109 protein-coding genes and 1 tRNA gene (2 of these 110 cut by a window edge) are annotated in these 115,343 nt (G+C 52.8%); 42 read left to right on the forward strand and 68 right to left on the reverse strand.

Annotation, left to right across the window (positions count from 1 at the left end):
* From AV656_RS06495 to AV656_RS06525, 6 genes are all read right to left on the reverse strand, one after another.
* Nucleotides 1-93, reverse strand: partial view of a DMT family transporter gene (locus tag AV656_RS06495; RefSeq protein ID WP_063180033.1) — the beginning only. The gene continues 249 nt to the left of window position 1, outside the view; the window shows 93 of its 342 coding nt (coding positions 1-93); it begins with the start codon at nt 91-93; the stop codon falls past the left edge of the window.
* Between the two features lie 100 nt (nt 94-193).
* On the reverse strand, nt 194-1,261 hold the full coding sequence (locus AV656_RS06500) for a hypothetical protein (protein ID WP_063181291.1): 1,068 nt from the start codon (nt 1,259-1,261) through the stop codon (nt 194-196).
* An 89-nt stretch (nt 1,262-1,350) separates the two neighbouring features.
* On the reverse strand, nt 1,351-1,983 hold the full coding sequence (locus tag AV656_RS06505; protein ID WP_063180035.1) for a YczE/YyaS/YitT family protein: 633 nt from the start codon (nt 1,981-1,983) through the stop codon (nt 1,351-1,353).
* A 32-nt stretch (nt 1,984-2,015) separates the two neighbouring features.
* The gene (gene ybaK, locus AV656_RS06510) at nt 2,016-2,504 is read right to left on the reverse strand and encodes a Cys-tRNA(Pro) deacylase (RefSeq protein WP_063180037.1); all 489 of its coding nucleotides are present in this window, start codon (nt 2,502-2,504) and stop codon (nt 2,016-2,018) included.
* Nucleotides 2,505-2,518: 14 nt separating this feature from the next.
* Nucleotides 2,519-4,693 carry a DNA topoisomerase III gene (locus tag AV656_RS06515; RefSeq protein WP_063180039.1) on the reverse strand — a complete coding sequence of 725 codons (2,175 nt, stop codon included), beginning with the start codon at nt 4,691-4,693 and terminating at the stop codon, nt 2,519-2,521.
* Between the two features lie 282 nt (nt 4,694-4,975).
* Nucleotides 4,976-6,940: a cation:proton antiporter gene (locus tag AV656_RS06525; RefSeq protein WP_063180042.1), complete on the reverse strand. Its 1,965-nt coding sequence runs from the start codon at nt 6,938-6,940 to the stop codon at nt 4,976-4,978.
* Nucleotides 6,941-7,084: 144 nt separating this feature from the next.
* Here AV656_RS06525 and AV656_RS06530 point away from each other — a divergent pair, with 144 nt between their 5' ends.
* Nucleotides 7,085-8,110, forward strand: coding sequence for a hypothetical protein (locus AV656_RS06530; protein WP_063180043.1), 1,026 nt, complete (start codon nt 7,085-7,087; stop codon nt 8,108-8,110).
* Between the two features lie 93 nt (nt 8,111-8,203).
* A complete protein-coding gene (locus AV656_RS06535; protein ID WP_063180044.1) occupies nt 8,204-8,389 on the forward strand; it encodes an SE1832 family protein in 186 nt (61 codons plus the stop codon).
* 60 nt (nt 8,390-8,449) lie between these two features.
* Here AV656_RS06535 and AV656_RS06540 read toward each other — a convergent pair whose 3' ends face one another.
* The 3 genes from AV656_RS06540 to AV656_RS06550 form a co-directional block, all read right to left on the reverse strand.
* Nucleotides 8,450-9,910, reverse strand: coding sequence for a phospholipase D family protein (locus tag AV656_RS06540; protein ID WP_063180045.1), 1,461 nt, complete (start codon nt 9,908-9,910; stop codon nt 8,450-8,452).
* Between the two features lie 155 nt (nt 9,911-10,065).
* Nucleotides 10,066-10,617 (reverse strand): RNA polymerase sigma factor, encoded by a 552-nt coding sequence (locus AV656_RS06545; protein ID WP_063180047.1) that lies wholly within the window; start codon nt 10,615-10,617, stop codon nt 10,066-10,068.
* Between the two features lie 445 nt (nt 10,618-11,062).
* Nucleotides 11,063-12,328: a hemolysin family protein gene (locus AV656_RS06550; protein WP_063180049.1), complete on the reverse strand. Its 1,266-nt coding sequence runs from the start codon at nt 12,326-12,328 to the stop codon at nt 11,063-11,065.
* Nucleotides 12,329-12,475: 147 nt separating this feature from the next.
* Here AV656_RS06550 and AV656_RS06555 point away from each other — a divergent pair, with 147 nt between their 5' ends.
* Nucleotides 12,476-13,867 carry a dipeptidase gene (locus tag AV656_RS06555; RefSeq protein WP_063180051.1) on the forward strand — a complete coding sequence of 464 codons (1,392 nt, stop codon included), beginning with the start codon at nt 12,476-12,478 and terminating at the stop codon, nt 13,865-13,867.
* Here AV656_RS06555 and AV656_RS06560 read toward each other — a convergent pair.
* A complete protein-coding gene (locus tag AV656_RS06560; RefSeq protein WP_063180053.1) occupies nt 13,828-14,427 on the reverse strand; it encodes a nitroreductase family protein in 600 nt (199 codons plus the stop codon). The two genes, AV656_RS06555 and AV656_RS06560, sit on opposite strands and share 40 nt — an antisense overlap.
* Before the next feature lie 61 nt (nt 14,428-14,488).
* Between AV656_RS06560 and AV656_RS06565 the strand changes: the two genes are divergently transcribed.
* Together AV656_RS06565 and AV656_RS06570 are read left to right on the forward strand one after the other, a co-directional pair.
* Nucleotides 14,489-15,073: a glycerol-3-phosphate acyltransferase gene (locus tag AV656_RS06565; RefSeq protein WP_063180054.1), complete on the forward strand. Its 585-nt coding sequence runs from the start codon at nt 14,489-14,491 to the stop codon at nt 15,071-15,073.
* A gap of 128 nt (nt 15,074-15,201) precedes the next feature.
* On the forward strand, nt 15,202-16,053 hold the full coding sequence (locus tag AV656_RS06570) for a DegV family protein (RefSeq protein ID WP_063180056.1): 852 nt from the start codon (nt 15,202-15,204) through the stop codon (nt 16,051-16,053).
* A gap of 80 nt (nt 16,054-16,133) precedes the next feature.
* On the opposite strand, the gene AV656_RS06575 is transcribed toward AV656_RS06570, so the two are convergent.
* From AV656_RS06575 to AV656_RS06585, 3 genes are all read right to left on the reverse strand, one after another.
* Nucleotides 16,134-16,625, reverse strand: coding sequence for an amidase domain-containing protein (locus tag AV656_RS06575; protein WP_063180058.1), 492 nt, complete (start codon nt 16,623-16,625; stop codon nt 16,134-16,136).
* 620 nt (nt 16,626-17,245) lie between these two features.
* The gene (locus tag AV656_RS06580; RefSeq protein WP_063180060.1) at nt 17,246-17,593 is read right to left on the reverse strand and encodes a hypothetical protein; all 348 of its coding nucleotides are present in this window, start codon (nt 17,591-17,593) and stop codon (nt 17,246-17,248) included.
* Between the two features lie 306 nt (nt 17,594-17,899).
* Nucleotides 17,900-17,972: transfer RNA gene (locus tag AV656_RS06585), tRNA-Ala, on the reverse strand.
* Nucleotides 17,973-18,043: 71 nt separating this feature from the next.
* On the opposite strand from AV656_RS06585, the gene AV656_RS06590 reads away from it, so the two are divergent.
* On the forward strand, nt 18,044-19,066 hold the full coding sequence (locus AV656_RS06590) for a DUF2804 domain-containing protein (protein WP_063180062.1): 1,023 nt from the start codon (nt 18,044-18,046) through the stop codon (nt 19,064-19,066).
* A gap of 39 nt (nt 19,067-19,105) precedes the next feature.
* Here the strand turns inward: AV656_RS06590 and AV656_RS06595 are convergent, their stop codons facing one another.
* Complete coding sequence (locus tag AV656_RS06595) at nt 19,106-19,822, reverse strand: glycerophosphodiester phosphodiesterase (RefSeq protein WP_063180064.1); 717 nt, start codon at nt 19,820-19,822, stop codon at nt 19,106-19,108.
* Nucleotides 19,823-19,963: 141 nt separating this feature from the next.
* Here AV656_RS06595 and AV656_RS06600 point away from each other — a divergent pair, with 141 nt between their 5' ends.
* On the forward strand, nt 19,964-20,518 hold the full coding sequence (locus AV656_RS06600) for a YusW family protein (protein ID WP_063180066.1): 555 nt from the start codon (nt 19,964-19,966) through the stop codon (nt 20,516-20,518).
* A 177-nt stretch (nt 20,519-20,695) separates the two neighbouring features.
* Nucleotides 20,696-21,757 carry an acyltransferase family protein gene (locus AV656_RS06605; protein ID WP_063180068.1) on the forward strand — a complete coding sequence of 354 codons (1,062 nt, stop codon included), beginning with the start codon at nt 20,696-20,698 and terminating at the stop codon, nt 21,755-21,757.
* A 161-nt stretch (nt 21,758-21,918) separates the two neighbouring features.
* Here the strand turns inward: AV656_RS06605 and AV656_RS06610 are convergent, their stop codons facing one another.
* Both AV656_RS06610 and AV656_RS06615 read right to left on the reverse strand, forming a co-directional pair.
* Nucleotides 21,919-23,739: an ABC transporter ATP-binding protein gene (locus tag AV656_RS06610; protein ID WP_063180071.1), complete on the reverse strand. Its 1,821-nt coding sequence runs from the start codon at nt 23,737-23,739 to the stop codon at nt 21,919-21,921.
* Complete coding sequence (locus AV656_RS06615; protein ID WP_063180073.1) at nt 23,732-25,462, reverse strand: ABC transporter ATP-binding protein; 1,731 nt, start codon at nt 25,460-25,462, stop codon at nt 23,732-23,734. Before AV656_RS06615 ends, AV656_RS06610 begins: the two co-directional genes overlap by 8 nt.
* A 177-nt stretch (nt 25,463-25,639) precedes the next feature.
* On the opposite strand from AV656_RS06615, the gene AV656_RS06620 reads away from it, so the two are divergent.
* The 4 genes from AV656_RS06620 to AV656_RS06635 are packed head-to-tail and all read left to right on the forward strand — an operon-like array spanning nt 25,640 to nt 28,278.
* Nucleotides 25,640-26,014, forward strand: coding sequence for a GntR family transcriptional regulator (locus tag AV656_RS06620; RefSeq protein WP_063180075.1), 375 nt, complete (start codon nt 25,640-25,642; stop codon nt 26,012-26,014).
* A 5-nt stretch (nt 26,015-26,019) separates the two neighbouring features.
* On the forward strand, nt 26,020-26,916 hold the full coding sequence (locus AV656_RS06625; RefSeq protein WP_231877269.1) for an ATP-binding cassette domain-containing protein: 897 nt from the start codon (nt 26,020-26,022) through the stop codon (nt 26,914-26,916).
* Nucleotides 26,885-27,610, forward strand: coding sequence for a hypothetical protein (locus AV656_RS06630; RefSeq protein WP_156484807.1), 726 nt, complete (start codon nt 26,885-26,887; stop codon nt 27,608-27,610). The genes AV656_RS06625 and AV656_RS06630 overlap by 32 nt, the downstream gene beginning before the upstream one ends.
* The gene (locus AV656_RS06635; protein ID WP_063180082.1) at nt 27,607-28,278 is read left to right on the forward strand and encodes a hypothetical protein; all 672 of its coding nucleotides are present in this window, start codon (nt 27,607-27,609) and stop codon (nt 28,276-28,278) included. Before AV656_RS06630 ends, AV656_RS06635 begins: the two co-directional genes overlap by 4 nt.
* 52 nt (nt 28,279-28,330) lie before the next feature.
* Here AV656_RS06635 and AV656_RS06640 read toward each other — a convergent pair whose 3' ends face one another.
* Nucleotides 28,331-29,257: a DMT family transporter gene (locus AV656_RS06640; protein ID WP_063180084.1), complete on the reverse strand. Its 927-nt coding sequence runs from the start codon at nt 29,255-29,257 to the stop codon at nt 28,331-28,333.
* A gap of 220 nt (nt 29,258-29,477) precedes the next feature.
* Here AV656_RS06640 and AV656_RS06645 point away from each other — a divergent pair, with 220 nt between their 5' ends.
* Complete coding sequence (locus AV656_RS06645; RefSeq protein WP_063180086.1) at nt 29,478-31,166, forward strand: putative bifunctional diguanylate cyclase/phosphodiesterase; 1,689 nt, start codon at nt 29,478-29,480, stop codon at nt 31,164-31,166.
* A 46-nt stretch (nt 31,167-31,212) separates the two neighbouring features.
* On the opposite strand, the gene AV656_RS06650 is transcribed toward AV656_RS06645, so the two are convergent.
* The 3 genes from AV656_RS06650 to AV656_RS06660 form a co-directional block, all read right to left on the reverse strand.
* Nucleotides 31,213-31,659, reverse strand: a complete 447-nt coding sequence (locus AV656_RS06650) for a threonine/serine exporter family protein (RefSeq protein ID WP_063180087.1) — start codon at nt 31,657-31,659, stop codon at nt 31,213-31,215.
* Complete coding sequence (locus AV656_RS06655; protein WP_063180088.1) at nt 31,656-32,417, reverse strand: threonine/serine exporter family protein; 762 nt, start codon at nt 32,415-32,417, stop codon at nt 31,656-31,658. Before AV656_RS06655 ends, AV656_RS06650 begins: the two co-directional genes overlap by 4 nt.
* Before the next feature lie 72 nt (nt 32,418-32,489).
* Entirely contained in the window at nt 32,490-34,628 is a 2,139-nt protein-coding gene (locus AV656_RS06660; protein ID WP_063180089.1) for a beta-propeller domain-containing protein, read from the reverse strand.
* 169 nt (nt 34,629-34,797) lie between these two features.
* Here AV656_RS06660 and AV656_RS06665 point away from each other — a divergent pair, with 169 nt between their 5' ends.
* Nucleotides 34,798-36,111: a short-chain fatty acid transporter gene (locus AV656_RS06665; RefSeq protein WP_063180090.1), complete on the forward strand. Its 1,314-nt coding sequence runs from the start codon at nt 34,798-34,800 to the stop codon at nt 36,109-36,111.
* A 169-nt stretch (nt 36,112-36,280) separates the two neighbouring features.
* Here AV656_RS06665 and AV656_RS06670 read toward each other — a convergent pair whose 3' ends face one another.
* The 4 genes from AV656_RS06670 to AV656_RS06690 all read right to left on the reverse strand — a co-directional run bounded on the left by AV656_RS06670 (nt 36,281) and on the right by AV656_RS06690 (nt 41,850).
* Entirely contained in the window at nt 36,281-37,474 is a 1,194-nt protein-coding gene (locus AV656_RS06670) for an acyl-CoA dehydrogenase family protein (protein WP_063180091.1), read from the reverse strand.
* 25 nt (nt 37,475-37,499) lie between these two features.
* Nucleotides 37,500-38,666 (reverse strand): saccharopine dehydrogenase family protein, encoded by a 1,167-nt coding sequence (locus AV656_RS06675; protein WP_063180092.1) that lies wholly within the window; start codon nt 38,664-38,666, stop codon nt 37,500-37,502.
* A 21-nt stretch (nt 38,667-38,687) separates the two neighbouring features.
* Complete coding sequence (locus AV656_RS06680) at nt 38,688-40,166, reverse strand: aldehyde dehydrogenase family protein (protein WP_063180094.1); 1,479 nt, start codon at nt 40,164-40,166, stop codon at nt 38,688-38,690.
* A gap of 175 nt (nt 40,167-40,341) precedes the next feature.
* Nucleotides 40,342-41,850, reverse strand: a complete 1,509-nt coding sequence (locus AV656_RS06690) for a DHA2 family efflux MFS transporter permease subunit (protein ID WP_082818688.1) — start codon at nt 41,848-41,850, stop codon at nt 40,342-40,344.
* 251 nt (nt 41,851-42,101) lie between these two features.
* Between AV656_RS06690 and AV656_RS06695 the strand changes: the two genes are divergently transcribed.
* A complete protein-coding gene (locus AV656_RS06695) occupies nt 42,102-42,977 on the forward strand; it encodes a TetR/AcrR family transcriptional regulator (RefSeq protein ID WP_063180100.1) in 876 nt (291 codons plus the stop codon).
* A 63-nt stretch (nt 42,978-43,040) separates the two neighbouring features.
* Nucleotides 43,041-43,832, forward strand: a complete 792-nt coding sequence (locus tag AV656_RS06700; RefSeq protein WP_063180102.1) for a TIGR00266 family protein — start codon at nt 43,041-43,043, stop codon at nt 43,830-43,832.
* Nucleotides 43,833-43,901: 69 nt separating this feature from the next.
* Here the strand turns inward: AV656_RS06700 and AV656_RS06705 are convergent, their stop codons facing one another.
* Together AV656_RS06705 and AV656_RS16315 are read right to left on the reverse strand one after the other, a co-directional pair.
* Nucleotides 43,902-44,159 (reverse strand): AbrB/MazE/SpoVT family DNA-binding domain-containing protein, encoded by a 258-nt coding sequence (locus AV656_RS06705; protein WP_156484808.1) that lies wholly within the window; start codon nt 44,157-44,159, stop codon nt 43,902-43,904.
* Between the two features lie 184 nt (nt 44,160-44,343).
* Entirely contained in the window at nt 44,344-45,468 is a 1,125-nt protein-coding gene (locus AV656_RS16315; protein ID WP_197462215.1) for an SEC-C domain-containing protein, read from the reverse strand.
* Between the two features lie 151 nt (nt 45,469-45,619).
* On the opposite strand from AV656_RS16315, the gene AV656_RS16485 reads away from it, so the two are divergent.
* The 3 genes from AV656_RS16485 (at nt 45,620) to AV656_RS06725 (ending at nt 48,220) form a co-directional block, all read left to right on the forward strand.
* Nucleotides 45,620-46,006, forward strand: coding sequence for a UPF0158 family protein (locus AV656_RS16485; RefSeq protein WP_063180108.1), 387 nt, complete (start codon nt 45,620-45,622; stop codon nt 46,004-46,006).
* Between the two features lie 30 nt (nt 46,007-46,036).
* Nucleotides 46,037-46,933: an SDR family oxidoreductase gene (locus AV656_RS06720; protein ID WP_063180110.1), complete on the forward strand. Its 897-nt coding sequence runs from the start codon at nt 46,037-46,039 to the stop codon at nt 46,931-46,933.
* 105 nt (nt 46,934-47,038) lie between these two features.
* The gene (locus AV656_RS06725; RefSeq protein ID WP_063180113.1) at nt 47,039-48,220 is read left to right on the forward strand and encodes a M20 metallopeptidase family protein; all 1,182 of its coding nucleotides are present in this window, start codon (nt 47,039-47,041) and stop codon (nt 48,218-48,220) included.
* Nucleotides 48,221-48,303: 83 nt separating this feature from the next.
* Here AV656_RS06725 and AV656_RS06730 read toward each other — a convergent pair whose 3' ends face one another.
* Complete coding sequence (locus AV656_RS06730; RefSeq protein WP_063180115.1) at nt 48,304-49,416, reverse strand: mandelate racemase/muconate lactonizing enzyme family protein; 1,113 nt, start codon at nt 49,414-49,416, stop codon at nt 48,304-48,306.
* A gap of 429 nt (nt 49,417-49,845) precedes the next feature.
* On the opposite strand from AV656_RS06730, the gene AV656_RS16590 reads away from it, so the two are divergent.
* The 5 genes from AV656_RS16590 to AV656_RS06755 all read left to right on the forward strand — a co-directional run bounded on the left by AV656_RS16590 (nt 49,846) and on the right by AV656_RS06755 (nt 53,060).
* A complete protein-coding gene (locus AV656_RS16590; RefSeq protein WP_231877244.1) occupies nt 49,846-50,082 on the forward strand; it encodes a hypothetical protein in 237 nt (78 codons plus the stop codon).
* A 110-nt stretch (nt 50,083-50,192) separates the two neighbouring features.
* Nucleotides 50,193-50,552, forward strand: coding sequence for a hypothetical protein (locus AV656_RS16595; protein ID WP_063180119.1), 360 nt, complete (start codon nt 50,193-50,195; stop codon nt 50,550-50,552).
* Nucleotides 50,553-50,713: 161 nt separating this feature from the next.
* A complete protein-coding gene (locus tag AV656_RS06745; protein WP_063180121.1) occupies nt 50,714-51,925 on the forward strand; it encodes a DUF819 domain-containing protein in 1,212 nt (403 codons plus the stop codon).
* A 68-nt stretch (nt 51,926-51,993) separates the two neighbouring features.
* Nucleotides 51,994-52,356 (forward strand): SCP2 sterol-binding domain-containing protein, encoded by a 363-nt coding sequence (locus AV656_RS06750; protein WP_063180123.1) that lies wholly within the window; start codon nt 51,994-51,996, stop codon nt 52,354-52,356.
* Nucleotides 52,357-52,397: 41 nt separating this feature from the next.
* Entirely contained in the window at nt 52,398-53,060 is a 663-nt protein-coding gene (locus AV656_RS06755; RefSeq protein ID WP_063180125.1) for an HAD family hydrolase, read from the forward strand.
* A 56-nt stretch (nt 53,061-53,116) separates the two neighbouring features.
* Here the strand turns inward: AV656_RS06755 and AV656_RS06760 are convergent, their stop codons facing one another.
* From AV656_RS06760 to AV656_RS06770, 3 genes are read right to left on the reverse strand one after another with little or no spacing between them, the layout of a single operon-like run.
* Nucleotides 53,117-53,689 carry a 5' nucleotidase, NT5C type gene (locus tag AV656_RS06760; protein WP_063180127.1) on the reverse strand — a complete coding sequence of 191 codons (573 nt, stop codon included), beginning with the start codon at nt 53,687-53,689 and terminating at the stop codon, nt 53,117-53,119.
* 1 nt (nt 53,690) lies between these two features.
* Complete coding sequence (gene ribD / locus AV656_RS06765; RefSeq protein WP_063180129.1) at nt 53,691-54,803, reverse strand: bifunctional diaminohydroxyphosphoribosylaminopyrimidine deaminase/5-amino-6-(5-phosphoribosylamino)uracil reductase RibD; 1,113 nt, start codon at nt 54,801-54,803, stop codon at nt 53,691-53,693.
* A complete protein-coding gene (locus AV656_RS06770; RefSeq protein ID WP_063180131.1) occupies nt 54,790-55,551 on the reverse strand; it encodes a GTP cyclohydrolase II in 762 nt (253 codons plus the stop codon). The genes ribD and AV656_RS06770 overlap by 14 nt, the downstream gene beginning before the upstream one ends.
* A 183-nt stretch (nt 55,552-55,734) precedes the next feature.
* On the opposite strand from AV656_RS06770, the gene AV656_RS06775 reads away from it, so the two are divergent.
* Nucleotides 55,735-56,268 (forward strand): helix-turn-helix domain-containing protein, encoded by a 534-nt coding sequence (locus AV656_RS06775; RefSeq protein ID WP_063180133.1) that lies wholly within the window; start codon nt 55,735-55,737, stop codon nt 56,266-56,268.
* Between the two features lie 132 nt (nt 56,269-56,400).
* Here AV656_RS06775 and AV656_RS06780 read toward each other — a convergent pair whose 3' ends face one another.
* From AV656_RS06780 to AV656_RS06840, 13 genes are all read right to left on the reverse strand, one after another.
* Nucleotides 56,401-56,838, reverse strand: coding sequence for a hypothetical protein (locus AV656_RS06780; RefSeq protein ID WP_063180135.1), 438 nt, complete (start codon nt 56,836-56,838; stop codon nt 56,401-56,403).
* Nucleotides 56,839-56,851: 13 nt separating this feature from the next.
* Complete coding sequence (locus tag AV656_RS06785; RefSeq protein WP_063180138.1) at nt 56,852-57,304, reverse strand: DUF5085 family protein; 453 nt, start codon at nt 57,302-57,304, stop codon at nt 56,852-56,854.
* Complete coding sequence (locus AV656_RS06790) at nt 57,301-57,756, reverse strand: hypothetical protein (protein WP_063180140.1); 456 nt, start codon at nt 57,754-57,756, stop codon at nt 57,301-57,303. Before AV656_RS06790 ends, AV656_RS06785 begins: the two co-directional genes overlap by 4 nt.
* A gap of 74 nt (nt 57,757-57,830) precedes the next feature.
* A complete protein-coding gene (locus AV656_RS06795; protein ID WP_063180142.1) occupies nt 57,831-58,604 on the reverse strand; it encodes a hypothetical protein in 774 nt (257 codons plus the stop codon).
* Nucleotides 58,605-60,161, reverse strand: coding sequence for a ribonuclease YeeF family protein (locus tag AV656_RS06800; protein ID WP_063180144.1), 1,557 nt, complete (start codon nt 60,159-60,161; stop codon nt 58,605-58,607). It lies immediately after the preceding gene.
* 18 nt (nt 60,162-60,179) lie between these two features.
* Complete coding sequence (locus tag AV656_RS06805; protein ID WP_063180146.1) at nt 60,180-60,506, reverse strand: YwqI/YxiC family protein; 327 nt, start codon at nt 60,504-60,506, stop codon at nt 60,180-60,182.
* A 12-nt stretch (nt 60,507-60,518) separates the two neighbouring features.
* Nucleotides 60,519-60,878: a YwqH-like family protein gene (locus AV656_RS06810; protein ID WP_063180149.1), complete on the reverse strand. Its 360-nt coding sequence runs from the start codon at nt 60,876-60,878 to the stop codon at nt 60,519-60,521.
* On the reverse strand, nt 60,875-61,423 hold the full coding sequence (locus tag AV656_RS06815) for a type VII secretion EssA family protein (RefSeq protein ID WP_063180151.1): 549 nt from the start codon (nt 61,421-61,423) through the stop codon (nt 60,875-60,877). The genes AV656_RS06810 and AV656_RS06815 overlap by 4 nt, the downstream gene beginning before the upstream one ends.
* Nucleotides 61,413-64,406 (reverse strand): type VII secretion protein EsaA, encoded by a 2,994-nt coding sequence (esaA, locus tag AV656_RS06820; RefSeq protein ID WP_063180153.1) that lies wholly within the window; start codon nt 64,404-64,406, stop codon nt 61,413-61,415. The genes AV656_RS06815 and esaA overlap by 11 nt, the downstream gene beginning before the upstream one ends.
* On the reverse strand, nt 64,403-68,878 hold the full coding sequence (gene essC / locus AV656_RS06825) for a type VII secretion protein EssC (protein WP_063180156.1): 4,476 nt from the start codon (nt 68,876-68,878) through the stop codon (nt 64,403-64,405). Before essC ends, esaA begins: the two co-directional genes overlap by 4 nt.
* A 29-nt stretch (nt 68,879-68,907) precedes the next feature.
* On the reverse strand, nt 68,908-70,284 hold the full coding sequence (essB, locus tag AV656_RS06830; protein WP_063180158.1) for a type VII secretion protein EssB: 1,377 nt from the start codon (nt 70,282-70,284) through the stop codon (nt 68,908-68,910).
* 57 nt (nt 70,285-70,341) lie between these two features.
* On the reverse strand, nt 70,342-70,581 hold the full coding sequence (locus AV656_RS06835; RefSeq protein ID WP_063180160.1) for an EsaB/YukD family protein: 240 nt from the start codon (nt 70,579-70,581) through the stop codon (nt 70,342-70,344).
* A gap of 79 nt (nt 70,582-70,660) precedes the next feature.
* The gene (locus tag AV656_RS06840; protein ID WP_063180162.1) at nt 70,661-70,954 is read right to left on the reverse strand and encodes a WXG100 family type VII secretion target; all 294 of its coding nucleotides are present in this window, start codon (nt 70,952-70,954) and stop codon (nt 70,661-70,663) included.
* Between the two features lie 898 nt (nt 70,955-71,852).
* Here AV656_RS06840 and AV656_RS06845 point away from each other — a divergent pair.
* The 3 genes from AV656_RS06845 (at nt 71,853) to AV656_RS06855 (ending at nt 75,222) form a co-directional block, all read left to right on the forward strand.
* Nucleotides 71,853-73,310, forward strand: coding sequence for an alanine/glycine:cation symporter family protein (locus AV656_RS06845; RefSeq protein ID WP_063180164.1), 1,458 nt, complete (start codon nt 71,853-71,855; stop codon nt 73,308-73,310).
* Nucleotides 73,311-73,392: 82 nt separating this feature from the next.
* Entirely contained in the window at nt 73,393-73,806 is a 414-nt protein-coding gene (locus AV656_RS06850; RefSeq protein ID WP_063180166.1) for a pyridoxamine 5'-phosphate oxidase family protein, read from the forward strand.
* Nucleotides 73,807-73,926: 120 nt separating this feature from the next.
* Nucleotides 73,927-75,222, forward strand: coding sequence for a GTPase family protein (locus tag AV656_RS06855; RefSeq protein WP_063180168.1), 1,296 nt, complete (start codon nt 73,927-73,929; stop codon nt 75,220-75,222).
* A 100-nt stretch (nt 75,223-75,322) separates the two neighbouring features.
* Here AV656_RS06855 and tagH read toward each other — a convergent pair whose 3' ends face one another.
* The 3 genes from tagH to AV656_RS06870 are packed head-to-tail and all read right to left on the reverse strand — an operon-like array spanning nt 75,323 to nt 78,178.
* Nucleotides 75,323-76,144, reverse strand: coding sequence for a teichoic acids export ABC transporter ATP-binding subunit TagH (gene tagH / locus AV656_RS06860; protein WP_063181293.1), 822 nt, complete (start codon nt 76,142-76,144; stop codon nt 75,323-75,325).
* Nucleotides 76,145-76,161: 17 nt separating this feature from the next.
* Complete coding sequence (locus AV656_RS06865; RefSeq protein WP_063180170.1) at nt 76,162-76,968, reverse strand: ABC transporter permease; 807 nt, start codon at nt 76,966-76,968, stop codon at nt 76,162-76,164.
* Nucleotides 76,969-76,993: 25 nt separating this feature from the next.
* Complete coding sequence (locus tag AV656_RS06870) at nt 76,994-78,178, reverse strand: CDP-glycerol glycerophosphotransferase family protein (RefSeq protein WP_063180172.1); 1,185 nt, start codon at nt 78,176-78,178, stop codon at nt 76,994-76,996.
* Between the two features lie 178 nt (nt 78,179-78,356).
* Between AV656_RS06870 and tagD the strand changes: the two genes are divergently transcribed.
* Both tagD and AV656_RS06880 read left to right on the forward strand, forming a co-directional pair.
* On the forward strand, nt 78,357-78,749 hold the full coding sequence (tagD, locus tag AV656_RS06875) for a glycerol-3-phosphate cytidylyltransferase (protein ID WP_063180174.1): 393 nt from the start codon (nt 78,357-78,359) through the stop codon (nt 78,747-78,749).
* Entirely contained in the window at nt 78,749-79,903 is a 1,155-nt protein-coding gene (locus tag AV656_RS06880; RefSeq protein WP_231877246.1) for a CDP-glycerol glycerophosphotransferase family protein, read from the forward strand. Before tagD ends, AV656_RS06880 begins: the two co-directional genes overlap by 1 nt.
* Nucleotides 79,904-79,990: 87 nt before the next feature.
* Here the strand turns inward: AV656_RS06880 and AV656_RS06885 are convergent, their stop codons facing one another.
* Nucleotides 79,991-80,647 (reverse strand): hypothetical protein, encoded by a 657-nt coding sequence (locus AV656_RS06885; RefSeq protein WP_063180178.1) that lies wholly within the window; start codon nt 80,645-80,647, stop codon nt 79,991-79,993.
* A 113-nt stretch (nt 80,648-80,760) separates the two neighbouring features.
* The gene (locus tag AV656_RS06890; RefSeq protein ID WP_063181295.1) at nt 80,761-81,282 is read right to left on the reverse strand and encodes a cupin domain-containing protein; all 522 of its coding nucleotides are present in this window, start codon (nt 81,280-81,282) and stop codon (nt 80,761-80,763) included.
* 311 nt (nt 81,283-81,593) lie between these two features.
* Here AV656_RS06890 and AV656_RS06895 point away from each other — a divergent pair, with 311 nt between their 5' ends.
* The 5 genes from AV656_RS06895 (at nt 81,594) to AV656_RS06915 (ending at nt 85,968) form a co-directional block, all read left to right on the forward strand.
* Nucleotides 81,594-82,127 carry a sigma-70 family RNA polymerase sigma factor gene (locus tag AV656_RS06895; protein WP_063180179.1) on the forward strand — a complete coding sequence of 178 codons (534 nt, stop codon included), beginning with the start codon at nt 81,594-81,596 and terminating at the stop codon, nt 82,125-82,127.
* 62 nt (nt 82,128-82,189) lie between these two features.
* Entirely contained in the window at nt 82,190-82,522 is a 333-nt protein-coding gene (locus AV656_RS06900) for a general stress protein (protein ID WP_063180181.1), read from the forward strand.
* Nucleotides 82,523-82,621: 99 nt separating this feature from the next.
* A complete protein-coding gene (locus AV656_RS06905; RefSeq protein ID WP_063180183.1) occupies nt 82,622-83,257 on the forward strand; it encodes a YfbR-like 5'-deoxynucleotidase in 636 nt (211 codons plus the stop codon).
* 196 nt (nt 83,258-83,453) lie between these two features.
* The gene (gene gdhA / locus AV656_RS06910) at nt 83,454-84,836 is read left to right on the forward strand and encodes an NADP-specific glutamate dehydrogenase (protein WP_063180185.1); all 1,383 of its coding nucleotides are present in this window, start codon (nt 83,454-83,456) and stop codon (nt 84,834-84,836) included.
* 160 nt (nt 84,837-84,996) lie between these two features.
* Nucleotides 84,997-85,968, forward strand: coding sequence for a proline dehydrogenase family protein (locus AV656_RS06915; RefSeq protein WP_063180187.1), 972 nt, complete (start codon nt 84,997-84,999; stop codon nt 85,966-85,968).
* 58 nt (nt 85,969-86,026) lie between these two features.
* Here the strand turns inward: AV656_RS06915 and AV656_RS06920 are convergent, their stop codons facing one another.
* On the reverse strand, nt 86,027-87,166 hold the full coding sequence (locus AV656_RS06920; RefSeq protein ID WP_063180189.1) for a M20 family metallopeptidase: 1,140 nt from the start codon (nt 87,164-87,166) through the stop codon (nt 86,027-86,029).
* A 349-nt stretch (nt 87,167-87,515) separates the two neighbouring features.
* On the opposite strand from AV656_RS06920, the gene sda reads away from it, so the two are divergent.
* Nucleotides 87,516-87,662, forward strand: a complete 147-nt coding sequence (gene sda, locus AV656_RS16110; protein ID WP_156484810.1) for a sporulation histidine kinase inhibitor Sda — start codon at nt 87,516-87,518, stop codon at nt 87,660-87,662.
* Between the two features lie 100 nt (nt 87,663-87,762).
* On the opposite strand, the gene hutI (AV656_RS06925) is transcribed toward sda, so the two are convergent.
* The 5 genes from hutI (AV656_RS06925) to AV656_RS06945 form a co-directional block, all read right to left on the reverse strand.
* Nucleotides 87,763-89,016 carry an imidazolonepropionase gene (gene hutI / locus AV656_RS06925; RefSeq protein ID WP_063180191.1) on the reverse strand — a complete coding sequence of 418 codons (1,254 nt, stop codon included), beginning with the start codon at nt 89,014-89,016 and terminating at the stop codon, nt 87,763-87,765.
* A complete protein-coding gene (hutU, locus tag AV656_RS06930) occupies nt 89,013-90,698 on the reverse strand; it encodes a urocanate hydratase (protein ID WP_231877247.1) in 1,686 nt (561 codons plus the stop codon). The genes hutI (AV656_RS06925) and hutU (AV656_RS06930) overlap by 4 nt, the downstream gene beginning before the upstream one ends.
* 175 nt (nt 90,699-90,873) lie before the next feature.
* Complete coding sequence (locus tag AV656_RS06935; RefSeq protein ID WP_063180195.1) at nt 90,874-92,892, reverse strand: TRAP transporter permease; 2,019 nt, start codon at nt 92,890-92,892, stop codon at nt 90,874-90,876.
* Complete coding sequence (locus AV656_RS06940; RefSeq protein ID WP_231877248.1) at nt 92,879-93,334, reverse strand: DUF1850 domain-containing protein; 456 nt, start codon at nt 93,332-93,334, stop codon at nt 92,879-92,881. Before AV656_RS06940 ends, AV656_RS06935 begins: the two co-directional genes overlap by 14 nt.
* A gap of 17 nt (nt 93,335-93,351) precedes the next feature.
* Nucleotides 93,352-94,344 (reverse strand): TAXI family TRAP transporter solute-binding subunit, encoded by a 993-nt coding sequence (locus AV656_RS06945; protein ID WP_063180197.1) that lies wholly within the window; start codon nt 94,342-94,344, stop codon nt 93,352-93,354.
* 222 nt (nt 94,345-94,566) lie between these two features.
* Here AV656_RS06945 and AV656_RS06950 point away from each other — a divergent pair, with 222 nt between their 5' ends.
* Nucleotides 94,567-96,249, forward strand: coding sequence for a DUF2207 domain-containing protein (locus tag AV656_RS06950; protein WP_063180199.1), 1,683 nt, complete (start codon nt 94,567-94,569; stop codon nt 96,247-96,249).
* A gap of 70 nt (nt 96,250-96,319) precedes the next feature.
* On the opposite strand, the gene AV656_RS06955 is transcribed toward AV656_RS06950, so the two are convergent.
* The 3 genes from AV656_RS06955 to AV656_RS06965 form a co-directional block, all read right to left on the reverse strand.
* Nucleotides 96,320-97,369, reverse strand: a complete 1,050-nt coding sequence (locus AV656_RS06955) for an acyltransferase family protein (RefSeq protein WP_063180201.1) — start codon at nt 97,367-97,369, stop codon at nt 96,320-96,322.
* 104 nt (nt 97,370-97,473) lie between these two features.
* Nucleotides 97,474-98,154: an LrgB family protein gene (locus tag AV656_RS06960; RefSeq protein WP_063180203.1), complete on the reverse strand. Its 681-nt coding sequence runs from the start codon at nt 98,152-98,154 to the stop codon at nt 97,474-97,476.
* Nucleotides 98,151-98,507: a CidA/LrgA family protein gene (locus AV656_RS06965; protein WP_231877270.1), complete on the reverse strand. Its 357-nt coding sequence runs from the start codon at nt 98,505-98,507 to the stop codon at nt 98,151-98,153. Before AV656_RS06965 ends, AV656_RS06960 begins: the two co-directional genes overlap by 4 nt.
* A gap of 165 nt (nt 98,508-98,672) precedes the next feature.
* Between AV656_RS06965 and AV656_RS06970 the strand changes: the two genes are divergently transcribed.
* Nucleotides 98,673-99,464 (forward strand): SDR family oxidoreductase, encoded by a 792-nt coding sequence (locus AV656_RS06970; RefSeq protein ID WP_063180207.1) that lies wholly within the window; start codon nt 98,673-98,675, stop codon nt 99,462-99,464.
* Nucleotides 99,465-99,641: 177 nt separating this feature from the next.
* Nucleotides 99,642-101,045 (forward strand): purine-cytosine permease family protein, encoded by a 1,404-nt coding sequence (locus AV656_RS06975; protein ID WP_063180209.1) that lies wholly within the window; start codon nt 99,642-99,644, stop codon nt 101,043-101,045.
* A gap of 95 nt (nt 101,046-101,140) precedes the next feature.
* Here AV656_RS06975 and AV656_RS06980 read toward each other — a convergent pair whose 3' ends face one another.
* Both AV656_RS06980 and AV656_RS06985 read right to left on the reverse strand, forming a co-directional pair.
* Nucleotides 101,141-102,670: a cation acetate symporter gene (locus tag AV656_RS06980; protein WP_063180211.1), complete on the reverse strand. Its 1,530-nt coding sequence runs from the start codon at nt 102,668-102,670 to the stop codon at nt 101,141-101,143.
* Complete coding sequence (locus AV656_RS06985; protein ID WP_063180213.1) at nt 102,667-103,047, reverse strand: DUF485 domain-containing protein; 381 nt, start codon at nt 103,045-103,047, stop codon at nt 102,667-102,669. The genes AV656_RS06980 and AV656_RS06985 overlap by 4 nt, the downstream gene beginning before the upstream one ends.
* A 342-nt stretch (nt 103,048-103,389) precedes the next feature.
* Here AV656_RS06985 and AV656_RS06990 point away from each other — a divergent pair, with 342 nt between their 5' ends.
* Nucleotides 103,390-103,695, forward strand: coding sequence for a DUF3243 domain-containing protein (locus AV656_RS06990; RefSeq protein ID WP_063180215.1), 306 nt, complete (start codon nt 103,390-103,392; stop codon nt 103,693-103,695).
* Between the two features lie 81 nt (nt 103,696-103,776).
* Here AV656_RS06990 and AV656_RS06995 read toward each other — a convergent pair whose 3' ends face one another.
* Genes AV656_RS06995 through AV656_RS07005 form a run of 3 tightly spaced genes read right to left on the reverse strand, consistent with a single transcriptional unit; the run spans nt 103,777 to nt 105,274 of the window.
* Entirely contained in the window at nt 103,777-104,244 is a 468-nt protein-coding gene (locus AV656_RS06995) for a DinB family protein (RefSeq protein WP_063180217.1), read from the reverse strand.
* Nucleotides 104,237-104,857 carry a pyroglutamyl-peptidase I gene (gene pcp / locus AV656_RS07000; RefSeq protein ID WP_063180219.1) on the reverse strand — a complete coding sequence of 207 codons (621 nt, stop codon included), beginning with the start codon at nt 104,855-104,857 and terminating at the stop codon, nt 104,237-104,239. The genes AV656_RS06995 and pcp overlap by 8 nt, the downstream gene beginning before the upstream one ends.
* 6 nt (nt 104,858-104,863) lie before the next feature.
* Nucleotides 104,864-105,274, reverse strand: a complete 411-nt coding sequence (locus tag AV656_RS07005) for a PaaI family thioesterase (RefSeq protein ID WP_063180221.1) — start codon at nt 105,272-105,274, stop codon at nt 104,864-104,866.
* 214 nt (nt 105,275-105,488) lie between these two features.
* On the opposite strand from AV656_RS07005, the gene AV656_RS16115 reads away from it, so the two are divergent.
* Complete coding sequence (locus AV656_RS16115) at nt 105,489-106,343, forward strand: JAB domain-containing protein (RefSeq protein WP_082818644.1); 855 nt, start codon at nt 105,489-105,491, stop codon at nt 106,341-106,343.
* Nucleotides 106,344-106,384: 41 nt separating this feature from the next.
* Here AV656_RS16115 and hutH read toward each other — a convergent pair whose 3' ends face one another.
* From hutH to hutU (AV656_RS07035), 6 genes are all read right to left on the reverse strand, one after another.
* On the reverse strand, nt 106,385-107,914 hold the full coding sequence (gene hutH, locus AV656_RS07010; RefSeq protein ID WP_063180223.1) for a histidine ammonia-lyase: 1,530 nt from the start codon (nt 107,912-107,914) through the stop codon (nt 106,385-106,387).
* Between the two features lie 30 nt (nt 107,915-107,944).
* Nucleotides 107,945-109,279: a Na+/H+ antiporter family protein gene (locus tag AV656_RS07015; protein ID WP_063180225.1), complete on the reverse strand. Its 1,335-nt coding sequence runs from the start codon at nt 109,277-109,279 to the stop codon at nt 107,945-107,947.
* A gap of 69 nt (nt 109,280-109,348) precedes the next feature.
* Nucleotides 109,349-110,515 (reverse strand): M20/M25/M40 family metallo-hydrolase, encoded by a 1,167-nt coding sequence (locus AV656_RS07020; protein ID WP_063180227.1) that lies wholly within the window; start codon nt 110,513-110,515, stop codon nt 109,349-109,351.
* A gap of 30 nt (nt 110,516-110,545) precedes the next feature.
* Nucleotides 110,546-111,832, reverse strand: coding sequence for an imidazolonepropionase (gene hutI, locus AV656_RS07025; RefSeq protein WP_063180229.1), 1,287 nt, complete (start codon nt 111,830-111,832; stop codon nt 110,546-110,548).
* A 40-nt stretch (nt 111,833-111,872) separates the two neighbouring features.
* Nucleotides 111,873-113,204, reverse strand: coding sequence for a YjiH family protein (locus tag AV656_RS07030; RefSeq protein ID WP_156484811.1), 1,332 nt, complete (start codon nt 113,202-113,204; stop codon nt 111,873-111,875).
* 127 nt (nt 113,205-113,331) lie between these two features.
* Complete coding sequence (gene hutU / locus AV656_RS07035) at nt 113,332-115,050, reverse strand: urocanate hydratase (protein ID WP_063180231.1); 1,719 nt, start codon at nt 115,048-115,050, stop codon at nt 113,332-113,334.
* A 61-nt stretch (nt 115,051-115,111) separates the two neighbouring features.
* Between hutU (AV656_RS07035) and AV656_RS07040 the strand changes: the two genes are divergently transcribed.
* A protein-coding gene (locus tag AV656_RS07040; RefSeq protein WP_197462216.1) for a sigma-54 interaction domain-containing protein crosses the window boundary here: on the forward strand, nt 115,112-115,343 show its 5' portion. The gene runs 1,751 nt beyond the window's last position; only the first 232 of its 1,983 coding nucleotides appear in the window; its start codon is at nt 115,112-115,114; its stop codon lies beyond the right edge, outside the window.

A 115,343-nucleotide genomic window follows, 5' to 3' on the forward strand; every position in this document is an offset into this window, starting at 1 on the left:
CCCGGTCCATTCGAGGGCGCTGTCAGAGTATGATAGACCGACCACCCAGAACACCTCGACGACGGCAGCGAAGAACACATATAGCCATGCCACCGGCCGTCACCTCTTTCTATACTGCTATTGTTTTCACTTTAACAGAATGGAGGCCTCACACATAACAAAACCGCCCGGAGATCTTCCCCCGGGCGGCCCTTTATAATTGTTCCCTGATACTATCGATTTTCTTTTCCCACTGCTCCTGGTCGATGGCACTGTCCATCCTCGCCCGGATGGCGTGGATGTCGCGCACATGGGCGTTCATATAGGCTCTGGCGTCCAGCATGGCTTCCCGGTAAACCGCCTCGATCTCCGCGGCCTTTCCTTCCAGCTCCTCGTCGTCACGGCACATCCCGAGCATATCGACAATCTCATCACCTTCGCGTTCAGGACCGTATTCGTGCGGCTTGGTCGCATCGAACACGCAGACCGACAGTTCAGGGAGCACGATCAGGTCAACGCTTCCGGGATCTAGTGCGCACCATCCATAGATGACATCAAGGCCGCGGGCCTCCGCCTGCTTGCCGAGCTTTTTCATCATCGTTGACTTGCCCGTGCCCGGATGGGCCTTGATCAGGAGCCGTCGCTTCAGGCCTTTCGTAACCGAGTTGAAAAAGTCCTGCGCCCCTTCCGCGGTGAGCGTGCCGATGTACCGGTTGACGACAGCCGATTCCTTATTGAGCGACAGGTCGCCGAACAGTGACTCCCCAAGACTGGACGACAGTTTGTCCGCAAGCGCCCAGGACATCCTTGCCCGGTTCACTTCTTCCCACCTGTCATGCAGTTCCTTCGCACGCCGGAGAGATGCGAATGTTTTTCCCAGTGCCTCTTCTGCCCGAACCGCCGTCTCTCGGATAAAGCCATGCTGAAGACGCAGCCGGTCTTCGTCGTACCCCTCGTAGAAGGTCACCACACGGTGTGCCCCTCCGAGATGCAGCGGCTCGAGCGAAACGGGGTGGGAGGCCTGGACGAAAAGAATTCCCGGCTTTACTACATGGACGGCATCCAGTCCGTCAGGCGTAAGCGGATCATGGAAAAGCTCCACATCCCACCCCCGCTTCACATAATGCTGTGCGATTTCCCTCAGCAGCACGGACAGGGCCCCTGTCGGCGGCGCCTTCAGAAGGAATGCCTTTGACGCTTCTGAAAGCAGCTCCCTGTAGCTATGCCGAATTCCCTCTGATGTATAAGCCGTACTCATATAGGATGTGATGGTCCCGTTCAAGCGATCACCCTTTCCTCTTGACGGGACAGTATATGCATGCGGGACACGAAAAAGCACGGAAGGGATATTCCCTGCCGTGCCTTTCACCTTTATCCTGCGGTCGCTTCCTTCCTTGCTCCCGACAGACGTTCAAGCAGGTCCCTGAAATAAGGAAGGGTGAACTGCAACAATTGTCCGAAGAACAGAGCAATAATAACCGTCCCGATGCCGATCGGCCCGCCGATCAGCCAGCCGGCCAGTGCAACGGTGGCTTCCAGCACGGTCCGGACAGTCTTCACGCTCCACCCCGTCTTTTCCATCAGAACAAGCATAAGCGTATCCCTTGGTCCCGCACCGATACCGGGCGACACATACATCCCAAGCCCGATTGCCTGCACCGTGATGCCTGCCAGGAACACCGACGTCTGTCCGGCAAGAGAATGGACATCCGGCAGAATCCAATTGAAGAAGTCAATGAACGTTCCGATCAGGAGCATGTTGATCCATGTCCCGATCTGAGGCATCCTGCGCAGATAGATGGACGTCGAGACAATGATAAAGAACCCCGTCAGGATCGACCATGTACCGATTGTCAGTCCAAGCTGCAGGAACAGGCCGACATGAAGAACATCCCATGGGCTGATTCCAAGCATGGCCCCTTTGATCGTCAATGTGATTCCGAGGGCCAAAAGCAGCTGGCCAACCAAAAAGAATGTCCATCTTAAAGCCTGAACGTGTTGCATGCAGGCACCTCCCCGTCTATTCACGTTTATGGTCATTTGCGGAGCGGTGCAAAGACCGCATTGGCGGCCATCGCGAGCGCATCCGGCTCTAGTTTCATCTGGAGCCCGCGCTTGCCTGCGCTGACAATCATCCTCCCGAGTGCCTGTGCGGATTCATCGATGAATGTAGGGAAGTCCTTTTTCATGCCCACCGGCGAACATCCTCCCCGCACATATCCCGTGACGTCGGTCAGGTCACGCAGATGGAGCATTTCGATCTTTTTCTCCCCTGCCGCCTTTGCCGCCTTTTTCAGGTCCAATTCTTCGGCGACCGGAATGATAAACACGAAGTACTTTCCCGTCCCGGCAGTAGCGACAAGTGTCTTGTAGACGGTCTCTTCCGCCTGGCCGGTCTTTTCCGCGACCGAAACGCCGTCAAGCTGGCCATCATCCGTATCATATTCGATCAATTCATATTCGGCCTTTTGACGGTCCAGGATGCGGACGGCATTCGTTTTCTGGACTTTGTCCTTTTTTCCCAAACCGGACACCTCCGTCAGTCTTGGTCGCCGAGCAGCTTTTTCAGCTGATCGGCCAGCGCCGTGTTCACCGGCTCTTCATCCTGCTTTTTCATGTACTTCTGAACGTCGCGCTTGGACACTTTTCCCTTGTTCGTCTTCGCCTTGCGCTTCTCGAATGCGGAAAGCTTCTCACGGTATCCGCAGCGGCAGGTGAAGATCCGCCCTTCTCCCTCACCCCGCAGTTCAAGCTTTTTGTGGCAGTTCGGGCAGCGGGCGTTCGTCAGCTGGGAAACTTTCTGGCGATGGCCGCATTCGCGATCCTGGCAGACGAGCATCTTGCCGCGCTTGCCGTTCACCTCGAGCATCGGCTTGCCGCAGTCCGGGCACATCTTGCCGGTGACGTTATCATGCTTGAATTTTTTTTCGGAAGCTTTGACTTCCGAGACGGCCTGCTTGGCGAACCTAGTCATTTCCTTCATGAAGTCTTTCTTCGAGAGGCGGCCTTTTGCAATCTCGGTGAGCTTCTGCTCCCATTCGCCGGTAAGCGCAGGGGACTTGAGGTCTTCCGGGACGAGTTCCAGCAGTTGGCGGCCCTTGGACGTCGTAAAGATGTCATGGCCTTTCTTTTCGATGACGAACGAGTTGAACAGTTTATCGATGATGTCTGCACGTGTCGCGACCGTTCCGAGTCCGCCCGTCTCACCAAGCGTCCGGATCAATTCCTTGGATTCGCCTGCCATGAACTGTGCCGGGTTTTCCATCGCGGCGAGGAGCGTCCCCTCGTTGAAACGCGCCGGCGGCTTTGTCTGTCCTTCCGTCATCGAGAACGCGCGGATGCCGAGCGTCTCTCCTTTTTCAAACGGAGGAAGTGTCTTGTCGTCTTCCTCCTCGGCATCAAGGCCGTAGACGGCGCGCCAGCCTTCGTCGGTGATTGTCCTGCCCTTTGCGTGGAATCGTTCGCCGCCCGCCCCGAGGACCGCGGTGACCGCTTCGTACTTGTACGGGCCAGAGAAGACGGCGATGAACCGCTTCACGATCAGGTCGAATAGCCTCTTCTCGCTGTCTGACATGCGCTCCAGGATCGCCGGTTCTTCTGTCGGGATGATGGCGTGGTGGTCACTGACCTTTGCATCGTCGATGACCCCTTTCTGCGGCTTCGGGCTGCCCTTTTTCAGGATGGCCGCGATGTCCTTCCGGTATGGGGCGAGGCGCACGGCCTCCAGCCGGTCCTTCAGAGTAGACGCCATGTCGGATGTGAGGTGCTTGGAGTCGGTCCGCGGATACGTGACCGCCTTGTGGGACTCATACAGCCCCTGCAGGATATTCAGCGTTTCCTTCGCCGACCAGCCAAAGCGCTTATGCGCTTCTTTCTGCAGCTCGGTCAGATCAAACAGCGGCGGTGCCGGCTGGCTTTTCGGCGTGCGCTTCACTTCCTCGATGGCGCCTTCACGAATGTTCTCCAGCTTGCCGAGGAGCGCCTCCGCTTCCCCTTTGTCGAACGTGCGACCGTCTCCTGACTTGGCAGTCCACTTGAATCTGCCGGAATCGGTGAGCGCTTCGATCCCGTAGAACGACTTAGGACGGAACTCGCGGATCTGCCGCTCCCGTTCCGCGATCATCGCGAGCGTCGGCGTCTGCACACGGCCCGTCGACAGCTGGGCATTGTGCTTGACGGTCAGTGCCCGCGTGGCGTTGATGCCCACGACCCAGTCCGCTTCCGCCCGTGCTTCCGCCGCCTCGAACAGATTTTCATATTCGCGCCCGTCCTTCAGGTTGCGGAAACCGTCTTTGATTGCCTTGTCGGTGACGGACGAGATCCAGAGCCGCTTGACCGGCTTGTTTGCCTTCGCCTTTTCCAGGATCCACCGTGCCACCAGTTCCCCTTCCCGGCCTGCGTCGGTCGCGATGATGACTTCCCGGATGTCTCCGCGTCTTAGCAGCGCCTTTACGGCATTGAACTGCTTGGTTGTCTGCCGGATCGGCACGAGCTTGAACGGCTCGGGCAAGATCGGCAGGTCTTCCATCTTCCAGTCCTTGTACTTCGGATCATATTGCTCCGGATCGGCCTGTGTCACGAGATGGCCGAGGGCCCACGTGACGACGTAGTCCTTCCCTTCCAGTGCGCCGTTCCGTTTATCGTTGCATCCGAGCACGCGGGCAAGATCCCGCGCGACGGACGGTTTTTCTGCCAATACCAATGATTTGGACAATGTGCGTCCACTCCTCTCATACGTACTGATTATACAAGACCGGCAAAGGGATTTCATCGCTCTTGGCTAGCCGAAGGATGGATTCGAGGGTGTCAGGGAACCTGTAAGTCCGGGTTTGGGGGCTTAGTCCGGGTTTCGTGCTGTAAGTCCGAATTTCGTTCTCCAAGTCCGAGTCCCGACCGCTAAGTCCGAACTCCATCCGCCAAGTCCGCTTTCTGAAGGCCGGAAACTCAGCCGGACAAAAAGAAAAGCCGGGAGCAAGCTTGCTCCCGGCTCTGATTTTTATTTAAGTGCCGAGTCTGGTGCGGGACCCGGGAGCGGCGGTTTTCCGCCATTGCCGTCCCCGCCAGCCGGATCGTTGCCGTTCAGCCGATGTTCGATCTGCTCCTTGGTCGCGGATACCCTGCCTTCCGTCTTGACCTCAAGCTTCTCCTTCACCTTCTCGACCGTCTTGTCCGGCGGGCTCAGGGATACCACAAGGTCCCCCGGTTCGGCTGCAAGTTCTGCACCCGGTGAGTAGAAGTCGACCCTGCCGTCCTTTCTCAGAATATAGAGAAGGACCGGACTCTCATCCCGCTCGCGGAGGTATTGGGTGTACTTGTAGCGTTCCGTGATCGGGGTCTTCCGGATCACATGGCCGTTTCTGATTCGTGAATCCAGCACGCCCACCGGGACCGCCGGTTCAAAGAGGAACCTGCCCGGCGAGCGGACGAGCCGCACGCTGTCCACCCCGTAGCGTTTCGGATCTCCTTTCAGGCCGGACCGATAGACGTAAGACGGGCCGAAGTCATGAACGAAGTCGCTGCAGATATGGGCATTGTACATGTCCATATGCGTCATCGACAGCAAGTTCTGGTAAGGCGCCAGGTCATATCTGTAATCGACCTGTTCGGACAGGATGTCACCCGAAAGCACTTTGATGCCTGCCTTGCGGGCCTCAAACACATCATTCCAGGCATCAGTCATAATGGCGACCGGTTTTCCATCTTCTTTGATTGAGGCGGCAAGCTTCGCGATGAACGGCCCTCCGCCGACAATCAGTGCACCCGAGTTATCCGCCGCAACAAGGTTCAGTTTCTTGGCGAGGGGCCCGAGCGTGAAGCCATGCACAACAACCGTTCCAAATACGAGTGCGAACGTCAGAGCCGTCAGAAGCTCTGCGTCCTCATAGCCCTGTTCAAGCAGGATCGAGGCAAAATAGCCGGAAACCGTGAGCGCGACAATGCCGCGCGGCGCAATCCATCCGACGAGCGTGCGCTCCTGCCTGGTCAGATCTGTGCCGATTGTCGACAGCCAGATCGACAGCGGCCGGACAACGAACAGCGTCGCAAGGACAAAAGCGATGATCCGCGGTTCGAAGATGGCGCGCAGCGTATCCACCGAAAGTGACGCCGTCAGCATCACGAAAATGGCGGAAACGAGCAGAACCGTGATGTTTTCCTTGAAATGCCGGATGTCCTCAATGGAAGACAGATGCATATTCGCCATTGCGACCCCCATCACGGTGACCGCGAGCAGTCCGGTCTCATGCATGATCTCATCAGACACGACAAAGACCAGCAGAACGGCCGCAAACAGCACCGGGGACTTCAGGAACTCCGGCACTTTATCTGCCTCAAACATCTTCCCAAGCGCCCATGCGACGAACCAGCCGAGCACGCCTGCAAAAGCCGAGGCTGCAAAGAAGATCAGGATGCCTGTGCCGGACAGGTCCCCTTTCAGGAAACGGATGATCTCGAATGCAAACAGCGCAAGCAGCGCGCCGAACGGATCAACAATGATTCCTTCCCACTTTAGAATGGCCCCGACACGAGGCTTTAGCTTAGCCTGGCGCAGGAGAGGCAGGATGACCGTCGGACCAGTGACAATAAACAGCCCCCCGATGACGAATGCCACTTCCCAGCTCAGGCCGGCGATATAGTGTGCGGTAAGCGAGCCAAAGATCCATGCAAGGAATGCACCGAGTGTCACAATCCGGCCGACCGGACGGAAAAATCCGCGGATTTCCCGCACGTCAAGATTCAGGCTCCCCTCAAACAGGATGATGGCCACCGCAATCGAGATGAGCGGCGCAAACAGGTCCCCTAACTGTTGCTCAGGATTCAGCAGACCTAGCAGCGGTCCGAGCAAAAGGCCCGCAATGGACATGACGACAATAGCGGGCAGCCGGAGCCGCCAGGCCAGCCACTGTGATCCGATTCCGATCGCTGCAATCGCCATAAAGGAGAACAGAAACGAATCGAACATGGGAAATCCCCCCTTTTTGTTCCTCAAAAATAATACCCAGTGTACCATATCCCGCCGAGACTTCCAGCCGGAACTCTCATATTCCGGAGGCCGGTCCCATATGTTGGACAGGAACCGATATTGCAGCCAGAAAGGGTGAAGGCCTTGACCGGAAAACCGAAAAAGAAAGCGGTCTTTTACTGCACGGCAATCGACATCCCCTCCGCCTACCGGACACGGCGCGCGTTGCGCATCGCGCAGTCGCTTACCGATATTGAAGTGATCTTCCTTTCGGAGCGCCCGCTCTCCCACGTTGAGGAGGCGGGCTTCCGGGTTGTCCGGATCCGCGGAAAAGACGGACTCAGGAGAGCCGCCGCCGAACTGCGCCCGGATATCCTCCTCCGGGACGGACGCTCCGAACCTGGAGAAATTGATGCGCTCAGGGAAGTCATTCCCGCAATCATCCATTTTGATGACAACGGGGAAGGCGGAACTGCGGCCGACCTTGTCTTCCGGACGTTCGGAGGCGAGACAAGGGGGCCCGTCCCGACCAATGTCGTCACGGGCCAGGCGGGATTCATCGCGGACCCGAGCCTAATCCGGCACCGGCACATCGGGCTCGGCAAACGTCCGCCCGGCGATCTGCCCCATATTGTCGTCACCCACGGCCCTTCCGACCCGGCCAACCTCTCACACCGGACACTCCGGCATCTGACTCAGCTCCACATTCCGCTGAAGATTACCGTGCTTCTGGGGGAAGCTTACTCCCATCCGGACGATCCGCTCACAATGATGGCACTCGGCCGCCGGAACGTGACAGTCCGGAAGATGCCATATGACTACGGCAAGGAACTTGCCTCCGCCGATATTGTGATCTGTTCGTCTGGATACATCCCTTATGATGTCGCTTTCCTGAGCATCCCTTGCATCGTCCTTGCACAAAATGAAGAAGAATTGGGACATGCGCTGCCAAATGAGGAAAATGGATTCATCCCGCTCGGACTCGGGCGTAAAGTCAAACAGTCGATGCTGCTGAATGCGGTGATGGAGCTTCTCCTGCATGAGCAGCGGAGAAAACGCGCGGTGGAGAGACAGGCGGCACTCAATGTCGAGGATGGTCTTGGCATGGTGAGCGAAGCTGTTCACTACTACTTGGAGTACCCGCCACGCAGACAGGCCGGAAGACACTGATCCCCTCCGGCGGGACAAGGACGCACCCTCACATGCAAGGATACGCCAGCCGCATGGTTATGGTACAATGTCCGCGACAAGGAGGCGTTCACGATGGACAAACGTTCCCTCGAAGCGGAAATCGCGGAACTGAAAATGGATTACATCAGCCTGCAGGGCGACATCGAGAAACTGGAGTCAACCGGCCACGAGGCACAGGTCCAAAAAGCGGAACAGCGGCTTGCGGACATGGAAGCCCGCCTGTCGGAACTGAACCGGCAGCTGGATGAGCTTGAGTAAGCATACGAAGCCGGCCTCCGCACCATTGAACAGGTGCGGAGGCCGGCTTTCATTTTCGTATCAGTAAGTGGTGAGTTTTAATAGTTTCTGCAGGCCGTAGACGACCCGCTGCGCCTGGGAGAAACCGTTCAGCTTTTCCTCAGCGTCCAGCGTATAAAGGGCATCTTCATTGTCCCAGAGCCGGTTGAAATAAGTATCCAGCTCATCTGCAAGCGGGCTGTCCGCAGGTGCCTTAATGCGCAGATTGGCCTCGAGGTTGTAATCATCCAGGGCACGCTCCGTCATATTGGCTGCGCCGCTCGAGATGTACGCCTCCTCCCCGTCCTTCACATAAACCAGCTTGGTATGGTACTGCCCGATGACTGCATTGTAGAAGCGGATCTCGATGCGGCCGTCCGAGTCCTCAATCAGCTCTTCCGCGACCGGCATGTTCGGCAGGCCGGTCTTCTTGTTTCCGAAAGCATTCTCGTTCGGATCCAGGATGATACGAACCCGCGCGCCCCGTTCAGCCGCTTCGACAAGCGCCGAGATTACATCACGTTTAGCGAGATAGAACATGCCGAGCCATACCTCGTCCCCTTCATCTGCTTTTCCGATGTCTTCAAGCAGGTGATCAAGGATTCGCCTCTCCGTTACGTACTGCACGCCGTATTGCCCGTCCGGGTTTTCCTCCGTCTCCGTCCTCGGAAACTTTTCCGGACCGCCGGAATAGCGAGATACCGCTTCCTCAGCTGTGAGCACATCGTTGATTACTGGACCGTCCGTCTTAAATGCGACATTCCCGTGCCATCCGCTCGCATCATGCGGGTTGCCGGAGCTCACAAGGACTCCTTCTTCCGTGGCGATTACTTTCCGGTGATTCGCCTTGACATTGAGCAGCTTCAGGTAGGAACGGACCGTCAATTCCGGAGCTTCCTCGGCCATCGGGTTCGGCAGCCATCCCTCACCTTCCTCTCCCCACCACTGGAAGAGGATCCGGTAGACGCCTGAATAGATGGGTGTGGAGTCCCTGAGCGGGTCAAGAGCAGTCACCACGACCTCGACGCCAGCTTGCTCAAGACGCCTGAATTCCTCGGATTCATACGAACCGTACCCGTTGTTGACGGGGTCTGTGATGAGGATGACCGGCATGTCGGGGTTCTCTTTTTTCTTCCTGGCCAGCCGGTCGGTCAGCGTGCGGGCAATCTCCGGAAAGTCTTCTTTTTCATCGTAGTAGCTGTTATAGAGGAAAAAGTCTGCCACGACGAATTCCTCCGCCCGATCGATCATCGAAAACACTTCGTCAAAAATCTGCAGTTCGTGGACCATACCATCCTTTGACCGGTCCTGCGAGTAGGTCAGGTCAGTGAGCATTTCCACATTGTCTGTCCGGTAAAGCGTCCCGTCATGGGAAATGCCCTCCGGGAGCGGCTTATATGTATGATAGAGAACGATTCCGATATAGATGAGAACGAACAGGCAGGCGATGATCGTCAGCACTCTGCGCCTCATGCTCCATTCCCTGATTTTCTTCTTTTCCATGCGTGTCCCCCCTCTGGTCCCCCTTCCATTCCCCTTTCCTATCAGAGGGAAAACGCCGGATGAAAAAAACTAGTTCCAAGCGGGAACTGTGCCGCAAAAAAATAAAAAAGCGGACCGGGCAACTTTCTGCCTGGTCCGCCGTCCTTATGAATATCTTATCCGGCTGTAACATAGCCTTCGGCCTGCTCATCGAGAAGCATCATTTCCTTCAGGCGCTGCTTCGCGCGGAAGAGGCGGGATTTGACGGTCCCGATTGATACTTTCATGAGCTCGGCGATTTCATTGAGCGAATATTGGTTGACGTAGAAATAAAGTACGGTCTTGCGGTAGATGCCGTCCAGTTCATCAAGCTTCGACTGGACGATGGCACGGATGTCCTCGCGCTCCAGCAGGTCGTCCGCAGTCGGCTCCACACATGGCACAAGGTCAAGGATCGGCACGTCGAGCGTTTCCGGCTGCTCCATGACATGCTGGCTCCGGCGGACCGTCTTACGGTAGCGGTCACGGAACGTGTTCATGCAAATCGTCGTGAGCCATGCCTTGACGTGGTCGACGCCCTCGAGCGATTTCTCGTTGCGGACGACTTTTAGCCAGACGTCCTGCATGAGGTCTTCCGCCTCGTCCTTGTTCCGAGTGAGTTTCAGGCACAGATGATAGATAAAGCGTTCATATTCTTCGTAGATGGTTTCGATGTTACGACCGGCCATGGCCGATCCCTCCCGTTCGTACTGTTCTTTGTTGACCTTATTGTCCTATAGAGAAACCTTGCCCTCCATCGGATTCTCTTTCAGGTCCATTACAAAGATGTAAGAAACGGAGAAAGGTTGAACATTCAATGCCCTTTTACTGAATATACTTCGGGTTTTCGCTGCGGGCCTTCGCTTACCGCGGGCGTTGCCTTAGCCGGCGCCAGTACGGAGATTGGCGTCTGTGCGCAACGCAAAGCGTTGTGCAACATCCTCGGGGTCTTCGGCTAACGCTTTTCCCGCAGGTGTCTCAGGCCCTCCGCTTCAATCCGACTATAGTATGCTAAACCCCGGTACTCTTGCTAAAGCAGAATAAAAAAACATTTACCTAAAAGCCAAAAAAACGCTTCCCTGGAAGGAAGCGCACGACGCAGGTTTAGGCCTGCGTTTTTTTGCTGTTTTCTTCTCATTCTTCTTCTGATGTTGCCGCTTGTTCCGCTTCTTCATGTTCCCGCTTGGTGATCAGCATCCGGGTGATGCGATTGCGGTCCATCTCCTCGATGATGACATCCAGGTTGCCATAGGTGAACTGATCTCCCGGCACCGGTACATGACCAAGCTGCTGGAGTACAAATCCGCCGACTGTCTCATGCTCGTCAGGCATTTCGGAGCGGAAGGATTCCTTCAGGTCATCCATCTCCAGACGTCCCGAACACTCCAGGCGGGTATCCGTCATTTCATAGACGAGCACCTCGTCTTCCTGGTCGGTTTCGTCCTCGATGTCCTGGCCGATCATCTCTTCGATGATATCTTCGTGCGTGACAATGCCGAGTGTGCCGCCGTATTCGTCCAGGACGATCGCGATATGCTTCTTTTTCGCGAGCATCATCTTAAATACCCGTTCGACACTGAGCGATTCGACGACAAACAGCGGTTCACGGTCCATGTAATCCTCAATTGTTGAATCAGTGGCCATCGACCATTCAATCAGCTGTTTGGAATAGAACACACCAACGATGGTATCCATGTTGTCCTCATACACCGGATAACGCGTGTACCAATGTTCCAGAATCGTATCCCGGACATATTCATAGGTGGCATCAAGAGGCACACCGACGATTTCCGTCCGGTGGGCCGACATCACGTCGGACACATCTTTTTCGGGAAAGTCCATGACGCCTTTTAGGCGGATGGATTCCTCTTCCTCAAAAGTCCCTTCCGTAGAAGCGATATCCACCATCGACCGGAGATCTTCCTTCGTCAGCGTCGCTTCCGTCACCGTACCCCGCGAAATAATGCGGATAAAGATATTTGTGAACAGAGACAGCAGGTACGTGAGCGGAGAGAGAATGATGACCAGAAATCGGATGATCGGAAAGACTAAATAAGCGACCCTCTCAGAGAAAGTTGCAGCGATTGTCTTCGGCAGCACTTCGCCAAAGATGATGAGGGTAATCGTCAGGATCGTCGTCGCCAGCCCGACCTGCCAGCCCTTGTCGATCGCAATCGCCGTAAGGAGAGTCGGCATGAGGATGTTCACAATATTATTCCCGATCAGGATCGATGTGATCATCCTGTCAGGCTTGCTGATGAGTTTCAGCAGTTTCTCAGATTTTCTGTCTCCCTGGTCAGCCCGGAGCTGCACCTTCATCCTGTTCGTGGCGGTCAGCGCCGTTTCACTGCCCGAGAAGAAGAAGGACAGGAAGAGCAGGATTCCCAAGACGATAAACAAAAGCCATTCCCCCTGAGTTTACACGGAATTCAAACACCTTATTGCCCATCATACCATAAACTATTCCCCCGATACTCCGATTTGAATCCGCTTTCTCTGTTTCTGGTATACTTGGCACGTAAACCAACCTGGAAAGAGGGATCAATGATGGATCATCTGAACGAACTGGACCGCTATTTCACCGAGCACCGCGAAGCGCATCTCTCCGAGCTGAACGACTTCCTGGGCATCCCGAGCATCAGCTCACTTTCCGAGCACAAAGGCGATATGAAAAAAGCTGCAGAATGGCTTGCGGAATCACTCAATGATGCGGGACTCGAGAACATTTCGATCGATGACACGCAGGGACATCCGGTCGTCTACGCAGACTGGCTGCACGCGGAAGGCCAGCCGACCCTCCTCATCTACGGACACTACGATGTCCAGCCGGTCGATCCGCTGGAACTCTGGGAAAGCGCGCCATTCGAACCCGAAGTCCGCAACAACAAACTGTATGCACGCGGAGCCAGCGATGACAAAGGCCAGGTGTTCATGCACGTGAAGGCTGTCGAGGCCCTTTTCAAGACGTACGGCAAGCTTCCCGTCAATGTAAAGTTCTGCATCGAGGGCGAGGAAGAGATCGGCAGCCCGAATCTCCCCGCTTACGTCGAAGCCAATAAGGAGAAGTTGGCAGCTGATGTAATCGTCATTTCCGATACAGGCATGCAGGGACCGGGACAGCCGGCCGTCTGCTACGGACTGCGCGGTTTGGCAGGAGTCCAGATCGACGTGAAGGGAGCCAAGGGCGACCTTCACTCCGGCTTGTATGGCGGCGGCGTCCAGAACGCCATCCATGCTCTTGTCGAACTGCTCGCCTCCTTCCGGGACGAAGAAGGCACAATCAGTGTTGAAGGCTTCTATGATGATGTGCGCCCCGCAACCGATGAGGAGCGCGAAGAGTACCAAAAGCTGGGCTTCGACGAGGAAGCATTGAAAAAAGAGCTCGGCGTGAGCGAGCTCTTCGGTGAACCGGGTTATTCGCATCTCGAGCGCACATGGACACGTCCGACACTCGAGATTAATGGCGTATTCGGCGGTTTCTCCGGTGAAGGAATCAAGACCGTACTTCCGGCCGAAGCAGGAGCAAAAATCACATGCCGCCTGGTACCTGACCAGGACCCGGACGACATTGTACAAAAACTGCGCAGCCATATCGAGAAAAACAAGCCCGCAGGCGTCACGGTGAACGTCACCGAATTCGACAAGGGCAAGCCGTTCCTAACCCCATACGACCACCCTGCCATCCAGGCTGCAGGCAAATCGTATGAGCGCGTGTACAATGTCCCGACTGCCTATACACGAGGCGGCGGCTCGATTCCGATCGTTGCGGCATTTGATGAGATTCTTGGCCTTCCGGTCGTCCTGATGGGCTTCGGGCTGTCGTCCGAGAACTTCCATGCGCCGAACGAGCACTTCCATCTGGAGAATTTCGACAAGGGGCTACGCGTCATCGGAGATTATTACTTTGAAGTGTCTTCCGCGCTTTCCGGAGCGGAGTAAAACGTAACCTTTTCTTCTATCGGAGTGTGGTCCCACTCCTTTGGCACTGTATCTGAATATCCGAAGTGCAGCATGGAGATTACACGCTCCCCGTCCAAGGCGCCCAGCGCCTTGCGGAAGTTGGGCTGATCCAGCCAGGCAGGTGTCTTAATGCATGTGCCGATCCCCTTGTCCCACGCGAGGAGCTGGGCGTTCTGAAGGAAAGCGGCAATCGCCATATGATCTTCAATTCGCTGCTTCTGCCGAATGTCTTCGCGGACAATGGCAAAAACGATGGCCCCCGCGCTCGTGAACTTGGCGGACTGGCGCTCAAGCGCTTCTTCCGTCAGTTCGCGCCAGTTCGGGATGGCAAATTCCCTGATCAGGTGCTGGACGTCAGGTAGGTTGTCCCCTGCCCCGACGACAAATCTCCACGGTTCACGCTTGCCGTGGTTCGGCGCAAATCGGGATTCGGACAGGACCTCCATGACGTCGTCACGGGAGACCGGGGTTCCATTGAAATTTTTGATGGAGCGGCGCTCGATCACCGCTTGCCTGACACTCATTTGCTGTTGGCTCATATGGATTCTCCTTTGCTACCAGTAGTCACCCTGATTATAGCAGACCCGGGGAGGGATGCCGATGAACGCCATAAGCCCTGAAGCCGTCCTTTACCTTGCTATATGCTGGGTCCTTGGTTCTTTACTTTGGGCTCGGGTTCTTGGAAGTGCGCTCGGTGCGGACCCGACTTCTGAGGGCAGCGGGAATCCGGGTGCCAGAAATGCCGGAAGACTGTTCGGTGCCTCTGCATTTTTCATAGTATTCGCGGGAGATGCCCTGAAAGGCGCTGCAGCTGTTGTGGCCGGCCGGTATTTGGGGCATCCGGAATGGCTAGTTGCGGCCGGAGGGGCCATTGCGGTTTTAGGCCATGTCTTTCCCCTGTCCGGAAAAGGCGGAAAGGGCGTCTCCGCCTTTGTCGGTGCCGCCCTGGCCTTTTCCCCCGTCGCCTTCATCGGATACGCAGTCGGGACGGCCGCCGCCCTGCTGCCTCTTCGCAGCGCGACGCTTGCCATGCCGGGCGGATTCGCCGCATGGACCGCCGCACTCTGGTTTTCCGGGCTCCTTCCCGCCTCATGGCCGCTTTTGTTGGCAGGCTCGCTCGTGCTCATCCGACACCATTCCGACTTCGCTGATGCAATCCGACGGCGCCAGACATTATTCGATTGATAACAATAGAATATAAAAGGCTCATATTATATCGCTATAATATGAGCCTTTTTTCATTTCTCTGCCCTCTTTATTGCACAGTGTGGTATAGTATTCAAAAAACGACAGCGCTTTCAGGGGGTTGAAAGATGAAGAAAAAACCGCTCGCCTATATTGTGGACAGCACCGCCCATATTTCAAAGGAACTCGCAAATCATCCGGACTTGTATGTCGTGCCGCTCAATGTCCATTTCGGTGATCAGGAATATTCGGACGGCGTGGGCATCCGGCCGGAAGAATTGTATGAAAAGATCCGGACCTCCAGCGAGTTGCCGAAGACCTCACAGCCGTCCGCCGGCCGTTTTGCCGAATTGTTTGACCGGCTACAAGACGAATACGAGCAGGGGCTCGCGATCATGCTGACGTCGGAACTGAGCGGAACCTATGCCTCCGCTGTTTCGGGGGCAGAGCTGAGCGGATTCGATGTCCGCATCCTCGACGGCAAATCGCTGTCCTACGGAACGACCGGCCTGGTCCGCCTTGCCATGGAGCTGGAGCAGCAAGGAAAAAGCCGCGATGAGATCGCTGATGACATCAGCGAACATATCGGGAAGACACGCTCCTATATCTATATCGGACAGCTGAACCAGCTGCACAAAGGCGGACGGATGGGAAGCGTCCAATTCTACCTGGGCAGTATGCTCCAGATCAAGCCGATCATCCAGATTACCCCTGAGGGCACGCTTGATGTCATCGACAAAGTCCGCTCGGAGAAGAAGGCGTTCCGCTACCTTGTGGACAAGGTGAAGGCGGCTTATGATAATGGCCGGCGCACCATCCACCTGATGCATGCAAATAGCCCAAAGGAAGCGGCCAGGCTCAAGGAACAGATGCTCGAGGCCATGCCCGGACTTGAAGTCAGGACGGGCGATATCGGTTCAGTCCTTGCCGTCCATGCCGGTGAGGGCACGATGGCCGTCATCTGGTATGACTTTGATTAAGGTCATGTGCGAACCGAAACCATTAAATCTCTATATGCAAAGGACGGTCCGGGCCACTGTGTCCCGGACCGTCCTGCCGTTTAGTCGAACCGGTCATTAATCTTCCAGAAGACATACGTCGCATCCGGCCTCCAGGCATAGGAATCCTTATAATCCCAAAGACGGTCACGGACATTATACGTATGAGCATTCACATAAGGCACGCCGTCCCTTATCGATGTCACGATCGTCGTGTGGTTGAATACTCCGTCGCCTTCAAAGTCATAGGAGATGATGTCCCCCGGTTCCAGTTCCTCGGCAGACTGGACCCGCCTTGCTGTAAGGCCGCGCTGGGAACCGGCCAGGTACCATCTGAGCGAATGGGACACACTCCAGCTAAAACTCCAGCTGCCTCCCCCGATCCACCAGCCCCGTCCCCGATTCGGCGAGCCCCACATCGGGGCACCGCCTGCCCTGAGGCACTGTGAGGTATAGTTCGTGCAGTCTACCGCGAATTTCGGATACGCGGGATTGTAGTCATTCCACCACCGGTTTGCATAGGCGACCGCCGCCTCCCGGTCATAGACCGCCAATTTCCGCACCCCCTCTCCTGCAACGTATGCGGAGGGCAGTGAGTATTATGCGGCCATTTGAGGGCAAATCATCTTGTCCGAATCCCATACGTGCTTCGAAATCACAGGCAAGGCCAAATCTCAACCATGTGCATTAAGGGCGGTTTCTTGGATATGTGTATCTTGGAGGAGGTTAATGAGGCTTAAAAAGTGAAAAGGCTGATTTACGTTCCAGGCCCTCGCTTACCGCGGGCATTGCCTTAGCCTCCTCGGACTGTGTCCTGCGGGGTCTTCGGCTAATGCTATTCCCGCAGGTGTCTCGGGCCTTTCACTTCAATCAGCTGTTACGATGGTTTTCTAAGTGGTCTCGATGGAATTAGTGATTCAACACAAGTTTCCTCACACGGATTTTTTGGCAACTCGGAGCGAGTAATTATCATGGCTTGCCGAGTGGTTACCCACCCTCCCACATCAGGCCTATTGGCATTTTCCTGACTCTCCCCGTAACTTTACAAGTATTTGCAATCATTTTTGTGTCTGCTAAATAAAAATTTCAGCTCACCCTATCCGCAATTAGATATAACTGAAAACCGAACTGTAAAATTCGATAAGAGGAAAATGTTTAAACCTCTCTACTCAATTCATTTATCTTTTATCATTTTGTTAATTGCAAGTAACATATCGTTATTTTGTTTTTGAAGTTTAATCTCTTTATCCGAGAGTTCTTCTACAACTTGGTATTCACTTTGCAAGAGATGAGCCAATTCGCCTTGATCATCTTTAATAAGCACCTGATTATCATTCACTACTCTGTACACAGAGTAGACCTTTTTCAAGGATACATTTTTAAATGCATTTGCCCTATTCGGTCTGGAGGATGTTAGAGGAATGTACAGCACTCTGATTGAATCATTCACCTTGGGCTTAGTATTAAAGCCTTTATAAAATTTCAACTCACCCTCTGAATTCATTAATTGAAGCATACTCATCAAACATTCCTCCCTTATAGACATATATTGAGCAAGCATACATAAACTACAGCTTTCTTTAAGAGGGACTATTCTATTGCATTGAATAATTTAAGGCTCCCAATAATCAGTTTAACGTAAAAACTTTTCCCTAACAAAGTTTTCCACCTAGTGAATCTCATACTTCGCTATGAGTTATAGCAATTACAGTTTTCTAATGAGTAGCAGAAACCGATGATTTCTGTATGGCATGTGTTTTCAGGTTTCAAATCCTCATAATAAAAAACAGCCGGGATTCCACAAAGGAATCCCGGCTGTTTCGTATGATGGAGCATAGGGGGCTCGAACCCCTGACCTCTGCGCTGCCAGCGCAACGCTCTCCCAATTGAGCTAATGCCCCGTATCTCTGGTACAATGAAGAGTATATCAGCAAAACGAAAATTTGACAATAGCCGTTTTCGAGGTGATCGCATGCAGCACAAAGAGCGTGAATTAACGGAGCCCGTCCGGTTGTCCAATCCGGACGGGACGCTTAATCCGGAAGCGATCGGGTTCGCCCGGAACCCCATCATCACCGGCAATCTGGCCAAAAACTATATGCGCAAGAAGCGATGGAACTACTGGTGCGTATTCGCGGAAGACGTCCTGTTTTCCGTGACGGTATCCCACCTCGACTATGCCGCGTCCTGTTTCGTGTACGTCTTCCACTATGAAACACAGAGGTTTTTCGAGAAAACGGTTACTGTGCCGATGGGCCGTAACGTCCGGATGGGCGATGAGGTGCTCGGCACCGTGTCTTTCACCCATCCTGATATGAATATCCAGATGATTCATATCAAGGGCGAGACGCATCTGCTTGTCACTGTGCCGGACTTTGACGGCGAACTTCTTCACGCAGATCTGCATATCGGGCACCCGGAAGGAGAAGAGTCGCTCAATGTCGTTGTTCCGTGGAACCGCAATCAATACCAGTTCACGGCAAAGCACCATCTCCTGCCAGCCGAGGGATTCGTCACGATTGACGACCGCCGCTTCCGGATCGGCAGGGAGGAATCATTCGCAGTCCTCGATTTCGGCAGGGGAATCTGGCCCCGGAAGGCCACATGGAACTGGGCAATGGCTTCCCAGCGATACGGGCGCCGCCGCATTGGGCTGAACTTCGGCGGACAGTGGACTGACGGAACCGGCATGACTGAAAACGCGGTGTTTGTAGACGGCAAGATGTACAAGATCAGCGAAGATGTGCTGTTTGATTACGATCCTGCCGACTATATGAAAACCTGGAAAATCCGGACCAAATTCACGGATACGGTCGACCTGACATTCACGCCGTTTTTTGAGCGGACTGCCGCTACTGATGCCAAACTCGTCAAATCGGATGTCCACCAGATGGTGGGCTACTTCAGGGGGCGCATCCGTCTCGGGGATGCCGGTGTCAACCTCCATCTCGTCAAATTGCTCGGCTGCAGCGAGGAACACCGGGCCATCTGGTGATGACCAAACACAGGAACCGCACTGGCGGCTCCTGTGTTTTTATTTCAATAAATTGAGCATCCTATCCGGGTAATCGGTGAAAATCGCCCGTGCGCCCGCTTCACGGACCATGAGCGCGTGCTTCGCTTCATTCACGGTATACACCCGCAGCACTGCTCCTTTTGCCGCTGCCAGGCGGCCGGGTTCCCGAACAGCGAATGGCATTGCAGGATGAAGGGCATCAGCTCTGATACGGGCTGCCGATGCCGGGGCATCGGCCAGGATTTCAACGAACAGCATACCTGTCTCGATGTCAGGTGCTTCGCGCTTCGCAGCTTCCAGTGTCACGTGGTCAAATGACGACAAAATGACCCGGTCCGCGATTCCGAATTCCCGAACCATCGCAATCACTTTCTCGCGCATGCCGGGATAAGGGAACACATCCGATTTCAGCTCGATATTCAGCCTGTGGGGCTTGTCCCGGAACAACTCCAGCACTTCCCTCAAGGTCGGGATTCGTTCATCTGAGTATTCATCAGCGAACCGGCAGCCGGCGCTCAGCCGCTTTAGCTCATTTAATGTCAGGTCTTTGACATATCCGCTCCCGTCCGTTGTCCGGTCGACTGTCTCGTCATGGATCACGACCGGCACACCGTCACTCGACAGATGGATATCGAACTCCACGCCGTCAATCGGCAATTCGGCAGCTTTCCTGAATGCGGCCATTGTATTTTCCGGCCGGCTTCCGGAAGCTCCACGATGCGCAAAAATTTCCAAAGGCGATCCTTCCTCTCCGTCCATTCCTTGTTTTCTCGATTATGGCATATCCAAATAACTCCTGTAACGCAGATGCTGTTTAAATTTCTCCTGAACAGGAAAGATAAAGGACAAACAGAGAATCCGAAAGGACGTGCACCCATGAAAAACAAACTGCTCGGAATGACGGCGCTCGCCGCCGTCCTCGCACTCGGTGCCTGCGGAAACAACAATGACGCCATGGACGATGCAGCAGGCGGCGACCACGATGATCATGCGCCGACCACTGAAGAAACCGGCGATCAGACCGAAACGGCAATTGAGAATGATGAAGCCGGTGATAACCCTGCCGGCGGCAAGAAAGATGGTATGCAGGAAACCACACAGGGCTATGGCTTTAAGGACTTTGATCTAGAGATCGACGTAGACGGCAAAGATGCCGTTGATGCCGACTACGAGACAAGAGAAGATGGCACATACGAAGCAGAGTATAAAAACACTCTCGCAGGTGTCGACTATGGCGAAGACAATCAGCAGGATAAAGCGATGAATGCGCTGGACACCCTTTTCAAGGAAATCGTGCTTGACCAGCAGGTAACCGAAGAAGAAGCCAAGAAGAAAATCCTCAATGCTCTTGAAATTCAGGACTACACAAAATTCGAGCTTGAAGTGAATTTCGAAGACGGTACGAACCTGAACATCCAAGAAAATAAATGACCCACAGCGGCGGCCGATCCCGGTACAGGGAGCGGCCGCCATATTTTGTGGGGTTTTCAAACTGAGGCAACGGGTGTAAAATGCCCGTATTCCCCGGGCAGGTTTGGAATCTGCAGAAACGGGGCAATTAATCCGGAGACAGAACTCAAGACTGATATACTCACGGAGGTCCTCACCATGGCAAAACAAAGACTGACCTGGGTCGATGTCACTAAAGGGTTTCTGATGATTCTCGTAGTCATCGGACATTACCCGGGAGAACTTGAATTCCCCCTATCCAAATACATTTACTGGTTCCATATGCCGGCCTTCTTCCTGTTGAGCGGACTCTTTTTCAAAGAAGCAAAAACACGTGCAGAAGCCGGCGAGTCGATTTGGAAACGTTTTATGCAGCTGATCGTCCCCTATCTGTTCTTCCTTGTACTCATCACGGCGATGCGCTACGGGATGGAGTTGGGGTACGGCAACACGGATCTGCAATGGTATCTCAATGATCTGTGGACGCTTGTCGTCGGCGGCCGGTTCGTCCGCGGAGCCTACGGAGTATTCTGGTTCGTGACTTCGCTGTTCGCAGTGTTCGTACTGTTCACGTTCTTGACGAGATACTTCAGCCGGAAAGTACAAATCGGGCTTGTCACCCTATCCTATCTGGTCGCCCATATGGAGAGCCTGTTCGCCCAGCGTGTACTGGACGGCGGGGTCGTGGAGTCGGCCCAGCAGATTCCCCTTCCATGGAACGTTGATGTCGCGCTCATGGCGCTTGTGTATTTCGCGATCGGCTACTACATGAAGACGTTCTGGATGGAGATCAGCGGCAAGTGGCTCGCTGCGGGAGCGGTAACGGTCGCCATCTGCCTCGCCCTGGATGCGTCGGGACTGTTCGACTATCATCTCAGTATGAAGTTCCTGCGGTACGACCACTTCTTCCTGGACCTGATCATTCCGATCTCCTGCACGGTCGTCGTCATCGGGCTGTTCCAGCGTGCAGCGCGTAAGATGCCGCTGAACTGGCTGCAGTTTGTCGAGAAGCATTCGATTTCGATCATGTACCTCCATATTTTTGCGGACATCGTACTGAACGATTTCTTCAACTACGGCCTGATTGGCTTTACCGCAATCGGACTTGTCCTGCCGATTCTGGTGTCGGTTGCACTCGAGAAATTTGTTCCGTACGGCAAGATCTTCCTCGGCGGTTTCCGCCCGAGAAAGAAACCCGGCTCCGCTGCAATGGTCAGATAAAGAGAAACCGGAGAGGCTCTGCCTCTCCGCTTTTTTATGCATAGCTTCTTTGTGCACGAGTTACATGAAAGACCATGGAGCTTAAGTGTCCGGGCAACGATAACGAAAGACCAGGCAACCCGCCGCATAGCAACCGGGGCCGCGCTGGCCCCGGGTTTCATTTATAATTCCGCACCTTTCAGCATCTGGTCGTAAAGACCTCCGCTGCCGATCAGTTCTTCCCGTCTTCCGGATTCGGCAAGGCGGCCGTCCTGCATGACAAAAATGAGGTCGGCTTTTCTCACCGTATTCAGACGATGGGCGATGATAAAGCTGGTCCGGCCCTCCATCAGCCGTTCGAGCGCTTCCTGGATTTTCATCTCGGTGACGGTGTCAATCGAGGAAGTCGCCTCATCGAGCAAAAGCAGTACCGGATCCGCGACGAGAGCGCGCGCGATGGAAAGCAGCTGCTTCTGTCCTTGGCTGATCTCGCCGCCGTCCGCAGACAGGACGGTTTCATATCCGTCCTCCAGCTTCATGATGAAGTCGTGAGCATTGGCTTCCTTCGCTGCGTCAATCACTTCCTCCCCGGTGGCGTCCAGTCTGCCATAACGGATGTTCTCCATGACGCTTGCCTCGAACAAAAACGGATCCTGAAGCACAAATGCCGTCTGGCTTCTTAGGGTCTTTCTCGGCAGCTCGGTAATCGGGATTCCGTCGATCAGGATCTGCCCTTCGTTCGCGTCATAGAACCGGGCCAGCAATTGCATGACTGTTGTCTTCCCGGCACCGGTCGCTCCGACAAATGCAGCGGCCTCACCCGGACGCACCCGGAAGCTGACCCCTTCGACGGTATAGTCGTCCCCGTAACCGAAAGCAACATTACGGAATTCCACGTCTCCCTTGAGCACCGTGTCCGCATGCCGTGTCGCGTTGTCCCGCTCGGGCTCCTCGTCCATGATGGCAAACACGCGCTCCGCCCCCGCGATAGCGGAAAGGACGGTGTTGAACTGGTTGGCCAGATCGTTAAGCGGACGGGTGAACTGGCGGGCATACTCGGTGAAGATAACGATAGTCCCGATTGTGACGAGCCCGTCACCTGTAAGCGCCAGGATTCCGCCGATACCGGCGACCACTGCGAATGCCCCGTTGTTCAGGAAGTTCATCACTTTCGGGATAAATCCGGCATAGGTGAGCGCCCAGAAGCCCGTGTGGCGGAGACGTTCGCTTTTTTCGGCGAATTCCTCCATCACGCGGTCCTCCTGCGAGAAGGCCTTGACGATCCGCTGCCCGGATATCGATTCCTCGATCATGCCGTTCAGCTCGCCAACGGCCCGCTGCTGGGCTTTGTATAGCCGCCCGGTCCGTTTCGTGATCCAGCGCACCGCTGCAAACATAAGCGGGATGATCGTCATCGTGAGCACGGTGAGAAGCGGGCTCAGGGAGATCATGACAGCAACCGTTCCGACAAGTGTCAGGACACTTGAGAACACCTGGATAAACGAGTTGTTCAGCGTCTGGCTGACATTTTCGATGTCATTTGTCATCCGGCTCATTAGTTCGCCGTGCTGCCTCCGGTCGAAAAACTTCACCGGGAGCTGCTGGAAGTGGCTGAACAGGCCCGTGCGCATCTTATAGATCGCACGCTGGGAAATGCCGATCATCCAGAAGCTCTGCAGGTACATCGCGACAGACAGGCCGGCATAGACGGCGATCAGCAGGATGACCATCCGGCCGAATCCGTCGAACCGCCCGGCAACGATGTATTCATCAACGATATGGCCGACAAGATAGGGCCCGAGAATCGACAGTGCGGAGCTCAGGGCGACGAGGACGAGCACCGTGATGAGGAGCGCTCGTTGCTCATCGACAAGCCGCCAGATGCGCAAAAGCACATCCTTCCAGTAGTTTGGGCGCTCCCCTTTCTTTTCCTTCGTTTTTTTCAAATCTTCCTTCGAAAGAATCGGCTCATAACCGAACGGCTTTCTGATGAAGTCAAACATCCCCGTTCACCTCCCCGGCATGCGCACTCTGGGATTCGACGATCTGCCGGTACAGTTCTGACCGCGTCAGAAGTTCCTCATGCGTTCCATAGCCGGACACCCGGCCCTCGTCAAGAAGGAGGATGCGGTCGGCCCCGGCGGCGGTTCCGACTTTCTGCGTGACGACCAGCATCGTCGCCCTCTCGCCCTCAAGTGCCTCCCACAGGGCGGTTTCCGTTTTTACATCAAGCGCGGACGTGCTGTCATCCAGAATCAGGATTGACGGATGGCGCACAAGCGCACGGGCGATGGAGAGTCGCTGCTTCTGTCCTCCCGACAGGTTGACCCCCTTCTGGCCGACCCGTGTCCCGTACTTGTCGGGGAAACGCTCGACGGAATCATGGATCTGGGCCTTGCGGGCGGCTTCTTCCAGCTCATCCAGTCCTGCTTCCGAGTCGCCCCAGCCAAGATTCTCATGAATCGAGCCGGTAAAAAGCATGGACTGCTGCGGCACATATCCGATCGAATCGCGGAGATCCTTCAGCGGCCAATCCTGGATGTCCCTTCCGTCCAGCAGCACCCTGCCCGATGTCGGCTCGAAAAATCTTGGAATGAGATTCAGGAGAGTCGATTTTCCGGACCCGGTGGCTCCCATAATGGCCAGCTTTTCCCCCGGCTTTACCTGAAAGCTGATATTGTGGAGGACGTCTTTGTCCGCTCCATCATAATTAAAGGAAACATTCTCGAAGCGCAGGTCCCCGGCCGGCTGCCTGCCGCTTCCCCGCTCCGCCTCTTCAGTGCCGCCGTCCGCCAGAAGCACTTCTTCCATCCTCTCTGCCGACGCCTTGGCCCGTGAGTACGCCACGATAATGAACGAGAACATCGAGAATGAACCGGTCATCCGCAGCGCGTAGTTGACGATGGCGACTACTTCCCCAACTTCCGCTCCGCCTCCCCGGACTTGCTCCGCCCCAAACCAGAGCACGGCCAGCAGGCTGACGTTCATGACGAACAGAAGCACCGGCAGAATCAGCTCCATCAGGCGGACTGCCGAAACCGTGTCCGAACGGAGCGCGCCTGCCACTTTCGAGAATCGGGACGATTCATAGGCCCCCCGGAGATACGCCTTCACCAGTCGCACGGCCTGAAGGTTCTCCTGTACGACCCGGTTTACCCGGTCCAAGCGGCGCTGGACAAGACCGAACATCGCTACCCCTTTCCTCACCATGAAAACGAGGAAGATGACGAGGAACGGCACGCCGATCATCAGGAACACCGCCAGTTTCGGATTGACGATAAACGCCATAATCAGACTGCCGGCCGCAGCGAGCGGAGCACGCAGCATGATCCGGAGACTCATATAGAGGACGTTCGAAGTCATCGTGATGTCGCTTGTCATCCGCGTAAGGAGCCCCGACTGCGGAAAGCGCAGGAATGTGGACATCGTGAACGACTGGATTTTCCGGAACATCGCAGTCCGGAGGTCAAATGCGAAACTATGGGCCGCATGCGCCGCGAAAAACGAATTCGTAACCCCTGACAAAAACGCGGCAAGTGCGAGACCCATCATGACAGCACCCCAGGTCCAGACCGTTCCTGCATCGCCCGGGATAATGCCGTCGTCAATGATTTTTCCGATGACGAGCGGCTGGATCAGCTCGACCGCCAGTTCCACAAGCATGAGCAAAAGCGCGATGATGATCGGCCATTTATACGTCTTGGCATAGGAGAATACAGTTTTCAAAATTTCACACCCCAAATTCCTTCGCATATCGAACCAACTGTTTCTTTATTATGCCATATTCCTCCTCCACCGGATAGACAGAGAGAGAATTTTCAGTCGATGGATATTGACCGCCTGACTCCCGCATAGTATAGTGCATTACAACAGTAATGTACCTAACCATCTGGAGGTGAGCCCGTGCCGATCAATCCGGACAGCGGCATCCCGATTTATCTGCAGATTGCGGATTGGATCGAGGATGGCATTCTGACCGGCCTGTTCAGGGAAGACGAAAAGGTTTATTCCCAGTATCAGCTGGCGGAACAATACAGCATCAACCCCGCAACCGCAGCGAAAGGCCTGTCGCTGCTGTCGGACCGGGGCGTCCTTTACAAAAAACGGGGCCTCGGCATGTTCGTGTCTCAGGATGCCAGGCGGATCATTTTTTCCAGGCGGAAGAGCAGTGTCCTGCAGAAGAAGATCCGGGACACTGTTGTTGAGGCGAGGCTGCTCGGACTAACGGAAGATGAGCTGGTTGACTTGCTCCGCAAAGAAATGGGGGGAGATCATTGACGGAAGTGGAATTTAAGAACGTGACTAAGAAATACGGCAGGACCAAAGCGCTCAGCGGCCTCACGCTGAACCTGTCCGGAAACAAAATTATCGGCATCCTCGGGCGGAACGGAGCAGGAAAATCCACCGCACTGCAGATTGCTGCCGGCCTCCTGAAACCTTCCGGAGGAACAGTTGCCGTATTCGGTGAGAATCCTTTCAACTCGCTCCGTATCTCGGCCAATGCCATCCTGATCCATGAAGGGATGGCCTTTCCGCCATCACTCCGTCTCGGCGCCATCCTCGACGAGATGAAGCGGGCATACCCACGATTTGACATAAAGCTCGCATTGAGTCTTCTCGAGCATTTCGGCATCCCTGACCATGCATTTCATGTCCAGCTGTCAAAGGGGATGAAAAACACCTTCAATATGATAACGGGTCTGGCCGCAAGGACACCGCTCCTGATGTTCGACGAACCGCTGAATGGGATGGATGCGGGTGTCCGGAGCGACATTCTCCGGGTGCTCCTGAAAGAATTTATCGCCCAACCGAGAATGATTCTCCTGTCCGGCCACCAGCTGGAGGGCGTGGAAGACCTGTTTGAGGAAGTGGCCATCATCCATGAAGGCCGCCTCCTCCACCACGGAAATGCCGACGAATTCAAGGAGCGGTTCGTCCGAATCAGCGGCCCCGGAACCGAAGTCCGAAGGGTAGTCTCCCGTGTTCGTGCACTGGAGCTGCGCGATACACTGCCCGGCATGGCGGAGGCTCTGATCGAGCTGCCGGACGGACAGACGCTGCCTGAGTCCGCCGGCGGACTCAGCGTCTCAGCCGTCCCTCTGAATGATGCCTACATTGCCCTCACACGGCGAAAAGGAGGAATCGATCGTGTCTATGCTGACGCAACCGACGGCAGGTGAAGCCGTCAGGAACCAGTTTGCGCGTAATCTGTACGGCCGTTCCGGCATTCTCGGGTCGCTGTTGGCCCTGCAGGTAATTGGTGTCGCAATCGCTTTTTTCGGAAGCAATGGCTTTGGGACCGCTGACGGACAGGTGAGCATTAATGTGGTCGACTACTCTGCCAACCCCGTGATCGGATTGACGCTCCTCTGGGCACTGATTGCTCCCCTCTACCTGAGCGGGCGTGACTCGCTCCGATCGGATTTCATCTTCCCTGGCAGCCGGGCGACCCGCCATATCGGCAATTCGCTCTATTTTGCGGCACTGGTTCTTGCAGGCTCGCTCACCACGACGCTTGCCTTCATGGCTTCTGTCCTGTTCGCTGCCATACCGGGGGAACCGCTGATCCTGCCGGGCGGAGGTGTCGGATATTACGTTTCCTTGTTTGTGGTGCTCTCCGGTTGCTGTCTTTTAGTTGCTTCAGGCAGCTACTTTGCAGGGACACTTTTCAGCGTTTCACGTTTTGCTGCTTTCGCCCTGTTTGCGCTCGTCCTTGTCTTTTTCCGTTTGCTGGCGAATGTTGATCCGCCGGCCATCCTCGTCGGAATTTTCAAGGGCCCCGCAGCCCTGTTTTTCCTTAAAACCCTGCTCGGCGCAGTCCTCTTCTTTATTGGTGCAATCATTGCAGGCAGCCGGCAGGAGGTGAAAGAATGACCGCACTGACAGTACTGCCCGTTGTCATTCTCATCCTTTTCCTGATTCTGGCGTTTCGCTGGCGCCATCCGGTTGCAGGAGGTCGGACCATAATCCGGCTGTTCCTGATCTTTGTTTCCGTACTTGCCGTCCTTGCAATAGCCGCCCAATTTGTGCGGCCTTCCGCCCATACCTTTCCCTTTGTTGGAGAAAATGTTGCTGATGAAATTGACCGGGTTTACCACCAGGTCATGATTGAACAAGACCCGGATGCGGTTCCGGAAAATCAGATTCTCTCCAAGGAGACATTCGCGTTCTCAGGCAACGAACTGACGGTTCGCTCAGACGAGACTGCCGATGAATATTTTCCGATCCAACTATCCATTCGAACCGGACCGCCTGGCGAGGCCACTGTTACGGTATTCCGGCCGGTAATGCTTGTCGGCGGCTATGACGTTTCCGAAGCACTGCTCCAGCCCGAAACTGAAATTTTGGAGGCGCGTCAGACGGTCACTATCGGCTTCCCCCCACAGGAGCTGAACTTCCGGAAGATCGGTGAACCTGATCTTCCGCTGTTCAACGACGATGGCATCTACTCCACCTACCACCGGCTGCCGATTTTCCTGATCACCGTTCCCGAAGGTGTTGAAGTAAAAACTGAAGGCCATGTGAACTCTCTTGGGGCCTAATTCCAAAAACCTCCCCCGTGCTGCCCGGCACGGGGGAGGTTTGTTCATTTGTTTACATCGTCTTCGGTGGCTCGGCCTCTATTTTGGATGCCTTGCTTCCGGCGACCGAAAGCCAGACGACGCCGATCAGCATGATCGCGGTGCCCGCAAACTGCCATTGGCCGAGAAGCTGGCCGAACCAGAAAATCGATACCACCATCGCTGTGAGCGGCTCGAAACTTGATAGGATACTTGTCTCGACCGGCGAGATAAACTGCGTGCTGCCGAGCAGCAAGATGAATCCCGCCGTCGCAAACACAATGATCAACAGCAGCATGACCAGCGCAGTCGGATCGAAAAGCATCGGGATCATCCTGAACACGGCAAGCGGCTGTGTGATAAACAATACCGTCCCCCCGATCACCATTGCCCAGGCGACGGTCTGGATCACTCCGTATTCGTGCATGAGCCGTGCCGGATAAAGTGTATAAAATGCGAACGTAAACCCGAGGGTCACGCCCCAGGAAAGCGCTGACTTCGACACTTCGAGTGAAGACAAAGAACCGTTTGTCAGCAGCAGCACGAGACCGGCGAGCGTCACTGCAATGCCGAGAAGCTGATAGACCGGCGGCCATCTTCTCTGGCTGAATGTGACGAAGCCGATGACAAAAATCGGCGCAAGAAACTGCAGGAGCGTTGCGATGACTGCGTTGCTTTCTTCAATGGTTTTTAGAAATGTGAACTGGACACCCAGCATCCCGACAATCCCGAAAAGGACCAGCTGGCGTGCCCACGCCTTCTGCCGCCAGATGAGGCCGACCCGCTTCCCCTGCGAGCGCAGAATCAGGAGGAGCACCGCTCCGGCGATCAGCAGGCGCAGTACGATAAACGGCGCGACCTCGATCGGCCTTTCTTCGAGCAGCCACTCCATCATCGGTCCCGTTGCGCCCCATAGCATCGCACCGAAAATAATCATGACAATCCCTTTCAACCGTGCCATCCGGCCCCCTCCTTTCAGCCATGAATCGTTTTCAACTTTGTCTATCTTACACAAATTCCCCCCGGATGGTTGTCCTTTTTTCTCCTCTTCCCTCTCAGGTCGCATTCCACCCGCGAATACCCGTTACTTTTGCAGGAAAATGCCGGAAAAAGGATGCCACTTCGGGTGGTATCCTGTATATTGGATGAATATAACCTGCTATTCAGGAGGTCGGAGTGCGTTGAAGGACAATCGAGGGCTCGAAAAGAGCGCAGTCACGTTGCAGCAGGAAACAGCCTATGAAAGCCTGCTCGCCGGACTGGACAAGAAATTCATGATCTACAAGATCGATGCCGAAGGACTCATTCTGGAAGCCAACCCCAGATTTCTTGAAAAAAGCGGCTGGACACCGAAGCGCGTACTCGGAAAGCCGTTCCGCGTGATGTTCCCCGATACGCGGGAGGGCAAGGCGCATGCCTTGAAAATATGGCGTCGCATCCGGGCCGGACGGCCGTGGCAGGGCGATGTGGACCAGGTCACTAAAGATGGCGCGCCCTATCACGTCATGCTGACTACGATACCCGTCTTCTCGAATGGAGGCCTCCTGTATACGCTCATGCTGGGGACGGACCGTACAGAAGAACGGGAACTGCAGAGAAAGCTTGAAGAGATTGCCTATGTAGATCCCGATACCGGTCTGATGAACCGTCATAAGCTGTCGGATGAGGCTGAGTTCCTAATCTCCGAAGACCGCCACTTCACCTTTGTCTACCTTTCCATCGAAAATTTCCATACACTCATGGAACCCGGCGACCAGGATGCGGAAAAGCGGATTCTACAGGAATTTGTCCGGAGCATGAAAATCTATTTCCGTAATAGCCTGTTTGCACGGATCGGCATGAACGAATTCGCCGTCCTCACTCCCCTGGGCAGCTGGTTTGCCGAAGGGTTCCTCAGCTTCCTGGACGAGCATCCTATCCGGTCGGAGCTTACCGGCCTTCAGATCCGCGTAAGCGGCGGCATCGCAAAATATCCTGATGATCAGCAATCGTTCAAACACCTGCTGAGCGCCTCATCCATGGCGCGTCACCGGGTCCGGATGGAAGGCGGGAACCTTATTGCCTCCCTGCCGAAGTCCGAGCAGCGTGCCGTTGCACGTAAACTGCGGATCGAACAGAAGTTGCCTCAGGCCCTCAAGGATGGGGCCATCCAGCCCGTCTTCCAGCCGCAGGTCGACATGAAGACCGGCAAAATCATCGCCGCCGAAGCCTTGGTCCGCTGGGAGGATCGGGACCTTGGCGCGGTCAGCCCCGCTGAAATGATCCCTGTCGCGGAAGACTGCGGTTTGATCGGTGCGCTCGGAGAAGTCATGATCGAAGCTGCCTGCCGGCAAGCCGTCTCTTGGCAGCAGCAGGGAGTCGGTATCCGGGTGAGCTGCAACTCATCTGTACGGGAATTCCGAAACGGGGAGATGACTTCAAGGGTCCGTGACATCCTTTCGAGAACCGGCTGCCCGGCCTCCCTGCTCGAACTGGAGATTACCGAACGCTTCGCCTTCGAAGCGGAAGCCGAAGAAGCAATCATGCACCAGCTGAAGGCCCTTCAGGAAGAAGGCGTGTCACTCGCGCTTGATGATTTCGGCACCGGTTCCGCTTCTTTCCGGTATATGCAGACCGTTCCCCTATCCAAAATCAAGATCGGCGAGGAGTTCATCGCTTCCTTCCCGACAAACAGCAAAGTCGGCAAGATCGTCGACGGTCTTGTCCGTTTCGGGCATTCCCTTGACCTGACCGTCGTAGCGGAAGGAGTCGAGGACGAGGCGGTATGGAAGGCGCTTGAAGAGAGCGGCTGCGATGCCGTTCAGGGCTACTACACCGGCCGGCCGATGACCGCCTCCCAGCTGACCGAGCGCCTCCAGGCCCAGCATTGACCACAATTCCAAAAACCGCTCCCCGGTTCATAACCGGGGGGCGGTTTTACTTTGCCGCTGTCCGTTTCTTGAAAATCAGCTGGATGATGACCTCGGCGAACACCAGGCCCATTGCGATCGATCCGGAAATCATGAGCACTTCCATCGCGTAAATCGTAGCTTCATCATAGTGTTTCTCCATGACGTTGCGCATCGTATTGTATGCCTTTCCACCCGGTACGAGCGGAATGATGCCGGCAACGCTAAAGATGATCATCGGGGTCCGGTACCTCTTGGAGAACAGATGGGCGACAATCGCAACAGCAAATGCTCCCAGAAACGAAGCTTTCACCGCATCACCGTCTAGCAGCAGGTCACGTGATGCCAGATACACAAGCCAGCCGACCGCACCGACAAAGCCGCAGTGCAGCAGCCGGTTTCTCGGTGAATTGAAGATGATGCCGAACATCGTGGAGGCCAGGAAGCTGAAGAAGCCATGGATCACAAACGTCACATCCCCACCCCCTGGAACGACAGGATCAGCGCAATGCCGGAACCGATGGCAAAGGCCGTGAGAAAGGCCTCTGCCCCCTTGGATATTCCGGCCATGAAGTGGCCGGACATCAGGTCACGGATCGCATTCGTGATCAGGAGGCCTGGAACAAGCGGCATGACGGAAGCGATGATGATGATGTCCAGCTGGCTCCCGAGCCCGGCACGGACCGAAGCCAGCGAGAGCAGGCCGATTACCGCGGATCCGGTAAATTCGGAGAAGAACTTCACCCGTGTCTTCTCATGGAACTTCTCCGAGACGACAAAGCCGATGCCGCCCACGAAGAAGGCAAAGAGCATGTTCTGCCAGTCTCCGCCAAACAAGACGAGGAAGCTGGCGCTTGCAACTGCTGCTGCCAGCACCTGAAGGGGGAACGGAAACATGAAATTGCCTCGCTCAACCTTCCGCAATTCCCCGTATGCTTCCTCCAGTGTCATGTCTCCTGAGGAGAGCAGCCTGGAAATGGCGTTGACACGTGCGATTTTCTCGAGGTTGGTCGCCCGCTTCCGGATACTGGTCAGCTTCACCCTCCGCTGGCCTCCCGGAGAGAAGATGATTCCGGTCGATGTGGTGAACGAGTCGGCCCCGTCCATATCCAGAGAAGCGGCCATCCTCGTCATCGTGTCGTCAACACGATAAGTTTCAGCCCCTGCTTCCATCATCAGCCTGCCCGCAAGCAGGCAGGCATCAATCCCCATCTCTTCCCTTGCATCGTTCATGCGCTCACCGCCGTCCGTCCGTTTCGTTGAATTTCATCGTAGCGGAAACGGGGCGAAAACTCAACGAATGATTCACTCGGATGAAGTCCCGAGCGGCCGGAATCCATCAATTGAGTACGCTGCCACTTCTCCGGGCGACACGGTGTAGACCGTTGTGCCTGAGTAAACGATTCTGAGGATCCTCTTCTCGTAATCCGGATATCCTTGGGCGGCTCCTTTGTCGGAAATGAGATCCTTCAGCAGGCGGATGCCTTTATCGGGAGTGATTTCGTAAATCATTGCGCCGCTCCCGCTATAGTGGACCTCTTCGTTTTCGGAAGTCCCCTCGTAGAGATCCACCGGGAATCCGTACAGACCGAGTTCCCCGTGTTCAAAAAGTGCCTTGTGGTCGTATTGCAATTCAGAATAGGTTCCTCTTCCTCCGATCACTTCCACGGCGACTTCCTTCGGCGAGGTCATATCCGACACATCGAACAGCGAAATTTTCATTCCTGCCGTGAGCACCTGAGGCTCCGGCCCTTCCCCTTTTACAGTGACCGTTTCCTGGCCGAATCCAATCAGATGGTTATCGCCGAGCGGGTGAAGATAGTTGCTGAAGCCCGGTATTTTCAGTTCGCCAAGTACGGCCGGCGCAGCAGGGTCAGACAGGTCGATGGCAAAGAGGGGATCGGTTTCACGGAACGTGACCACATAGGCGCGGTCCCCCATAAACCTTGCGGAATAGATCCGTTCCCCCTTTGCCAGTCCCGTCACAGAACCTGTTTCATTAAGTTCAGTATCCAGCACATAAACTGCCGACTCGGATGGTTGCCGATCATCCCACATGTTTCCGTCGGTGACGGCAATGCGGAAGTGGCCGTCATGCTCATCCATCGAAAACTGGTTGAGAGGCGTACCCGGCACTTCTCCGGATGCAGCGTATGTCACGTCTGTACCGTCCAGCGCATATTTGAAGATCTTCGTGTACGATCCGCCTTTTGCTCCGTCAGGACCGTCTTCTGCAAACAGTTCTGCCTGATGCTCCGAGGAAGCAAGATACAGATTTTCCTGCGACATATACACCCCGCCGCCGCTGCCGACAAACCCTTCCGTCTTTATGGAAGCATCTGCTCCGCCTGCGAGGTCGATGGCAGAGATGATCGTGTAGGAATCACCGGCCGGTCCGGGCAGGATTGTGATCGAGTCAGTTTCCATCGGTTCTGCCCCGTCTGAGCGTGCACTGTCGTACTGATACGGCCGTACGTCCCCCTCTTTCTCCATGATCCGGTAAACCGGCGTCATCGATGAGATAAGGTAAAGAATGTTTCCGCTCATCCTGGACGAGACATGCCAGCCTTCATTTCCGGCTTCCCGGACGAGCTTGGGATCGGCAGGATTCCTGACGTCATAGAGCCGGACCCCGACTGCGCTGCTTTCCACCGGCATGATGTCAGCCGGACCGCCTTGTTTCCCTCCCGCTCCCTGATACTGATGGCCGATCACCGCCAAGATATCTCCGTACAGATACATTTCGAGCGGCGAAAACCCGTCTTCCCCTTCAAGTGTGGCGATGTGATCAGGCTTTCCGGCATTCCGGATATCGTAGATTTTCACCAGTGTGCCGTCAGATGTCACATACAGAAAATCGCCGTCTGTCTTGACGATGTCCCCTTCGTCAATTCCTGAAACCTGATTGTTGGTCACGGAGTGCCCGGCACCACCGTCTGCGCCCGCCGCGCGGTCCTCCGATGTCATGGATTTCTCTACCGCAACCTCTCCTCTGTACAGCTCATGCTCCCTTTCCTGCCGCTCGGCGATCAGCCTGAAATGCTCCTCGAGTTCCTCGAGCGAACCGACAGGCTCTATGTCTTCCCTTACCGTGAATGAAATGGTCTCTTCCCGGCCGTGTGACTGTTTTCCGAATGCTTCCTTGGAAAGGTGAAGAATATATCTTCCTGGGCCTAGCCCGTTTACTTCCAGCCGGCCGCCGGAAAGCTGCATGTCCGCTTCCGCCGGATTTCCATCTTCATCCGTGACTGTTAGTGCACCTCTATCAACCGCATCCCCGGCAAGCTTGGCATTAAATGACGCACGCCATGTCTCCCCGTTGACTACGCTTGCGTCCGCCCAAACCGCCGCCTCCTGCCGGTCCGCTGCACGGATGCCGGCAATCCCGGCAATGACGAGCAGCACGATTAGGCCGAACCATACCGCCTTCTTTTCTTTCTGCATCGGGACCCCTCCTTTTCCCATTAGTCTGAAAACAGGTCTGAATGGTTACATCTGCTCTCATGCAAAGAGTTGGTATCACATACTATAAAAAATAGTCTGGAAATTAGGGTCATCTTCGTCTACATTGGAATGGGGGATGTTCTACAACATTCGACAAGGGGGAAAAACTTTGAAAACACTAACGAGATTCTCGAACACGCTGATGGAGCGCTTCCTGCCGGATCCGTATATCTTTGTTGCGGTCCTGACACTGGTCGTGTTTCTTCTCGGACTCGGACTGACGGATACCGGTCCGATCGAGATGGTGGACCACTGGGGCAACGGTTTTTGGGGACTGCTGGCCTTCACCATGCAGATGGTGATCGTCCTGGTCGCCGGTCACGTACTGGCCAATAGTCCACTGTTCAAGCGTATCCTCAGTACGCTTGCGGGTACTGCCAAGTCGCCGGGTGCCGCCATCATCCTGGTATCGGTCGTCTCGATTATTGCCAGCTGGATCAACTGGGGCTTCGGCCTGGTCATCGGCGCCTTGTTCGCAAAGGAAATCGCGAAGAAAGTGACGAACGTCGACTACCGGCTGCTTGTCGCGAGTGCCTATGCAGGCTTCGTCGTCTGGCACGGCGGCCTTGGCGGCTCAATTCCGCTTTCGGTTGCTACACCTGATCATCCATTTGAACCGATCATGGGAGTCATACCCACGACTGACACGATTTTCACGACCTATAACCTATTCATCGTCCTCGTCCTGCTGATCACCATTCCACTCCTGAACCGCTGGATGATGCCGAAACCGGAAGATACGGTGACCGTTGATCCCGCTAGTCTGGAAGAACCGCTCGAGGTGGAAGCGCCGGACGAAAAGACTCCTGCGTCACGGATGGAGGACAGCGTGATTTTGTCGATGCTGATCGGCGCGCTCGGACTTATTTATCTGCTCCATCATTTTGTACGAAACGGATTCGACCTGAACCTGAACATCGTCAACCTCATTTTCCTGATTCTCGGCATCATCCTTCACGGGACACCGCGCCGATTCCTCGCCGCGGTCGCGAATGCCGTCAAGACCGCAGGCGGAATCATCATCCAGTTTCCGTTCTATGCGGGAATTATGGGAATGATGACGGACTCCGGCCTTGCCGGCGTCATCTCGGATGCCTTCGTCTCCATTTCCAATGAACACACTTTCCATCTCTTCACGTTTTATGCTGCCGGCATTGTCAACTTTTTCGTACCATCCGGCGGCGGACAATGGGCTGTGCAGGCGCCGATCATGCTGGATGCCGCGCAGACGCTTGGCGCAGATTACGCCAAGACGGCCATGAGTATTGCCTGGGGGGATGCCTGGACGAACCTGATCCAGCCGTTCTGGGCACTTCCGGCACTTGCCATTGCCGGCCTGAAGGCCAAGGACATCATGGGGTACTGTGTGTTTGTCCTTATCCTGTCCGGAATTGTCATCTCCATCGGGCTTTATTTCTTCTAACGTGATGCACTTTTATGACGCCTGCCGGCCAGTCCGGAAAGGCGTCATTTATGTTTCCGTCACCCCTTGCTCCCGCGAAGTGTGCACGCTAAGCCGGACACACTTAATGCTACATACTTCAATGTCGCACACAAAGAAGCCCCGCCGTCTCCGGCGGGGCTCTCTCCTGTTATTCTCCCGGCTCCCAAGCGGGCAGCATCTTGTTGAGCGGTTTGTCCTGGCGGTAGCCGAGCACGTAATCCGCCTGCATGATCGTGTGGATTTCTCGGGTGCCCTCGTAGATGACAGGTGCCTTGGAGTTCCGGAGGTACCGGGCGACCGGGTAGTCGTCCGAATAGCCGTAGGCGCCATGGATCTGGAAGGCGTCGTCCGCGGCTTTGTTTGCCAGGTCACATGCCTGCCACTTGGCAAGCGAGGTTTCTCTTGTGTTCCGCACGCCGCGGTTTTTCAGCTCTCCTGCCCGGTACACAAGAAGCCTGCTCATCTGGTAGCCTGCCTCCATGTTGGCAATCATCTGCTGGACCAGCTGATGCTTTCCGATCGGCTTGCCGAAGGTTTCCCGTTCATGGCAATACTTCACGCTCGCCTCGAGACAGGCTTTTATTAGTCCCACAGCACCCGCCGCGACGGTAAAGCGCCCATTGTCGAGTGAAGCCATGGCGATCTTGAAACCTTCTCCCTCTTCACCGAGCCGGTTCTCCGCCGGCACACGGACATTCTCGAAAAACAGTTCACCCGTGTTCCCCGCACGGATGCCGTATTTGTTCTTGATCGCCTTTGAAGAAAATCCGGGCATCGTCCGCTCGACAATGAAGGCGGTAATGCCATGGTGCTTTTTCGCCTTGTCAGTATAGGCAAAGACGAGGAAATTGTCCGCCTGGTCGCATAAGGAGATCCACGTCTTTTGCCCATTCAGCACATAGTGGTCACCGTCCCGAACGGCCGTCGACGACATGGCCGCGACATCCGATCCGGCACCGGGCTCGGTCAGGCCGAATGCGCCGATCTTCTCCCCCTTTGCCTGGGGGACGAGATATTTCTGCTTCTGCTCCTCGGTGCCCCACTGCAGAAGTGACATCGAGTTCAGCCCGGTATGGACGGACACGGCGGTGCGGAATGCGGTATCTCCGCGCTCCAGCTCCTCGCACAGAATAGCAAGGGCATTGTAGTCCATCCCGCTGCCCCCGTAATTTTCCGGGATGCAGACACCCATGAATCCGAGTTCCGCCAGCCGTTTCCAGATTGCCGGGTCGAACCCGCCTTCCGAATCCCACCTGGCGATGTTCGGCATGATTTCATCATCCGTGAACTTCCTTGCGGTCTTCCGGAGCAGATCCTGCTCATCCGTGAACCGGAAATCCATGATCCTCTCTCCTTCCCGTCCCGGTTTAAACCGTTGCCGCCGTCTCGGACGACGTCTCGATAATGTTTACACCGCGCTTTTTCATTTCGGAAATATAAGCATCACCCGGCACAATCTTCTCCGGCGGATGGACCCCCCGCTTTGTGATTGTCCCGTTGCCGATCATCTGGGCGACGACGGAAATCGTATTGGCGGTTGCACGGGCCATTGCTGTGACGTTCGTGTCCGGATCCTTCTCGGTGATCATATCGTATTCGTAATATGCCTGTTCCCCGTCTTTTGTCCCTTTCACAATGACCCGGAGGAGAACGGCATCTTTCTTGTCACCCAGCCTGAGTCCCGGCGTCAGATGCTCCCTCATCACATCACGGACTTTTACAGCATGGCCGCCGACTGTCACTTCGGCGTCACGGGACAGCAGCCCGAGGTCAACGAGAAGCTGAAATTTTTCGGCATGTCCCTTATACCGGATTGTCTTGTATTCCAGCGTGTCCAGATCCGGGAATGATTTGGACAATGTCGATGTGCCGCCGGACGTATGGAATGCCTCTAGCTCACCGTAGCCGTCAAAGCGGATCGTTTCAATCTCGCTCAGGGATGGCACTTCTTTTAGCTTGCCTTTGCGGATGACGAGCGATGGATCCGTGTAATGGTCGAATACGCCTTCCAGCGAAAAGACAAGATTGTAATTCAGCGGCGGTTCCGGTTTGACCGGGATCCCGCCGACATACAGACGAATCGACTCTGCCCTGTCCAACTTGCCCGCTCCGTAGCCGGACAGGATATTGATCATGCCCGGTGCTACGCCGAGGTCGGGGATGAGCGTGACGCCTTTCTTTTCCGCCGCTTCTGAAAGCCCGAGGACTGCATCAGTTGCGCCGCCGATGTGGCCTCCGAGGTCGACGCTGTGTACTCCGGCCTCAACCGCGGTGCGGGCGACCTTTTCGTTGAACGTGTAAAACAGCGCATTGATGACAACATCGCCGAGAGACATGACTTCCTTCAGCCGGACATCATCAGTCGCATCCAATCTGAGGATATCAAGCTTGTCCGACATCAGATTTGAAGCAAAATCTTCTGCCTGCCGAACGTCCAGATCGGCCAGCCAGACCTTTTCCACACCGTCGCTTTTCACCAGGTCCCTTGCCGCTTCTTTTCCCATCAGACCTGCTCCCAGGACAACTACTTTCATGCCGATCTCCCCTTTCGCTGTTTACTCTGTGTCGATCTGTGCCCGCTGCAGCTTGCCGCTGTAATCCACGTAAATACTCTTCCATTCGGTGAAGACGTCGAGCGCTGCGACACCCGAGTCGCGGTGGCCGTTGCCGGTGCCTTTTGTCCCGCCGAACGGCAGATGGATTTCCGCCCCTGTCGTGCCCGCATTCACATAGACGATCCCTGTATCCAGATCACGCTGGGCACGGAATGCCTGGTTCACATCACGGGTGAAAATCGAGCTCGACAAACCGTAGGTGACACTGTTATTTACCTCGATTGCTTCATCCAGGCTGTCCACTTCAATAAGTGAGATGACCGGGCCGAAGATTTCCTCCTGGGCGATCCGGCTGTCCCATTTCACATCCGTGAAGAGCGTCGGCTCATAATAGTAGCCGCCTTTCAGGCTGCCGTCTTCGAGGATTCTGCCGCCGGCCAGAAGCTTTGCACCTTCTTTTTTACCGATTTCCACATAGCTGTGAATCTTCTCGAGTGCGGGGGCATTAATGACCGGGCCGATCTTTACCGACTCATCCAGCCCGTCGCCGATGGTAAGGCCTTCCATCTGTTTCAGAAGGCGCTGTTCCAGCTCCTCCTTCACATCCCGGTGCACAATGACCCGGCTGCAGGCTGTGCATCTCTGGCCGGCTGTGCCGAAAGCGCTCCAGAGGATGCCTTCCACGGCAAGATCAAGATCCGCGTCATCCATGACGATGACAGCGTTTTTCCCGCCCATCTCGAGCGACACTTTCTTCAGATGACGGCCTCCGAGTTCCGCAACACTTCGGCCGGTTTCCGTCGATCCCGTAAACGAGATGACGCGGATATCCGGATGCTCGATCATCGCCGTACCGACTTCGCCGCCGCTTCCGAATACGACGTTCGCAACGCCCGCCGGAAGTCCGACTTCATCGAAAATCCTGGCCATTTCGTAGGCCATCATCGGTGTCTCGGTTGCCGGCTTCCAGATGAATGTGTTGCCCGCGACAATTGCCGGGAACGACTTCCATGTCGCGATGGCGACCGGGAAGTTCCAGGGCGTGATCAGTCCGACGACACCAATCGGGGCCCGCACGCTCATCGCAAACTTGTCCTGAAGTTCGGACGGGACGGTCTCCCCGAACAGGCGTCGGCCCTCTCCGGCCATGTAAAACGCCATATCGATTCCTTCCTGAACCTCGCCGCGCCCCTCTTCGATCACTTTGCCCATCTCTTTTGTGAGGACCTGCGCAAGATGTTCTTTCCGCTCTTTCATGAGCCTGCCGATCTCATATAGATAATCCGCCCGTTTCGGCGCGGGGACGAGTGCCCACTCCTTTTGTGCCCGCTTTGCGGCCTTTACCGCCTCATCCACATCTTGCTTGCCTGAAAGCTTTACCTCACACAGCGTCTCCCCGTTTGCAGGGTTCACGACGGCAGCGTAATCGGCCCCGCCGCCTTCCTGCCAGGATCCATTGATGTAATTATTCAGCTTCATGCCCAATTCCCCTTTCCATGAACTTTATTGAAACCGCTTTCATTGTCCCATTTCGACAAATCCGGCCGGATTCCTTCCCAATTTTTTGAACTCTTCTTCCAAGCCGTTGCATTTTTTCCTGCCTGTCCATGAAAAACAAAAAACCCGCAGGCAATTGCCTGCGGATTCATCTTATTCATTCGGGCTGGGGAGTATGTTCCGGCTTTCCGGCTTTGATCGGATTTCCGCCTGCCGCCTTCATGGCTTCCTTCTTTTCCTTGGGCGGGATGACCCGCTTGACGAAGAACGTCAGGATGAGAGCGATGACAACAATGATGGTACAAACGAAATAAGAGAAGTTAACACCGTGAAGAAGCGCTTCCTGGGTGACCTGTGCCTTCATGGCTGCAACTTCAGCAGGTGACATGCTGCCTGCCGCCTGCTTCATGGCATCCTCGGCAAGCGCTGCAGCTTCTGATTCCGTCCGCTTGTTCATGAGCGTCATCAGGAACGCCGAACCGATGGCACCCGACACTTGCTGAAGCGTATTGTTCATGGCCGTTCCGTGCGGATTCATCTGCATCGGCAATTGGTTCAGGCCGTTTGTCATGATCGGCATGTTGACCATCGACATCCCGAACATCCTGATCGTGTAGACCGTCATAATGTAAAAGTAGCCGGAATCAAGCTCCAGCTGGCTCAGCATGAACGTAGTGACTGTCGTGATCAGGAGACCTGAGATGGCCAGGAGCCTCGGGCCGTATTTATCGAACAGTCGGCCCGTGATCGGGGACATGATTCCCATGACGACAGCACCCGGCAGCATCAGAAGCCCTGAATGGAACGGCGAGATGCCACGCACATTCTGCACATAAATAGGTGTCAGGAGCATACCGGAAAACATCGCGATGGACAGTACGACGGCGATGGCGGATGACAGCGCGAACATCGGGTGCTTGTAGATCCTGAATTCCAGCATCGGGACCGGCATGCTCAGCTGCCGCCGGATAAATGCCGTCAGGGAGACGGCACCTACGATGATGGTCAGATATACTTGCGGATCAGTCCATCCCTTGTCTCCGGCCATGCTGAAGCCGTACAGCAAGCCGCCAAAGCCGAAGCTCGACAGGATGAGCGACAGAATATCCAGGCGGACATCGCGGGTCTCCATGATGTTGCGGAGCTTAAAGACAGCAACCAGTATGACCATCACGGCGAACGGAAGGACCATCCAGAACAGGATGCGCCACGAATAATGCTCGACAATCCAGCCGGACAGGGTCGGGCCGATTGCCGGGGCGGTGATCATCACCAGTCCCAAGTACCCCATTGCGGTACCACGCTTTTCAACCGGAAAAGCGACAAGCATGACGTTCATCAGGAGCGGCATCATCATTGCGGAACCGGCGGCCTGGATCATCCGTGCGGCGACAAGAATGAGGAAACTCGGAGCCAGCGCGGCTGTAAGTGTCCCGATTGTAAAGAGCGTCATCGCTGTGAGGAACAGGCTCCGGTTTGTAAACCGCTGGATAAAGAAAGCACTCGCGGGGATGAGAATCCCGCTTACAAGCATATAGCCGGTCGTGAGCCACTGCACCTGGGCTGGATTCACCTGGAATTCCACCATGATGACCGGAAGCGCGACGTTCAGCAGAGTATTGTTCAGAAACGCAACAAACGCCCCGAAAAAGAGGACGGCAATCATCGCATACGGGGGTTTGGCGTGGAGTTGTTGCTCATTCAATGGTTATTCCTCCGTTCAGGGCGATCCAATTATTCCGTGCTTCGAATAAAATCGCATGCAAACTATTTTATACCGGTAGTCCAACCTTTTCAACAAAAAAATCTCAGTCAGTTATAATAAATTGAGAAACCTTGCGGTGTCAACTATAATGAGACCTATACCACCGGTATAAAAACGTTTACAACCGATAACAAACAGAAAGGTGAATATTTTTGAACGAACGGAAACAGCACGTCCTGAATGCTGCCAAGCGGCTGTTCCTTGAAAACGGCTTCGCCAATACTTCCATACAAAACATCCTGGATGAAGCCGGAATCTCGAAAGGAACGTTTTATAACTACTTCAATTCCAAAAACGAGTGCCTGATTTCCATCATCGAAGAATCGGTGGAAATTGCGGCCGTACGACGCGACGAAATCGCCGCAGACGGGCAGGACGGTCCGGAACTGCTGGTCGAACAGATTCTGGTCCGCCTTCAGATGAACCGTGAACAAAAGCTGATCCGCCTATACGAGGCCATCCTTCACTCCGGAGATCATGAGCTCAGAGACTATATGAAGTCGGTCCATCTGTCCGAACTGGCCTGGCTGGAACAGCGCCTTTCAGAAGTGTACGGGGAACAGATACGTCCCTATGCGGCTGACGCAGCGCTCATGCAGTTCGGTATGCTCGGCCAATACCTGCAGTTTGCACCGGATATCACTTCCTCAGAGGAACTCTCCAAACGGATCCGATTCGTCATCAGAAGAACCGAAGCTCTGCTCCGGGATATGACAGAGAATGATGAACATCTGCTCGAAGCCGGAAAGTTCGACATCAGAGCCGATTCTCCCCCACTTCCCTCGCCCGTCCGGGTCGCAGAGGAGATATTGCGGCTTGCAGACACACTGCCGCCCGAAAGCAGGGATTCCGGGCTTGAATTCGCCGGCTTCCTCTCCGCAGAGCTGGAGGAGGAAAAACCGCGCTCCGGCCTTCTGAAAACCGTTGCTGTTCCATTCCGCAAACTGTTTGACGGACGGCCAAATGAACCGGAAGCCCGGACCGTCATGTCCGCACTCTGGCGGATTCTTAAATCCTCCGATTTATGAGTGAAACCAATCACTGCCCTCTGCCGTATTCTTTACTATCAAACCGGAAGCGGGGATGAAGAGATGAACAATCATGAAATCGATTATGTGCTGCACGGGGATGACATGCAGTTTGTTGAAGTCGAATTGGATCCTTCCGAGACGGTCATCGCAGAAGCGGGAAGCCTGATGATGATGGAAGACGGCATTGATATGGAGACAATCTTCGGAGACGGCTCGGGTGGTGGCGGCGGGCTGTTCGGCAAAATCAAAGGTGCCGGCAAACGCCTGCTTACCGGCGAGAGCCTGTTCATGACGACTTTCACGAATACCGGCGCAGGCAAGAAGCATGTTTCATTCGCCTCCCCTTATCCCGGGAAAATCATCCCGATTGACCTCAGCGAGGAAGGCGGACAGATCATCTGCCAGAAAGACGCCTTTCTTGCAGCCGCCAAAGGCGTCTCCGTTGGGATTGAATTTCAGCGCCGGCTCGGCACCGGGTTCTTCGGCGGCGAAGGCTTCATCATGCAAAAGCTTGAAGGTGATGGCATGGCGTTCATCCATGCCGGCGGCACCATCCATGAAAAAACACTTGGGCCCGGAGAAGTCCTCAGGGTCGACACCGGCTGTCTCGTGGCGATGACAAAAGGCGTCGACTACAACATCGAGACCGTAAAGGGCGTCAAGACAGCCCTGTTCGGCGGAGAGGGACTGTTTTTCGCGACACTCCGGGGACCGGGCAAAGTCTGGGTCCAGTCCCTTCCATTCTCGCGCCTTGCAAGCCGGGTGTTTGCGGCAGCTCCGTACACACCTGGCCAGTCAAAAGGCGAAGGCAGTGTCGCAGGCGGACTGTTCGACCTTCTCGGCGGTAAATAATCACGCCTCAACTCATACTAAACCGGCCTCCCCTGATGCGGGGAGGCCGGTTTTTTAAAGAGTCTCTATTTACGGGTCCTGACGTTTCCTCATGTTACGGAAAGACTCCTCGTAGTTGTCCATAAGGAGCCGGTATCCGTCATTTCCGTCCGCCGGCCCCGAAGTCTCCTCATGTTTGTCGAGAGCTACCCGTCCGTCATTTCCAATTTGAAAACGAACTTCGTCACCCGGGCCGAGATCGAGGTGATCCATGACTTTTGAGGGCAGCGTCACTCCATGGCTGTTCCCAATCTTCGTAACTTTCCTCCTGATGTATTCTGATGCCATCGCGTTGCCGTACACCCTTTCTTACCATTCCTTTGCAGGGGACCTCATTATAACAGACTTACCCTGATTTCAAACAAATATCCCTGACGGCATCGATGCCTGGGCCAGATATGATGGAAAAGAACACCAGCTGCTAAACTTAAAAACGGACCTGTACCTAATGACAGGTCCGTTTTTTCGCCGATTATTTCAGACGGCCGGAGAAAGCTGCTGCATATTTCTGTGCAGTGCCTTCCGATACTCCGAAGCGCTTGGCCATTTCTTTTGAGGTGAACGGTTTTCCCGGAAGAAGATTCTTTTCCTGAGCGGCCAGATAAATGCCGGCAACAATTCCTCCTGGTTTCCGGACGATGGGATTCTCCTCCCGGAAATATCGGATCATCACATTTTTCAAATTCTCTGCATTGGTCCGGTCAAGCCTGTCGGACTCCATCTCCGATATCAGCATGTCAATCGTGCCGCGTTGCCCGTCCGTCAGGTCTTCGATCTCATCGCCTTTACCGGATTGAGGTTCGTCATCTACCGGAACTTCTGTACCGGCAGCGGCTTCCCGCGCTGCCTGATCCGCCTCAGACGAATGTTCCGCCTGTTCCTCCAACATTCCGTCATCCTGCTGTTTTGCTGCCTCTTCTGCAGGGGTGTGCAGAATTGCGAAGATTTCAAGCAGGTTGGACTCGAGGAAAGCTTCATCCGCCTTATCGCCCAGAGAAGCTGCAAACTCCCGAATCCGGTCTGCGACAGCAGCATTTTCGGAAGAAATCGAATAAAGCGTAGACACCGGCTGGATGGCATCTTCACGCACACGAGGGTCCGACAGTACGGTGCCGAAGAGGAGCGTTCCTTCAGGAGCGGCGATTCGTTCGTTTTCAGTCATCGCCCACTCACCGTCCCCGAACACATCCTTCAGGATCAGGTAGCCTTCCTCCTTACCGGTCAGTTCCGCGAACATGACGAATGGCTCATTCCATGATTTCAGCACCCGCTTCACTTCATCCCGCACATTTGCGGAAGACCGTTCCAAATGCTGCTGCCACAGGTCACGGCGGATATTGAACGCGAAATGTTCGTATGCCGCACCTTCGATCGCTCCTGCCTTCATGAGCCCGCCCAGCCGGGACATCCATGTTTTCACGAGCAACGATAATTCGGCACGGTCGGGACCGGGGGCCGGCGTGCTGCCGATGTACTCTCCCATAATCCGCTTCAGTTCCTGTTCCGCAAGCAAGTGGGTGCCGCTTTCCGTACGGCCGTGGCATTTCTTATATTTCTTTCCGCTGCCGCATGGGCACGGATCGTTGCGTTTAACCAAGGTCATCATTCCTTTTCGTTCGTCTGCATATTCCATCTCCTCATTGTACCACCCTTTCCCCCTTCTTTGTACCCATACCGGCACGGCGGTTTATCCCCGTGCGGTAGCAGGGTATACGAAAATAGAAGTCAGGAAAGGAAGGGATCGGCGGATGGAGCACAATCGCATCGCATACCGCGACCTGTATGAAGCTGCCCATGATGAAAAACCTTCCTGGTATGACCGGGAAACCGGACAGGTCATCCAGCATGAGACCGATCATGATCAGCCGCGCTATATCGAGCTTCCCCGTTTTGATGACGCAGCCGAACAGCAGATGAGGGTGGCATTCACCCATACGCTGCAGGATAGACCGTCCCTGCAGGAGAAGATCGGCGAAATCTTTGCCTATAACAGGCCAACCGAAGAGTTTGAGGAGATCCTGAAAAAAGAAGAACTGCTGCATGAGTGGAAAAATCATCGGGAGATGTCCCGACAGAAACTTCTGAATGACTGGTGCAGCCGAAACGGCATCCGTTTTGACATGGACGGAATCTGAACCCTTAGATTTATCAAGGAGGCGATTTGCATGACGAACAATCAGAGCAACGGACACGAATACGAAAAAGCGGACCAGCAGGTAACCCCGCAATCACAGCAAAACCAGCCAGGCGTTGAGTCGGAGATGAAGCCGGAGCCGATCTATGACGATCCGGAGTATAAAGGATCCGGAAAGCTTGAGGGCAAGGTCGCCCTCATCACAGGGGGCGACTCCGGCATTGGCCGCGCGGTGGCAGTCGCGTATGCCAAGGAAGGCGCAGATGTCGCCATCGCATATCTGGACGGTGCCGAGAACGCGGACGCGGCACAGACCGTCCGCGATATCGAAAAATACGGCGGACGCGCGATGATGATCAAGACGGATATCCGCGACGAGGACAGCTGCCGCAGTCTCCTGAAACAGGTTGCGGACGAGCTTGGCGGATTGAACATTCTCGTCAACAACGCGGGCGTGCAGTATCCGCAAAAGGACATCGAAGCAATCACTTCCGACCAGCTGAAGAAAACCTTCGAAACAAACTTTTACGGACTGTTCTACCTGACCCGTGAGTCGATGGCTTACCTGAAGGATGGCGACTGCATCATCAACACGTCTTCGGTCACCGCCTACAACGGTTCGCCGGGACTGCTTGACTATTCCGCCACCAAAGGTGCCATTACTGCGTTTACTCGCTCGTTCGCACAGAACATCGCCCAGAAGGGCATCCGTGTCAATGCGGTGGCCCCGGGACCGATCTGGACACCGCTCATCCCGGCGACTTTCGATGCGGGGAAGGTTGAGGAGCACGGTTCCACCACTCCGATGAAGCGTCGCGGCCAGCCTGCGGAACTCGCCCCCGCCTATGTGCTGCTCGCTTCCAAGGACGGCAGCTACATGACCGGGCAGACGATCCACATCGACGGCGGCGATTTCATCACGAGCTGATAATTCTGACAGTAATCCGGAAAGCCACCATCTGCTTTCCGGATTTCGCTTTGTCTCCGCCCCTGCTTCCGGTGGTATAATCATTCCCGGAAGGAGTTGCCTGACATGAACCTAAACAAGATCGTCCAGAAAATTGAGGAATCTCTCGATGAAATGATTCAAATCCGGCGCCATCTCCACATGAACCCGGAGCTGAGTTTTGAAGAAGAGAAAACGCCCGAATACATCGCCAACTACCTGGAAGCGCACGGAATCGAGGTGCGCCGCAACGTCGGCGGACGGGGTGTCGTCGGCACGATCCGCGGCGGCAAGCCCGGCAAGACAATCGCTTTTCGCGCGGACTTTGACGCGCTCCCGATCCATGAAACAACCGATGTCCCATACAAGTCGACAGTCCCGGGTGTCATGCACGCCTGCGGCCATGACGGACATACCGCTTCCCTGCTCGTATTTGCCAAGGTGATGAATGAATTCAGGGAAGAGCTTGAAGGCAATATTGTCCTCATCCACCAACATGCCGAGGAAGTGAACCCGGGTGGCGCTCTTGGCATGATTCAGGACGGATGCCTGGATGGTGTTGACCTGGTATTCGGCGCACACCTGCAGTCTCTGATGCCAGCAGGCCATGTCTACAGCCGTGACGGCTACCTTCAGGCAGCCGAAAATACGATCCGCATCGCCGTCACCGGGAAAGGCACGCATGGTGCCGAGCCGCACAACGGACATGATCCGATCCTTGCCGCAGCCCATATCATGACCGCCCTCCAGTCAGTCGTCAGCCGAAATACGGATCCTCTGAAACAGCTGGTCATCTCGATCGGGCAGTTCCACTCCGGTTCTGCCGGGAACATCATCCCGCAGACAGCCGAGATGGAAGGGACGATGCGCGTCTTTGACGAGGACCTGCGCCGGCTGGGAGCCCAAAGAATCCGGGAGATTGCGGAATTCACCGCGAAAGCTCTCGGCTGTTCGGCAGAAGCGGACGTGGAGTTCGGCTATGATGCGGTCAAAAACCATACGGAAGGTGTTCGTCTCATCGAGCAGGCGGTTGCCAGCGTCTACGGGAGCAGTGTGTACCGGGAAATCGATCCGGTCATGCCTGCCGAAGACTTCGCCTACTACCTCCAGCATCGTCCGGGTGCCTATTTCTTCGTAGGTGCAAAGGTCGAGGACGGACGGACCGCCTACCCGCACCACCACGAGAAGTTTGACTTCCATGAACCGGCACTTGCCATGACCGCACGGACCTTCGCAGGGATTTTCGTTGAAGCGCAGAAACAGAACTGATTGCACACAAAAAGGTTGAGCCCCGTTTTACCGGAGCTCAACCTTTTCCGATGCAGACACATCTTCATCTGAGCATCTGAATTCTATTCCACTGTCTCTTTTTTGACTGTCAGCTTATCGAGCTGCGCTTCATCCACAGTGATGCCGAGGCCAGGCTTGCCGGACAGGAGGACCTGCGGCAGCTCATAGTTCAGGTCGCCGATTTCTTCGCTGAAAAGAAGCGGCCCGGTCAGTTCCGCGGACTGGATGTTTGCCCGGCTCATGACGACGTGATACCCTGCCGCCGATCCGACGGACGACTCCACCATCGATCCGACCTGGCACGGCATTCCCGCAGCCTCCGCCGCCTTGGCGATCTGAACTGCGGGATAAATCCCCCCGCACTTCATAAGTTTGATGTTCAATACATCAGCCGCCTCAAGACGTACGATCTCAAGAAACTCTTCCATGCCATGCAGGCTTTCGTCCGCCATGACCGGTACGGTCACTTTTCTCCGTACATCCGCCAGCCCACGGATGTCCCCCATTCGGATCGGCTGTTCGATCCATTTCAGGTTCTCCCCTTCAAGCTTACGGATGGCCGCGGCAGCCGTTCCCGGTGTTTTCCATCCCTGATTGACATCAACTCGGATCGGGACGTTCGGCCCCACAGCCTTCCGTACAGCTTTGATGCGGGCGACATCTTCCATCGGATCCCCTTTTCCGACTTTCAGCTTAAGCGAGGAATACCCGTCCTCCATCGCGCGGACAGCTTTCTCTGCCATGATTTCAGGATCCTCGATGCTGAGGACGCGCGGATACTCGATCCGGTCATGGGCACGCCCGCCGACCAGATTGTACACCGGCTGTCCGGCGGCCTTCCCCATCAGGTCATAACAGGCGATGTCGACTGCGGCCTTGGCGGCCGGATTCTCCGAGACTGCCGTGTTCATCTTGCCGTGAATGCGCTCGATATCAAACGGGTTCTCTCCGATGACCGCCGGGACGAGAAGGTGCTTCAATATCTCATAGGCCGACAGAAAGTATTCTCCGGTCACATGCTCGTCCGTCACCGCCTCACCGTACCCGACAAGCCCGTTGTCCGTTTCCAGTCTCAAGATAACTGCCGGCATATCCGGATACGTCGCATAGGAGACGATGAACGGCTCCCGGAGCGGAAACCGGACCGCGTGAACCGTTGCTTTGATAATTTTCATGCTGCCCCCTCCTTTATATCTTATTCAGTCTATCGGGAACGCCCATGCAAATCAATCTCAGACCGGGCCTTTAGCCGTGCCGGCCATTCGCCCGCCGCATAGCCTGTCACGAGGGAGGTGCGGTAATGAAGAAACCATCGTCCGAAGGCAGCGGCGACGGACAACAGCAGCCCTGCCCCATTTGCGGGCGGCATCACCGCAAGAAGGGCTCTAAAGCGACTGGCAAGCCTATACCTGTCGCACTCGCCGAACTGCATGAGCAGGATGCGGAACTTCTCCGAGGCAAACGGGGGCCCAGAGGCTTCACGGGCATGAGTGGGGAACCCGGACCGCCGGGACCGCAAGGCGTTCAGGGAACTGAGGGGCCGGTGGGTCCGCAGGGCATCCAGGGACCTAAGGGACCGGCGGGTCCGCAGGGTATTCAGGGACTTGAGGGACCGATGGGTCCCCCAGGCGAACTGGGTCCTCAGGGCGAACCTGGACCTGAAGGAAAACAGGGGCCAAAGGGAGAGAAAGGTGAACCTGGCCCGCAGGGGCCACAAGGTGTTCAGGGACCCAGAGGTAATTGTGGCGAAGCCGGACCGGCGGGACCGCCCGGCCCTGCCGGAGAAGCCGGTGCACAGGGACCGCAGGGAGAACCAGGCCCGGAAGGACCGCAGGGCGTAAGAGGACCTGCCGGGAAACGTGGCGAAAGAGGACCACAGGGACCAGCTGGAGGAATTGCGGAATACGCGTTTCTTTCTACTCTGTCGGGCCAGCAGGTCAGCCAGGGAACCATGGTCAAGTTTAACGGGGAATCCGTCCTCTCACCGGGCTTTTCCGTCAAAGGAAGAAAAACTTCGATTAAAGTCAGCCAAAGCGGCCTTTATGAGATCATCCTCATCCTTTCGGCCGGAGAAGCCAGCCTCTGGGCCGTCCATGTAAACGGCGAGAAGATACAGGATTCGGAGTGCCGGATTCGGACGGAACAGCAGGAAGTGTTCAGGATGGCAGTTCTGTCGCTAAAAGCAGGAGACCTCGTCACACTCAAGAACTGTGTCCCCGAAGAAGGGGAAAGAGGGCAATCAACGGCAGAGGTCACGGCGACTTTGTCTCTGAAACTGCTCTCTCCCATTCAGGCTGGAGACGGAGAATGACCGGACTGAATTTGACCGATGAGCAACCGGAAGCGTGCAAAACCCGGCACCTTTCGGTTTTTTCTTATCACCGGGACCATTGTCTCTCCTTATCGTTCCCCTGACCCCTCCCGGCCGCTTCTGTGTTCCTTTATAATAGTGGGAACAATAGGAGGTGCCGCATGGATACCACATTGATCAAACCGGAAGACACATGGCTGCTCTGGGCGTTTCTTGCCGGCTGGGCAGCCGTGAGCATCTATCTTGAGCAAACATACAAATGGGCATCAAAAGTGACAGGAGCCATCATTGCGCTAGCCGGCGCACTCATCCTTTCCAACCTGAAGATTATTCCGACCGATGCCCCTGCTTACGACGCCGTGTGGACCTACGTCATTCCGCTCGCCATCCCCCTTCTTCTCTACCAGGCAAACCTGAAACGGGTCTGGAACGAAAGTGGACGGCTGCTGATCTTGTTCCTCATCAGTTCGGTCGGAACGGTGGCAGGCGCTTACATCGCCTTTTTTGCATTAAGCGAGTTTATCCCTGAACTGGCCCTGATCGCTGCGGTCATGACCGGATCCTATATCGGCGGCAGCGTGAACCTGGCCGCACTTTCAGCGAAGTTTAATGTGAGCGAGGGAATGCTGTCTTCGACTATTGTCGCGGACAACCTCATGATGGCGCTTTACTTTTTCGTCCTGATTGCCATTCCCGCGGTGGGCTTTTTCCGGCGGAATTTCCCTACTCCTCATATAGACCGGGTCGAACAGTCCGCCGCTGACGAAGACGGAACACTGGCCGCTTCCTACTGGCAGCGCAAGGAAATTTCCCTGAAAGATATTGCCCTCTCTGCCGGCAGCGCATTCGTCATCGTTGCGGTCTCATTCAAGATCGCTGAAATTTTCGGCTCAATCATTCCCGATGAAGGAGCCGGCTGGCTGCTTCTCGGAGGTCTGCTCGGAGACAAGTACCTGATGCTGACGACGATCACCGTTGCTGCGGTCACCCTTATGCCCAAATTCTTTGACAGTCTGAACGGTGCCCAGGAAATCGGGACATACCTGATTTACATCTTCTTTGTCGTCATCGGTGTTCCGGCTTCCCTGCCGCTCCTTATTCAGAACGCACCGCTTCTGCTTGTCTTCGTCTTCCTGATGGTGCTGGCCAACATGGTGGTCACGTTCGGCGTGGGCAGGCTGTTCAAGTTCAGCCTGGAAGAAATGATCGTCGCCAGCAACGCCAACATCGGCGGACCGACCACGGCTGCTGCCATGGCAATTGCCAAGGGCTGGAAAGACCTGATCGTTCCCGTCATGCTCGTCGGCACGATGGGATATATTATCGGGAACTACATCGGTACAATCGTCGGAAACACACTGAGCGGCTTCTGAGGGATTGCCAAGATGGTCCGGATTTCCTAAGATGGAAGAGTACCTACTACTAAGATGGGGGCATGAACATGGGCAATCCGCTAAATGCCCTCTCGCTTGACGAGATCTGGGCCAAGATCGGACAGGAACTGGAGGCCAAACCTGAGCCTATTCAGGACGAACATATCCGGTATGAGTTCATCATTGATGAAAAAGGCGAAGTCACCCGTTGGCAGCTGTTGCTCGACAAAGGCCGGGCGGAGATTTTTCCGGGAATCGCAGGGGAGCCGGCCTGCACCCTTGAACTGAGCGGCAAGCACTTCCGAAAGCTGCTGACAGGCGACCTGAACAGCATGGCCGCGTTCATGACCGGCAAGCTGAAGGTCTTCGGCAATGTCGGCTTCGCGCTGAAGCTCGAGAATTTGCTCAAAGAATATCAGTTCACCGGATAAGCGGGTCTCGCCCGCCGGAAAAGGAAAGGACGGTCCGAACCATGCGCGTCGCAATCTTCGACTTTGACGGGACACTTTATCAGAACGAGACATTTGACTTTATGATGACCCATCTCAAGCAGCATCCCGAATACGGAAGGCTCTACGGCAAGTTTTTCAGGCGCATCCTCCCGGTGTATACAGGCTACAAGATGAAGCTCGTTGCCTCTCCCGTGATGAGGGAAAAGTCGATGCAGGCTTACCTCGCCCCCTTCTCGGGCATTTCCGAAGAAAAGCTGACCCGCTACTTTGGCGAGATGGCAGCAGCGATGCGGAGCGGATTCAATCCGGATGTTGTCCGACGGGTTCGTGAACACGCAAAATCCGGTGACCGGGTCATGCTCGTATCCGGTGCCTTCACTCCGCTCCTGCTTGAGGCCGTGAAGGATCTTCCGTTTGATGACGTCATCGGCACCGACATCCCTTATTCCGGAGATACATATGACGGACGGACGGCCATCTACCATATCCGGAGTGAACGGAAAAACGAGCGCATCCTGGCCGCTCTCGGTGACTCAACGGTTGCCTGGGAAGAAAGCTCTGCATTTGGCGACACGCTGTCCGACATGACTGTTCTTGAACTTGTAGGAAAACCGGTCGCTGTCCGGCCAGAAGAAGGCCTCCGCAACATCGCAGCCGAAAGGGACTGGGAGATTATCAGTTGAGTTCGGACAACGGAAAAAGGCACCCCTGCAGATTGCGGGCGGTGCCTTTTCTATCGCTAATTATTTTCTTCATCCATCAAATCGAACAGTTTGGACCAGTCGTTGATCCGCGGGATGTCCAAATGACGGTTGTAGGACTGGTTTCTTGCGAACACTTTTAAAGGACGGTCCCTCAACGTTTCCAGTACCGCAGGCTTGTCATCGAAATAATAGTCAAGCTCCAGGTCTTTGATGATATGAACTTTATCCTCATCATTCATGCCGTAAAAGAACCTGTCTTTCGAGACCGGAAAACCGTTCTGGATCATCCATTCCATCGTTCGCTCGCCGTGTTCCTTTGGCCTGGCCGTTATATAGTAGATTTCATGCCCTTCTCGTTCCAGCTTCCGGAGTGTTTCCGCAGCATCAGGATACGGAGGGCAGTTTGTATAATAGATTTCTTCCAGCAAACTGTTCCACATCTTCCCGCCTTCCTCGGCGGTCATGTCGAACAGTTCATGGATTTCCACTTTGTCCAGTTCGTGAAATTGGGAGATATCCACGTTCCGGTTTAACTTCCGATTGTAGAGATGAAAGGCATGTTCTCTTAGGTTAATCAATGTATCGTCAATATCAAAACCAAGTTTCAAATCAGATTCCCTCATTTTGTTCCGTGTTGTAGTTCGGATATCCCGTAAACTTGAAATCCTTCCCGACCTTTGTGATCTGAAGATCGTCCAGTTCCACGGCATCGCGCATCAGCCCGATGCCGGTTCCTTCGAGAAATGTGGGTGCCTGTGCGCCGCCGATCAATTTCGGCGCCAGATAGATCTCCACTTTATCCACAAGCTTGTTTTCGAGGAAAGCCGCATGGATCGAGCCTCCCCCTTCGACCAGGACAGAGGAGACAAGCCGTTCTCCAAGTAAGCGGAGGACGTCCTCCAGATCCACCTGTTCGGCCCCTGAAGTGGGATAAACCGAAACTCCCCTCTCTTCCAGCACTTTCCTCGCATCCTGGTCATAATGTTGTGCAGTGAAGATCCAAGTCTCCGCCTGCCCGTCGGTCACCACCTTGGATTCCAGAGGAATTCGCAGTGTTGAATCCAGAATGACGCGAATCGGGTTCCGTCCATTCGGAATCCTTGTCGTCAGTTCCGGATCATCCTCGATCACCGTATTGACGCCGACCAGGATTGCCACATGTTCATTTCGGAGCTTGTGGACATCCCGGCGCGCCTCTGCAGAAGTGATCCACTTGCTGTCGGCTGTATGGGTGGCAATTTTCCCGTCCAGCGTGCTGCCCGCTTTCATCGTGATGAACGGCTTTTGCGTCACGATGAATTTATTGAACACTTCATTCATCCTGCGGGATTCCTCTTCCATGACACCGACTGTCACTTCAATTCCCGCTTCCTCCAGGATTCGGACGCCGTTGCCGGCGACAACCGGATTGGGATCGAGAGTGGCGACGACAGCTTTACGGATTCCCGCTTCTGCTATCGCTACTGCGCAGGGCCCGGTCCGTCCATGGTGCGAACAGGGCTCAAGCGTGACGTAAATCGTCCCGCCTTTTGCCTTGTCCCCTGCCATCCGGAGAGCATGGACTTCCGCATGCGGTTCTCCTGCCTTCAGGTGTGTCCCGAGGCCTACGATCCGGTTGTCATTGACCACGACTGAACCGACAAGCGGATTCGGATCTGTCTGCCCTTTCATCGCCCGGGCATTTTCAAGTGCCAGATTCATATAAAATTCATGGTTGGTCATCTGGATCTAGCGAACCTCCCTCCAAATGTCCGGATCGCTGGACCTTGGTCTGCAGATACTTTTCATTGAACTCTGAGCGATCCCCCCATAATGGCTGACGTCCGGAAATCGGAAGACCTGCCTTTTGCAGGGCATCCAATTTCCGCGGGTTGTTGGTCATGAGGGTCACCGGCTTTTCCCGAAGTGTTTTCAGGACGCGGATCGCATCGTCGTAGTTCCTGGAGTCATCGACGAAGCCGAGGCTTTCATTTGCTTCCACGGTATCGTACCCGTGCTCCTGCAGCACGTAAGCCATCGCTTTGGAGAACAGGCCAATTCCGCGGCCTTCATGATTCGCCAGATAAAACAGGGCACCCGTCCCGTGTTCCACAATATTCTTCATGGACTGCTTGAGCTGATAGCCACAATCACACCGTTTGCTGCCGAAGATATCCCCGGTATGGCAGATGGAATGCAGGCGGATTAGGGCATCATCCGCGTTTTCAAAATCACCGTAGACAAGTACGCTCGACTGCTGGTATTCTGCCAGATTGGCAGATGACAGCCGGTCGATGATTTCCTGATAATCGTCCGTCACCTGGCACTGGTTCAGCCAGCAATACCATTGGAACACCACAGTCTCACCGTACAGGTTCACCGGCAGCCGGATCGGTCCCACGAGGTAAATGGCACCTTCACCGGTATTGATCATTTGGATCTTATCTTTCAGGACATTCAGAACTTTGGTTTCCAGCTTTGCTTGGACCATAAAAAATCATTCCTTCATATCGATAAATTTATCTTAGATTGGTCATTCTAATGGGATGTATACTTGGGCTAAGTATTCTTACATGAATATTTGTTTTCTATAAAATAACACCTTATTGTGGATAACGTCAATTTATCCGTGTTAGGATAATGGGCAAATCCATGATTTTTAGGAGCTTTGAATATGGAGATCGGTTCTAAGATACGGGCAATCCGCAAACGAAAAGGTTTAACAATTGCACAGATGAGTGAGCAGACGGGGCTGTCCAGAGGATTTATCAGCAACATCGAGAACGACCATACATCACCCTCCCTCAATACGCTTCAGGCCATCGCTGCTTTTCTGGATGTTCCTCTTCCCTATCTGCTTCTGGAGAAAAAGGAGCACATGAAAGTAGTGAGGAAAGCCGAGCGGGTGTACACGTCGTTCAATGACATTAAAATTGAACACCTCACTTCCCAGAGCGGCGGCCTCCGGATGATGCACGTTCAATTGCCGCCCGGCTCCTCTACCAGAGAAGCAATCGCCCATGAAGGCGAAGAGGCCCATATTGTACTGAAAGGCACCATCCTTGCTGAACAGGGAGAGGACTCGGTCATCGCGGAAGAAGGCGATTCATTCAGCTGGAACGCCAGTGTGCCTCACTTTGTAAAAAACATCGGAGAGACCGAGGCAATCCTGCTCATTTCAGTCTATTCCGAGAAGGGCCGGCTATAACAGTGGTACTACCCAAAAAAGCCGCGAAAATATTCTTCAATGAAACCAGCCACTGACGATCAGCTGAATAAAGAAAAGACTGCAGTTACCGGTACTCTCCGGTTACCTGCAGTTCTTTTTCTTCTCCGGACGTCACTCCGCCCGGTCATATGTAAAATATTCTATCTCCCCGACCTGATTGCTTTCTGTCATCCTGCCGAACAGTGTCTCCTGTTCCGGTGAAAGGTCAACCAGGAGCGGTATGGCACAGTCCGGCATGATCACGCCCATTTGGTCCTCCGACAGATGGAGGCGGACCCGGTTCCAGATCCATTCTCCGCTCTTTAGTCCGAGCGAGTAGACAAATGAGACATTCTTTACGGGGATCCCGAGCCGGTTAATCGCAACAAACAGCATGGAAGAATTGGCCGTCACACCGAGCACCTGGAGGCTGAAATCCTGTTCGATTCCGCCATCCGGATTCTCGGCAGCCCATTCCTCAAGCTCGGAATAAAGCTGCTCCACTCCCGGCTCCGTGATTCCGCCCTCGTCGTATTTCTGAAGCTGGATCTTTAGAGGTTCCGTGTACATCCTGACCATCCTTTCACCGTACAGCACCGACACTCATTTCCACATAAGTCCCACCCCGAGGAGATTGCTTATACTCCACGAACACCGGAGTAGTCTGATGGAGTCCGCTCTCATCCACATTTTTCGCCAGCTCCCAATAGGCGATCTGAGACTGTGCGTCAATATCCTCCATGATACGAATCGTATGGAGATTGCGGACTTCAAAATAGCTCCGGAACATCACTTCCTCATCGGCTGGAGGCGTGAAGTCGTCCTCCCCGATGCCCATGAACAGTTCTGCAGTCATCACTTCGGCTGTCGGTTCACTCAGCATGGCGAAGAACAGCCTGCCATCCGGCGTCACGCCGTGCCGTTCCAGGATTCCCCTGAAATCTTCAAGGGCGATCCCGATTTCTGCCGGAACAAAGCTGTACAGCTTGGATACGATATTGCGGTGGGTGATGGACCGGTTCTCAGCAACACTCATTCCGGACGACCGCCTTCCAGCGGCACGACAAGGTCGATCATGATATCCCCATAGACATCGAGCAGGACACAGTAGTATGTTTCGCCGAGAACAAGCCCTTCCTGAGCAGCAACGTCCTGAACCTTCACATATGCCGCATCAAAATCCGCTTCCTGCTCCGCCTGGCGCATGACCAGCGCATCTCCGGAATGAAAACGCGCCTCGTATCCGAAGCCGTTGTCTCCCCCGGTATCAAGCGGGCCGTTGATCGGCTGATAATAAGTGAAGGTGCCTGAGGATTTGTCCTCCGAGTCCGGTACGAATGTAAAGAAAGCCGGACCATTCTTGTAGACCCCTTTATCGAGCACAAAGGACTCAAGCAGACTAAGAGGGTCTTGCCAATCTGCCTTCCGCTGTTCCGTCTGAAACGTCAGCACGTGATCAAAGACGAGCGGGCGCCGTTCAATCGCCATGTCTCCACTTCCCTTTCTCTCTTGAATGGTCTCAAAACAGATTGCGTAATGCTGTTAATCTGCAATTACTTTACTCAAAACCGTCCCTCAGTCATGCGGGATCCTGAACCGCCGTTGTAGTTGAAGCACCTGAACCGGAATTTGCAGTACAGGATGACCAGTTGCTCCGGCAAAACAAACAGCATCGCATAGAATAGCCCAAATCCGATAAGGGCAAATAACAGACTGCCGAAATCCGTCCACCCGTTCTGCCTGATCACATATTGCAGGACAAAGAAAATCCCCAGCCCCGCCATAGTAGCAGCAGGAATATAACTTTTGTACTCGAACTGCTCGCGCATCTCTTCTTGGCGGGATCCCTCCCGGTAATCTCCCCGGCGGATTTTCCGTATCAGCCTTACAAATACCAACAGGAACACCAGCAGCCCAATCAGGAGACTGATCCATGTAAAGTTCACCATTGATTCCGCTGAAGCTTCGGTCCCCCTGGTCGCAACGAACATCGCACAAATATAAAACGTGATGCCAAACAGGTTTTGGGAAACCAGAATACTGATCAGGTACTGCAGCTTCTCGCTTCTCCTGTAGACAGCAGGAAACGAGTATAGCAGTGACAGGGCGATCAGAATGGCGGTAAACCAGAAGTGGCCCGTCAGGACCTGCTCCTTCCATGGATGGCCGGACGAATATCCGACGATATAATACTCCGCCGCAAACAGACCGGCCTGGAGAAACGAGGCCAACAGCATATTGCCTGCGAGGTTCTGAGGACTCTGCCTGCCGGATTCAATCGGCAACCGGAGCACTGCATAATTTCGAAATTCTTCGTTAGCCAAAGACTCTTTCATTTAGCTGAACCATCCTTTGATATGGTCCATGGCCGATTTACCGGAATCACCGATTTCCATATTAAGCAGCAAGTTCGCCCCGATTCCGGCAGCCATGCCGACAGCCGTTCCGACACCCGGAATCGGAATCAGTGCGGTACCGGCGGCAGTGAACCCTGCCTGGACAGCACCCCCGACAGCCGTATCGATTGCCGTATCTTTTGCAGCCTTTGCATGCGCATCTGTTCCGCTTAGACCGGTCGCTGTAGCACTCTGCAAGTTCGTGTTGTAGCTGAAAGCCGCGCCGACAGGGCCGAGAACCTTTCCTGCCCCGCGGATGATCCCACTGGTAGCATTTACCTTGCCGCCCTGTGGAACTCGCTTGAATTCGTCCCGGACCCCCTTGACGTCCACCAGGTCTTTGAAAGCGTCTGTCGTTCCCTTAATGGTTGCTGTACCCACTACCTTTGCTTTCTGACCAGGTGTTGTCTGTGTTCCGGCAAACTTATCAAGGGACGGATGAGCTGTCTTGGCACGCTCCCCTGCGGAAGACCAGCCGCTTTGTCCCGGCTTGGTCGTCGCATACTTCAACATAACCGTACCGTCACGCACATCTCTCGAGCTATATGGGATATTAAGTCGTTGCATCGCCTGAGGCGTCGCATTAATACGGTATCCTGTCCCTCCTCTTGAAAGACGATGTTGCGATGTCGTGATGCCCCCGTTCCTTCCTGCCCTGAACAGAGCCCAAGCAGAACCGAAGCTGTCAGCCGTACCCAAATCACTTACTACACCGGCAGCTGACTGAACCGCTTTTGAAAGACTCGCCATATTTACAGTTGTGCCGGCAACATCCCCGGACTCTCCGGACTCTTCCTTTTCCTCGACCGTCTCCGTCTCCATCGGCACATGATTCTGCCCGGTATTCAGCGGATGGACGTCGGCAAATGCCGCCCAATCTGCCGCAGGGAAGTCCACCGGAGACAGCCCGTCCTGCATGGCGCCTTCCAGATCCAGCACCCAGAGTTCCATCCGCAGTATGTCATTTTCGATGGAAGTCAGCGAATTGGTCTGTGTGGAATCGAATTCATTCAGGTCGGTGACCGTGTCGTTCTTCTTCTTCCTGGCATCCCGGACGCCTTCCTGGACTTCGCTGTCGTCCAAGTGAGGAAGCGCGACGATGTCAGCAACGGAGTCCATGATGCCATTTGCGTCTGAAGTAAGGTTCGAGGTGGTCGTAGAGACGGTCGTCAATCCGGTTTCGACTTCTCCTTCAAGAAAGCTCTCCATGATGTAGCCGGCGGGTGCCGGCTCGAGCGCTTCTTGTGCGGATTTGATGCGGTTCATGGTCGTCTCAAACGTACTTTTGAAATCTGCAAATGTCTCAAGCAGTGGCAGATGGCATTCCCGGTAGAATGCTTTAATCGCTTCTCCTCCCCCTCCGGTCAGGGAGTTTCCGAGATCTGAGAGCTGCTGGGCAGCAGTCCGGATGGCATCCATCTCATTCTGCAGCCGGGTCAGTGTCTCCTGATTTCGGGCAAGCCCTTCCTGGAGCGGTGTAACGTCCAATATCTTCATCGGATTTTCCTCCCCTCCTTATCGGATCGGCACAGGACCGTTTCTGTGCGGCGCGGGGCCGCCGGAGGACCCGCCGCTTCCGTCGATGGCGGTTGCCACCTGGTTGTCGGTCTCTTCCATGAACTCTACGGATTTCTTTGTGGTCTCAATATTTGTCTGAAGGACGGTCCTGTACTTGACAAGCATCTGCTCAAGATGGGTCATCAGGTCGTTCAGCTTATCGGCCACATCCAATGTGTTCCCCGAGATCGGTTCGGGGGCCGACGGTTCCAGTGCATTCGCTTTTCCCGACAGCTCATCGATCACAGGATGGATTTCCTCATAGACCATTTTGATTTCTGTCATCGGTGATCCTCCTTATCGCGAATTAGCCGCTCTTTCCGCGGCCTCCGCAGCGCGCAATTGGGCGACGATGGATTCGAGCGAGGCGATCTCTGCTTCAAGCTCACCAATTTTCACGGAGATGGCCGTATAAGCGGCATCAAATTGAGGGCCGGACACATCCTGGTAGGGTGTCTTGATGCCGGTTTCCCTGATTTCATCAAAGGCCGAGGCAAGATTTCCATGCCATGTCTTCGGCGTCAGCTCGGGCTCCATGCACTTCAGCTCATTCTGCTGAAATTCGCCCTGTTTCCCCTGCAGTTCCCCCCTGCAGCTGTTCAGCCGCCTGATCTGTTGCCGCTTTTCCTCCATAAGCATCTGATAATACGAGATCATGCATGCTTCCCCTCCGTTTCTTCCTTGTGCCTTGCTCTTGGTACTTCCTTGGTGCCGCTCTTCAGCAGCGCGGGGATCATAAGGCCGAAGAGACCTAGCATCGCCGCACCGATCAGGCTGATAAAGATATAAGTACGGATACTGCTGCTATCCGCAGATCCATCCGGTACCTCCACCGACTGACTAGGCCGCGCCGGCGATTTTTCTGCCGGCGAACTAAACAGGCCTAATTCCTTAGCCTTCGCGGCCGCCGTCCCCGTTTCGGGACGCCCCGCTTCGAGGAACAGGTCCTCCACTTCTATCGGGGATCTGAACCGGACCGGTTCGGAAAAATCAAGGTTGATCCGTGACTCAGTCAGCGTGTTCTTCATCTCTACCTTCCTGCTGTCGTGCAGATATTCGGTCTTCTTCCTAAAGGGAAGTGACTTGTATTCGAGCGATTCAAGCGAATCAGCCGGATCATCCTCTGTATTTGCGTATGCCGGAACAGCCGCCGCAGATAAGGTGATTGCGAGAAGAATGGCTCCGGCTAGCTTAACTTTCATACGATTCTTCCTGAATGACGGTTTCACCGGTGCGCCATCTTTTTACAAGCCATGCCGCAATAAGCAGCACCGCTGCAGCAATCCCGGCGATTGCTGCACCAGAATCAAACAGCGTGACCGGATCATACTTGATGGACATGTAGACCGGCGAAAGAATATCCGGAATATCGGCTTCCGGCACGCCTAATTTCAGCAACGGGGCGATATAGAGACAGATGAGCGCAATTGCCGCGATCCACCCTGCTGTCTCAGCCGAATCCAGTGCCGTGCTGATTAGTGCAGATCCCGCAATGACGATCAGGATAGTGAAAAGCGTCCATTCGACTGCACGCTGATCATTGAGAGCGTACATATTCACACTGTACAAGCTAATGATCAGCCCTGTGATTCCTCCCAGAAGCGCCAGCATCCCTGTCCTGAGCAGCGGGGTACCTTCTCGCATTTTATGGCTGAAGAAGCCAATGGCCAGACTGCTGATCAGCAGGATGACATATAGAATGGCCGGCGGTACCTTCTTCATCTCTTCCCCTGCGATCGCTTCTCCGCGGACGCTGAGCGGATTGGTTAGATGATCAAACACGTATCCGTTCTCCTGCCCGTCCACATAAGTATTATCGAGGAAACTGGATACATCATCACTGAATGCTGTAATTGCCTCTAAGTTCTGACGCCATTTTCCACTGTACGAATCAGTCGCGCTTTCGAAACCTTCCGCCTTGCCCTGCAATTCTCGTGCGTAGTTGACAATGCTGTCCTGACGCTCGGAAACCGCACTTACTGTAGAACTCAGGCTGACGAGTTGCATGCCGATGTTTTGCTGGTTAGATACGAGGTCATTTTCATTTGATGGGATTTCCGGTTCACTGCCCGGAAGTCGGGTTCCTGGTTCGCGAAGTTGCGTTAAAAGGGAATCTGCCTGATCGCCGATTGACTGCAGGTTCTCGAGAAGTTTCATATGCTGCATGCCAACGGACTCCTCATAGCCGGAGACGATTGCGGTAAACGAGGAATTCCATTCTTCAACACGGGCTCCGGTCTCAGGAAGCCCTTCGCTGACCTTTGCCCATTGGAGCTTTTCCTCTTCCTTGAGTGCTGCTATGTTCTTTGTCAGAGTCCGGATGATTTCATCCTTCAGCACTTCCTCTTTCCTCTGTTGGCGTCCGTCCTTGCGGTCATCCAACGTAAACGCCATCTGCTCCAAGGTCGCATAGTAGGCAAGGAGTGAATCGAGATCTTTGGCTGCCGGCGCCTGCTTGAACAGCCCTTTCAGTTCCTTCTTCCGTTCCGGGGAGAGGGTGTCCAACTCAAGCAGTCCCGCTTCCTTCCGTTCAATCTCCCTGACAATGGCAACCGTGTTTTCCGGATATTCCTCAAGGTAGAGTTTCGTCTCCGAATAGATCGCCAACAGACTTTCATAGGCGGCGTAAAGATCACTGTAATAGCCGGCTGCAACCTTCACCGCGTTATCCTTACCTTCTCCTTCACTGTTACCGTTACCATTGCCATTGCCATTGCCATTGCCATTGCCATTGCCGTTGCCGTTACCATTGCCGTCGCCATTTTCTTCCGATCCGGCTTCTTCTTCCTTTTCCCCGATTGATTCGTTTACATCTGTTAGTTTGCCGGACAATTCATCAAGTTGGGCAGGGATATCCGATTCAGGCTGTTCTTCCACGATCTGCTGTTTCAGGCCATCAATTGACGCCGCCAGAGCAGTGATCGTTTCCTTTTCTTCCTCCAGGGAAGGCAGGCCTCCGCCTTCCTCCGGTGCTTCCGGTTCAGGTTGTTCCGGAGGTGCCGGTTCTTCCTTTTCCTGCGCATTTGCAAGCCGTTCCAGTTCTGCCTTGATGTCTTCGAAAACTGTAATATCAGGCAGGCCATCAACTTTAGGAGCCGCAGGGATCTTGGAGCCCGCTCCGTCTTTTAGATTCTTCTGGAGGGTGCCGATCAATGTGTCGTTATACTCATCAATCGCCGTTCCCTGGAGTGCAAGAATTTCTTCGGCCTGCCGTTCTGCCTGTTTGAGGCGGACTTGCTCAAGATCACTGAACTTCTCCTGATTGAGGGCAATCTGTTTGTTCACTTTTTCCAATTCCGCAGCCAATTGACCGTTGTTATCCTTTAGGCGGCGGACGGTTTCCTCATATTCAGCTGCCTGTCCGGCAGCCATCTCTTGGATTTTGGCAATATTATTTGATTGCAGTTCTTCAAGGACTCCGCGCTGTTCAACCTGGAATGCCTGATAGGACTGGACGTTCTGCAGGAAAGTTGAAAGTTCTGTCTTGAACGCTTCTACATGATCGACACGAGCAGCGTGGTCCTGCTCTGATGCACCTTCAATGGTTTCCCTCAATTGTTCCATCTGTTCGCGCTGCTGTTGCATGACATCCGCAAGTTCGGAAGAACCTGGATCGTAGTAAGCAACCATTGCATCGAGGAACTCGCTTTCCTTGTCCAAAATCGATGCGAACTCCTTCTTGATGTGGTCCATTTCGATTGCGACATAGCTCCAGTACATCGTTGAGACCCTGCTGTTTACGCGATCCGTCGCGCGCTCAATCTCCTTTAATGCATTTTTCTTGGAGTCCGCGTTCTTCTGCTGCTGGATGGTGTAATTGAATTCTGCCTTTTGTGGATTCTGTTCATCATAGGACATGATGTTCAACGAAAAGTCGGACGGGATGTACAGGACGGCATCGTACCGGTTTGATTTAAGACCGCTTTCCGCAGCCCCCCTGCCGGTCACTTCCCAGTTGTAATCAGAGTCTTCGGAGAGGATGGATAGTACTTCCTTGCCCATCTCGATTTTCTGCTCTTCCCGTTCACTGCCCAAGTCCTCGTTGACTACTGCGATTGTCCGTTCAGCCGGCTCGGCGAAAGATGTGAAGCTGCCCGACATGAATCCAAAGAACAGGACAGGCAACGCGAGGATGGCGATGATTCCCCCAATGATCGTCGCTGCTTTTTTTACATTGCTTTTCATCGTACGTTCTCCTTCTCCAGTATGCATAACGGGATCATGATCTTCGTGCTGTTCCCGTTCAGGATGTAGTGTGCAAAGCCGGCTGGGAGCTCGGCTTCCTTCCGTTCATATGGAACGTTGAAGAGTGTCTGCTCAGACTTCTTCATGAATACAAGTGCCTGGCGAACGAGTTTCAATTCATTAGTAAATGCATCGTAGCCTTTCGTGAACTCGGCATTGTTTCCTGACACGGCCACGTTGAAGCCGAGGTGCCCATAGTTTTTCATCAGTTTTACCAGCCGATCCTGAATGCGGGCATCCGCGGTCTGCATGAACCTCGAGTAACCGTCGATAAACAGGTACACAGGAATCGGGCTGAAAGGAAGACCGGTCTGAACGGCTGCGACATAGGCCGTTTCTGCCTCCTGCAGATAACCTTCCGCCTCGGTAATCCATTCTTCCAGCTGCTCTTTGGTTTCTGCATACATGATTTCCGGATGCTGCGCGAATTCCGATAATCCTCGCTCGAATGAGTCGAATACAGCGACCGGGCCTGTCCCCTGTTTCGCGGCCGTCCGGATCAACAGTTTCATCGCATTGGTTTTGCCCTTGCCAGGCAGGCCGACCATCAGAAGATGACGATGCTTTCTGAAGTCCACGGACACCGGCAGGACAGACTCTTCGTCCAGACCAATCGGAATAATTCCCGCTGCAGCCGGTTGCCCGACAAGTACGTCAAAGCGGTCGACCGAGAGTTCTGACGGCAACATCGGAATCGGATCGGGGCCGTTTTGTTCCGCATACCTCATCCGGAGATTCCGGACCCGTTCCTTGACCCCGTTCAAGACGCCAAAATCATCCGGCCCGTCTGCCGGAAGGAACATCTGGCCGAACATCGCTGATTCCGTTTTGATGATCGCCCGGCCCGGGAAAGGCTCCGGCGTAAACGGCGGGCGCCCGATCATGCCATACATTTCAGATGAATCCATCAGGTAATGGACAATTTTCATCTTCAGATTATTCATCAGATGATGGCGAACTGACTGAGGGCGTGTCGCCGTCAGCAGGAGGTGGATCCCCAAAGCCGAGCCGTCACGGCTGAACTGGCTCATCTGCAGCTCCAGTTCCTCCAGCTCATCGCGGATGATGTCGTAGTTATCGATTGCAAGATAGATGAGCGGGAGAGGCTGCTCCGAAATCCGATTGTACATTTGGATGGAGCTGACCTCGGCCTGCTGGAACAAGATCTTTCTCTTGCCGATTTCCGCCCGGATCATCCGGATCAATTTCTCCCGCTTCAATTCCTCATCAAGAGTCAGATAATCTGCAGTATGTGGAAGCTGCCGGAGAGGAAGCAGTGTGCCGTTGCCATAGTCGAGAAGATAAAGATGAACCTCTTCCGGCGTCATGCTTTGTGCAATCCCCAACAGTAGGGACTGAAGTGTGTAGGACTTCCCATAACCCGCAGAACCGAAAATCCCTACGTTTCCGTCTTCCATCGGGTTATAGCCGACTGCCCGCTGGCTCTGCTTTTCCGGCTCGTCGATGATGGCGATTGCGAATCCGGCGCCATCATATTGGCGGGTGCCAGGATTCGCAAGCCGGTCAGGCAGCGGCGGCAGCCAAGGGCTCCGGAGCTTCCGGATGCCAAGCTCATCTGCTGTCGATGCAATCGAAGCTGTCACGGCATCGATTTCCGTCAACCCGTTCCGCCTTCCCTTCACGACAGCCGACAGGCCGGTCAGTGGTTCCAATCCCAGGTCGGTGACAATCGCCACTTCATCTTCTCCGTCGTGCGTTTCATTCTGGTATGGCGCCCCGCTCCAGGCAGACTGGAACAGTTCATACACTTCATTGTTCCCGACCTGGAGATAGCCGCGGCCGGTCTCCGTGATATTCGCCGCATCCCCATTTTTGAGGATTTCTTTGCTATCGGAGGCATCCTGTACTTTAAGGGCGATCCTGAATCTTGCGTTACTCCAGATTTGGTCGTCGATGATGCCGCCCGGCTTCTGAGTCGCAAGAATCAGGTGAACTCCCAGACTTCGGCCGATTCGGGCCGCACTGACAAGTTCACGGATGAATTCCGGCTCCTCTGTCTTCAGCTCGGCAAATTCATCCGAAATGAGAAACAGGTGCGGCATTGGTTCCTGGGCCTCGCCATTTTTGTAGAGTTCAGTGTACTCATCGATATGAGTGACGGTGTGCCGGTCAAAAAGGCGCTGCCGCCGCTTTAATTCACTCTTGATCGAGGCAAGCGCCCGATCACTGAAGTTCCTGCTTCCTTCGATGTTGGTGATGGTTCCCAGCAGATGGGGAATGTTCCGGAATGGCTGTGCCATCCCTCCGCCTTTGTAGTCGATGAGCAGGAACGCGACTTCATGCGGATGGAACTTCACCGCAAGCGAAAGAATATACGTCTGCAGAAACTCTGACTTACCTGAACCCGTCGTCCCCGCCAAAAGTCCGTGCGGTCCGTGGGCCTTCTCATGGAGGTTCAGTTCAATCAGATCCTCGCGGCCCTTGTATCCGACCGGAGCTGCCAGAGAGCGTGCCGACTCGTTTGTATTCCAATTTTCTGCAATCTTCAGATCATCCGCGTCCGTCACGCCGTACATGTCGAGGAAACTGACCATTGAAGGCAAGGAGTTTGTGACACCGGTCTGATGATCCAGCGTCTTCAGCATTCTCGCGAAATGCTCATTTCCGGCTGTATCCTGCACATCCAGTCTAAATCTGGTGTCAGCGGCGATGCCATCCCGGATGAGAATGTCACCTTCGCGGTCGTTAACGTACCGGACAAGCATATGTACATTTTCCGTGATCCGTTCCTTTGCATTGGCCGTGAAGATGACGGAAATGCCCAATGCTTCATGGTCCTTCCCTTCAAGAAACTCCATGATGATATGTTCGGACAGCAGCTTATAATCGGAAACGATGAATACAAGGTGAGGTGCAAAACGCACCTTGCCTTTGTTTTCGTCGTTGTCACGTTCTCTCAAAATTTCATATAACGACCCCAACAGCTGATCACGCGTCCGTTCATCGTGGATCAGTCCCTTTGCGTTCATATGGGGCAGTTGGAAGTGCGGCAGCCATTTCATCCATTCCATTTCTCCATATCGGCTATTGTCGAATACATAGATGAAGCGGACGTCGTGATAACTGTGGAAAAAGGACAATTGGCCGATAATCTGTCCGATTTCCTTACGGATAACTTCCTCTTTACCGAACATCCCAATGATCCCTTTGGACAGGTCCGCGGTGATCGGAGCGTTCTGAAGCTCCCTGTACACATCCTCCATCCGTTTTGACTGTTCAATGAGATCATCGACTTCCCGGTTGGCAAGATCTCCCGCGGAAAGTGACAAGCTGTAGCTTGCCGGCACTGTACCCGTCCCTAATCTGAAGTGGAGAAAATCCGCATTATCGCGCGTTTTTTCCCATATCCTCCCTGACAATCCTTCCGTTAGCCGCTTCACCTCACTGAACGGTGGGAAGTGATAGTCAAGCATGGTCTGATGCCGCTCACGCAGTTCATGAAGCTCTTCGCGCATATTTTCCAGATAAGCCTTGTAAACTCTCCGGCGCTTTTCTTCCTGTAGCTTCCGGCGCTTTCGTTCTTTGAAGTATTGTACGGTGGAAGTGATGATGGTCACGGTGAACATGGAAATGGAAATGAGGATGAACAATCCCCGCGGAATAAAGATCACAACCAGAGACATGACAATCAGCATGACAAGAGGCGGGAGGATGACGAGCCAGAGCCCCCTGCCCTCATCCGGGTGTTCCTGTACCGGGAAAGATAGTGATACTTTATCGTCAGGCGCCTGATGGATGAGACGCGGGGTACGCCTGTAGGTCGGGTAAGTTTTCTTCACTTCGGACTCGGGCTCTTCAAATACAGGGAGTGAAGTCCGGTATTCATACGGAGAAGATATTCCGATCATGTCATGATCCATGAAACAGATTTCCACCCTTAGCCACTGGATGATATCTCCTGCCCTGAGCTGAACCGTCCCTGACGTTTTCTTCCCATTCAGATAGAACGGGCAGCCAAACTCTACATCAGCACTCCAGCCGTCTGAACCTTTCAGCAGAATAAATTCCTTTCCATCTCCCGGAATATCTGTGCCGGTTACATTAACTGTTGCTTCCTGCTTTCCCGCTCCAAAAATCAGCTGGTTCTCAAAGCCGATATAATAGCACTCGCTTCTGCGCGGGGCCGGAGTAATCGACAAGTTCAGTGATCGGCCTTTCTGCAGAGCAGTCAACTGTTGTCCGATTCTTAAAAAACCGATCTCCCCCTGTTTGTCACTGACACGGTAACCGTCATCTCCGCCCTCAAGTGTGATAGTGCCATTGGCGAACGGGAAATCATTCACTGTCAGTGTGTGATCGGCGGAAGGCCCGATTGACATCCGTTTAACGGTATATTCATCGAAGTCCATTTTTTGATAATACTCCGAGTAATGAATCCACAATTGCTGCATAATTCAATTCACCTCTTTCTTCAAACGGATTATGAACCGCTTTTTTCCCCGGATCCATCGCCCGGTTCTTCGGATTCTTCAGTTGGCTTTTTTTCAGATCTATTTGCTTCTGACTTTTCCTCTGCCTTGTCGGACGATGCTTCGTCATCCGACTGTATGGAATTTTCGGAGTCCCCGGTTTTTCCGGAAGACTTTTCCGTTCCTTCCTCTTCCGTAACCATGCCTTCTCCCGATGTCTGTTTGATTTCATCCATCGCCTTCTGGATTTCTTCGAGCTCCTTGTCGATTTCTGCGATCTGTTCCTGCTTCTCTTGTCCGCTAAGTTCCTTATCCGCCCGGATCTGTTCCTGACGGATGGCAAGACCATACGCCAAGAGAACAGGATCTTCCATCGCACGTGCGATATCTACTGCTTCCTCTGCTTCGTTTCGGCCGATCAACACCCAGTATTTCAAGTAATTTTCATCTGTTTTCAATGTAATATTAGTCCGGATATTCTCCTTCTGCTCCTCTGTCAACCTTTCATTGATGACATAGGAATCTGCCAACTCATAAAGCGAGACATATGGCAGGCTGTCCGGTTTATAATCGGATAACTCGGTCACGGTATTGCTGTAATTCATCGACAGATACGCTTGGTGGGCTGCGTTGATTGCAGCTGCCTTCGGTTTTTCATAGATAAATGTATAAAAGGTGAACGCGAGCGAAGGAACGAGGAGTGCGCCGGAAACAATTCCTAGGATTTTCGCGGTTTTCCACTTTTTCTTTGGAAGCCGGATATTCTCCCTCTCCCGCCTGTTAACATCTTCTATCATTCCATCGATCAGAACCCTGAGTGCATCCGGATCCGCTGCAGACATAACAGCTGCAGCCTGGGGTTTCAGATCGAGTGTATCGTGGTGATGAAGATAATCTTCAAATTTCCGTGTCCCATCTACCACAACAGCAATCACGGCTTTCGTTTCCTGCCATATACGGACCGGATCCGGAGATTCCGGCGGCAGGCTGTCCGTCACGCCAAGATGAAGAAAGTGTGGTGTCATACTGCTGTCTATGACAATATTCTCCGGGCTCACAACTGGATGCAACCGGCCTTTGCTATACTGTTCCGCCAGGTCGACTAGCTTTCCGGCAAACATCCATCTTGTCTTCTCGTCTTCTCCAAGAAGTGTCTCAAAGCGGTTAAAGCGCTCCGGAAAGATTGCGGTGATCATCAGTTCGTCACCGCTCAGGTCGATCTCTTTCCGGATGACCGGATCAGAGGCGGCAAGAAATGAAATTTCTGCTTCTTTGTTCATCCCGATCCGTTCGGTCTGGAAAACGAACGAACTGTAATGGTTCCCATGTTGAATGTCAGCATCCAACAGTTTCTCCATATATGAAAGCGATTGTTTATCGATTGCCATTTCCGTCTGCCCCTTTGCTAAGTTCAAACTGTGTATGTATGATGGGTTGCTCAACGATTATAGAATTTCCAAACGGTCTCCGGTCTGGATTCCGCATTTTGCCATAGACACATGGCCCGGGACTACCCGATTTTTATTAACAATCCTGACCCAATGCCCTTCTCGTTGGTATTTGGTTACGCCCTTTGCCTGGCGGGCGATTTCCACCATTTTCTTCATTGTGTGATAATCCGACAGCCGAAGGTCGAAGACACCGCCATCATAGTTGGTCAGATCCACAGTAATTTCGATATACATATGTTCACCCCATTATAATGAAGGAAGAGCGCCTTCCGGTGAGTTGAAAGGCGCTCCAAAATATAAAAAGTACAGCTGATTACCCGCGGATTTGGCCGGCAATCTGTTCGTCCGCATCACGGAGGGCTTGACCAGTGCGGTTCAATTGCACGCCAATTTCCGACAGAAGGTCACGCATTTCATTGAAGTGAGGCTTAAGGCGCTCGTACTGTTCAGCGAATGCACGGCTGGAAGCGCCTTCCCATACGGAAGTAAGTTCGGAAATCATACCATCGAGGCGGCCAATCTGTGCAGCCATTTCTCCGGATTCGTTATTGTAGCGATTCGACATAGCTTCCAGTTCAGCAGGGGTTACGCGAATAATACCTGACAATTCATCCATCTCCTTTATAATTTGCTTTATTAAAATAACTGCTGTCTGGTGATTTGGCCTTGCCGCCTCTCCACCGCAGGTATTTCCGGGACATCATGGGCAATCCGTCACATTCCAGAGAAAATCCCTGTCATTCTCTAAATCTTTCTCTCTATTGAATACCATTTATACGGGGGAACTGTCAAAGAAGATTCAAAATCAAGATACCCAAAAAACAGGACTTTAGAACCTGCATACACTACTTTCAAGGTATTAAAAACCCCTATTTTTCGACAATACGCCGGAGAATCCTAGATACTTATACCCGATATCATTTAAGAGATAGACCTAAACAACTCTATCCCCTCAGCTCTTAAGAGACTTAAGATTCATTTTGACTTCCTGTTTCTCCCTTTATCTTGAATCAATACTAATAAAAATATAAAAAACCGACGTCTGCCGGCACAAAATGGAACCTATGATTACTGTCTCTCTAAGTCGTTCCTCTTTCTACTTGCTCCCTTAGAATCCCAAGTCATCTATTTCATTTTGCGAAATATCAATCGAGGCTGCGGCGGCCTCTACTGCAGACTTGTATCCTGGAAGAAACAGTTCCTGCAACAATGCCCGGCACGCTGTATATCACAGCAGCCTTCGCTGCATCTATTGCCACAAGGAGATCATGATCAAGATGGGAATGCAAAAGAAGGAGTATTGAAAATTAGGAACAAAGCCCTTCCCTAAACAAGTAATCTAATAGTTCATCTATTTTCCTGTTTATGTATTACATATACGAATTGTTCAGAATTCATTGTGTATATAGACAAAAAAAGCTATTATAATCTCTAATCTACTATAGTTCTGGGTCTTGATTAACGATTGGTCGGACTAATGAGCTAAAAAACCGAGGGGGAAGTCAATGGATATCATATTAGAAAAGATCGTGGGATGGCTATGGGGGTTGCCGCTCATCTTCACTGTCCTGTTCGTGGCGCTGTATTTTACTGTCGGAAGCAAGGTCTTCCAGCTCTTTCATCTTCCGCATATTTTCAAAGCGACATTCGGCAAAGTCTTTTCGAAAGAGGAACGTGACCGCTCCAAATCCGAAAAAGGGATTCTGACACCGTTCCAGGCTGTAAGCACCGCAATCGGCGGCAGCGTGGGTGTCGGAAACATCGGAGGCGTCGCAACGGCAATTGCGGTCGGGGGGCCCGGTGCGGTCTTCTGGATGTGGCTGACCGCCCTCTTCAGCATGATGACGAAGATGGTCGAAGTCACCCTCGCCGTCCACTATCGGAGCACCGATGAAAAAGGCGACCCCTATGGCGGACCGACCTACTATATGCAGAAAGGACTCGGAGAAGAAAAGAACTTTAAGTTCTGGTGGATCCCGGCGTTCCTGTTCGGGTTCGGCATCTTCTCGACGTTCTTCATCACACTTCAGAACTATACGGTCGCAGAGGCGATTGATTCATCGTTCGGACTCGGCCTGATTCCGTCTTCCCTTATCTACGTGTTCGGAATCTATCTGATCATCCTTGGCGGAATCAAGCGGATCGGGGAAACGGCTTCCAAACTCATTCCCGCAATGTGCCTGTTCTATCTGGTTGCCGGCCTATATATCATTTTCTCCAACGCCGGAGAGATCCTGCCGGTCTTCAGCCTGATCTTCGACAGCGCCTTCAACGGCATGGCGGCTGTCGGCGGGTTCACCGGTGCGGCCGTTGCACAGGTCATCCAGATGGGTGTCGCCCGGGCAGTCTACTCCAACGAAGCCGGCTGGGGAACATCCCCGATGATCCACTCTACTGCAAAGACCGACCATCCGGTTAAACAGGGCATGTGGGGCGCTGCCGAAGTCTTTATTGACACGATTGTCATCTGTACCGTCACCGCGCTTACCATCATCATTACCGGCATGTGGTCAAGCGGCCTGGACGGTGCCTCTCTTACTCTGGCCGCTTTCGAGGAAGGCATCGGTGAAGCCGGACGCTACATCATCACCATTTCTGTATTCCTGTTCGGCCTGACGACGACAACCGGCTGGTACACCTATTATGAGATTTTGTTGCGCCAAGTTTTCGGGAAGCCGGAGCAGGCATCTCTGAAAGGCAAAGTACTGAAGTTTTTCCAACTCGTTTACCCGCTGCCCGGACTTCTGCTTGTCATTTATGCGGTATACTACGAGCTCCCGGGCAAATACGTATGGTACTTTGCCGACATCACGACTGCCATCCCGACATTCATCAACCTGGTGGTCCTCCTGTTCCTGAGCAAACGGTTCTTCGAGCTGCTCCGTGATTATAAGGCCCGTGAATTGGGCGTCGGCATTCCGGATCCGGATTTCAAGGTGTTCTACGAAGACCGCAAAAAGTGATCTTCCTGCCGTCTCCTCACCGTTTATTTAGAATCCCTCAGGGAATAGTAAAAAGGGAATTCCAAATACGGGAGGGATCCGGATGGATACAAAAGCAGCTGCACAGAAAATACTTGACGAAAGCATGGTCGGCACAATGGCCACCGTCCAGGGCGGCAAGCCGTTCACCCGATACATGACATTCTTCAACGATGGCTTCACTTTATACACGGCGACCTCGAAACAGACCGACAAAGTGGATGAGCTCGAGGCCAATCCGCACACACATATCCTGATCGGCTATGAAGGCGAAGGCTTCGGCGATGATTATCTGGAGATCATGGGCACTGCCGAGGTTACGGACGACGAAGGACTGATCGACAAAGTCTGGAATGACGCGCTCAAAGGTTATTTTGACGGCCCGGACGATCCAAATCTTGTCATTCTTAAAGTCCGGCCCGATGCAATGCGTGTCATGAACAAAAAAGGACAGTCACCCCAAGACGTGTCTTTGTAAGGACGGCATTCAGGCCCTCCGGCAACCTTGCCGGAGGGTCTTTTCTTACCCCGATGTCTGATTCCGGTAATCAAGGGTATACAATAGAAACCGCAGCGCTCCAAGGAAGGAGAAAACGACGTGAACTCCAAGTTCGAGGAAATGCAGAAACGCCTGCACCATATCGGGAACCTGAACAATTACATAGAACAGCTGATTGACAAAGTCCCGGGGAACCTGATCTCGGAAAAACAGCGGAGGAAGCTGGTCGATGCCATCACAGATGATGAGGATTTGAACGACCTGCTTGAAGGGCTCAAAAACCCACGCCCGCCCCGTTTCGTACTTGTCGGAAGGACCGGCGTCGGAAAAAGCAGCCTCATCAATGCAATGAGCGGCAAATACCTGGCTGAAGTGAGCGATGTGGAAATCGGCACGAAAGAAGCCCGGCGGTTCACCTATGAGGCGGACGGCCAGGTGTATTTTGAAGTGATCGACACGCGCGGAATCGGAGAATCGGAAACATTCGATACAAAAGCGGAGGATGAACTTGCCGGGGTGATCCGCGAGTTCCGGCCGGATGCGCTCCTCTTCCTGCAGAAAGCGACGGAACGGGCGCATATCGACAAGGATGTCCTCGTGACCAAACAGCTGATGGAAAAGGCTGGCGGCGACCTCCCGCTTATAGCAATCCTGACGCATATCGATGAACTCAACCCGTCCCGCATCAAGGAACCCGACCGGTATCCGGAGGACAAGCTTAAACTGATTGCGGAGAAAGCCCATCAGCTGGAACGAATCTTCAGCGAATACGGGCTGACGGCAACCGCGATTCTCCCCGTCTCCTCGTACATCGAATGGGGTACCGACTCGGATGGTGAACATCAGAATCCGGAAATCTCATTTGACGGGCGGAAAGGAATCGAGGAGCTGCTGGATTTTTTGGAGGACAGCCTGGATGTCCGGGCAGCCATCCACCTCGGCCTGACCGTACGGCTGAACCGGGTAGCAGCCCGAATTGCTGAGCGCTTTATCCGGATTTTCTCCGCTCTTAGTGCCACCGTCGCCCTAAGTCCGATCATCGCCTCGGATATCGCAGTCCTCCTCACGCTCCAGTCAATGTTGATGATGATCATCGCCTATCTGTCCGGACGTGAATTGGAATTTAAGACTGCAAGAGACTTGCTGATTTCACTCGGAGGGATCGGCGCCACCGGCTTCACCCTGCGGATGGTCGCCCAGCAGGGCACCAAGTTTGCAAATCTTGTCTTCCCCGGCGCCGGCTCGGCCCTCAGCGCAACGATCGCCAGCGGAGGCACATACGCCATCGGCAAAGCTGCCGTTGCCTATTACCTGCGGGGTGTTCCGCGAAATCAGCTGGAGCAGGTAGTCAAAGACGCCCAAGATGAATTCCGGGAAGAAAAGAAAAGCCATTGAGGTGCATGTCAGCAAAATAAAGCAGTGGTCCTGGTCGCCTTCCGCAACCAGAACCACTGCTTCTTATAGTTATCGTTCAAACTTGGCTATTCAACACAAGTCAATGCGCTGCGGTCTCCGGCTTTCCGCTCGACTTGCTGCGCTTTGCCAGCACGGATTCCCTGTACCGGTTACGTTCTTTTTTGGACATTTTTTGATAGTCCTTCATGAACTCATCGTAATGCTTCAGGACTTCTTCGGTTTCTCCGGTTTCCCGTATCGTTCCGAACTCAAGCCAGACGATCCGGTCGCAGAACTTGCGCATCTGACCTAAGGAGTGGCTGACAAAGAACATCGTCTTTCCCCGTTCTTTAAACTCCATCATCTTGGCAAGACTCTTTTCCGAAAAAGCTTTGTCTCCGACAGATAGGGCTTCATCGACAATTAGAATATCCGGATTGACCCGGACTGAGATTGAAAATCCAAGCCGCGATTTCATTCCGCTCGAATAGGATTTCACCGGCTGGTCGATGAATTTCTCAATCTCCGCAAACTCGATGATTTCTTCTTCCATCTCATCAATTTCAGCTTTGCTGAATCCGAGCATCAGCAATTTAAGCTCGATATTCTGCCGTCCGGTAAGGTTATTATCAAGGCCTGCATTAACCGCAATAAGAGAGATGCTGCCATTTGCAATCACTTCACCGGAAGTTGGCGGAATGATCCCCGCAATGATATTGGAAAGAGTCGACTTGCCGGAACCGTTAATGCCGATAAATCCGACAATCTCTCCGTGATCCACTTCGAGAGAAACACCATTCAGAGCAAAAAAGTCCTCTCCGTACTCCTTCCACGGCATGACCAGATCGAGGATACGTTCAGAGCTTTTCTTATACAATTTGTAGCGCTTGCTCACATCTTTTACAATGACTGCTTTGGACATTGTTTTCCCAACTTTCATTACAGGAAGTCAATAAATTGACTCCGGAATTTCACATGAAGTGCAGAACCGAATATGAACAGAATCAATACCACACCCACCATGTATGCCGTGTAGACCGGGTTCTCAAGGAAATACCAACCTTCTCCCAGCAGCGAATAACGATAACCTTCCACAATATAATAGAACGGATTGATCTTGACTGCTGTCTGCCAAGACTCCGGCAGCAGTGAAGGCGGCCAAAGAATTGGGGACAGATAAAGCAGCATTCTCATAATGGATTGAAGAAGCATTTGGACATCCCGGACAATCGTTGCCAGTGTCGACGTGATTAATGTCATTCCCAAAAGAAGGACCAGCAGGATGGCAGTATAGATCGGCAGCTGCAGATAATACACCGAAACCGGATATCCGGTGAACTGGAGCACCAGCATTCCCAAACCCAATAGAATCAGGTGCGGATAAAACTGAGCCAGAATCACATAGCTCGGGATGACACTCATGGGGAAGTTCATCTTTGAGAGCATCTTTATTTTCGAATAAACTGATTTGGTTCCCCTCAGAATCCCCTGGTTGATGAAGAACCAGACAAGGATTCCTGAAAACATCCATTGGAAGTACGGGATATCACCGATCGGCTCCCGCTGGCGGATACCAAAACCAAATACAAACCAGTAAATCAGAATTTGGATAGCGGGATTGATAACCTCCCATGCAGCCCCCAAATAACTGCCCGTGGCTGCACTCCTAAATTCATAAAGCGACAACCGCCGTGCCAGGATGAAGTTTCTGATCTGTTCGTTTAAGACTGTCAATGCAGATTTCATAGTGGTTGCTCCTACAAGATTAATGTCACTTCCTGAGAAAAGCGTTGACTACCCGCTTTGTTGCATGACCATCCTCAAGGGAAGTGAACGTTTTCCGGAATTTACGGTAAACTTCGCTTTTCTCCGTCTGCAACTGTTCAGTATTCCGGATCACATCGAATAATTCCTCTTCAGTACGGACAATGGGACCCGGTGCTTCTTTCTCGATAGGGAAATAAAAACCCCTCAACTGGTCCCGATACTGATCCAAGTCATACATATAAAACACGATCGGCCTATTCAGAACTGAGTAATCGAAAAACACCGAAGAATAATCCGTAATCAGCAAATCTGATGTGATATAAAGATCCCGGATATCCGGATAGGCCGATACATCAATGACCGCTCCGTTATATTCCTCAAAATTAAAGTTTTCGGCGATCAGGTAATGCATTCTCGTCAAGAGAACCCATTCCTCCGAAAACTCTTTTTCCCATTGTTTCAGATCAAATTGAAAATCAAATTTGTACTTCCCTTTTTCATAAAACTCATGATCTCTCCAGGTTGGCGCATACAGCATCACTTTCTTTCCATCCGGAATTCCAAGCGACTCTCTTACCGACCGGACATCTGGTTCAGTAAAGTTTGTCAGCAGGTCATTACGGGGATAACCGGATTCAATTACATTTCCCTTATACCCAAAAGCCCGTTTGAATATCTTCGTCGAGTAGGGATTGGGAGAAACGAGAAAGTCCCATTTCGAAGACTCGCTGAGGAAATTCCGGCGGTATCTTTCGGTGTCGGTCCCTGGCATATGAACCGTTTCAATATCGAGGCCCAATTTCTTTAGCGGCGTTCCATGCCAGGTCTGCACATAAATCGTGCCCGGCGGCTTCGGCATCCAGCCGGGAAGACGGACATTGTTCACCCAGTATTTCGCTCGCGGGAATTCAAGAAACCATTTGGGAGTGAACCTCTTCACATACGGAACGCCATGCGACTCAAAAAGATCCACGGCGCGCTTATCGATACTCCAAACCAACCTGAATTCAGGGTGATGCTTCTTCATATATTCATAAATGGCCCGCGGGCTGTCGCTATATTGCCTGGCATGGAAGCTCTCAAAGAACACCGTATGCTTTTTCCTGGGCAAGAGGCCCATCAGCCGGAAAGCGACTCGAAAGATCCGTTTTGGAATAGAACTCTTCTTTAACTTTTCAATTAAGGCCATGGCGCTGATCACCTTCCGAAATTTGTTTGCATTCTGTTTTGAAGAATAGCTTTCATAAGAGCGCGCTTCAAGTTCTTCGCTATTTTTTTCGGAACATGTTGTATATAATAACATACGATTCAACATTATATTATTATCAGGAGTATGGTCCTGTCCTACATTGAGGAGATGCATTTTAATGAAACGTGTGATTACATACGGAACCTTTGACCTCATTCACCATGGTCATATCAATATTCTTCGCAGAGCGAAAGAATACGGTGACTATTTGATTGTCGGAGTGTCCACTGATGAATTCAATGCCATTAAAGGAAAAAATGCATACTACCCTTATGAAGAACGGAAACTCATCCTCGAAGCGATCCGGTATGTCGATGAAGTGATTCCAGAGTCCGACTGGGGCCAAAAAGTTAAGGATATCAAGGATTACAACGTTGATATTTTCGTTATGGGCTCTGACTGGGAAGGCAAGTTTGATGAACTCGCTGAACATTGTGAAGTCGTATACCTCCCACGCACGGAGGGAATCTCCTCCTCAAAAATCAAAGAGGACTTAAAGGACAACGAATAATGAGAGACATTGCAATCTCAGTGTACTCCCGGCTTTTCTCTTTCGTATTCTCCATGTTCAAACTGCTTCCGCTTCGCAGAAAAACTGTTTTTTTATCGTCTTTCGGCAATAATGCCTGGTATGTTGCGAATGAGCTGGGGAGCACTGACAATCAGCCGGTCATCTTCCTAAATGACTCAAGGTGCCGGATTGATTTCAGCAATACCACGCCGGCTCGGAAGAAAGTCTACACTTTTGAAACCGCCAATATACGGGATATGATCATGTCCATTTACCATTTGGCGACGGCCAGGTATGTATTTATCGACAATTATGTCGGAGTCTTTGCCGGACTCCGCTTTCGTAAAGAGGTAGAGCCGGTCCAGTTATGGCATGCAGCCGGAGCCATCAAGCGGTTTGGCTGGACAGACCCTGAGACATCAAAAAGAAGCAGAAGGTCCCAAGAACGCTTTCAGGCTGTGTATGACCGTTTTTACTGGCTTCCAGTCGGCTCTGAAAAAATGAAATCAATTTTTATGGAATCATTTAAAATCGATGCCGCACACTTCCTGCCAACTGGTGTGCCGATGACAGACTTTTATTTCGACACTGCTGCGGTTGCCGGGGGGGCAGAAAACGTTCTGCATCAATATCCGGCAGCACGGGGGAAGAAAATCATTCTTTACGCTCCGACTTTCAGGAAAGATCAACTTAACCGACAGAATATATCCCTGAATTTCGAGGAACTGCTAAACGGTATTTCCGAGGACTTCATTATAATGGTCAGGCTTCATCCTGCGGTCAGGGAGAATTCCGAGTTACCCGAACATCCGCGGCTGATTGACGCCGGAACATACCCTAACGTAAATGAGCTGCTGGCCGCAACAGATATCCTCGTGACCGACTATTCCTCACTACCATTCGAGTATGGACTATTGCGACGTAAGATGATTTTCTTTCTTCATGACCTGGAGGAGTATTCGAAAAAAACGGGGATATGGGCAGAATCCGCTGATTTCTTCCCGGGTCCCGTAGCAGCAACCACGCAAGAAATCATTGGGCATATTAATGACCCTGCCATCGATTATAATCAGATCGATGATTTTAATGCAGTCTGGAATGAATATTCGGACGGGTGCTCCAGCAGGAAGTTAATCAACCGGATTTATAAATGAAACAGGCTTCCCGACACTGCGGAAGCCTGTTTTTATTACCATTCATACATTTCATCCTTACTTACCCTTCATCCTGGTGAGATCGGCTCACTTCTTCTTTCCCATCTGCCTGACCGGGTACATGAGGATGTCGCCGGCGAGTTCGGCTGCCCGTGCCCAGAGCGCCCCATTTCCTTCAACGAGGCGCTGTACGGTCTGTTCGGCTTGGCGCTGGCGCTCCTGCAGTTTCAGAAGCGTATCAAACCCGCTCCGAACAAGCCCTCGCAGCCGCTCCTGCATGCATTCGGCGACCTCCGGGAAAAATTCGTTAAAATGGTCTTCCCCGATCCACTTTTGCGCCTGAGCCGCCTTGTCGACCTCTTGTTTGTAATATCCGGACTGCGCCTCCATCAGGTAATACAGGTCGAGCGCATCATGGATCCGGCTGAGCTTCCCGTAACCGACATTTTTAGCCCTGTACAGCTTTACCGCCTCACGAACGTCCTCACCGCGGCTGTGGCGCCGGGGCTTTCCCTGGTGAAGGACCGAATAGCCTGAGTCAGGCAGGGCCGGGTACCATCGCCGGAATTTTTCTTCAAATTCAGCGAGCACGGACGACATTTCGCGCCGCGCCTCTTTTTCATATTGTCCTTTTGGATAATAATAGTTCAGAAGTTCCGCCCGTTTTTTGCGCCGTGCAAGCCAGCCTCCCGCCTCCGGCCAGTCCGGGTATGGGCCTGTCGCATGCTTGTCCCGCTCCTCCATGATGCTCCCCCCTTCACTGTTGCTTTTCTACTATTATACGGCTTTTTCGCTTTCTCTTCACCTTTACGCTCCAATAGAAAAGCTTCCGCTGCATGCGGAAGCCTGATGCACAATTATTTGACCCATTTATGCAGCATCGGACTTTGGTCATCATCGCCAAAAACCGGATCCTGTTTCGGGATCCCTACGTTACCGATCGTATTTTTTGCCTGAGCGGCCTTGGCCGGGTCGCGATCAGTCAGATTCGGCTCTGCTCCTTCGGGATAAGCGCCGACCACTTCGAAGTCGTCGGTGGATTCAACTTTCATATGACCCGTTCCGGCTGGAAGCAGGACCACATCCCCCTGCTTGACGTCGAGGCGCTGGCCGGAATCCCCGCCTGCAAGAATGGTTCCGGTGCCCCGCCGGACGCCTAGAACTTCGTGTGTATTGGAATGATAGTGGAGATAATCGTAGACGTCGCCTGTCCAGCTGTTTGTCCAGCCGTGGCTGTTAAACGCCGCCTCGATCTCTTCCGGGCTTCGTCCCCCGTCCTCACCGTCAAATGCGTTCTGGTAGAAAATGACCGGCAGAGTCGGGTTATTCGGTATCTGTCCGTCCTCTTTCAGGAAAAACGATTGCACTTGAATATCCATCTGATCCGTCCTTTCTTCCATATTCATTCTATTTTTCATTTACCCGTCTGCCGCTCCGCTAACCATTCCCTTTTTTTCGGAATGCCGAATTTCAATTTTGAACGTCATCCAACCCCTTAAATAGGTCTTTTCCCGCGAAAGAATGTCCTATTTCAGTGTTCGGGTGCCGCGAAATTCAAATTTAAGGTAAGCAAAATTGGATTTTGCGCATTTGACATTCGGATTTGCCTGTTCGACCGGAGTTCCCCTCTTCAGTAGGCTGAGCATACCCGGGAAAATGCTGCGCCGTGCACGGCCTGAAAGGCCGACCAATGACGATAAACCCGAACTTTGAAGACCTTCTGCTTCAGTATGAACCAATGATTTCCGCCATGCTCCGTCAGCTGAATATCCGCCGCGACCATGATAACTTCCGGCAGGCGGCCCGTCTCGCGCTGTGCCAGGCATTGGCAAGATACGACAGCGGACGGGGCCATTTCGCACCGTTCGCATACCGGACAATCCGGGGAGCGATGCTTGATGAACTGAAAAAAGAAAGCCGGCATGCAGAAGCCGCTTCAGCTGTCGGTCCCGAAATTGTTGAAGCACTGTCCGGCCGGCAGTCCTGCGACGCCGACATCGAATTTCCCGATGACCGTCTTCCGCTGCTGCGGCAAGCACTCACAAGCCTGCCGGAAGATGACCGGCTCCTGCTGAACCGGCTCTTTGCACAGCGTATGCCTTATGCTGAATGTGCACGGCTGGTAGGGATCTCGGTTCCCGGCATCAAAAAACGCCGTGAGCGAATTCTTTTCAGACTCAGGAAACTGATGACCACAATGATGGAAGATGAGTCTTCTGTTTAAGCACAAGTTGTGTGGGTAAACATGATTATGAATGGTTGATTTAAATACAGGAGGGATTCTAAATGGCCAAAGTACTTACAGTGGAAAACGGCGTGCAGGCACGCGAAGAAATCGACAAACTCATCACGCAGGGATACGATAAAGAACATATTTATCTGTTTGCACACTCCGATGACCGTGAGAAAGACATTGCGGATGCCCTCGACGTTGAAACTGCGGGCATGAGCGATACCGGCTTCTTCAAAGGCATGAAGAACCTTGTCGCCAAGCGCGGTGACGAGCTGCGTTCCGAGTTCGAGGGCGTCGGACTTTCTCAGCAGGAAGCGGACGAATACGAGAAAGTATTGGACGAAGGACGCCTCGTCCTCGTCGCTCAGGACTCAACTGACAAATAAAACAGCAAAAAACGCCGTCCGGACCGGGCGGCGTTTTTAGCTACCGGAAATCGGCAAGAATAAACTAGATGAAACAAAACTGAGAAAGGAGGAAGCAGTATGGGCATCCATAATTTTTTCACCAGCATGAATGACTTGGAACGGATTATCCGCGCACCCGGCAAGTTTAAATTCGAGGAGCACAATGTGGCCGCGCATTCATGGAAAGTCGCCCAGTACGCCATGTTTTTCGGCACGCTGGAGGAAATGGGAGGCGCAGACGTCGACTGGAAGGCACTTTATGAGAAGACGATCAACCATGACTTTGCAGAAGTCTTTATCGGAGACATCAAGACGCCCGTCAAGCATTCCTCCCCCGAGCTGAAGCAGATGCTGGCAACGGTCGAAGAGAAGATGATGGAGAAATTCATCTCCCGTGAGATCCCCGAAGAGTTTCAGGGCGTCTTCTTCCACCGCATGAAAGAAGGCAAGGACGGTACACTGGAAGGGCGTCTGCTTGAACTGGCAGACAAACTGGACCAGTTCTATGAGGCTTATGCCGAACTCAAGCGCGGAAATACAGAGCCCGACTTTATCCAGATGTATGAGATTGCACTCACCAAAATCCTTGAGATGCCTTTAAAGAAGAGCGTGGCCTATTTCCGGGACGTGATCCTGGAAGATGTAGTCAGCGAAAAAACCGCAGTGGACGTGAAAAGCCTGACCATGCGCATCCTGAACAAGCAAAAGGATTAGGCGCCAAGATTGTGAATATTGTTTGAACAATTCCTATTTACTGCCAAAATCCGAAAATTCGGTATTGAAAACGGTTGATTGTATATGTATAATTATGAAATCAGGCCCATAGCTTTTTCTGAGAAAACATAGTCGGAAAGGAACAAGGAATCCCTGTCGGTTCCTTTTTTCGGTTCCAGGAAAGGAATGATGCAATATGCAGATGGTCAGAGACGTTAAGGAAGAGGCGCGGCGCAACGCAAATGATTATGTCCACCAGGTCTTCGAACTCGTCAAACGCCGCAATCCTGGACAGAAGGAATTCCTCCAGGCGGTCCGTGAAATTTTCGACTCCCTCCGCCCCGTCTTCGCACAGCATCCGGAATATATCCGGGACGGTATTCTGGAAAGGATTGTGGAGCCCGAACGAATCATTTCATTCCGGGTGACGTGGGAAGACGACAACGGTAAGGTCCATGTGAACCGCGGTTACCGTGTCCAGTACAACAGCACGCTCGGGCCGTACAAAGGCGGGTTGCGGTTCCACCCTTCAGTCAACGACAGCATCATTAAGTTCCTGGGCTTTGAACAGATTTTCAAAAATGCCCTGACAGGCCTTCCAATCGGCGGAGGCAAAGGCGGCTCCGATTTCGATCCGAAAGGAAAGACGGACCGTGAAATCATGCGTTTTTGCCAGAGCTTCATCACCGAATTAAGTAAGCATGTCGGCCCGGACACAGACGTTCCTGCCGGCGACATCGGTGTCGGAAAGCGCGAAATCGGCTATATGTTTGGCCATTATAAGCGTCTGAGAAACGCTTATGAAGCAGGCGTCTTCACCGGGAAAGATCCGGAAAGCGGCGGCAGCCTCGGGCGGAAAGAAGCGACAGGCTACGGTCTCGTCTACTTTACTGATGAAATGCTGAAGCACCACGGACTGGACTTGAAAGATAAAACTACGATCGTATCGGGTTCAGGAAATGTTTCGATCTACGCCATGGAAAAGGCGATGGAATACGGCGCCAAGGTCATTGCCTGCAGTGACTCGAACGGCTATATCCATGACCCGGACGGCATCAATCTTGAAACCGTCAAGCAGCTGAAGGAAGTTGAACGCCGCCGTATCAAGGACTACATCTTATTCCACCCTGATGCCACCTATACGGAAGGCTGTGCGGCCATCTGGTCGATTCCTTGTGAAATTGCCCTCCCTTGTGCCACGCAGAATGAACTTGATGAGGCATCGGCAGCCAAGCTGATCGAGAACGGACTGATTGCTATCGCAGAGGGCGCGAACATGCCGTGCGACCAGGAAGCAATCGACCTGTTTATCGAAAACGGCATCCTTTACGGACCTGCCAAAGCTGCCAATGCCGGCGGCGTAGCGGTATCCGCAATGGAGATGTCCCAGAACAGCATGCGCTACTCATGGACTGAGGACGAAGTGAATGAAAAACTTCACCGTGTCATGATCGACATTCATAAAAATTGTGTCGAAACGGCTGAGCAATATGGGTTCCAGAACAACCTGATGGTCGGCGCAAACATTGCAGGATTCAAAAAGGTCGCTGATGCCATGGTTGCACACGGGCTGCACTGATCCCACAGACCTGCTGGCGCAAAAAATACTTTCACTTACTCCCCATATTTGGGGAGTTTTTTCATGTTAGAGCAAATTTTTTCTCCCATGAAAGCCCGTACAAGGCAAAATAATGGTATAATTATGTCGAATCAATTATTTATGGCAAGGAGCCGTTGACATGCTTAAAGAATTCTTTATCGGTCTTTCCCAGAATCAGTTCCTGAACGCAGCCGCACAGAAATACGGACTTCAGCTCGGCGCACAGAGCGTTGTTGCCGGTACGGACATTCATGAAGCCATTGAGACAATAAAAGAATTAAATAAAAGCGGAATTTCCGCCACTGTAGATAACCTTGGGGAATTCGTCCATGACCGCAATGAAGCGACCGCAGCCAAAAATCAGATTCTTAACGTCGTAGATGCCATCCATGAGGCTGGCGTCGATGCCCATGTCTCGCTTAAAGCCTCACAGCTCGGCCTGGACATCGACTATGAATTCGCCCTTTCCAACCTGCGCGAGATCGTGGCGGCAGCCGCGAAATATGATATGTTCGTCAACATCGACATGGAAGACTACGCCCGACTTCAGCCATCGTTCGATATTCTGGACGAGCTCTCCAAAGACTACGGGAATGTCGGCACTGTCATCCAGGCATATTTCCACCGTGCAGAAGACGATATCCGGGACCATAAGGATTACCGCCTCCGCATCGTGAAAGGCGCTTACAAGGAGCCTGCAAACGTCGCCTATACGGAAAAGGAAGAAATCGACCGTAATTTCATTAAACTTATTGAATACCATCTTCTTCACGGCAAATTCACATCGGTCGCCACCCATGACCACCACATCATTGACCATGTCAAGAAGTTTGCGGAAGAAAACAATATTTCTCGGGATAAGTTCGAGTTCCAGATGCTGTATGGGTTCCGTCGCGACATGCAACACGACCTCGCAGCCGAAGGCTACAACTTCACGACATATGTACCGTTCGGCAAGGATTGGTATGGATACTTTATGCGCCGGCTTGCCGAGCGCCCGCAGAACCTTAATCTCGTTGCCAAGCAGGTGTTTACGCCGAAGACCAACGGCGTCATCGCCCTCGCTGCCGGTGCTTTCCTGCTTGGCCGAATAACCAAGCGCCGCCGCTGATTATATGAAAAAAGACCGCACTCCGGATTTCCTCGGCAGTGCGGTCTTTTTTATAGTGTTACGGTTTCTCCGATAAGCGTGCAATGGTTTCGGCAAGCAGGATGCAGCGGGGAATGAACGAGTCGACTTCCATGTATTCGTCGTCGCGGTGGGCATTTCCGCCGACGGGTCCCATCCCGTCAATGGTCGGAATTCCGGCAGCGGAAGTATACGATGCATCCCCTCCTCCTCCTGTGGAGGTGTCGGTCACTTCAATCCCAAGGCCAGAGCCAATCTCCTTGATCAGTTCGATCAGGCCTGCCGTCCCTTCTGTCCGTTCCATGGGAGGACGATCGATGGTACCCTCGACGGTGATCTTTGTACCTTCCACATCAGGCACTGCACAGATTTCACGGATTTTCTGGTCAAGTGGTTCCGCCTGGGACAACTTCGTTGTACGGATATCCACATAGCCGACTGCTTCCGGGGTGACGACGTTCACGGCATCTCCCCCCTGGATGATGCCGACATTTACGGTGATGCCCTCATTGTAGTCCGTGAGCTCATGGAGTTTGATGATCTTGTGGGCGAGTTCTTCCGTTGCGCTCCGCCCTTTTTCCGGTTCGATGCCGGAGTGCGCGGCCACGCCGTGCACACGGATCGTGTAGTCTCCTCCTCCTTTACGGGCACTGACGAGCGAGCCATCCTTGCGTGCAGGCTCCATGATAAGGGCGGCCTTTTTTCCTGCAGCATGGGCCTCAATCATCGGACGGCTCGTGATTGAACCGATCTCCTCGTCACTTGTGAGTAGAATCTCTATATTGTCCAGGCCCGGGCGGCCGCTGTCAGAAATGGCCCGGACAGCATAAAGAAGCGACACGAGGCTTGCCTTCATGTCGATGACACCCGGCCCGAATGCACGGCCATCTCTCACAGAAAATGGCCGCTCCTTCGCCGTCCCGTCGCGGAAGACCGTGTCCATATGGGCAACAATCAAGATTTCGGGGTGCTTCGCTTCGTTGTGGCGGATGATCAAGTGGTCGCCCTGGACGTCCTGTCTGACGGTCTGGACATCAAATCCGAGATTTATATACGCTTCTTTCAGGATGCTTCCGACTTTGTCGATTCCCGCTTTATTTCGCGAGCCGGAGTCAATATTGACGAGCTGCTCCAGCAGTCCAAGCATCTCGTCCTGCCGGCTGTTCAGGAATTGTTCCATGATCATTCACTCCATTCGCTGCCTCAGATGATTACCTTTCTATTATACCGTTTTGCAGCATACAGATGAACCTGCCATTCTATGTAACCGAATGCAGTAAAATGATGCGAATAGCAGAAAACTTTTCGACAAAATCCGACTTATCCAGAATCTGTGGATAACTCTATACACATCATCCACACTGCCGAACGCTGAATGAAGCACTATTCACACACACTATCAACAGGTTATCCACCAGTTTTTGTGGATAACGGAACAGTTGTTCCCGAATTGCTTCTTTGGTACATTGTGAATGTGGGAAATGCGCTCTGCATCCACAAGCTGTGATTATCCACCGGAGGTGAACGAGTTGGACAGACTAACAGACGATCAGCTTATTGACACCTATCTCACGGCGATTGCACACGGGCTCAACCAATGCTTCATCATGCTTCTTGAAAGAGAAATCATGCGGCGCACTTTCGAACGGGAAAAAGAATTATTGTGTCCGGCCTGAATGCTCAAGCAGACGGCACCGGTGGAAAGCAGCATCTGCTAACCGGACTGCCTTCTGCTATTTATTTTTCAAAAAAAAAACCGGGAAGATTCCCGGCTGTTCAGATGACTTTTTCTCCTCTTTTCCAGACTGCGCCGACATGGTTGACGCCGAACAGGTATTGGAGCTCCTGGTAGTTTTCCACGTTCCACATGACAAGATCGGCCTGTTTTCCGGGTTCGATCGAACCTGCCTTGTCCTGTATTCCGATGGCACAGGCTGCATTGATGGTTGACGCTGTGAGCGCTTCTGCGGGAGTCATCCGCAAGGAGATGCACGCCAGGTTCATGACAAGCGGCATTGAAGTCGTCGGGGATGAGCCGGGATTGCAGTCGGTCGAGATGGCAACCGGGACGCCCGCATCAATCATCTCCCTGCCCCGTGCCGCCTCTTCCCTCAGATACAGGGCCGTCGCCGGCAGCAGGCAGGCGATCACGCCTGCTTCCGCCATCCGCCGAATCCCTCCGCCCGATGCCTTGAGCAGGTGCTCTGCGGAGATGGCACCGACTTCGGCGGCAAGTTCCGCTCCCCCGTAAGGTTCAATCTCATCCGCATGGATCTTCGGAACCAGTCCATGTTTCTTGCCGGCTTCCAGGATGCGGCGGGATTGTTCCGGTGTATAGACTCCTACTTCGCAGAAGACATCATTATAAACGGCCAGTTTTTCCGACGCGACTGCAGGGATCATTTCATTGATGACCAGGCTGACGAATTCATCTTCCCTGCCTTTGTATTCCGGCGGGACGGCATGGGCACCCATGAATGTCGGTACGATATCTACCGGATGCTGCTCGTTCAGATGTTTCATGACATAAAGCTGCTTGAGCTCCGTTTCAAGATCCATCCCGTATCCGCTCTTTCCCTCGACCGTTGTTACCCCATGCCTGAGGAACGAATCAAGCCGGCGTTCCGCCTGCCGGTACAATTCTTCCTCCGTCGCTTCCCTCGTCATCCGGGCTGTCGCATGGATTCCGCCGCCGGCATTCATGATGTCCATATATGCCACGCCTTCAAGACGCATCTCGAATTCCTTTTCCCTGCTGCCGCCGTAAACAAAGTGGGTATGCGGGTCGATGAGTCCCGGCGTCACGAGATGGCCGGTTGCCTCGAAAACATCCGCGTCCTCCTCCCACTCTCCAAACTCCGCCTCCAGCCCGGCGGTCGTGCCGACAGCTTTAATTTCTCCGTTCTCAATCCAAACGCTTCCGTCCTCGATCAGGCCCAGCTCTGACATGCCTGTGCCCGTCCTCGGTAACTTGCCGCCGGCAACGGTTACGAGTTGTGCCGCGTGTTTAATCCAGAGGGGTCTTCTCATAATGGATCCCCCTTTCCCAGCATCGGGATGTCGATGCCCTTTTCTCTCGCTGTCCGAATGGCTAGATCATACCCTGCATCCGCATGACGGGCGACCCCCATTCCCGGATCAGTCGTCAGCACCCGTTCCAGGCGGGCTTCCGCTTCCTTCGTGCCATCGGCGACAATCACCATCCCCGCATGCTGGGAGTAACCCATGCCCACGCCCCCGCCGTGATGGACGGATATCCAGGTCGCCCCTCCGACAGCATTGATAAGCGCATTCAGAATCGGCCAGTCGGACACCGCATCGGAACCATCCTTCATCGCTTCAGTCTCCCGGTTGGGAGATGCAACGGACCCGGAGTCCAGATGGTCCCGGCCAATCACGATCGGCGCCTTCAGCTCGCCGGACGCGACCATGTCGTTGATGATTTTCCCAAAGCGGGCCCGCTCCCCGAATCCGAGCCAGCAGATGCGGGAAGGGAGGCCCTGGAACCCGATCTTTTCCCGTGCCATGCGGATCCAGTTGCAGAGGTGGGCGTTATCGCTGAACTCCCGGAGAATCACATCATCCGTTTTCCGGATATCTTCCGGATCACCGGACAGCGCCACCCAGCGGAACGGTCCCCTTCCTTCGCAGAACTGCGGCCGGATATAGGCAGGGACGAAACCGGGAAAGTCGAATGCCCGCTCGACGCCCTCATCTTTTGCCACCTGCCGGATGTTGTTTCCATAGTCGAACGTCACTGCGCCCTTGTCCATCAGCCCCAGCATGGCACGGACATGCCGGGCCATCGATGCTTTAGCCAATTTCACAACCCGGCCGGGGTCGGACACGCGCAGTGCTTCCGCTTCTTCCACATTCATTCCGGACGGAACATAGCCGTTCAGCGGGTCATGCGCCGATGTTTGGTCAGTAAGGACATCCGGAATGAACCCCCGTTCAAGCAGCGCCGGAAGGACATCGGAAACATTTCCGAGCAGGCCGATGGAAAGTGCCTTCCCTTCATTTTTTGCTTCCACCGCCAGGCGGATGGCCTCATCTGCTGAGTCGGTCTTCATGTCAAGATAGCGGGTCCGGAGACGCTTGTCGATCCTGCTTTCATCCACTTCGACTGCGATGCAGACCCCGCCTGTCATCGTGACGGCAAGAGGCTGGGCGCCGCCCATGCCGCCGAGTCCCGCCGTGAGCGTAATCGTGCCTTTCAGGGAGCCCCCGAAATGCTGCCGGGCAAGCTCCGCGAATGTCTCATATGTTCCCTGTACAATGCCCTGGGAGCCGATATAGATCCAGCTTCCCGCAGTCATCTGCCCGTACATCATGAGTCCCCTGCGGTCAAGTTCATGGAACGTTTCCCAATTCGCGTGTGCCGGTACCAGGTTTGAATTTGCGATCAGGACTCTCGGCGCATCCCTTTGTGTGCGGAACACGGCCACAGGCTTCCCGGACTGGATGAGGAGTGTCTCATCATCTTCAAGCCGCTTGAGCGCGGCGACGATTGCATCGAATGCTTCCCAGTTCCGTGCCGCCTTGCCGATTCCCCCGTAAACGACCAGCCGGTCCGGTTGCTCCGCCACATCCGGGTGGAGATTGTTCATCAGCATCCGCAGTGCCGCCTCCTGCAACCAGCCCTTTGTATGCAATTCCGTCCCAGTGTAGGCAATGACTTTTTCCGCCCATGGATTTGTATGCGCTTTCAATTCCATCCCCTCCCTTTTCCCCATTGTACAATGAATCAGGGAAGGGCGGCATCCGGATTACAGAATGTTCAGTGCTTCAGTAAGTGAGAAGACTAAAACAAATAGCCCCAAAATCCGATTCGCCGGTCAGGCGAGACGGATTCGGGGATTGGTCTGCATCGCACTTCAAATACGGTCAGGCTGTTGCAGGGCTGCTTTCCCGCCGCTCTTTCAGGAAGTTCACCGCGAAAATCACACCTACAATCAAGATTCCAATGATATCGGAATACATTTCCGGGATAATCATCCCGATGGCCCCCGCTCCCAGCAGGATCCGGAAAATGAGACTCATGTTAGTCCGGAAATAGCCTTCGATTGCCGAACTCAGGGCGATGATGCCGATGACAGCGGTGACCGTGATCAGAAGGATGTCAACCGGTGCGGCCATTCCGAATTCCCTCGCATTCATGGCAATGCCTTCCGTGTCGAGCATCAGCATGGCCGGATTATAGACAAACAGGTAAGGGATGAGGAATCCTGCCGTAGAGAGTTTAAGAGCATGGAAGCCCGTTTTCATCGGATCTCCGCCTGATATCCCGGCTCCTGCAAAGGCAGCCAATGCAACAGGCGGCGTGATATTGGCAAAGATTCCAAAATAGAAGACGAACATATGCGCAACGATGATTGGAATGTCGAATTCAGCCAGAGCAGGTGCAGCCATCGTCGCTGTGATAATATAAGCCGGAATCGACGGAAGCCCCATTCCGAGAACCATTGAAGCCAGCATGGTAAAGAACAGGGTCAGGAACAAGGAACCTGCTCCAAGGCTTGCGATGGAGGACGTCATGACATTCCCGAAGCTCGTCAGGCTGACCACTCCAATAATGATTCCAACCACCGCACAGGCGACCATGACAGATAGCGATTGCCTTGCGCCGCTGTCGAGTGCGGCCAGAATATCACGGAAGCCCATGCGGGTCTCTTTGCGGATGGCCGCGATAATGACCGTCGAAATAATCGTGTAGATTGCAGTCTGGCCGACCGGCACTCCCTGGTAAAGGAAGAAGACGAGCAGCAGGATCGGCAACAGAAGGTGCCCTCTTTCCTTCATCACTTCCTTCACGCGGGGCAGGTCCGCCTTTGGGATTCCCTTCAGTCCCCTGCGTCCTGCACGGAAGTGGACCTGCATGATGACTCCGAGAAAGTAAAGGAGAGCGGGAATCAGTGCCGCGAGGGCGATGGTTCCATATTCGACCCCGGTCGTTTCCGCCATGATAAATGCACTCGCTCCCATAATCGGAGGCAGAATCTGTCCGCCGACAGACGCACTGGCTTCAACCGCTCCGGCAAAGTTCTTTGAGTAGCCGATTTTCTTCATCATCGGAATGGTGAAGGCGCCTGTACCGACGACGTTCGCAACGGCCGCCCCATTGATGCTGCCCATGAAGCCGCTGGAGATGACGGCGACTTTCGCCGGCCCGCCCTGTTTATGGCCCGCAAGCGCGAGCGCCAAATCATTGAACAGCTGACCCATCCCGGATTTGGCCAGGAAGGCGCCGAACAGGATGAACAGGAAGATGAAATTCACGGAAGCACCGATGGCAGTCGAGAAAAGCCCTTCCGTCTTCAGATACAATTGCCCGAAAATGTCGCCCAGGTCAAACGGCCGGGTCGCCATGCTGATCGGCACCCACGGCATATGGCTGAAGAATGGATACGCCAGAAAAACCAGTGCGAGCACAGGCAGAATCCAGCCCGTCACACGGCGAGCCGCCTCCAGTACGAGTACTACCGTCACTATCGCCATCACGATATCAGCCGTGTTCGGGATCCCGCCTCTTGTTGTAACGATGGCCGTGTATTGTGAAATCAGATAGCCGGCTGTCGCGATGGATCCGATGAACAATAGCCAATCCAGCCAGGGGATACGGTTCCGATCCTGCTTTTTGGTCATCGGATAAAGCAGGAAGATCAGTCCGATGCCAACAGCCACGTGTACCGCACGCTGTTGCAGCGCCGGAATCGGATTAAACGTCGTGTACAGATGAAAGACCGAATATAAAACGGCGACAACGGCGATGAAAAGCGCAACAGTACGTTTGCTGATTTTTCGTGTCCTTGAGTCGGCATCGAACTTTTCCAGCAACTCCTCCTGCTTTTGTTCGTCCAGAAATTCCGTTTCAGCGGCCAGTCCTTTTTTCTCAATTTCGCTCATGATGGGCACCTCCGATCAGCCGCCAAAGCGGCACTTCTTCATGTGTAATGCTGACTGACCACCTTTCCCCGCCGGGATCGTAGAGAGGCAGCTCCCCTCTATCCGTATACAGGGTCGTCCTGACATCGGCGGATGCAAAGATGTTCAGTTCCGGGACTTCCCGATTCAATGCCATATGGACGAACCCGTCTTCTGAAGGAACGATTTCCCCTTCGGAAGGGACGCCTGCCCCATATGTTTTAAACCTCGTCCCTGTCAGATAAAGCGTTTCGTCCCGAACCTCATACATTTCGAACCACGGTTCCTTTTCAACAGAATGGATCCAGCCGATTTCAAAATGTTCCACAGGGATATGTTCCTGCCAGCCTGCAGTTGTGACACGTATGGCGGACACACGTATGGAAAGAGAAAGAAGGAGCATAACGACCGCTATGCCCCCCAAGATCAACCACCTGAATTTCATTGCTCGTCATAATACTTTTGCGCGCCCGGGTGAACGGGTGCGACCATGCCTTCCTGGGCCCCTTCAAGAGAAATGTCGGAAGCCGCCTGGTGGGAGTTCTCTAGCGACTCCAGGCTGTCAAAGAACTCTTGTGTCAGCTTATAGACATCTTCTTCCGACAGCTCGGAAGACACGACAAGCGCATTCATGATGGCTGCAGTCGGTACGGCTTCTTCATTGCCGTATGTGTCTGCAGGAATCTCCATCGAAATGAAATATGGCTGCTCCTCCGCGATTTCCTCCACTTTGGCCGGATCAACGGAAACCAGGCTCAAATCCAGGCTCTTTGACAGTTCAAGAACCGAGGAGTTCGGGAGGCCGCTTGTCAGGAATGCCGCGTCGATCTGGCCTGAACGCAGTCCGTCGGCCGCTTCGGCATAGCCGAGGTAGTCGACCTCAATATCGTCGTAGGTGATCCCGTGCCCTTCCAGCAAGTTGCGGGCATTGACTTCGACGCCCGAGTTCTGATCACCAACCGCAACCCGCTTGCCCTTCAGGTCATCAACCGTTTCGATGCCCGAGTCAGCTGTTGTCACAACCTGTACAAAGTTCGGGTACAGTGCGGCTACCTGCTGTACCTGGTCGACCGGCTCGCTAAAGTTCCCGGTGCCATCCACAGCTTCGGTAAGAACATCACTCATCACAAATGCCATTTCGACCTTGCCTTCCTTAATCAGGTTGATATTTTCAACGGAAGCGCCCGTCGTCTGCGGCTTGGAGTTCACACCAAATGCATCCGAATACTCGCTGGCAAGGGTCGTACCGATGATGTTGTAAGGTCCGGATGCACCTCCGGTTGCAATGGTGACAATCCGGGTTTCCAGACCTTCAGAGCTTTCGCCGCCTTCTCCCCCTGCAGAACTTCCTCCGTCATCTCCTCCGCAAGCGGCAAGAACCAACGCACTAAGAAGTGTCCCTGCAGCAAGTGAACTCCATTTCTTCTTTGACATCTCCAATCTCCCCCTTCGTCAGACGTTCTTTGGAACTATTGATTGTCGACTATTATAGCAATAGGTCGAAAGAACAAACAAGTCGGATAGTTCAAATAGTTATAAATCATATAATATTCTTCAATTACAGCCGGTTCTTATGCTGCCCCTGTCACTTTATGAAACCGAATGGCAGCTTGTACCGTATAAATGGTCAACAGACATCGGAAAGGAGAGGCCGTGATGAAAAGCTTGATCAGAATTGCATGGATCTTGCTATTCCTGCTCCTCCTCTTCCCCACTGCTTCTTTTGCCGTAGAGTTCGAAATCACGGACAGCCGCATCGATGCCAGAGCCGATCACTCCGGCAACGTCAGTGTCACAGAATTTCATACATACGAATTTAAAGGGGACTTCAACGGGGTAACTCGGACGCTTATTCCGAAAGATCACACCAAGATCACCGGATTCAGCGCTTTTGAAGACGGTCAGCCACTCAAGACCGAGATGGACGGTGACCTGTACAAAATCTTCCGAGGGGGCGAGGACGAGAGGGTGACCGTCGAACTCCACTACCAAATTGAAGGGGCGATTACGCGGTACGAAGACGGAGCGGAGTTTTACTGGCCGTTTTTTGACGACCGCAATGAAGCGGACTATGGCAACATGACGATTAATGTCGCACCTCCGGAACCAGCTTCCGGAACGGAAGTGATCGGTTATGACGAGGCTGCAGATACCGGTAGAGTCGAACAGGACGGAACCGCTAAATTCATCCTGGGACATGTCGGCTCAGGGGAAAACGGTGATATCCGTGTGGTCTTCGATGGCTCCCTGTTCCCTTCGCTAAATGCCGTTCCGGGAACAATCCGTGACAAGATTGCCACAGAACAGAACCGGCTGACCGAGGAGTTGGCAGCGGCAGAAGAACGCCACCGGAATGCTGTGCTGATCGGTAACATAGTGCTTCCTGCAGCCTTCCTGCTCCTCCTTGGTGTCTTCCTGAAAGAACGGAACCTATCGCGAAGAAAATTGGCGGAAGCACGACGTCAAGCCGAAGCATTGGGTTTCAGGACGCCCGACGAAATCGTCAGCATGCCCGCAGCCATACAGTTTATGTCCCCTGCCATCGGCACCGGACCCGAGCGCCTTTCCGCTGCGCTTCTTGACCTGATCCGGAAAGGCCAAGTCGTACAAGAATCGGCAACCCGATTCGAGGAAACAGACAAGACTCCGGAGCACAAGCAAGAAGAGATCCTCCGATCTTTCCTGTTTGACAGCTTTGGTGACGGCACCGGTGGCTTCGATCTGGAACAACTCAAAAGTCGGACCGAAGACGACGAGCAGGCAGGAGAGTACAGCAACCGAGTTGCGGAATGGAGCGGTACCGTTTCACTGGAGCTCAAAGAAGCAGGGCTCAAAGAAGCCCATCCCGGCACCTCCGTCATTCTCGCCCTCATCGGCAGTATTCTCGCCGGCATAGCCATCTACTTTGGCATGGGAGAGGCATGGATCCATCTGGGCATTGCCATTCCGCCCGCACTTGCTGCGCTGATCGGAGCTGCATTTTACCGGCCGCTCAGCGACAAAGGCCATTTGCTTCGGGAGCAATGGCAGTTCTTTTCAGGACAATTCAAGATTTCGGGGGCCGAAGAATGGACATCCATGCCGCGTGAAGACCGGCTGAGGGGGTACATCTATGCCATCGGGACAAAAAACAAAGACATCGACCTGCCGTTCGCTAAATTTGCAGATACCCGGCAGTCTTCATCTGATATTCCGCCTGCCGTAATCGTCTATGACCCGCTGGTCATGAACCGCTCCTTTGCCGTGGCGGGTGAACATGCCGCCTATTCGAGCTCTGCATCCTCGTCCAGCTCGGGTGGTGGAGTCGGAGGCGGTGGGGGCGGATCGGGGGCGTTCTGATTATCAGCTAGATGTATGCAAATACAAAAGCGCCATTCCGATATGCCGGAATGGCGCTCTTAATCATCATTCATCTCGTAGGCTGTTCCAAAATTTTAATTTTTCCGGTAAACGGCTTTGTAAGTCGCGACTCATAGAAGAGCATTGCCCAACCAATTGAGGTTGCCACACCCAGGAAAGTCAGTATGACAACATGAGTCCAGAAATTATTGGCTACAGTTTGTGTAAGATGGCTCAAATAAGGAAGCGTTAGTTGATGTGTCAAGTAGATAAAGAAAGAAAAGTGGCTTAACTTAACCAATGTTTGGTTAGGTGCCTTGATCATTCTTAATAAGACTAATGCAATCAGGAAGACGCACAAAGCGAATATGAGTATGTCATATCGGTCACTTTTAACAGATGAAAAAGTCTTATCCATTACCCTGTTCATCATAAGTAAGTATGAAGCAATCACTCCGATAAGCGGGATATAGACATGTTTCGTGAAGAAATCCATTACTTTTTCATAGTTCTGTCCGATATAAAAAGCAACTACAAAGTAGAAAAGCCATCCGATAAAGAACGTGCGGTCCCAGAAAGGATACACTTGTTCAATCAGCACACGATATTCTTTATGATGAGCGTGTACGTATAAATGTCCAAAAGAAAGGATAAAGGAGATCAAAATCGGTGGAAGAGGATGCGACTTCTTCAGTAGATTTCCCAATAAGATATGCAGAACATAAAATTGGAAGATAACTATAACAAAGAAACCATACCACTTTCCAAGCACGATCGTTTCCCAAGCTCGTGTCAAAAAGACGGACAACTCACCTTCTGAATGCATGTAGCTCCTGATTAATCCAATCAGGATATAGGGGATCAAAATATATTTGACCCTTTTTAAAAGGAATCCCTTTTTTACTCCGTCAGGGTAATTTTTAGCAATAAGCAATTCCGATATCATAATGAATACTGGTGTTGCCCAAAGAAGAGCGAAACGAAGATAGGTTATGAATTTGTCCTGATCAAAAAGAGCAGGGTCGTATGTTCGGACATAATTAGTGATTGAATGAGTGAGTACTACTGCTACACACGCAATTGCACGCAACATATTAATTTCGTTCAGTTGCCTGTTCAAATTTATCCACCTCGAACACTCAAGATAATACAATAAATATAACATCAATATATTTACTTTTGATTTACAATTTCTATCAAATTATCCACCTTTCTTCTGATTTCTCAACTGAAGAAGAGTGTACAGACAACTGTAATCAGAATAGCGGTCAGAATATAGGCAACCGTGCTTACTGATCCTTCCCTGTCGCTTGTCTCAAATAGTTTCGCGGTACCGAATCCGTGTGACGCGATGCCAACGCTGAGACCGCGTGCGACCGGATGGCGGATACCCATTTTATCCAGAATCGGGATGCCAAGGACCGCCCCGCCTATTCCGGCAATCATGACATAAACGACGGTAAGCGAAGGGATACCACCAACCATCTCGGACAGTTCAATCGCAATCGGCGTCGTGGCATTTTTGGGGATGGTTGATGTGGAAACGTCTGCATCCGCCCCGAGCCACTTTGTCAGCAGATAGCCGCTGAAAAGCCCAAACAATCCTCCGCCCAAAACGCCGAGAAGGATCGGCCCGAAGTACTTCCTTACCATATGCAGGTTAAAGTACAGCGGATAGGCAAGTGCGACGACCGCTGGACCCAGCAGCCAGTTCCACAGATTGGCGCCTTTCATATAGGTCTCGTATGGAATGTTCGTCAGAACCAGCAGCGCCCCGATAAGGACAGTCGCGACGATCAGCGGCTGCATCCAGGTCTTTTTGTACCGTTTGTAAAGATAGATTCCGATTGCATATGTACCGAGGGTCAGCAGTGCGCCGAACAAATAGGTGATGATCGTGTTCATCTTGCCTCCTCCTTGCCGACCGACCGTTCAACCCCCCAGGCAGTCAGGGCGATTGTCAGGAGCGTGCTCACGAGCACCGTCACAAAGGATATCGCATTCCATGTCCTGAACAGGTCCAGGTACAGGATGATGGCGACCGTGGTCGGGATGAAGAATAGCGTGAAGTTGCGAATCAGGATCGACGCCCCGTCGGCATGAGTATTCACAGGCAGGTTCTTGAACAGGATGATGAATACCAGGAGCAGGAGAAGCCCGATAATGCTGCCGGGAATCGGCAAACCGAGCCATCCCTTGACCTGCACCCCGAAGAAATAAAACAGGAAGATCAGCGCGAGCTGAACGATTTTTTTCATGGACACCGGTCACCCCGCCTTTGTTCGAAAGTCAGCCACACTTCCTTTTATCTTACTCCTCCTCCCCGCACCACTCAAGACAGTCATGACGAAATGGAACGAATTCTGCCCGAAACGGTCGCTTTCCGGTACAATCGGATTATCAGGGGAAAAGGAGGAATTTTCATGGATTTGAAACTTAAGGACAAGAATGTGCTGGTCATGGCTTCCAGCAAGGGACTGGGCCGGGCCATCGCACTGGAGTTTGCAAAGGAGGGGGCAGCCGTCTTCCTGACGAGCAGGAACACTGAAGCTCTTGAACAAACTGCTGATGAGCTGAAGCGGGAATCCGGGAATGACAATATCCGCTTCCACCCGTGCGACATGTCCCGTGAAGAGAATATTTCGGGCCTTTTCCGCAAAGTCCGCGAAACATTCGGCGGGGTGGATGTTCTCATCAACAATACAGGAGGGCCGAAGCCCGGACGTTTTGCCGACGTGGAAGATGCGGACTGGTTCCGGGCATTCGAGCAGAACCTTCTGAGTTATACGCGTACCATCCGCGAGGTCCTGCCGGGCATGCAGGAGAACAACTGGGGCCGCATCATCAATATCTCATCTTCCTCTACGAAGGAAGTGATTGACGGGCTGATTCTTTCCAATACATTCCGTGCCGGCATGGTCGGGCTGTCGAAATCTCTTGCCCGGGAATATGCCTCATCTGACATACTTGTGAATACAGTCGGCCCCGGCAGGATCGAAACCGACCGGATCGTTGAACTGGACACCGAGCGGGCGCGGAACATTGGCGTATCACCGAAAGAAGTCACTGAAAAAGCCAAGCAGAGCATCCCGATCGGCCGCTATGGTCAGCCGGATGAATTTGCCCGTGCCGTCGTCTTCCTGGCCTCAGGCGCCAATACGTACCTCACCGGCCAGTCCATCGTGATTGACGGCGGCGTACTGAAGGCACTTTAATTCAATCTGATCGATAACACGGCAAGGGAATTCCTCCCTTGCCGTGTTCTGATTTAGGACAGCTTGCCGATATGCAAAATATTTGTTATGCTGGACGAGTTGCTAATTGTGAAATCCATCACATGGGAGAGTGGTTCATACCTATACTTACAATCAAATAGAACAAGGAGTGATTGAATGACTTCAGTGTCCGTAGACAATCAGACAACGGCACAAGAAGCACAGACAGACGACTATTCATTGGACCGCGTCCCCCGTTCCGAACGGAAAATGGGATGGCTGAGCATCACAAACATCACATTCGGAATCGCCACTGCGATTTTCTACTTTCAGATGGGCAGTGTCATGGCTCTGCAGTTCGGCGCCATCAACGCCCTGATCTCCTCGGCTTATGCGATTATCGTCGCCGGCATCCTCGGTTCGTTCATCGCCTATTTCTCTGCGAAATCCGGCATGAACGTCAACCTGATGTCCAGGGGCGGCGGATTCGGATATATCGGCGCCTCGCTCACGTCTCTCATTTACGCATCAAACTTTATCCTCTACGTTGCGTTTGAAGGACTGATCCTGGTCGCCGCCGTCCACACTTTCTTCCCTTCCATCCCCGAATGGTTGCTCATCGTTGTCTTTGGATCTATTGTCATCCCGCTGAACTGGTTCGGCATCAAGCAGCTGGACAAGCTTCAGAAGTGGTCGCTGCCAATTTTCTTCATCTTCCTGATCGCGGCGATCGTCTTCTCCTTCCTCACCCCGTCCGTTTATGAAGGCTCATTCTGGACCTTCATGCCGGAAGGCGTCGAGGTCGGCGGCACCGCGCTTCTTGCGTGTATCGGGATGCATCACGGCATCATGGGGCTCACTGCCCTGCTGGCTTCCGACTACTCCCGGTTCCTAAAGCCTGAGGACATCAAAAAGGGATCCGTCATCATCGGATTCGTCCCGCAAATTTTCTGTTTCGGCGTAATGGGCGGCCTTGGAATCTGGTTCGGCGTCCGCCTCGGCGAAGCCAACCCTGGTGTCTATATCGTGACGCTCCTCGGACTCGGCGGTGCACTGTTTACGCTGCTGACACAGCTCCGCATCAACGTGACCAACATCTACAGCGCCTCGCTGTCTCTTTCGAACTTCTTCGAAAACATGTTCCGCTTCACGCCTGGCCGCCGTTTCTGGGTGGTCGTAGCGGGCGTTATCGGGATCATGCTGATGCTCGGCGGGATTGTTGACCACCTGGGTGCTGTCATGACGTTCCAGGGCGTCTTCCTGCTCGCCTGGGCCGCAGTGCTTGTCGCTGATGCGCTCATCGTGAAAAAGATGCTAAAAATCGGACCGCTCTACTACGAGGCCCGTCAGCAATACCTGTATAAGTGGAATCCGGTCGGAACCGTTTCCCTGATTGTAGCAAGCGTTCTCGGCACCATCGCCGCGCTTGGCTTCATGGGAGAATTTCTTGCCAGTACCGCAGCGTTCTTCGCGGCCATCCTCGCTGCGATCCTGACCGTCGTGCTCGCAATTGCGACCAAGGGCCGCTATTACATGAAAAAGCAACCAGCAGATATGCCGGAGGAAGATTTCATTGCCTGACCACCTCCGGTCCGATCCACTCCCTGAATTCACAATTGCACAGATAAAAGCCGCACCTGCCGGAAATTCCGGCGGGTGCGGCTTTTACATATGGCTTATTCCCGGTATCCGGTGTTCGCGCGTACCGATACCTCTGCAAAACGCCGGGCATCGGACTCTTTTGAGAGAACTGTGCCTAGCCAGCCGCCGAGGAAACCGAGCGGCACGGAGACAATCGCAGGGTTCGTGAGCGGGAAGAGCGGCTCGCCTACGAGTATTGCAGCTCCGGCTTCAGGCGACAGTACGTTGGGGCTCACTGCAACGAGCACAAGTGCCGAGATGAGACCGAACAGCATCGCCATGATGGCACCCGTTGTATTGAATCGCTTCCAGTAGATCGTGTACAGAATGACCGGCAGGTTCGCGCTTGCCGCCACACAGAAGGCAAGCGACACGAGAAATGCCACGTTCAGCGACTGAGCACCGAGCGCCAGGAGAATCGAGAAGACAGAAACCCAGAGAGATGCCTGACGGGCCGCCTTCATCTCCTGTTGCTGGGTGGCTTGTCCTTTCTTGATGATCTGACCGTAGATATCATGAGCAAATGCCGAGGCACCCGTCAGGACAAGTCCGGCCACGACCGCAAGAATTGTAGCGAATGCCACAGCAGAGACAAACGACATGAGCAGATCCCCGCCGAGCGCTTCGGCAAGCAGCGGAGCAGCCATGTTTCCGGCAGGGTTTGCCGCCACGATGGCTTCATGCCCGACAAACGCCGCGGCTCCGAAGCCAAGGAAGATGGTCAGTACATAGAAGATACCGACAATCCAAGTAGCCGTAACAACAGAACTGCGCGCCGTTTTGGCATCCTTTACCGTGAAGAAGCGCATCAGGATATGCGGCAGGCCTGCAGTACCCAGAACCAGCGCAAGCATAAGGGAAATCGTATCAAGCGGGACCGTATACTTCAGCCCCGGCTGCAGGAAAGCTTCACCGTGTGCGGTTGCTGTCTTGACCTCGCTGAACATCGTCATGATGCTGAAGTCGAATCGTGCAAAGACAAGTACAGCAATAACGACAGTTCCGAGCATAAGCAGGACCGCCTTGACGATCTGCACCCAGCTCGTTGCGGTCATGCCGCCGAACAGTACATAGATTGTCATCATGACACCGACGATGAGGACTGCGATCCAGTAAGGTATTCCGAAAAGAAGCTGGATCAGCGCGCCAGCGCCGACAAGCTGTGCAATCATATAAAAAATGACGATGGTGATCGTACTGAAGGCAGCCGCCGCACGCACCTTCTTTGCATCAAAACGCGAATTAATCATGTCGGCAAGCGTATACTTGCCGAGGTTCCGGAGCGGTTCCGCAACCAGGAACATCACAACCAGATAAGCAATCAGAAAACCGATAGAATAGAAGAATCCATCAAACCCGAAAAGTGCGATCATCCCCGCAATTCCGAGGAACGACGCGGCAGACAGATAATCGCCCGCGATGGCAAGGCCATTCTGCCAGCCGGTCAGGCCTCCGCCCGCCGTATAGAATTCACCCGCTGTTGTCGTTCGCTTTGCAGCCCACCAGGTTATGTACAGCGTCAGCAGCACAATGCTCAAAAACAGGACAATGACTGTAGTGCTCAAGCCGATCCCCCCTTGATCTCTTTCTCGATAATCTCATCCGCTTCCACGTCGAACTTCAGGAATTTCCTGACGTACACCGTGCACAGGACCCACGTCATGATGAATTGGGCAGATGCATAAATCCAAGCCCAGGAAATGTCGCCAATCGCCGGTCTTTCCAGGACATTGGTGTACGACGTCAGGATCGGCAAGGAGAAGTAGAACACCAGGAAGAAAATTGTAAGCGGCAGGATGAACTTTTTCTTCTTCTCCAATAACTCCCTGAACCTGCTGCTTTCCGCGACTTGTACATAATCTACATTGGCTTTTCGCTGTTTCCCCCGTTGCTCCACTTTCGGAGTTGTCCGCTCCTCCGTGTAAACGCTTCCAGCTTTCATGTATAATTACCCCCTTCACAATTGTTCCGGATAATAGACTCATTGTAAAAGATAAGGAATAAATATTCAAAAGTTTTTTTACTTTCTGTTAAAAATAGTATTTAAGTCTTATTGTGTATTTAAACAAAAAGTTCCAAAACGGGGCCGCAGGACCCTCAGTGACAGAAATAAGGCACAGAACAGAATAAAGAAGACCTGACTGAGGGCCAGGTTTTATGGGCATCATCGCACCTTCGCCTCTTTTTTACGTTTCCTATTCCAATCTTTAGGTGAAGGATCTGGTTTCATCCGGTCACTCGGGGGAAATATTGTAGATAAACAGAATCTGAAAGGAGCCCAATCATGGACCAATTCAAGGACCAGCTTGAAAACAAGATGCAGGACTACAATAGTGAGGAAAAAGACCAGATTCTTGAGAACTTCAACCGCTTCAAGCAATTTCTCTCGCATAAGGTGGATAAAGGCGAAAAGATGGGCCTGAGCGAGGAGCAGCTCGCAAAGGGTGCCGAACTGGTTGCAAACTACCTCATGAAACATGAGGAGCCCCGTAACCGTGAGGAGCATCTGCTTCAGCAACTATGGAAAGTCGCAGATAAAGAACAGCAACACACACTCGCCCATCTTCTTGTCCGGCTGGTTCAACAATAATGATCTCCGCTTCAGGAATATCTGAAATCCTCACTTGAATTTAAAGCGGCATTCCCCAGATAAGGAGAATGCCGCTTTTTGCTATTTAAACAATTGAATTTTAGGGTCTTTGCCCAGTCTGACCAGCATTGAATGAAGCTGTCCCCTGTGATGCGCCATGTGTTCAAGGATCTGGACAAGCCAGCCGAACCGGGTGTCCGTCGTCCCCCACCAGGACGTAGTAACCATGCTCAATTCCATTTCGGAATACCAATCGTACCGTTTTTTGAGATTTGCCAGGCCGCTGCAGAGTGCGGAGTAAATTTCATCCTGTGAGCGCGGCTCTGCCGATAGATAGAAATCTTCCATTTCAAATCTCGATGCTTCATCGGAGATCCGGGCATCCGCTTCGCAGATCAGGGCGATATGCGAGAGCAGTTCTCCGAGTGACCGTTTCCCCGGATCGGGCCGGTAATCCAACTCTTCATCGGTCAGGCCGGCAGTCAGCTCAGTGACCGTCCCGGCGATCCACTCAAGATGATGAAAAATGCGTATGCAGGCTTCATTCATCCGCAGATTTGCCTGCGATGGTCTCCAGGCAGACCCTGACTCCCCGAAGAAGGTCTTCGTGGCTCCAACTTGGAATTTTCCCGTGCCGGATCGCCAGCTCATGTGATGCAGGAATATGGATAAAGCCGGACTTCATTTCCGGATTCTCCGTCCTGGCGTAGTTCAGGCCGGCATACATGACATTGTTGCAGAGATACGTGCCGGCTGTGTTGGAGATTTCCGCGGGCAGTCCGGATTCCAGAAGTGCGTCGACCATGGCCCGCACCGGAAGGGTAGAGAAATAGGCATCCGGTGCCTCTTCCTCAATCGGTTCATCCACCGGGCGGTGCCCTTCATTGTCGGCATCTCCATCTTTTACGTTTACTGCAATCCGTTCAGGCGTGATTTTGTAACGGCCTGCTGCCAGTCCAAGAGAAACCGTGACATCCGGCTCCACTTCGCGGATGACTCCAATCAGTCTGGCGGACGCCTTTCCGAAATCAACAGGCAGGATCCGTGTGCAGACCTGATAGTCTCCAATGATTGTTTCGTCCAGTTCCTCCGCGATCCGCATCGTCGGATTCACAGGGTAGTCCAGGAATGGTTCAAAGCCTGTCAGCAAAATGGTTTTCAAACAGAATCACTTCCTTGTTGTAGATACTTTAAATGTGGCAGTAGCGTAGCCGATCAGTTCCGCTGCCTGATTATACAGTTTCCCTTCCATCAGGACGGTGCTCCTGTTTTGGTTGATGAGCGCTGCACGAGCGGTCATCGGTTCCCCGATCAGCGGCTTGAGGAACTGTGTCTGCATCTGGATCGTAACCGGTGCCTCAAAGCCCAGCTGGCGGATTTTCAGTCCCATCATCGTATCCAGGACGCTCATATAAACGCCGCCATGCACCGTACTCTGGACATTGTCCAGCTCCTGTTTATATGGAAGGTACAGCTCGACATCGTCCTCGTCAAGCTTGGTGATCCGGAGGCCGAGATGTTGAAAAAACTCGCTTGTTTCAAAATCCGCCCGGATGCGGTCAAAGTCGGTTGCAATCATCATTAAAACTCCCTTTTAAGTGAATACATAAGTAATCACATTATAACATGGGAAAGAATTTAGACGGTGGTGAACTGAAGTGCATATCTAAGGAAGGGATACGACAATAAAAGTAACTTCTCTTCGGTCTCATTCTGAATCCGTTTGATGGCATTACATAGGTCTGTCCTATCCTGAAAACGGGTAGGTTATGTAAAGAAATCTTTATTGTCTAATGAGTAGTCAAGAAAGCGTGGTGTCTGCCTTGGAATCTGCTGTATTTATTAGGTCTGTCTGGCCATTGTTCAAGGGAGCGAAAACAGAAAAAATTCTTCTTTTCTATATGGACGAAGGATCCTTAAACCATATCGACATTACTGAAGAAGGTACTGCTTTTCAATCTGACATCTCATTGAAGAAAGTACGTGATGCTCTAACAATATTGGCAGGTCGGGATGTAATCCTAGCTCATAATCATCCATTCAATCTTCCGCAACCATCGAAAAAGGATATTGAAGCAACAGGGTTTTTAGGATCCCTTTTAGCATTGTGCGGTATTCGGCTTACAGATCATTTAATTGTCTCTCCATACGGCCATTTCAGTTTTAGGAATAACGAGATCATGGAGTCATTTATTCCTATTCAAACTACGGAAACTGCTGCAGAAGCTACTCGAACAATTCATTTCCGCCAGATAGCCCGGAATGATTCCACAATTTTACCCGGTCTGATGAAACAGTACGGAGAGTTACTGATCGGAAGACGTCGCATTATTTGTGCTCGCTCCTTTTCAGGTTTGTCATTACTCAACTTGATGCTTGATGAGCCTCACGGCACAAAAGATGAAAACGGCTGTATCTATATTATAAATTCCAGCAACTCTCGCCATGCAGATTATGTACGCAGAATCATCAATCCCCGCGCAGCTTTTGTATTTCATCCAACTACCCGAAACCTCGTTCCCATACCGCAGCATAAACGTAGAGAAGTACCTAAAATTTCAACAGGCAAAAGTCTGATCAACAAACTAAAATTTTATTTCCCTGCCCCATACCGCGCTTTCCATGGAACAAATATTATGGGTCACTAAAATAAGAAGCAGCCGGCCATAGCCTGCTGCTTCTTATCCCGTTATACGAGTTCTTCAACCAGTGTATCGTCCCGAAGCAGATACTGTGCCAGAGCTTCCATTTCTACCGAGATATCGCGATCGCCGTCAAGCGGCGGACAGATTTCTCGAATTTTCTTTAAGTACGTTCTTGTCGCTGGAGCAAGCTGGTTCTCTACCTGTTCCAGATAGATTGCTTGCGAAGCGCAGATCATTTCAATGGCGATTACTCTAGCACTATTGTGAATGATTTCACGGACCTGACGTGATCCAATTGTGCCCATGCTGACATGATCTTCCTGGTTTGCGGATGTCGGAATCGAGTCCACACTCGCCGGATGTGCCAACACCTTATTTTCCGAGACAAGAGCGGCCGCTGCATATTGTGCAACCATCAATCCGGTCTCAAGTCCCGGATCTTTCGCAAGGAACGGTGATAATCCACTCAGTTGTGGGTTGATTAGACGTTCAATACGCCGTTCAGAAATATTCGCCCATTCCGCGGCCCCGACTTTCATAAAGTCCATTGCCAACGCAATCGGTTGACCGTGGAAATGCCCACCTGAAATAACTTCCCCATTCTCAAGGATGATTGGATTGTCCGTTGCCGAATTCATTTCCACGTTCAATCGGTCTTCAACATACTGAAGTGATTGCCACGATGCACCGTGCACCTGAGGGATACAACGGATGGAATATGCATCTTGCATCCGGATCTGTCCTTGGCTTGTAATCCTCTTGCTCCCGTCTAGCCAGCCACGGATCCGGGACGCCACGAATTCTAGTTCCTTATGTGGACGCACTGCCAAAAGTTCGTTGTCAAATGCTGTGATAATTCCCTGCAAAGCTTCCATTGTCAGACTTGCTGCCATGTCTGCCGCCAGCCCCAGGCGCTCTGCTTCATTTAGCCCTATAACGCCATTCGCTGTCATCGCTTGTGTCCCATTAATGAGAGCAAGGCCTTCTTTTGCTTGCAGTGTGACAGGCTCGAGACCAGCCCGCTTCAGAGCCTCACCACCAGGCAGGACTTCCCCGTTATACTCCGCACGCCCTTCACCCAACAGGACAATAGCGATATGCGCGAGCGGAGCGAGATCCCCACTCGCGCCGACCGATCCCTTGCAGGGTACGACTGGATGCACTTCCCGGTTTATCATATCAACGAGAAGCTGCAGTGTATCTTCTTTAATGCCGGAAAATCCTTTTGCCAGTGCATTTGCCCTCAAAACCATCATTGCCCGGACGATTTGCTTCGAAAACGGTTCGCCAACCCCAACAACATCTGCACGAATCAGGTTCAGCTGAAGCTGGGCGATATCATCCTCAGGAATTTCAACGTCGCTAAGTTTCCCGAACCCTGTATTAACCCCATAAATCACCCTTCCGTCCTTCAGTTGTTTTTCAATCCGTTTACGGCTTGCCCGGACTCGTTCCATTGCATGATTCGAGATTTTTACTTCTACACCCTCATAGGCAATCCGTTCAATCTGGCGACGGTTAAGCGTCTCCCCATCCAATTCAACGACTTTTTGTATCAATGTGCTTTTAATCATTCCAGCACCCCTTTTCTACTTATATTTCTATCATAATACGAGTGCCGCAACGATTCCGAAAATAAATAGCGGGATATTATAATGCAGGAAGGTTGGCACACACGTATCCCAGATGTGATTGTGCTTACCGTCTGCATTTAATCCTGCAGTCGGGCCAAGTGTACTGTCAGAGGCAGGAGAACCAGCGTCACCTAGGGCACCTGCTGTACCGATCAGGGCAATCGTTGCCAGCACGCTGAAGTCCATCATGATGCAGATCGGTACGAAAATTGCCGCGAGTATCGGAACAGTTCCAAATGAAGTTCCGATTCCCATTGTGACAATCAATCCGATTAAAAGCAGAAGCGCGGCTCCGGCAAACTTTCCGTAACTGAAGTAACCTTCAACAGATTCCACCAGTTCAGTTACGGCTCCTGTGTCCTTCAATACCGTGGCATAGCCAGAGGCCAATAGCATGACGAAAGCTATCGCCCCCATTAGCTTGATTCCTTCCTGAACAACTTCCTCCCCTTCTTTAATTGTCACAATTCTACCGGCGAACATGATAACAATACCGACCATCGCACCGATTACAAGCGATTGGCTGATGATTTGAGATGCCAGTGCTGTGACAATTGCAAACAGTGTGATGTAATCACGAATTTGTAAACGCTGTTTTTCTGTTTCGGAAGCCATTTGCGTGGAAGGCTTAAACATGCCGAATGGTTTTTCCTCAAGTTCATCCGGTGTATAATCGCGAGGTTTCCGGTATGAGATAAAAATTGCGATGAATAGGCCCACAAACATACCTACGGCAGGAATCGCCATCGCTATCGGAACCTGGGACATTGTCACCGCCATGCCGCTGGCACTTATCTCTGAAACAAGGATTCCGTGGAAAATCAGGCCATATCCCGCCGGAATAAGGATGTATGGCATCTTCAGTCCAAACGTCAATGCACTTGCCACTGCCCTGCGGTCGATCCGGAGATGATTAAAAAACAGCAGAAGCGGCGGGATAAGTATTGGAATGAACGCGATATGGACGGGGATCAGATTCCCAGAAAGGCACGTCAACCCTGCGATCATTAGGAGTAGCATGAATTTGTTCATCTTTTTAACACTCAAAAGTTTGTTGATTAGCATAGTCGTGATATTCGAATGGCCAATCATAGCCGCAAAGACACCCAAAAGGATGTAGCTTAGGGCAGTTTCCGCCATCCCGCCCATTCCTCCCAAGAATATTGAGAGTGTCTCAGACAGTGATAAACTGGCCATCATGCCAGCAACCGCAGCAGCGACAATAAGCGCAAAAATGACATGTACCCTTGCAAGACTCAATACGGTCAGTACAATCACTGAAATAAACACGGGGTTCGTCAGCATATCTTTCCTCCTGTTTTGTCGGATTGGAAAAGATGGAGTGTACTTGTAACTTTCAATCCGTTCCCGCTGTTAATTTTTGTGGTCGTCATGCCATTGCTGGATCAGCGCTGCCGTCAGACGGCCGGTGTTATACAAGTTTTCTTCGCTAATGTACTCACGGAACGAGTGGATATTCTGGAAGCCCAATCCCAATGTCAGGCAGGTTAAGCCGTTTTCATTCAGTACATTCGTATCCGCCCCGCCTAGAGTTTCGGTCAGATATGGATTGATATTGATGTTGGCTGCCGCTTTGAGTACGTTCTTAGTTAGTGCATGGTCTTCTGCTACCGAGAAGCCACTGTATTTCTTTTCAATGGATACATCGACAGTGCCTTCACTATTTTTCGCAGCATTTTTCATCGTTTCCTCCATATGCAGCAACTGCCGATCGAGCTTCTCTTTTGAAAAACTCCTGACCTCACCCGCGACCATAACTTCACCAGGAATAATTGATGTAAGCTCACCGCCCTGGATGATCCCGATGTTTGCAACCGTCTCCTCGTCGATCTCACCTAGTTTCATGTCAAGCAGCCCTGCCGCAGCGATAAGGAAAGCACTGTTCCCGTCCTCAGAATTTAGGGCAATATGCGCTGTATTGCCTTTTACCTTCATCCAAATCCGACTGCTGTATGGCCCTTTCAAAATGGTCTGTCCGACATCCCCGCTGCTATCGAAGATATAACCGACTTTGGATTTTGGTTTCGTATAATCCAAGTGCTGTGCTCCGACAAGGCCCGGCTGCTCATTGACCGTCAATACTAATTCAATAGGGCCATGCGGGATGCCACTTTCAATGATTGCGCGGACCGCTTCAATATAGGCGGCAAGGGCCGCACGGTCATCCGCACCCAGAATGGTAGTTCCATCCGAGTAAATGATGCCATCCTTGATAACCGGCTTAAGATTCTTTGTCGTCAGCACTGTATCCATATGAGTTGAAAAGAATAAAGGAGGAACTGTTTCGTCTGTCCCTTCCTTGTAAGCAATAAGATTCCCTACCTCTCCGCCGAATTCCTTGTGTGCCTCGTCAAATTCAAGTTTGAATCCAAGCTCCGGCAAAACTTTCTTAAGATAATCAGCCACTTTCTGTTCTTTTCCGCTTGGCCCGTCTATTTTGGCCATTTCTATAAATAAATTTAATAACCGTTGCTCGTCCACATAGTCTGCTGCATTAATGATTACTTGTTTATTTGTCATATCAATACGCTCCTTGTGTTTGTATTCATATTAAAATTGATGAATCGCAGTGCGTTCTCCCGCGAGCTTGGAATGATCGATGACGATTTCTCCATCCTTCAGCACTGTCTCGACGATATTGGTGCCAAGTTCATACGCGATATGCACATAGGACGGAATCCCCCAAATCTGAAGGTCAGCAATCTTCCCTTCCGAGATAACTCCACGGTCATCCAGTCCTAAGGCGCACGCACCACCATATGTTGCTGCCTTAATTGCCTCTTCCACACTAAATTTGTACAGCCGACATGCAAGATTGATCACGAACTGCATTGATTCCGTATAGCAAGCCGGGCAAAGATCCGTTGCGAGCGCAATTGTCATTCCCTTGTTGAGCATCTTTCGTGCATCAAAAGGTTTCTTGTGCCCGACCGCGAAGTCAAGCGCAGGCATGAGTACACCAGTAACTCCAGATTTCGCCAGCTGGTCCATCACTTCTTCCGGCGTGTAGTTCAGATGGTCGACGGAAACCATATTCATTTCAGCTGCGAGATCAGAGCCGCCGATGTAGGAATATGCATCGGCATGAAGCTTTGGCTTCATGCCATACTTGAGCCCCGCCTCCAAGATTTGCCGGGATTCCTCGGCAGTGAAATAACCATCATCGCACCAGGCATCAGCAAATTCAGCAAGGTTTCTCTTCCCGACTTCAGGAATCATCTCGTCAATAATTACACGGAGGTATTCATCCTTGGTCATCCCGTCCGGAATGCCGTGGGCACCAAGAAACGTATTGAACACATCGACCGGTGTCTCCATACCGAGCCGTCGCCCGACTTCAAGAATCTTGATTTCGCTTTGCGTCGTAAGTCCGTAACCGCTCTTGCTCTCAATTGTTGTCATGCCGTACTCCAGCATTTTCATCATTCGCTTCTTGGACTGTTCGAACAGTTCCTCTTCAGACGCATGCCGGGTAAGCTCGATTGTCCTGTTCGGGCCGGCTGTAATGCCCAGTTCCTCGAGACGTTTTCTTTCATCGCCCGTGAGCTTGGCGGCGTACTCCTCAACACGCGTTCCGTTAAAAACGAGATGGGTATGGCTGTCAACAAAACCCGGGGCTACTACTTTGCCTGCAGCATCAATCTGGCGGCCGCTGCTTAGGTCGAACAACTCACTTCCCTCAGCTTCCGCACCGACTTCCACGATCTGCCCGCCATTTACGGCGATAAAGGCATCTCTTAGAACACCGATATCGGACATGCCATCACCTATACAGGTGACCACTTCGGCGGCATTACGAATTACGAGATCAACCGGACGTTCCACTGTTTTCTTCATGACATTCCCTCCAAACTGTTAACATTCAAGTAAAGCGCTTTCAAAGTAGCAGTAGAGCAATCGGTGTAACGATCATTAGGGATAGCACGGTTCTGATAAACCAAATTGCAAGGATTTCCCGGATCTTGATCGGAATGTCCGTTGACAGGATGCACGGTACAAGGGCCGAGAAAAAAATGATTGTTGAAATAGAGATGGTTCCCACGATAAAACGGGTTTCAAGGCTAGCCTCCAAAACCATCAGGGAAGGCAGGAACATGTCGACCAGATTAATCATGGCCGCTTTCGCCGCCAGGAACGGTTCCGGAATCTGTAAAATCCATGTTAGCGGCAGGAAAAGGTATGCCAGATAGTCAAAAATCAGGGTCTCCGTTGCAAGGAACATACCGATTAACTCCACAGCCACGATAATTGGTAAAATGCTCATTGCCATGAGCACTCCGTCCTTTACATTGGATATAACATTGTCAATCAGGCGCGGGGCATTTTGGACAGTATTCATCGATTGTTCAAATGCAAACTTAATCCGGTTTGCGTGAACGACCTCTTCCGGGTATCCCTTGCCTGTGTAATAGTCATCTTTCATCTGGCGAATCGGCCACAATCTTACTGTTATTGCCGTAACGAGAAACGTGACCAGGAATGTGACCCAGAAGTACAGGTTCCAAATTTCCATCAGTTTGAGCGTATTTGCCACGACAATCATGAAAGTCGCAGAAACTGTTGAGAAGCCGGTCGCGATAATAGCTGCTTCCTTTTTGGAGTACTTACCTTCCTTGTAGATCCGGTTCGTGATCAGAAGACCGATTGAATAACTTCCAACAAAGGATGCCACTGCGTCAATTGCCGAGCGTCCGGGAGTGCGCCAGATTGGCCGCATGACCGGCTGCATCAGAATTCCGATAAACTCCAGAAGCCCGTAACCTACTAAGAGTGCCAGGAACACAGCTCCTATCGGGACAAGAACACCGATCGGGGTAATAACTACGTGATACCAGTAAGGCCCCATATCCTCTTGCAAAAGCCAGGCTGGACCTATATCAAATACGATAAGAACTGCAGCGACTGCGCCGAACACTTTAAGTCCCGATAGGACCAATTCTATTCTGTTTTTCTTCCAAGTCCCTGAAAAGAAGGGGTAAGCCGCACCTGCAAGGATGACTAATAGAATGTAAAACGTAATGGCAGTCGGAGAAAGGGAACGGATCCAGGTCACGAAATGGTCCAACGGTATACTTTTCTTACCGTTGAGATTGATAGGAATAAAAAACATGAAAATTCCTATGAAGCTGTAAAAGAAGAAGCTGAGAACGTGTTTAAGGGAATAGCTCTTTTTCTCCCCCCCGGCTGGGGTCGCTTGTATCTGCGTCATCTTTTTCACCTGCCCGCACAATTTGTTCCGTGATAGACAATGGTCCTTATAAATAGGAACAGAGGTGTCAAACAGAAGCTTGACCCCTCCGTTACAACTTCTCCGTGCTCAGTTATGCATCCGTTTTTTAAAGGTCCTTCGGCCCGAAAGTTGCTTTCGGCTCCCACCAGAGCGGAATCTGGATACTTTCTTCAGTCAGCTTACCTTGGCCATTGGCCACATCGCGCGCTGTTTCATATCCCGCCTGAGCATGCCGCACAACGCCGATTCCGGAGTCCACTGTCATTGCAACTTCAAGGCGCATATCTGCTTCCGCAGTTCCGTCAGCGACCATCGTAACGCCTGTGTGGACAGCTTCTCCCATCGAGTAGTTCGCCTGGATGGCGATGAGGTCACACATGCCAACCGCGTTTAGTAGACCGTTCAGCATTGGCCAATCGGAAATAAGGTCTGAGCCATCTTTCATGTTTTCAGATTCGAATGTCGGGTTGACAATCGATCCGGAATCAAGGTTGTCACGGGAGAATGCAACCGGTCCTGACAATTCTCCACGTTTAATCATGTCATTCACTTCAAGCGCAAATTTTTTGCGTTGTCCAAAGCCCATATAGCAAATCCGTGCAGGAAGTGCCTCAATCGGGATGTGTTCTTTTGCAAGCTTGATCCAACGGGTCACAAGGTAGTCGTCAGCAAATTTTTCGAGAATCATATCGTCGATTTTTCTCAGGTCTTCCGGATCTCCGGATAGGCATACCCAGCGGAACGGCCCGCGGCCTTCACAGAAGAGTGGACGAAGGTATTCTGCCACGAATCCCGGCAGACGTTTCGCTTCCTTCTCTTCGTATCCGGCATCAATGCATTCTTTCCGGTGGCTTGTGCCATATTCAAATGCATGGACACCCTCGTCCATGAATTGAATAAGCGCCTTCAGCTCACGTTTCATCGTCTCACGTGCTTCTTTCAGATACTTTGACCGATCCTTATCGCGGAGTTCCTCTGCTTCTTGTGGTGTGTAGCCTGCCGGGAGGTAAGAAATCGGATCGTGACCCGGCGTCATCGATGTAGCAATGTCCGGACGGAATTCGCTCCTAAGTACCTGTTCATAGATATCGGCTGCATTACCGACCACGGCAATACCAAGGGGCTTTCCGGCTGCAGCATATTCTTTGGCCTTCTTGATCGCCGCCTCAAGGGATGGTGCAAGCTCATCAATAAATCCTTTTTCAATACGACGGTTAATGATACGCTCATCAGAATCTGCCAGGATGCAAACCCCTCCATGCATAGTCATTGCACGTGTCTGGTTGCCGCCCATGCCCCCGGCTCCTGCCGTTAGCAGAATCTTACCTACAAGGGAGTCATTGTAATGGAGACGAGCAATCGCTGATAGCGTCTCAAAGGTGCCCTGGATGACTCCCTGAGTCCCGATATATTCCCAAGGGGCAGCTGTGTAGTTTGCATAAATTGTTAGGTTCTTATCCTGTAGATCATAGAATGTCGGCCAGTCGGCTTTCATAATATTCGTAGTTGCCATGACTACAGTAGGAGCGTATTTATGAGTCTTGAATACCGCGACCGGCATCCCAGACTGCACAACCAACGTTTCATCATCTTCCAGATTTTTCAATGAGTCTACTATGGCGTGGTAAGACTCCCAGTTCCTCGCTGCCTTCCCGATGCCTCCGTAAATTACAAGCTCTTCAGGCTTCTCCGCATTTTCCATGTTGTTCTCGAGCATTCGGAGAATCGACTCTTGCCTCCAGCCTTTACAACGGAGCTCCGGCCCCCGTTGTGCCTTAACTGAGTACAGAATTTCTGGTTTTTGCATTTCTGGTTTTGTCGTCATCCTGATTTCTCCCCATTCTTCTGAAATGTTTTGTTCTACACCCTCTTATATTGCAAGAGCCGTGCCAAGTTATAAGAATCGGGTAAAAAATCCTTTCTATTTTGAGAGAAACGTTGTTGTAGCAAGGGAAATTTTTTTTTTGCGGAAGTACAGAAACTCAATAAGAGCTGCAATGGGGCTGGTTTCTGGCGCAGAGAAACCAACCCTTTTTGCACTCTCCCATACATCTAAGATCAGAAACCCTATACTACATCAGCATTTTTTATGCTGCAGAGAAAATCTGCATGCAAATG

Source organism: Bhargavaea cecembensis (genome assembly GCF_001619585.1).
Lineage (GTDB): Bacteria > Bacillota > Bacilli > Bacillales_A > Planococcaceae > Bhargavaea > Bhargavaea cecembensis_A.

Coding starts and splice junctions, on each gene's coding strand:
- AV656_RS06845 (WP_063180164.1), top strand. CDS start 71,853: ATGGATATCATATTAGAAAAGATCGTGGGATGGCTATGGGGGTTGCCG.
- AV656_RS06730 (WP_063180115.1), bottom strand. CDS start 49,416: ATGAAAATTATCAAAGCAACGGTTCACGCGGTCCGGTTTCCGCTCCGG.
- AV656_RS06920 (WP_063180189.1), bottom strand. CDS start 87,166: ATGGAACAATTCCTGAACAGCCGGCAGGACGAGATGCTTGGACTGCTG.
- AV656_RS06690 (WP_082818688.1), bottom strand. CDS start 41,850: ATGATTGCCGTCCTCTTTTTCGGGGCGTTTGTTGCGTTTCTGAACAAT.
- AV656_RS06640 (WP_063180084.1), bottom strand. CDS start 29,257: ATGGCACGGTTGAAAGGGATTGTCATGATTATTTTCGGTGCGATGCTA.
- AV656_RS06795 (WP_063180142.1), bottom strand. CDS start 58,604: ATGAAAGAGTCTTTGGCTAACGAAGAATTTCGAAATTATGCAGTGCTC.
- AV656_RS06890 (WP_063181295.1), bottom strand. CDS start 81,282: ATGGATATTCAAGTGCAATCGTTTTTCCTGAAAGAGGACGGACAGATA.
- tagH (WP_063181293.1), bottom strand. CDS start 76,144: ATGTCCAAAGCAGTCATTGTAAAAGATGTGAGCAAGCGCTACAAATTG.
- AV656_RS06975 (WP_063180209.1), top strand. CDS start 99,642: ATGACTTCAGTGTCCGTAGACAATCAGACAACGGCACAAGAAGCACAG.
- AV656_RS06725 (WP_063180113.1), top strand. CDS start 47,039: ATGAACCTAAACAAGATCGTCCAGAAAATTGAGGAATCTCTCGATGAA.
- AV656_RS06915 (WP_063180187.1), top strand. CDS start 84,997: ATGCTTAAAGAATTCTTTATCGGTCTTTCCCAGAATCAGTTCCTGAAC.
- AV656_RS06970 (WP_063180207.1), top strand. CDS start 98,673: ATGGATTTGAAACTTAAGGACAAGAATGTGCTGGTCATGGCTTCCAGC.
- AV656_RS06565 (WP_063180054.1), top strand. CDS start 14,489: ATGAACGCCATAAGCCCTGAAGCCGTCCTTTACCTTGCTATATGCTGG.
- AV656_RS06545 (WP_063180047.1), bottom strand. CDS start 10,617: ATGGCCGGTCGTAACATCGAAACCATCTACGAAGAATATGAACGCTTT.
- AV656_RS06815 (WP_063180151.1), bottom strand. CDS start 61,423: ATGAAAGTTAAGCTAGCCGGAGCCATTCTTCTCGCAATCACCTTATCT.
- hutH (WP_063180223.1), bottom strand. CDS start 107,914: ATGATTAAAAGCACATTGATACAAAAAGTCGTTGAATTGGATGGGGAG.
- AV656_RS06655 (WP_063180088.1), bottom strand. CDS start 32,417: ATGAACGATGCAAGGGAAGAGATGGGGATTGATGCCTGCCTGCTTGCG.
- AV656_RS16485 (WP_063180108.1), top strand. CDS start 45,620: ATGGAGCACAATCGCATCGCATACCGCGACCTGTATGAAGCTGCCCAT.
- AV656_RS06720 (WP_063180110.1), top strand. CDS start 46,037: ATGACGAACAATCAGAGCAACGGACACGAATACGAAAAAGCGGACCAG.
- AV656_RS06965 (WP_231877270.1), bottom strand. CDS start 98,507: ATGAAAAAAATCGTTCAGCTCGCGCTGATCTTCCTGTTTTATTTCTTC.
- AV656_RS06525 (WP_063180042.1), bottom strand. CDS start 6,940: ATGTTCGATTCGTTTCTGTTCTCCTTTATGGCGATTGCAGCGATCGGA.
- AV656_RS06990 (WP_063180215.1), top strand. CDS start 103,390: ATGGACCAATTCAAGGACCAGCTTGAAAACAAGATGCAGGACTACAAT.
- AV656_RS06580 (WP_063180060.1), bottom strand. CDS start 17,593: ATGAGTATGCTTCAATTAATGAATTCAGAGGGTGAGTTGAAATTTTAT.
- AV656_RS06660 (WP_063180089.1), bottom strand. CDS start 34,628: ATGCAGAAAGAAAAGAAGGCGGTATGGTTCGGCCTAATCGTGCTGCTC.
- hutI (WP_063180229.1), bottom strand. CDS start 111,832: ATGAAGAAAACAGTGGAACGTCCGGTTGATCTCGTAATTCGTAATGCC.
- AV656_RS07015 (WP_063180225.1), bottom strand. CDS start 109,279: ATGCTGACGAACCCCGTGTTTATTTCAGTGATTGTACTGACCGTATTG.
- AV656_RS06895 (WP_063180179.1), top strand. CDS start 81,594: ATGACGATAAACCCGAACTTTGAAGACCTTCTGCTTCAGTATGAACCA.
- essC (WP_063180156.1), bottom strand. CDS start 68,878: ATGCAGCAATTGTGGATTCATTACTCGGAGTATTATCAAAAAATGGAC.
- AV656_RS06670 (WP_063180091.1), bottom strand. CDS start 37,474: ATGGATTTCCGGTTCACGGATGAGCAGGATCTGCTCCGGAAGACCGCA.
- AV656_RS06950 (WP_063180199.1), top strand. CDS start 94,567: ATGAAAAGCTTGATCAGAATTGCATGGATCTTGCTATTCCTGCTCCTC.
- AV656_RS06995 (WP_063180217.1), bottom strand. CDS start 104,244: ATGAATGAAGCCTGCATACGCATTTTTCATCATCTTGAGTGGATCGCC.
- AV656_RS06870 (WP_063180172.1), bottom strand. CDS start 78,178: ATGGCCTTAATTGAAAAGTTAAAGAAGAGTTCTATTCCAAAACGGATC.
- AV656_RS06810 (WP_063180149.1), bottom strand. CDS start 60,878: ATGATCTCGTATTATCAGATGCTTATGGAGGAAAAGCGGCAACAGATC.
- ribD (WP_063180129.1), bottom strand. CDS start 54,803: ATGACCAACCATGAATTTTATATGAATCTGGCACTTGAAAATGCCCGG.
- AV656_RS06705 (WP_156484808.1), bottom strand. CDS start 44,159: ATGGCATCAGAATACATCAGGAGGAAAGTTACGAAGATTGGGAACAGC.
- AV656_RS06770 (WP_063180131.1), bottom strand. CDS start 55,551: ATGGTCCAAGCAAAGCTGGAAACCAAAGTTCTGAATGTCCTGAAAGAT.
- AV656_RS06800 (WP_063180144.1), bottom strand. CDS start 60,161: ATGAAGATATTGGACGTTACACCGCTCCAGGAAGGGCTTGCCCGAAAT.
- AV656_RS06865 (WP_063180170.1), bottom strand. CDS start 76,968: ATGAAATCTGCATTGACAGTCTTAAACGAACAGATCAGAAACTTCATC.
- AV656_RS06805 (WP_063180146.1), bottom strand. CDS start 60,506: ATGACAGAAATCAAAATGGTCTATGAGGAAATCCATCCTGTGATCGAT.
- AV656_RS07030 (WP_156484811.1), bottom strand. CDS start 113,204: ATGACGCAGATACAAGCGACCCCAGCCGGGGGGGAGAAAAAGAGCTAT.
- AV656_RS06600 (WP_063180066.1), top strand. CDS start 19,964: ATGAAAAACAAACTGCTCGGAATGACGGCGCTCGCCGCCGTCCTCGCA.
- esaA (WP_063180153.1), bottom strand. CDS start 64,406: ATGAAAAGCAATGTAAAAAAAGCAGCGACGATCATTGGGGGAATCATC.
- tagD (WP_063180174.1), top strand. CDS start 78,357: ATGAAACGTGTGATTACATACGGAACCTTTGACCTCATTCACCATGGT.
- AV656_RS06900 (WP_063180181.1), top strand. CDS start 82,190: ATGGCCAAAGTACTTACAGTGGAAAACGGCGTGCAGGCACGCGAAGAA.
- AV656_RS06700 (WP_063180102.1), top strand. CDS start 43,041: ATGAACAATCATGAAATCGATTATGTGCTGCACGGGGATGACATGCAG.
- hutU (WP_063180231.1), bottom strand. CDS start 115,050: ATGACGACAAAACCAGAAATGCAAAAACCAGAAATTCTGTACTCAGTT.
- AV656_RS06755 (WP_063180125.1), top strand. CDS start 52,398: ATGCGCGTCGCAATCTTCGACTTTGACGGGACACTTTATCAGAACGAG.
- AV656_RS06535 (WP_063180044.1), top strand. CDS start 8,204: ATGGACAAACGTTCCCTCGAAGCGGAAATCGCGGAACTGAAAATGGAT.
- AV656_RS06880 (WP_231877246.1), top strand. CDS start 78,749: ATGAGAGACATTGCAATCTCAGTGTACTCCCGGCTTTTCTCTTTCGTA.
- AV656_RS06750 (WP_063180123.1), top strand. CDS start 51,994: ATGGGCAATCCGCTAAATGCCCTCTCGCTTGACGAGATCTGGGCCAAG.
- AV656_RS06785 (WP_063180138.1), bottom strand. CDS start 57,304: ATGAGTGTTGCTGAGAACCGGTCCATCACCCACCGCAATATCGTATCC.
- AV656_RS06935 (WP_063180195.1), bottom strand. CDS start 92,892: ATGAGCGAAATTGAGAAAAAAGGACTGGCCGCTGAAACGGAATTTCTG.
- AV656_RS06505 (WP_063180035.1), bottom strand. CDS start 1,983: ATGCAACACGTTCAGGCTTTAAGATGGACATTCTTTTTGGTTGGCCAG.
- AV656_RS16595 (WP_063180119.1), top strand. CDS start 50,193: ATGGTCAAGTTTAACGGGGAATCCGTCCTCTCACCGGGCTTTTCCGTC.
- AV656_RS06780 (WP_063180135.1), bottom strand. CDS start 56,838: ATGTACACGGAACCTCTAAAGATCCAGCTTCAGAAATACGACGAGGGC.
- AV656_RS06790 (WP_063180140.1), bottom strand. CDS start 57,756: ATGGCGATTGAACGGCGCCCGCTCGTCTTTGATCACGTGCTGACGTTT.
- AV656_RS06570 (WP_063180056.1), top strand. CDS start 15,202: ATGAAGAAAAAACCGCTCGCCTATATTGTGGACAGCACCGCCCATATT.
- AV656_RS06960 (WP_063180203.1), bottom strand. CDS start 98,154: ATGAACACGATCATCACCTATTTGTTCGGCGCACTGCTGACCCTCGGT.
- AV656_RS06905 (WP_063180183.1), top strand. CDS start 82,622: ATGGGCATCCATAATTTTTTCACCAGCATGAATGACTTGGAACGGATT.
- AV656_RS06590 (WP_063180062.1), top strand. CDS start 18,044: ATGCAGCACAAAGAGCGTGAATTAACGGAGCCCGTCCGGTTGTCCAAT.
- AV656_RS06560 (WP_063180053.1), bottom strand. CDS start 14,427: ATGAGCCAACAGCAAATGAGTGTCAGGCAAGCGGTGATCGAGCGCCGC.
- AV656_RS16115 (WP_082818644.1), top strand. CDS start 105,489: ATGAGTAGTCAAGAAAGCGTGGTGTCTGCCTTGGAATCTGCTGTATTT.
- AV656_RS06605 (WP_063180068.1), top strand. CDS start 20,696: ATGGCAAAACAAAGACTGACCTGGGTCGATGTCACTAAAGGGTTTCTG.
- AV656_RS06945 (WP_063180197.1), bottom strand. CDS start 94,344: ATGTCAAAGAAGAAATGGAGTTCACTTGCTGCAGGGACACTTCTTAGT.
- hutI (WP_063180191.1), bottom strand. CDS start 89,016: ATGAGAAGACCCCTCTGGATTAAACACGCGGCACAACTCGTAACCGTT.
- AV656_RS06745 (WP_063180121.1), top strand. CDS start 50,714: ATGGATACCACATTGATCAAACCGGAAGACACATGGCTGCTCTGGGCG.
- AV656_RS06540 (WP_063180045.1), bottom strand. CDS start 9,910: ATGGAAAAGAAGAAAATCAGGGAATGGAGCATGAGGCGCAGAGTGCTG.
- AV656_RS06850 (WP_063180166.1), top strand. CDS start 73,393: ATGGATACAAAAGCAGCTGCACAGAAAATACTTGACGAAAGCATGGTC.
- AV656_RS06610 (WP_063180071.1), bottom strand. CDS start 23,739: ATGTTTGACTTCATCAGAAAGCCGTTCGGTTATGAGCCGATTCTTTCG.
- AV656_RS06635 (WP_063180082.1), top strand. CDS start 27,607: ATGACCGCACTGACAGTACTGCCCGTTGTCATTCTCATCCTTTTCCTG.
- AV656_RS06775 (WP_063180133.1), top strand. CDS start 55,735: ATGGAGATCGGTTCTAAGATACGGGCAATCCGCAAACGAAAAGGTTTA.
- AV656_RS06835 (WP_063180160.1), bottom strand. CDS start 70,581: ATGTATATCGAAATTACTGTGGATCTGACCAACTATGATGGCGGTGTC.
- AV656_RS07005 (WP_063180221.1), bottom strand. CDS start 105,274: ATGATTGCAACCGACTTTGACCGCATCCGGGCGGATTTTGAAACAAGC.
- AV656_RS06555 (WP_063180051.1), top strand. CDS start 12,476: ATGGATCATCTGAACGAACTGGACCGCTATTTCACCGAGCACCGCGAA.
- gdhA (WP_063180185.1), top strand. CDS start 83,454: ATGCAGATGGTCAGAGACGTTAAGGAAGAGGCGCGGCGCAACGCAAAT.
- AV656_RS06885 (WP_063180178.1), bottom strand. CDS start 80,647: ATGGAGGAGCGGGACAAGCATGCGACAGGCCCATACCCGGACTGGCCG.
- AV656_RS06675 (WP_063180092.1), bottom strand. CDS start 38,666: ATGAAAGTAGTTGTCCTGGGAGCAGGTCTGATGGGAAAAGAAGCGGCA.
- AV656_RS07020 (WP_063180227.1), bottom strand. CDS start 110,515: ATGACAAATAAACAAGTAATCATTAATGCAGCAGACTATGTGGACGAG.
- AV656_RS06985 (WP_063180213.1), bottom strand. CDS start 103,047: ATGAAAGCTGGAAGCGTTTACACGGAGGAGCGGACAACTCCGAAAGTG.
- essB (WP_063180158.1), bottom strand. CDS start 70,284: ATGGCAATCGATAAACAATCGCTTTCATATATGGAGAAACTGTTGGAT.
- AV656_RS06680 (WP_063180094.1), bottom strand. CDS start 40,166: ATGAAGCTGAATAATTACATCAATGGATCCTGGCAGGAAGGCGGCGGG.